This window comes from Paenisporosarcina sp. P4_D4 (assembly GCF_056401835.1).
In genome coordinates, this window is record NZ_JBFUIO010000001.1 from 57,672 (window position 1) to 173,014 (window position 115,343).

The following is a 115,343-nucleotide window of genomic DNA, read 5'->3' on the forward strand; positions in this document are numbered from 1 at the left end:
GAGCAAAAGTCTCGTCAATATGTAAAAGTCAATGTGCAAGACAATGGGTTTGATGATTTATAGGAAGTTTAGGAAGAACGCTGTTTCATAAGGCGAGTTGAATCTGTAGTGCGATGAGTTTAAGCGATAAATTTGTACAAGTGACCTTTAAATAATCAAAAGAGTAAAAAATAAACATTTTAAGATGTAAAAGGATAATAAAGAAGTCTGGCGAATCCTATAAGAGATACTTAATTTTCATTAAGGAGATGTAGAGAATGAAACCAGTACTTCCATATTTAACGTTTTACGGAAATGCCAAAGACGCAGCTGCATTTTATGAAGTAACATTCAGTTTAGAGAACCAAGGGATGCTAAAATATGGGGATAGTGATTTTCCATCACCGCCTGAAGCGGCAGATTACATTATGCATTGTCACTTAACAAATGGAAACTTCAGCATTATGCTTGCTGACTCCTCAACCCCTGGCGAATCAGGTACGACAAATGTTTCATTGATGATTGAATGTGAAAGCGAAGAAGAAGTGAATCGTCTGTACAATGCATTATTAGTGGGCGGTCAGGCAATCATGGAACTTCAGGACACGTTCTGGGGAGCCAAATACGCTAAAGTGCGCGACCAGTTTGGGTACACATGGGATCTGAATTTCGAAAAAGGACAAGCTGAATAACAAACTGTGAAAGATAGTAGGGGCTGCCGATGTTACTGGCAGCCTTTTTCGTTGGGGGAAAATGGGTGAATGGGAATAAAGCTCGGACAAGTGTTGCACCGGCTCCCAGGAAGAACGCCAATGAAGAAACCTAACAAGGAACCCCTAAGTTCATTCATGCCGAATAAAATACTCTGATTAATTTACCCACACCAAATCCGCTCTTCTGTATCAAAAAAAACCATGACAATATTCTGAATAGAAATTATAATGAATAAAGTTTTAGAAAGGGAGAGATAGCATATGAAAAGAACAACATTGGCTTCAGCATACAAATTGGAGGGCATGTTGGGATAAAATGTGAACTCCGATTTGATTTTAACCCAAATCAAAAAATCGGAGGAAATTAGAATTGAGTATACAAAATTTTTATTACACTTTAACAAGTTCACGGTCGTTTTTCATTCAGATGGTGTTCACATTAAACGCCATTTACTATGTAACTCAAGCGGAATTGAATGCTTTGCAACTCGTATTGATCGGTACGACTATGGAAGTGTCTGTTTTACTGTTTGAAATGCCCACAGGTTTATTCGCGGATCATTTCGGACGGAAAAGGTCGCTTGCTTTCGGAACACTCGTCATCGGGTTAGCACATGTTTTGGAAGGTAGTACGCCTGAGTTTTGGGCGATTGCGGTAGCTTCTGCGATGTGGGGAATCGGCTGGACATTCATCAGCGGGGCGGAACAAGCTTGGATTGCTGATGAACTGAACGCTAAAAGTTTGGAAAAGACGTTCTTACGTGGATCGCAGTTTTCATCCTGGGCTCGCTTTGCGGCGATTCTTGCAAGTGTGACAATCGCAGCGATTTGGTCCGTACAAATTGCAATTATTGTTGCGGGAATCATGCTCATTGTCATAGCGGTATGGGCTATCATCAAGCTACCTGAAACAAAGTTTGTTAGAGTTACTCGTGAAAAAGGTGTCTCAGGTGTCACGCATATGGTGAACACCATCAAAACTGGTGTTTCTCAAATTCGCGGGAACACCGTGTTGGTCAGTATTGCGATGGTAACCTTGTTTTGGGGGCTCGCCAGCGAAGGCTTTGATCGTTTGTACGGCGCTCATTTCATTGTGGACTACCAGTTGTCGGAAAGTGAGACCGTTTATTGGTTCGGTACATTTTATGCGGTCGCGTTTTTACTGAATATCGTGGTCCTTCGTTTCGTCGAGAGACATGTCAAAGGACGTTATGCACATGTATTATTGATTACTAACACCGTGTTGATTGCAACGATGATTGCTTTCGCTTGGACAGGTCATTTCTGGGTGGCGGTAGCCATGTATTGGGTGACAAGTGCACTGAGAAACGTAAACTATCCATTGATGAGCATCGTTACAAATGAACGCATAGAATCAAAAGGGCGTGCCACAACACTTTCCATGTTTGGGCAGCTTGATGCGTTCGGACAGATTGCCGGTGGACCACTCGTCGGCATGCTGGCATTGTACACGTCCATTGCAGGAGGGATTACTTCTTCTGCGTCGTTAATCCTGCCGGTGCTTTATTTCTTATGGCGGATGAAAAGGAAAATGAAAGTTTCATAGATTGATTAAGTGCCTGGTGCGAATACGTATCAGGTTTTTTATTTTACAGCGAAGCGTAAAGAGCAAATCAGAAGATAGATATATGGGGGAATTACTGGTGCAAGGGAATAAATGACGCAACCACAAAAAAACAGTGCACCATTAAAGGCACACTGTCATTAACTTTATTTATTTCCCGCCTAATATATCAAATAGCCCGCCTGCCAAGCTACCTTCACCTTTTGAGCTGCCGCCAGGAATTTGTGGGGCTGCTGCAAAGACTCGGCTTGCCAATCGACTGAATGGCAACGATTGTATCCATACGGTTCCTGGCCCACGCAATGTAGCGAAGAACAATCCTTCTCCACCGAACAACGCCGTTTTTACGCCCGGCACCATTTCAATGTTGTAATCAACTTCCTTGGTCATGGCCACTAAACATCCTGTATCGACACGTAACACTTCGCCTGGTTGTAAGTGTTTCTTATGAATAGTACCTCCAGCATGAACGAATGCGAGTCCGTCACCTTCAAGCTTTTGCATGATAAAGCCTTCACCACCAAAGAAACCAGTCCCAAGTTTACGTTGGAATTCAACGCCGACCGATACGCCTTTAGCCGCTGCCAGGAACGCATCTTTTTGACAAATGATTTTGCCGCCCATTTCACTCAAATCCATTGGAATGATTTTTCCTGGATATGGGGAAGCGAAATACACATGTTTTTTGCCAGATCCGTTATTAGTGAATGTCGTCATGAATAAACTTTCTCCTGTAAGCATACGCTTACCGGCACCCATCAGTTTGCCCATGATTCCTCCTCCTGAAGAAGAGCCATCTCCGAAAATAGTTTCCATAGAGATGCCGTCTTCCATCATCATTAAGCTGCCTGCTTCTGCAACAACCGTTTCTTTTGGATCGAGTTCTACTTCCACAAACTGCATATCGTCACCGTGTAATTTGTAATCAATTTCGTGGTTGTTCATGCGTCACATTCCTCCAGTAATTTAATCTACTCATTCATACGCTTCTCGCAACAAAAAGTTTCATCAAACGTCACTATTTATAAATAATCCGTTTTTTCAAAAAATTGAAAGGTTTAAACGACCATGTGTCGAATAAGTAAAGTGAAAGCGTTCTCAAATCGAAAGGGGTAAGGTACATGCAATTGAACAATTACATCGGTGGAAAGTGGCAGGAAGCTGGAGATGCAAAGTACGTTCCTGTGACTAACCCTGCTAATGGAGAAGAGTTAGCGCAAGTGCGATTATCAACTAAAGAAGATGTGAATTCAGCTGTCTTGGCAGCAAAGGAAGCGCAGAAAAAATGGGCGCTGGTCCCTGCACCGAAGCGGGCAGATTATTTATATGAAATTGGGCGTATTATGAAAGAAAAGAAAGAGCATCTTGCACAAGTGTTGACGAAAGAAATGGGAAAAGTCATTGAAGAAGGTCGCGGAGAAGTACAGGAAGGAATCGATATGGCATTCTACATGGCAGGTGAAGGCCGCCGTTTGTTCGGCGAAACGACGCCATCGGAACTGGCTGATAAGTTTGCGATGAGCGTACGTGCTCCGATCGGTGTGGTTGGGCTCATTACGCCTTGGAACTTCCCGGTTGCGATTGCCACGTGGAAATCATTCCCTGCGATTGTTGCTGGCAATACGTTTTTATGGAAGCCAGCAACGGAAACACCGATGATGGCTTATGAAATGGCGAAAGTGTTTGAAGAAGCAGGACTACCAGCAGGCGTTGCGAACATTGTATTCGGATCAGGGGCAGATGTTGGAACTGCGATGATCGAACATCCGGACGTGAAAGTCATTTCATTTACTGGGTCGACTGAGACAGGTCGTTCGGTTGCTGAACGTGGCGGTCGTCATTTGAAAAAAGTATCACTTGAAATGGGTGGTAAAAATGCCGTCATCGTAATGGACGACGCAGATCTTGGATTGGCGGTTGAAGGGATTTTGTGGAGTGCTTTCGGAACAGCGGGTCAGCGTTGTACAGCATGCAGTCGCGTCATTGTGCATAAAGATGTGAAAGAAGAACTTGAAATGCGGCTTCAGGAAGCGATGAAAGGTTTGGCTATCGGTGACGGTATGGACGAATCCGTAAAAATCGGCCCAGTCATTAACAAAAAAGCACTGGAAAAAATCCATAATTACGTCCAAATCGGAAAAGAAGACGGTGCTACATTGCTAGCGGGTGGAGAGATTCTATCTGATGGCGATTTGGCAAACGGAAACTACTATGCTCCGACTCTATTCACAAACGTTGCGAGAGATAGTCGCATTGCACAGGAAGAAATCTTTGGCCCGGTTGTTTCACTGATTGAGGTTTCGAGTTTAGACGAAGCAATCGAAGTGAATAACAGCGTGTCATTCGGTTTATCCAGTAGTATTTTCTCGCGTGACGTCAACACTGTTTTCAAGGCACAGCGTGATCTGGATACAGGGATTGTGTATGTAAATGCCGGCACTACTGGTGCTGAAATTCATTTGCCCTTCGGCGGGACAAAAGGGACGGGTAACGGACACCGTGACTCCGGCGTGGCAGCACTTGACGTTTATACAGAATGGAAGAGCATTTATGTCGACTTCAGCGGTAAGTTACAACGAGCTCAAATTGATAATTAAGTAGTTTTGAATGAAAGACTGTCAGCATCACATATACATGCAAAGAAAACGTTTTACAAAGGGGATGTAAGAATGAAGGTTGTTGTATTAGGTGCAGGATTAATGGGGAAAGAAGCAGCGCGTGATTTAGTCAAAAGCGAAAACGTCGAAAAAGTGTTTTTAGCAGACGTGCAAGTGGAGCAAGTGCAGGCTTTTAAGGAGAAAATTCAATCTGATAAAATAGAAGCAGTTCGGTTAGATGCCAATGATGATGCGCAATTGAAAGAAGTCATGAGCAAAGGCGACGTTGTCATTAACGCATTATTTTATTCATTCAACGAAAAAGTAGCACGTACAGCAGTTGAAGTGGGCGTTCATTCAGTGGATCTAGGAGGTCACATTGGAGGAGCGACGGATGCGGTGTTAAGTTTGGCTGCTGAAGCACAAGCGAAAGGCATTACTCTCATTCCAGACTTAGGGGTAGCTCCAGGAATGATAAATATTTTATCTGGATATGGTGCAAGCAAGTTAGATGAGGTCAAATCGATCAAACTGTTTGTAGGTGGGATTCCAGTTGAACCGGAAGGTCCATTGAAATACAACATCGTCTTTTCATTGGACGGGGTGATGGACCATTATACGGACACATCACACGTTGTCCGAAATGGTGAATTGATCGAAGTGCCATCCCTTTCCGAAATCGAGCCGATTCATTTTGATGAATTCGGTGAACTGGAAGCTTTCCATACATCAGGTGGAACTTCTACATTGACAAAAACGTTTCCGAACGTGGAAACACTCGAATATAAAACAATACGTTACCCAGGCCACGCAGAAAAATTTAAAGTATTGGTGGATCTAGGCTTAACAAATAAAGCGACAAAAGTTGAAGTGGATGGAAAAACAATTAGTACGCGTGAAGTGCTGAAAGCCGCTTTGACGCCTGGTTTATTACTTGGTGATAAACAAGATGCCGTACTGTTACGTGTAATTGTGTCCGGTGACAAAGATGGGGAACTGGTTAAATATGAATACGAACTCGTGACGAAGAAAGATATGACGGATCAAGTAACTGCAATGGCGCGTGCAACTGCAAACACGATTTCAATTGTTGCACAGATGATCGGCAATGGGGAAATCACAAAACGAGGCGTATACGCACCTGAACAAATTGTGCCTGGCGATACCTACATTAATGAAATGAAAAAACGAGGCGTACAAATTCAAGAATCCATACAACAATCAACTACGGTTGGTAACGGATAACAGGAGGCACTCATCATGAACTTCGATTTTTCGGAAGAACAACAATTACTTCGTAAAACGGTCCGCCAATATGTGGATGCAGAAATTATTCCCCATATGGCTGAATGGGATGCAACGGGTGGATTTGATCAAAAAGTATGGAAAAGATTAGCGGAACTAGGTTTCATGGGTGTTTGTGTCCCTGAAGCATACGGTGGGAGTGGCATGGACTACAATTCACTTGCAATCGTTTGTGAAGAATTAGAACGGGGAGATACAGCGTTTCGAACAGCTGTCTCCGTGCATATCGGATTGAACTCCATGACGTTAATGCAGTGGGGTACCGAGGAACAAAAGCAAAAGTATTTGGTACCGCAAGCGAAAGGTGAAAAAATCGGTGCTTTCGGTCTTACGGAACCGGGCGCTGGTTCGGACGTAGCCGCAATGGCAACAACAGCGACTCGCGACGGGGAAGATTACGTTTTAAAAGGTCAAAAAACTTGGATTTCCCTTTGTGATAAAGCGGACCATTTCATCGTTTTTGCATATACTGATAAATCGAAGAAACACCACGGGATCAGTGCGTTTATTGTGGAACGTACGATGGAAGGCTTCAGTTCGAAAGCGATTAAAGGGAAGTATGGCATTCGTGCAGGAAATACGGGGGAAATTTTCTTTGATGATATTCGAGTCCCGGCTACAAACCGTTTAGGGGAAGAAGGCGAAGGGTTTAAAATTGCCATGTCGGCTTTGGATAACGGAAGATTTACTGTTGCCGCAGGCGCTGCAGGTTTAATCATGGCGTGTATTGAAGCAAGTGTGAAATATTGTAACGAGCGCGAAACGTTCGGCAAGCCAATTGGTAAACACCAATTGGTACAGCAAATGGTTGCGAAAATGGAAGCAGGCCTTCAAATGAGCCGTCTCCTTGTCTACCGTGTTGGTGAACTGAAAAATAAAGGCGTGCGTAATACGCGCGAGACCTCATTAGCGAAATGGCAAGCATGTGATTTTGCGAACCAAGCAGCAGATGACGCTGTGCAAATTCACGGTGCGTATGGCTATTCGGATGAATATCCAGTCGCAAGATACTTGCGCAACTCAAAAGCACCTGTTATTTACGAAGGAACGCGCGAGATCCATACAATTATGCAAGCGGAATATGTACTTGGGTATCGTGAAGATAAAAAATTATCGAACATGCTGCCAAAATGGCCATTTGAAATCGATAAATAAATATGATAGAATATTCTCAACTTGAATGAACGGAGGTGAAGAAAGAATGAAGAACGCTGTGAATGCACGTGGTTTCATATTGGAATTTTTATCCACATCATGTGCGATTACTCATGAAATTTCTAATAACGGGACAGGTCTGTCCAATTTTAGAAAATTACATGCACATCACAGCTGACAAGACATTCTTTCTTCTCCATATGGAAAAGCGCAAAGCGCCACTCTAGCCCAACACCGGCGCTGTTCGGTTGAAAGGCAATTGCCTTTCTGACCCCTTTTAAGGGGCACGCGGGCTGGCGCTTGGAGCCAGACATCGAGAAAAGACTGCTTGCTTTTCAGGCAGTCTTTTTTTGTACGCAAAAATAAATCTACTGCAAATGAAGAATGGATTGCTTCCAGCTGAATTCGAAAGGAAGCGGAAAATATGATATGTACAATACAGGAAATCAGTAAAATGCTAGGTGGAAACATCATTTTTGAGGACTTATCACTGGCAATCAAAACAGGTGATAAATTAGCTGTTGTAGGACGTAATGGTACAGGGAAAACTACATTATTTAAATTGTTAGCTGGTGTAGAAAGTCCTGATTCGGGAAGCATTCATTTCAAAAAAGGAAATCGGATTGGCTACTTGGCCCAGATTCCTTCCTACTCAGAGGAAGTGACGGGGCTCGATGTTCTGACAATGGCCTTTGAAGAACTGCTCAAGATGCAAACGCAAATGACGGACCTTGAAATGAAAATGGCCAGCGCAACGTCTGAAGAAATGGAACGATTGCTTCGTCAATATGGAAATATCCAGGAACAATTCACGTTGCGTGACGGATATTCATATGAATCGGAAATTGATAAGGTCATACAGGGTCTGCAATTAGAAAGTTTTGTTAATCGGTCATTCCCATCGTTGAGTGGGGGGGAACAAACAAAAATCATGCTCGGTCAATTGCTTCTGACGAAACCAGATTTATTGTTACTCGATGAACCGACGAACCATTTGGATTTGTTTGCCGTGGAATGGCTTGAACAGTATTTGGTTGATTATGAAGGTACGGTCGTCATCATTTCGCATGACCGTTACTTCCTGGATCAGGTCGTCACGAAAGTTGCGGATCTCGAAGAAGGCGAATTGATTTTATATCATGGCAATTATTCATCGTTTGCCATCCAAAAAGAAGAACGCATCATGCGGGAGTTCCAGGAATACGAGGAACAGCAGAAAAAAATCAAGAAAATGCGCGAAGCCATCAAGCGCCTGAAACTTTGGGCAAATGAAGCAGTTCCGCCGAATGCTGCTTTGCACCGTCGTGCACGCAATATGGAAAGGGCTTTGGAACGTATGGAGAAAGTACGGAAGCCGCTGATTGATCCGAAAAAAATGACTCTATCATTTGAAGCAGCTCCACGAAGTGGCAAGGAAGTGGTGGTCATGGAACAAGTGTACAAATCTTTCGGAAACAAAGTTTTGCTTGCAGGAGCTGACTTTAATGTTAGGTGGAAAGAACGCGTTGCAATCGTCGGTCGAAACGGAACTGGCAAGTCCACCATTCTGAAATTACTGCGTGGAGAACTCGAAGTCGATGCAGGCACCGCACGTCTTGGCAGTAATGTGCGAGTAGGATTCCTGTCTCAACATTTCGAGATTGCCAACCCGAAAGCGCGCCTCATTGATGTCTTCCGAGCGGAAGTCAATGTATTTGAAGGGGAAGCGCGCCACATTCTCGCGAAGTTTATGTTCTATGGACCCGACGTTTTCAAACGGGTTGGAGATTTAAGCGGAGGAGAACGGATGCGATTGCGTCTTGCGCAACTCATGCACCAGGACATCAATTTATTGATGCTTGATGAACCAACAAACCATTTGGATATCGATTCGCGAGAAGTGCTCGAAGAAGCACTCGAAGATTTCCAAGGGACCATAGTGGCTGTCTCCCACGATCGCTACTTCCTGAATAAACTATTCCCTCGCACCGCTTGGTTGGATCGGGGAACATTCATTACCTTCGAAGGAGCCTATGAATGGGCGCGTTCGAAATGGGCAGAACGTCAGACCTCGCTTGAAAAAGAAGAACCGGTCAAAAAGGAAGAACGAGTCAAAACTATCCGTGAACGGGAGGCACAACCTCGTTCTTTTGAAAAGGAAATTGCCGATGTCGAAGAAGAACTGGCGACTCTCACTGTTCAAATTGAAGCTGAAGCGGATTGGCAAGAATACGAAAATTTATTAGTGATAAAGAAATCACTAGAAGAACGTTTGGAAGAACTAATGGCGGATTGGTTTAAATACGAGGCGTGAATTAAAAGAGAAGGGAAAGAGTGAGTCAGATGAAATATGGATGTGTCTTGTTTTTGCTTACATGTTGTTTCGTACTGAATGGATGTTCTTCAGCTGCCACTAAAGTTGAGCTTACTTCATCAAGCAATGCGAGTGAGGATGCATTCATATTGGAGTTGACTTCAATTGCCAAACAGTACAAAGAACATGAAAAAGAATCAATTACTGCACGGCTGAAATATACTGGGCCGGATAATGAAGTAAGGATTTCGCATGGTGGTTTTTCGCCTATCGAATTCTCGGTAAAGGAATTGAACAAAAATAAAGACATAGGCGGAGTTTCTCAGACTATATTAAGCTCCACAACTTTAAAAAAGGATGAGTGGCTAGAAGTTCCTTTTTCGAAGTCTGGGGAAATAACGAAGGATGAATTCATAAAAGAGTATTTCAACAAAGATGGTTTCCCAAAGGGTAAATACGAAATCACCGCAACCACTGATTTTGAAGTCGAGCAGACCGGAGAAAATGTAAAGTTAAAGACAGTTATTGTAATAGAAGTGAACTAGAGAAACGGAATCGCCTTCAGCGGTTCCGTTTTTGTTTCGCTTACTGGTCAATTAAATTGTTTAGAAAACATGAATTTTAGATAAGTGATGCCGAATACTTGATATCCGATTGCGAAATCCAGATATCCTTCCCGGAAATGGAGATATCCATCCGTGAATCCTCGATATCCCCCTGCGGATTCTCGATAAATCCCCCACCCAGCCCTCATCAGAATAAAAACAATCTTCACCCCCGTCGAGTATCAGCTTGTCCTAATTGCAAGACTTGCGTTATGCGATTTAATAAGAAATTCATTAAATAAATTATTTTCAAACAATTGAAACTAAATAACACTTTATCGGTCTAATGAAATAACTAGCTTAAAAAAAGAGGAGAGATGGTATTGAAAAAAAGAAGTGTTTGGCTCATGGTCGCTGCTGTGATTGCAGGAATAGTCCTATCGTTTGCGTTTTATATTGATAAAGTGACAGTCAGTGCTTCATCGATTGCGTTGTCTGAGCAAGGATGGAAAGCGAATTTTTCGGAGCCGTTAAAAGCTTCAGCCATATCGGATGGAACGATATATTTGGTTGATCAGCAAGGAAAGAAAACGAATGCGAAATTGCAGCTTACACAAAACGGTCATTCAGTTAAAGTGACCGGAATCAAACCGGGTTCGTATATATTGCACATCAAGAAGGAAGCTATTCAAGGCGGATTCTTCAAATCCATGTCGACCAGTAAATTATCGTTTACTGTTCACAAAGATTTGCAAACTGTAAAATCGGAAAAGCAACTGAAAGATTACTTCGCTAAGTTAAAGAAACAAATGAGTCAGATGTATACTGATTCAAGAGCAGATTCAGCTGAAAGCGAAAACTCGATGGATTCAAGCAATAAATCTGCTCTATCAAGCAGTGGAGGAGAAGCTGACCACTCGGAAACGAACAATCAAGTGGAAGGCGTAGATGAATCGGATATGGTGAAGACAGACGGGAAATTTATTTACTCTATATTAAATGGACGTGTAATTGTAACGGATATTCAAAATCCTGCAAACATGAAGAAAATGGCTGAACTGTCAATCGATGCAGAATTCTATCCAACACAGTTATTCTTACATGAAAATACATTGATTGTGCTTGGAGATCGGCATGTACCATATGATTATGAGGAAACCTCAGGAAAAGTCTCCAGTAAAATGATGATGCCTGTTAACAGTTCCACAAATGTACGTTTCTATGATGTGAAAAATGCGAAGAATCCGAAACTGATACGGGAAATCGGTGCGGAAGGATACTTGAACGGGGCTAGAAAGACAGGAGACATGTTGTATTTCGTGACCAATGTGATGCCAAACTTCTGGGCAATGGAAGGGGCAAAAGATGTAGAGTTGCGTCCTTACACATTTGACAGTAAGAAAAAGGATAAAGTATCATCCATGCCGCTTTCTGATTTATCCATCTTGCCGGGAACACTGGAGGGGACGTATAGCGTCATTACGGCTATGAATCTTGAGAATCCAGAGCAATCCCAAGTTGTAACGAAAGGGTATCTGGGCGGAAGCAATGCCATGTATATGTCTAAAGAGGCGTTGTATTTAACTGCCCCTATCTATGTACCTTCAAAGAATGATGATAACAATAATGCCATTGATCGAATTTGGAATCCCCAGGAAACCAATACGGAAATATTCAAGTTCAATTTAGATGGAACTAAAGTTGAATTTGTATCATCTGGAGAAGTGACGGGCATGCTCCTAAATCAGTTTTCGATGGATGAGCATGAAGGTTATTTCCGTGTCGTAACTACGAAAGGCTTTGCGTGGAATACGGATGAGCTTTCTGAGAACAATCTATATATCCTGGATGCCGGTATGAAAAAAGTGGGTTCCATCGAAGGACTTGCGAAAGGGGAGCGCATTTACTCAGCTCGTTTTATGGGAGACAAAGCGTATATGGTGACGTTTAAAGAAACTGATCCGCTGTTTGTGATGGATGTCTCTAATCCATCGGCGCCAAAAGTACTAGGGGAGTTGAAAATTCCAGGTTTCAGTAATTACTTGCACCCATTGGACGAAAACCATCTAATCGGTTTCGGTTACGATACAAAAACGATTCCAGGCGAAAATGGCAGCCAACCTCGAACCATTACTGGGGGCATGAAAATCTCATTATTTGACGTAACAGATTTTGCTAATCCGAAAGAAAAAGACGTAGAAATTTTGGGTGGTCAAGGCACTTACAGCCCATTGCAATACGATCACAAGGCATTATTCCAGCACCGAGGCAAAGGTTTATACGGTTTTCCTGTGACGTTGTATCAGGGTACTAATAAGGATGGATACGGTCAGTATGCAGGCGAAGGTGCAATGATGTATGAAATAACGGCTGAAGAAGGAATCAAGCAAGTGGCCAACATGATTAAATCATCCAAGCAACAAAACGAAGATTGGGAGCAGCTCGTTCAACGGATGGTTTATGCTGGAGATACACTTTATACTATTTCAATGAAAGAAACGAAGAGTTATGATTTAAATACGTTTAAAGAGATTGGTGTAGTCACATATTAATAACAAGGCAGGCCACTAACGCGATTCGCTTAGTGGTCTGCTTTTTCGTTCGTATTCGCGTCAATTCCGATATGCTGGAATGTGGTGACATCGAATAATCCCGTATCAGTTAATTTAAGTGATGGAATGACTGGCAAACTTAGAAATGATAAGGTCAAAAATAAATGAAAATCGAGCTTCGGATGAATGGTATGGATTGCTTCATGCAAGTTTGCCAGTGATTGTACTGCTTCCTCGAGAGGAACTTTCGTCATCAATCCGGCTATAGGCAATGCAAGCGAAGCCATGATTTGACCATCATGGACAACGACCAATCCACCCTGCATATCCTGCAACGCCTGTACAGCCGCAATCATGTCTTCATCATTCGTACCCAGAACAATCGCATTGTGAGAATCGTGAGCAATGGTGGTCGCGACTGCTCCTTTTTTTAGGCCGAAGCCCTTCACAATGCCCAATCCAATGGTGTGTAATTGATGATGCCGTTCAATTACAGCCAGTTTCAATTGATCCCGTTCCATGTTTTGCACGAATGCGCCATCTATAATTTCAACTTTTTCAACCACTTTATTGGTAACAATCTGGTCTGGTATGATTTCCATAATATTCGCTTTGGCACCTTGCGGGAGCGGGATAGCCAAATCTTCGACCGTCAAAGTAGGCAAATGAACGGAATGGCGAATTCGAACGGTACAATCCGTTTGATTTTCAGTAGCGTTTATCATGCGGCCATGCTCCGCCACCTTGACTCCTTTCTTGAATACAGCAGCTACTTTGAAAAGTTCAAGATGATCGAGCAATAGAAAATCTGCTTCGAAGCCCGCTGCCAATGCTCCTTTTTGAGACAAACCATAACATTCCGCAGCATTCAGCGTGGCCAATTGAATCGCTTGAAGAGGTTCCATTCCAGCTTTAATGGAGAGACGTATAGCATGATCTATGCTGCCTTCGTCCACCAGTTCATCCAGGTGTTTGTCGTCTGTACAAAATAAAAATCTTCTTGCATTGTGAGGTGTTACCGCAGGAAGCAAATCATGTAGATTCTTCGCAGCAGAGCCTTCACGTATTAACACATACATGCCTTGGGTAATGCGGTCACGTGCTTCATCCGCTGTCACACATTCATGGTCTGTCTGAATGCCGGCTGCGCGATATCCTCGAATCTGTTCGCGTTGCAATCCCGCTCCATGCCCATCAATTCGAAGACCCGCTTCCTTGGTCATCAGGAGCTTTGAAAGCATGCCTTCGTCTCCGCGCAAAACCGCTGGATAATCCATTACTTCTGCAAGTCCGAGTACGGAAGGGTGGGAGAGAAGCGGTTGTAAATCTTCTGCTTCCAGTCTTGCACCTGCATGTTCAAAGGATGTGGAGGGTACACTCGAAGGGAGCATGACAAAAATATCCATTGGGCTTTTTTCTGCATCTTTCAGCATGAATTGGATGCCCTCAACTCCTGCAACATTTGCAATTTCATGTGGATCGGTCACAACAGTCGTTACGCCGTGGGGCAATAAAACATCACCAAAAGCAGATGGGGTGAGCATCGACGATTCAATATGGATATGTCCGTCAATCAAGCCGGGTACGACATAGCGTCCCCCTGCATCCATTTCTTCAATGGCTTCAAATGAGCGAGTAGAATCAATTGCGACAATAAAGCCATCCGAGACAACGATATCTGCGTTCGCCCAAACAAGTGAAAATACATCCGCTACACGCGCATTGCGCAAAATGAAATCAGCAGGCTGTTTTTGTTGGGATACCGCGATGATTTTTTTGAGTGTATCGATTGAACCTTGCATGAAATTTCCCCCTTTATGAAAAGAATTTACTTATAGGTATTGTACTGTCGTATATACGAAATGAATAGTTTATAGAACCGGAAAAGTGAATATGTAATGGATGGCTACTCACGTTTATATCATTGTACTCGGTATGAGCAATAGATTCATGTAAAGTACCAACAATATTTGTTTTTTACTGCACATTTCGTTAAGATTGTGCAAAGGTGATAAGTGAAAGGAGTGGGCACAGACGTGCTAAATGAGAAGAATGATTTGGCAATAGATTGTTGCCTGCTTGCGGGTCGACTAATGATTGAGAGTGGTGCGGAAACGTATCGGGTTGAAGATACAATGACCCGTATGGCGATTTCACAAGGTCTGATAGGGACCCAAAGCTTCGTCACACCAACAGGAATCATGTTTTCGCTTGGAAAAGATGGCTCGACACGGTTGATGACCATTCGGGACAGGGTGACAGATTTAGAGAAAATAGCACTTGTGAATCAAGTATCAAGAAAACTGGCCACCACTGAACTGACTATCGAAGAAGCATATGAAGAATTACAACGAGTTGCCAGTGCCAACTTAATGTTCCCTTTTCTATTACAGTTTATAGCAGCTGCAGTTGCGAGCGGGTGTTTTCTTATCCTGTTCGATGGTGTCGTGAAAGATGTTCCGGCAGCGACCATTGCAGGTGGAATGGGGTTCGTTGTGGTCACACTAATACATGAATTGACCCGTGTTAAGTTTTTCGCGGAATTCATTGCTGCCTCAATCGTTGGAACCCTGGCTTTTTTAGCGGTTCTGCTGCAAGTTGGGGAAGACTTGAACACTATCATTATCAGTGGTGTCATGCCATTGGTACCAGGATTGCTCATTACAAATGCAGTACGCGATCTTATGGCCGGGCATTTTGTTTCCGGGGTATCAAAAGGTGCAGAAGCATTGTTGACAGCATTCGCAATCGGTGCAGGCGTTGCACTCGTACTATCATTTTAGGAGGGGTGTCATGATTTGGATCGTAAAAGCGGTGTTAAGTTTTATTATCGCAATGTCATTTGCCATTATATTTAATGCCCCTAGAAAAAAACTAGTTGCAGCCGGCTTAGTAGGGATGTGCGGTTGGGTAATTTACAGTGGTTTTACAATGGTTTCAGGTGATGCAATTCAAGCATCCTTTGCAGGAGCTTTTATCGTAGCGCTGGCATCACATATTTTATCTAAACGTTTCCGTATGCCGATGATCATTTTCAGTGTACCGGGCATCATTTTACTCGTTCCCGGAGGACTTGCATACAATGCGATGCGCAACATTGTGGAAAATGACTATTTAACCGCCATCTCTTACGCTTCCAAAGCATTTATGACATCAGGTGCAATCGCAATGGGTTTGGTGTTTGCTGAAGTTTTGATGCAGTTGATATTTAGGTATTTAAGTAGAAAAAAGGCGGCTTCTCAGAATGTTTGAGAAACCGTCTTTTTTATGTCTGAGCAAGGTTTCAAGCTAAACAGGCACTTTGCGCATTTATTTTATAAATTTTCAATTTCGCCAGCAGATACAGGATGACTGATATAGAAACCTTGAATGGCGTCACAGCCGAGTTTTGTCAATAAATCCTGTTGTTCTTTTGTCTCAACACCTTCAGCCAAGACGCGTATCTCCATTGATTTTCCAAACTGAATCATGCCGTGTACTAGTTTTTGCAATTTCTCTTGTTTCGTAATGGACGCGATAAATGATTGATCGATTTTAAGTTCGGTAATCGGTAGCATCTGCATATAACGGAAAGACGCATAGCCTGTCCCGAAATCATCGAGAACAAACCTGATGCCCTCACTTTGAAGCTGATGCATTTGGCGAATGATGGATTGTTCCGATTCCGCTTCCAGTGCAAACTTCTCAGTAATCTCAATTTGCAGTAGATGAGCAGGACAGCCAAATTTCTCTAATGTCTGTCTAACTTGCTTTACCATGTTTTTATCACGGAATTCGCGAATGGAAGAGTTTACACTCACTTTCATCGGCTTGCCGTTTTTTGCCCAAAGTGCGGCTTGCTCGCATGCCTTCTCCAACATAAAGCTCCCAATATCATGAATCATGCCTGTCTCTTCTGCAACTGGAATGAGATCGTTCGGTGTAACGGTTCCAAGTACAGCGTCTTCCCAACGAACCAGTGCTTCCACTGCATCAATCTTGCCAGTCTTTAAATCAACTTGTGGTTGATACATAACAGTTAAATCTTTATGGTGCAACGCCTCAATCAAACGTTTTTCAATCATGGCCTTTCGGCTTAACGCGACATGATTGGCTTTTGAAAGGCTGACGATATTTCCTCCGCCTTCTTGCTTCACCTTATGGATGGTCGCACTAGACGCCCTCATCATATGTAAAAATGTTGATTGATCTTCTGGGTATCTCGTAATCCCGCCACTGATTGAAATCGGGATAGCTTTGTTGCGAATGTAAATCGGATGCTGCTTCAAGTAACTTAAGAAACCTTGAATAAACCAATCACTCAAAGGCGTCAACACTACAAATTCATCTTCACCCACGCGTGCGATATCACTATCCTGGAAATACATTTTCAGGCGTTTTGCAAATTCCAGTAATAGAGTGGTTTCAGACTCTTCATCGTGCATGTCTCTCAATGTGTAAAACTTATCGATATCTAAAAAGATGAAAGAAAAGTGACGTTCTTCTGCAATAAGTCCGGACACGATATTTTCAAGACGATGGCGATTCATTAATCCTGTCTCTGAATCCACATAAGCAATTTGCTCAAGATGCAATTGCAGGCGTTTTTTATCCGTGATATCTTTTTCCAAAATGGCAAAGTACATAGGCTCATCATTCGTCGCCAAAACAGGGATGGCCGTCATATCTACCCAATATGTTTCTCCATCTTTAGTCAGTTTTTCAACAGACCCTTGCCAAACGCGGTTGCTATTCAGGGTGTACCATATTGGGTTGACCGATTTCTCAGCTGACTCTTCGGGGAAAAGCTGCCAAAATGACTTACCAATAATACGTTTTGGCGTCCATTTACTTGTTTTCAAAAACAATGTATTTGCATATGTAATTAGCCCATCTGGGTCCAAATAAGTGAGCATAAAGGTTTCATCGATTCCCATTTTAAAGCTAGCTAATTCTTGTGTACTTGATGTTTGATCCATTGTTGGAACATTATTAACTTCAAATAAGAACATGACGCATTGTTCATTATCGATTGTCATTGAATTTAAAACAGCTGAAACATGAACAGCTTTGCCATGTTTTGAATGAATAATGAAATTTTCAAAACGAATTGGGTTCTCACTTTGAACCACTTGACCCCACGTTGATTTATGTATGGCTGAACGGTTTTCTTCGAAAAAAGGATAGAATTTTCCAACGATTTCGTCCGCAGTAAAACCAAATGTTCTCTCAGCTTCTCTACTCCACCAAAGTACCGTTGCGTCACTCGCAGTCAGTATCATCGGAAAAGGAACATGGTCCAATATACTGCTACCATTTTCCAATACTTGTTGCATACCTTTCATTTCGCAGGACTCCTTGTTTGTATACTAATAACTCCTATTATAGAGAAGTCTTGGCATCAAGTCATTAAAATAAATAATGTTTTATTCTGAAAAATAAAGGAAAATTCAAGGAGATTTATTGGAGGTGGAAATGAAATGTTCGCAAGTTTTTCATTGAATTCAACTTGAACAATAGTAAGATGAAAAGTAGACTTGTAGATAAAGAGGTGAGTAAATGAATCGCGCAAAAGGAATCGTCTTAATTATTACCGGAGCCATGTTATGGGGAGCGACGGGTCCATTGATGGAATGGATATTATCGAACTCAATGCTGACAGTTCCGTTTATGTTGACGATTCGGTTACTTGTTGCAGGAGTTGTTTTGCTCGCTTTTCTAAAATTAACAGGAAATCAATTAAGACCAATTTGGCGACAGCCATATTGGGTTAAGCGATTGATTATCTTCTCCATGTTCGGCATGCTAGGAGTTCAATATTCATTTGTAGCAGCAATTGAATCAAGCAATGCGGTAGTTGCGACGTTGCTTCAATTTTTAGCACCGATTTTTGTGGTTATATTTGTATCTTGGAGTATGAAGAAATGGCCACCGAAATATCAGTTGATTGGAATTGCCGGAACGTTGATCGGCTTATTCTTCTTATTGACGAATGGTTCATTCACCAAATTACTGTTAAGCCCGGAAGCGTTGGCATGGGGAGTCGCTGTCGGCCTGAGCTTTGCATTTTATACGTTATATCCCGGTTCTCTCATGAAAGAATGGGGTGTTTTGCTGGTGGTTGGTTGGTCGATGCTGATCGGCGGTCTGGTACTGGGAAGTATAAGTCGCGTGTGGCAATCCGACGAATGGGCTTTATTATTGGATTGGAAATTGTCCGTTCTTTTATTGACAGTCATCGTTATAGGCACAGTGGCTTTCATTTTATTTTTGAGCAGTATGAAATACATAAGTGCGATAGAGACCAGTATTTTATCAAGCATGGAGCCACTCACTGCTATGATTATCTCTGTTATTTGGCTGCAACAAGTGTTAGGGAAATGGCAGCTGATGGGGGCTCTCATCATGCTGATTTGTGTCACGTGGCTATCCATTGCGGGAGATCGGAACAAGAAATAAGTTTGCTAGAGTATCATCTATCCTTTTGGGGATAGGTGATTTTTTTTTTGCCCTTGGCCGAGTGTCAATTCGGGGTGATTCCAACTAAGCGACCGCTTACCCAAAAATCGTATCTAACAGAGAACATTTCATCACAATGAATGATACCTTTTACTCATTCATTGTGGCATAATAGTGAACAATCAGATAATTAATTCGTTTAACGAAGAAGTTTCAGGGGGGCATCTAGTGAAAACCGTATTTTCTTATGTCAGACCATATAAATGGCCAATTGCCATTGCGCTTTTCCTCATGCTAATCGAGCTTTCTGTCGAGCTTGTACAGCCACTCATTATAGCCAAAATAATAGATGATGGCATCATGCAAGGAGATCAGTCCGTTATTTGGACGTGGGGAGGAGTCATGATGCTCATGGCTTTCGTCGCTTTCTTGTCTGGCGCGACAAACTCTTTCTTTGCGTCGCATGCATCACAAAGTTTTGCTTTTGATGTCCGCAGTGCTTTATTCAAGCAAGTACAGCAGTTTACAGTTGCCACGTTTACGAAGTTCCCGACTGCCGGCTTAATCACGAGGCTTACAAGTGATGTCACCATGGTGCAAAACGTACTCTTTATGAGTTTGCGTATTATGTTGCGGGCGCCTTTACTCGTACTCGGCAGTGTCATTATGGCGTTTATCGTCAATGCCTACCTCGCGATGTTCCTTGTAATCGGGGCACCATTCCTACTGATTTTTCTCTATATTATGGTGAAAAAAGGGGTCAGTTTTTTTGCACTTGTGCAAGTTCGACTCGACCGTGTGAACCGTGTCCTACAGGAAAACCTCCAGGCAGTACGGTTGGTTAAAGCATATTTGCGCGGTACGTTCGAGTCTTCTCGTTTTGAAAAAGTGTCGAACCTCCTCAAAATGGATACAGTGAAGGCGCTTCGCATTATGGAAATCATTCTTCCACTTCTTCTACTCGTCATGAACATCAGTTTGCTGGCAGTTCTTTGGTTTGGTGCTCGTGAAATCCAATCGAACAATGCCCAAATTGGCGAGTTGGTCGCAATCGTCAACTACGCAATGCGTATGACGGGGGCTTTCTCGATGTTCGCCTTTATTATCATGGCATTTGCCCGTGCGAAAGCTTCTGCAGAACGTATGGAAGAAGTGTTACTGGTCAATGAAGGGCTGGAACGCGATGAAGAAACAGGTAAAATGCATGAAGCCCTTGAAGGTGAAATCAGTTTCAACAATGTGACGTTCAGCTACCCGAACTCTTCTGAACTAGTGCTGAACAATATTACATTTGATGTGAAATCTGGCGAGAAATTGGCCATCATGGGAGCTACCGGTGCCGGTAAATCAACTTTGATGCAACTCATCCCGCGCTTTTTTGAAGTAACCTCGGGTTCCATTACAGTTGACGGGAAAGACGTTAACAAATGGCCGTTGGATCAATTACGACAAGCCATAGGGCTCGTTCCCCAGCAGTCACTGTTGTTTACGGGAAGTATTTATCAAAACTTGGCATGGGGCAAAGTCGAAGCATCAACAGAAGAATTGCAACAAGCTGCCAAGCAAGCGCAAATTCATTCTTCTGTTGAACAGTTCGCGAAAGGCTATGATACGCGTGTTGGTCAAAAAGGTGTAAATTTGTCTGGCGGTCAAAAACAAAGACTGTCCATCGCACGCGCGTTGGTCCGAAAGCCAGAAATTCTTCTGTTGGATGACAGCACCAGTGCGCTAGATGTGAAAACTGAAGCATTGCTATGGGAGGCATTGGATAAAGAAGAAGCAACCATGCTCGTCATTACGCAAAAAATCCGAACTGCAAAAGGCGCAGACCGTGTCCTTTTACTCGACAATGGACGGATTTCTGCTTATGGCTCTCATCAGGAACTGATCGAAACGTCCGAATTATACCGTCAAATTGCGGAGTCGCAACAAGAACAGGAGGTGGAAGCAAATGCGACAGATGTTAACTAAACCATTTGGCTACGAGCCGGTTCTGACGAAAGAAGATATTACCCCTGTCAAAAAGAAAAAAGGAGAACGGGCAGGGGACTGGCAAGGTGTATTGAAGCGAATTTGGCACCTCGTGGATGAACAACGTGCACTATTGATTACGGTTTTGTTGCTAGTCGTTGTCAGTTCCACTCTAGCTTTAGTTGGGCCTTATCTACTTGGGAAAATTATCGATGAGTATATCGTGCCGGGTCAATTTGCAGGTATGCAAAACATGATGATGTGGTTGATAGGTATTTATTTCTTCCTCTCGGTGTCGATGTTTTTCCAAAACTATTGGATGATCGGCGTTGCGCAGCAAACCATTTATCGGATGCGAACGAATCTCTTCTCACATTTTCAAAAGTTGCCTGTATCTTTCTTTGATAAACGTCAGCATGGTGAACTCATGAGCCGTGTGACGAACGACATTGAAAACGTCAGTGCCACTTTAAATAGTTCATTTATTCAAGTGTTCTCGAGTATTTTAACGCTAACCGGAACCGTCATTGTCATGCTGACGTTAAGTCCTTTACTGACATTGCTGACCATGACAATCATTCCGGTCATGTTTTTCTCCATGAGATGGATTACAAGACGAACAGGGATACTATTCAAACAGCAACAACAGGCGGTTGGGGATTTGAACGGCATGATTGAAGAAACAATCTCGGGTCAGCGAATCGTCAAAGCTTTCTCACAAGAGGAACGCGTCACTGATGAGTTCATTGTAAAAAGTGAACGCCTACGCCATACCGGATTTTGGGCTTTGACTTATTCAGGTTTCATCCCGAAAGTAATGAATATGTTGAACAATGCCAGCTTTGCCATCGTTGCAGGTGTTGGAGGCTTGCTTGCCCTGAACGGTCACGTATCGATTGGTACTATCGTAATTTTTTCTGAATATGCTCGTCAGTTTACCCGCCCCTTGAATGACCTGGCGAATCAATTTAATACCGTCCTTTCTGCAATTGCCGGAGCGGAGCGGGTATTCGCCATTATTGATGAACCGATTGAAAAAGATGAAGCCACGACTCAATTAGATACTGTGTTAAAAGGAAAAGTCGAGTTCGATCGTGTCTCCTTTAAATATGAACAATCGGATGCTGAACATACGATTCGTGATGTCAGTTTTATCCTGAATCCTGGAGAAACAGCCGCATTGGTCGGTGCAACAGGTGCAGGAAAAACGACCATCATGCAGCTACTGGCCCGTTTTTACGAAACGAATGATGGTCAAATACGGATTGATGATATCCCGATTGACCAATTGGCTCGCCAAACATTGCGCAGTCAAATTGCATTTGTCTTGCAAGATCCATTTTTATTCGAGGCTACAGTAAAAGATAACATTCGTTATGGCCGATTAAATGCAACGGATGAAGAATTGATAGAAGCTGCCAAACAAGCAAATGCACATGACTTCATCATTAAGTTACCAGAAGGATACAACACGGTCCTGACCGCAGATGGAGGGGAAATCAGTCAAGGCCAGAAACAATTGCTGTCAATTGCACGCGCTCTGGTAGCGGATCCCGTCATTTTGCTGTTGGATGAAGCAACTAGCAGCATCGATACAGTGACCGAAATGAAAATCCAGGAAGCTCTGGAACGATTGATGGAAGGCCGGACGAGTTTTGTTATCGCTCATCGATTGAATACCGTCAGAAAGGCAGACGTTGTCTATGTAATGGATCAAGGACAACTCGTTGAATCTGGAAGTCAACAAGAGCTCGTGACCCGAAAAGGGCTGTATTACAACATGTTGACGGAATCGCATATATAAAAACATTTCAATTTGGTCTCGTTGAATGGAATTATGTTTTGAAAGCATTGTAGTCACCTTAAGTAAGCATTTTTTTTAAAAAGGAACGGAATCCGAGCCACTCCCGCGGAAAAACGGATGGCGAAAGCCCCGCAGACCTTTAGGACGAGGAGATTGAGGCGTTCGTCCGCAGGAAAGGGCTCAGATTCCGAAATGATTCGTCTAAATTTTAGTTTAAATGAAAAAGACTGCAGATAAACTCAAAATTACTGAGTTTGTCTACAGTCTGAGCTGAGCCTCTAGTATTGAGGCTCAGCTTCTTTTAATTTCACTGGTTTAGCAACTTTGCGTTTTTTCGGCGAAAAACCGCCTAGGAACAATCTACCGTAAGGGACCAGTTTTTGAATGAGTATTGATGCAACAATCGGTACCAACAATCCAAATGCCGTGAATCCAATAATTCCGTAATTGAAGTAATCATTCAATACGATATCTGTGAAAATGTGGAGATACATAATGGCAATTGAGTGCTTTTCAATTTGTTGCAGCCACTTCAATGACATGTGGGAAGCAACCCATTGAAATACTCCGACAATAACCAGAGTCATGGAAATCGGAATGACTAAATCCAACACCACATGTTCATAGCGCAGGAACTTCATACTCAAGTGATAATCCATTACGCCGAACCAATCGAGCGAAATGGCGGACACCGTTCCGATAAGCCCTGTAATCAACCAAGGCTTCGTAACATTCATCCAAATATTCTTCATATAATATCCAAGTGCAAAATAGACAACCGCCATTAGTGCTACGTCGATATTCCAAATCATAGGAATGGTTTGAGAGGCTTTATCAGGCGCACCACCAATTACTTGCATCGCAAACAAACTTTCCATATGAGCGATTAAGTAGAAGACAGTTAAAATCACAATCTGTTTCGTACGATTGAAGTATTTTGTCATCCATAAGAAGAACAAATACGTAAAGAACAACGTTGTGACAAACCAGAAAACTCCGTAAGCACCACGAGCAAATCGTCCTCCAATTACAAGTGTCCAAATATCATTCAAATACCATGATAAATCCATGTTTCCTGAACCGATTTCCATTCCATAGCGAATGACTGTAATCGTTACAAGGAAAAACAAATATGGTACGATTAATTGCATAAAACGTTTATGAATGGCTTGTTTTGAAAGCCCTTTTTCCAGAACAGGTTTAAAAAACATCCCGCTTAAAATAAAGAAGGCAGGCATGTGGAACCAATATATATACTTCCCAAGAGGGAAATCAAGTTGACCTGGGTAATGGCCGATTACGACAAGAATCATTAAAAATCCTTTTGTAACGTCCACCCAGGATAATCGTTTCTTATCCATGATTTAACTCCTCCATAAATTCACACTTTCGCTATTATATAACCGATTGTGAGAGGAAATAAACAGTTGTTACCATAATGAAACACGTTAGTCACAACAATGAAAGAAAGGTGGAAATACTTGTGGACATTGCCATATTGACAGTTTCGTTCCCTTTAGATGTAGAAACATCGAGTGAAATACAGGGACTCCTGCGTGCAAGTGAAGAAATAGAAGGCACCAATTACGACCAAGTCTTAAATATTCCCGTCATGACGGATCCAGTAACTAAAGGCTTTGCAGTGCTTGCATATGCAGAAGACGATGTGGTCGGAGTTGTTTCGGCCATTGATATGATTGGCATTCACTCCTATGAATGGAGTGGACTGGTCCACCCGGAATATCGCAGACAAGGGCTCGGGCAGGCGTTGATAAAAGAATTGCAACATAATTTGGAAGTACGAGGCGCTGAAGGTGAGCTTGCATTGAATATGAAAGAATCCCAAGCCGGTGCAGCTTTTCTGCAACACTCAGGATATGAGTGGAACTTCACTGAAGCGACATTGAAAGCAGACGTGAATTCAGTAGCAGAAAATCCTGCGGTGGATGTCGAACCATTAACGGATGAAACTCAGGAACTTACACGTATTTTAATGAATGCATTTGGTGATACAGAAGACGAAGTACAAACACTGCTGGATTACAATGCATCCAATCCTTCACGACATGTTTTTGTAGCGAAGCAACATGGGCAAGTCGTCGGTACTTTAACACTTGTGGAAGATGGAAAAACTCTCTGGGTAACAGCGTTGGCTACAGATTCCGAAAGACAAGGTCAAGGCATCGGTTCCGCATTGTTGGCCTTTTCACAAGTAGAAGGAAAGCGAAGAAATTGTGAATCCGTTAAGCTCGATGTGGAAATTGACAACGACAAAGCATTATCGGTTTATAATAAAGCAGGTTTTAAACCAGTATTGCAAGTTGATTATTACGTGAAAAACCCCATTGCAAATTAAGTTGCAGTGGGGTTTTTCGGTTTTTAGTAACATTATTTTGAATAGAGTCCCTGCATTAATTAGCAGCCACAAAAGGTGGTAAAGGGTCTGCAAATGTGGACCAATCACTAGTCATTTCTTCATCTGTCAGCAAACAGGAATCCTGCAAGGGGAAAAGAAAAAACGTTTCTCCTGGGTAAGAGAAACGTCAGAATAGATTTCACGATTTAGTTGATGTAGCGGGCAATAAAAAATGTTCCCGATTTGGTCCGACTAAATGTAGCTCATGCATCGGACGGGTCATCGCGACATACAAAAGCTTGCGGTCGATTGCATGTTCGCGGAACGGGTTGTCAAACGCCACAACGATAACTGCATCGAATTCCAGCCCTTTTGCTAGATGGCTCGGCACAATGAGTAGCTTTTCCTGGTGTATATCCGAATGATCACTCAGCAACTGAATCTCAAGGAAATCATCAAGGTGCTTCGCAACAGCTTTTGCCTCTGTAGTCGTTTTGCAGATAAGAGCAATCGAACGATGACCACGACTTCGGACTTCGTCCATTAAAGTGACAATCCGATTGCCATCAATCATCTTCATCTCGTGGAACTGCGGATCGATGCCATGACGGACGACGGGTTCCACCAATGGTAAGTCTTCGTCCATCTGCATCAAAATACTATTTGCCATTTCCATGATTTCAATTGTCGTTCGATAGCTTTTTTGCAAAGTCGTGTAAGTGGCACGTGGGAATAATTCAATAATCGGTTCCCAGGAAGTGAGGGCCCGGTAACTATGAATGCCTTGAGCCAAATCTCCAACCATTGTAAACATATCCGTCTCCAAGCCTTCTTTGAGGGCGGCCAGTTGAAATACGCTGTAATCCTGGACCTCATCAATGAAGACGACACGCATTTTCCACTTGTCCGAAATGCCTTTAATCTTGGCGTGCATGTAATAAAGAGGTGCCAAGTCTTCTATTTCCCATGACTCCATCGAATGGCTTCGCAGAAACGAGTCTTTCTGTTCCGCTGTCCAAAGTGTGGCATGTTCGTTTATTAACTTTCCATTTGTGACAAACTCACGATACATATTTTTGATGTTGGCTTTTTTAAAACGTTTCATGTAAACATTGGCCGTGGTCTTGGATTCTTTTTCGATTAATGGAATTCGGCGATCGCGCTCATCGATGAATTTCGTCACTTCCGCTTTGCGTTTTGCAGCATCACGAACGACCAACGCTTTATCAAGGGCATCTTCGTATTTCTTGTTTAATACATTCAGGATTTCTTTTTTCTTTTGTCGCACATGCGATTGCAAGATCGTCTTGATTCGTTCCAACCGTTTTTCTAGTGGCATATAGGAAAAATCGGACAAGAATAAGTTTCTTAATTTCGAACCACGCATAATGCAGTATTTCTCAATATATATATCTTCGAATTGGTTGGCTATCAATTTTTCATATTCATATAGAAAGGCGTCTACTAACAGTGTATAGGAAAGAGAGCCTTTCATTTGAGATATCCAAAGCATCATTTCATCAGGGTTTTCTTGTTCAGTTAATGCTGAAAGCTTCAAATTCACATCTTTAAGTTTCACTTTTATACCCGTGGCGTTCAAGACATATTCAGAGTAGGTTGTCTGGCATATTTGACCGACACCGAGCTCAGGTAATACATCTGCTATGTAGTCCATAAACAGTTTGGAAGGGGCTAAAATCATTAACTTTTCGGCTGGGAAATGTTCGCCCATCGTATAGAGGAAATAGGAAATTCGATGTAATGCAATGGTCGTTTTTCCACTGCCTGCCGCGCCTTGCACAATAATGGGTTGTTTTAAATGAGCACGAATAATTTCATTTTGTTCAGCTTGAATGGTCGATACAATTTCAGTCAAGCGAACATCCGCTTTACCTGAAAGTGCTTCTTGCAAAAGCTCATCATTGGTCGTTAAATCGATGTCGCGTACGGACTGCAATTCGCCTTTTTCAATGGTATATTGGCGTTTTGAAAATAGGTGACCGGTAAAAGTGTCTTCCCGTACATCGTATTCGATATCCCCGAGTCGCCCATCGTAATACACATTCGCCACTGGAGAACGCCAGTCTACAATAATCGGTTCCTGCGTTTCCCTATGGAATAAAGAAGTTTTTCCGATGTACAGCATTTCGCTGTCTTCGCCGTCTTTTTGGAAATGAATGCGTGCGAAATAAGGTTTTTGCTGAATGGCTTCCAGTCCTTCTTTTTGAGAGCGGGCCATTTCAAAAAACCGTGCGTTAGTTAAAATGTTCATGTAGCTTAAACTGGAATCCAAATAATCTAAATCAGCCATTGCGTGACGTATATTTTCCTGTGCTGATTTCACATCACGTTTCGATTCATCGAGTAACTGTTGCATATAGTGTTTAGTGTAGGTCAGGCGCTCTTGCTCTTGCTCAAAATCAGGATGTTTCTGTGTCATACAGTCCTCCGATATGAAGATTTTGCGTCCTGCAATTATGAAATGTCTAGCTCCATGCGCCAGCTCACACCTAAGCCAGAACCTCAGGCGAAATCAGGCTTTCGCATCGGTTCTTCCAGTGCCGGTGACGAGCTAAAAAGGCGCATTGCGCTTTTTCGAAGATGTTGGGGTTTGAAAACAGAATAGAATTGTACCATAGTTTGGTAATCTCATGCAATAAGAATTTTCAAAAAATTCAAGTAGTCTGTTAAAGTAGTAAATCTCATGTCATAATACAACTAGATGAGTTGAGTGAAAGTAGAGCCATAAGGGGATTTTAATATGGATAAGAAACCAATGGAAAACGGTCAAAACCGCGCAGCACTTGGAGAAGCAGGACTACATACAGATTTTAAAGAAAACATGACGTACGGGGAGTACCTTCATCTCGATAAATTACTGACAGCGCAGGACGGTTTAACCGATCACCACGATGAACCATTATTTATTATGATTCATCAAGTTTCAGAGTTATGGATGAAGCTGATTTTGCATGAATTGCGTGCAGCCAATAAAAATATTGAAAATGACGATTTGCAACCAGCGTTCAAACAATTAGCGCGCGTATCGAAGATTCAGACGCAAATCATACAAGGGTGGGATGTACTGTCCACTTTGACACCTGCGGAATACATGGAGTTTCGTTCGTCACTTGGCAATGCAAGTGGTTTCCAGTCGTATCAATATCGTATGATTGAGTTTGCACTCGGCTATAAAACGAAGCATGTGCTGAAAATCTATGAAAAAGATGAAGCATTGCTGAACACGTTGACAGATGCATTCCATCAACCAGGTTTATACGATGCGGCGATCAGAAAGCTGGCTCGTGCAGGTCTTCCTATTGATGAAGAAATGCTTCTGCGAGATGTATCGACTCCTTATGAGCCAAACGACAGTGTATTGGAAGCATGGAAGACTGTCTACCGGGATGTCGATCAATACTGGGAACTCTATCAATTAGCGGAAAAGCTCGTGGATATCGAAGACTGGCTGCAACAGTGGCGTTTCCGACATATGAAAACAGTCGAACGAATCATTGGCTTTAAGATGGGGACAGGTGGTTCTTCAGGTGTGAATTACTTAAAAAAAGTGCTGGACCAATATTTCTTCCCGGAACTATGGACTTTACGTACAGAAATTTAAGGAGGTCGTCACATGAAGATTTATGCACATCGCGGTGCATCAGGCACGTTTCCTGAAAATACACTCGCTGCATTTGAAGAAGCTGCCCGACTCGATATTCATGGAGTAGAATTCGATGTCCATCTAACAAAAGATGGAGAACTAGTCGTAATTCATGACGAAACAATTGACCGTACGTCCAATGGTGTAGGGTATGTAAAAGACTTAACGTTAGCGGAACTGCGTGCTTTTGACTACGGTAGCTGGTTTGGAAGTGAATTTGCAGGACAGAAGATACCTACTCTAGAAGAAGTATTAGCAGTTTTCCAACAAACAACACATCACATCAATATCGAACTGAAATCAGATATATTTCCATATGAAGGCATGGGGGAGAAAGTGCTGCACGTGATTGAAAAGATGGGAATGGCGGAAAGGGTCGTCATCTCGTCGTTTGATCACGAAGCAGTCCATGATTTTAAGAAACTAGCTCCTCATATTGAAGTCGCCATATTGACTATGGAGGTACTGGTGGATGCATATGACTATGCACGTTTTATTCCAGCGGACGCTCTGCATATATTCCTTCCGACTGCCCTTCGCAAAATGGCGAAAGAGGCATTAGTAAAAGGAGCAATCCTTCGCGTCTACACCGTGAATGATGTTGAGAATGCGATTGCTTTGCAGAAAATTGGTATACATGCGATTTTTACTGATTATCCAGAGAAAATGTTGCTAGCGGTCGGTAAAGGCTCTTGAAAAAGGGTTTTAGCGATAAGAATAAAAGGGAATCTCCAGTGATATGGAGATTCCCTTTCGCATTTGTGCAAATAGTTCTAGTATGCTTCTTCAATCGTAAAGAAATATTGATTGCCTAAAGAGTCTGTATATAGCAACCCGTAAGTGTTCACAGAGGCAACAGGGAACTTGGTATAGACTAAATTATTGATGCCATTTTTTAAGTTATATTCTTTTTCGTCGATTAAGTCGTTGTTGGAATCCCATACAAATAATTCAACTTTTACAGGAGCCTTTACAACCAGTGTCAATTTTAGATGCGTGTAGTAGGTAGAATAATTATCTGATGAAGAAAAAGTGTACTTGTGATCCACCAGCCAAATCGGTAGGTCATCATTTGTGATTTTTCCCAATACTGTTTGTTCGTTGCCTGAAGTATTGATGACTTTTATTTTATATATTAATTCATCTGAATAGACCAGATCACCATTGTCATCATAACCATCCCATATAAAATGATTAATTCCTTTGTCAGTTTTCTTGTCACTAATAATAGTCCGTATCTTGGCATTGCCGTCATAAATTTCTATTGTGACATTTGCTTGTTGAGATAACTTATAGAAGATTTCTGCTGTATCGTCATCAATAAACTGAACAACAGTAGGATATTGAATTTCAATTTGCGTTAAAGCAATATTCATAATTCCTTTGTATGTCTGGGATAAGTTATATGCATCCACAATTGAAATTTTATAAGAGTACTGTCCGTCTGGAAGGATTGTTCCAGACTGGTCTTTTCCATCCCAAACGAATGATTGATTTCCTTGGGATTTGGGAACATTCTGCTCAATCGTGCTTACCAAATTATCATTCTTGAATAGTTGAATGGTGACAATGCCGGGCTTGCTTAGTTTATATGAAAAAGATTGTTTTCCGTCACTTGTAAAAAAGTAACTTGCAGCGCCTTCAATAACGGGCTGATTCCAATCCTGAAAGGCGAAAGTAGTGGATTTCAAAGAAGCTTTATTTCCAGCACTGTCAAGAAGCTCGATTAATAAGTGGTAGTTTCCTTCAGCTACAAACTCTGAATTGTCATTTTTTCCATCCCAACTTAATGAATATGCTCCTTTTTTAATGGATTTCTCAGTATCAATTTTTCTGACTTTAACTCCCATATCATTTGCAACATAAGTGGTTAAAAATACGGTTTCACTCACATCGATTTTGCCCATATTCAGCAAAGACCCATTTAACTTCATCAGTTCCGAAGACAAAGCTATTTTTGCTGTTGGAATTATTGTGTCCACGGTGATGCTGAACTTGCGAGAGGTGCCTTTTATTTTGTTGGCATCAACCAGTGACATTTCGAGGCTGTAAACTCCATCTTTTACTTGGTTACCTTCGCTGTCTTTCCCATTCCACTGAACAGTCCTTTGACCTCTTGAAACAGAGGAATTGTTTAAGATGGACTTAATGATCTTATTATTTTTATCTTTAATAAAGGCAGTAACTTTAGCATTCTTATTCAATTCGTAGGGAACAGTTAATTTTCCAGTAACAGTTGGGGAATAGTTGACTGATCCAGATAAATTAATAGATGGAACTATTTTATCAATTACTTTCAAAGTAGCAGATAAATGAAGGTTTTCTCCATTGCCGCTCACTGCAGCTATTATTTTATAAGTACCGGTGGAAGCATACATGCCATTATCCATTCTTCCATCCCATGATGCCGAAAACTTGCCCCCGGACCAATCCTTATAGGAAACGAATTTTTTGATGGTGGTGCCTTTCGAGTTCTGAAGATACAACGAGATTTTTGAACCTTTAACACCTTCAAATGAAAAAGCAGTCTTATTTGATCCATTCATCGTAAATTTTGTAGAGGATAATTTGAGATTTGATATGGCTGAAGTAGTGAATTGAAGTGCCCGATATGCATCAACGCGACCATATCCATAAAAATCGTCCCAGCCTCTATGGTATAAATCGACTGAAGACTTAGTAAGGATTTTTTCTAGCTGATCAGAGGTTAACAAAGGATTTTTAGAAAGAACCAAAGCAGCAACTCCTGAAACAACGGGGGCCGCCATAGACGTCCCGTCCAATGCTCCATATTTACTTCCGGAAAGAGAAGAAAAAATACCTTCGCCAGGGGCAGCTAAATCAATGTAACTTCCATAATTTGAGAACTCGGTAATTTCGTCATTCGAATCAGTGGCGCTAACCCCAATAACGCCATCAAGTGCAGCGGGATAACTCAATTCGTAACTTCTTTCATTACCTGCAGCAGCAATCATCAATACATCTTTAGCTTTTGCATATTGTGTGGCGTAATCCATTGCGTAGTTATAGCTCCCACCAAGACTCAAATTGATGATATCAGCATGGTGGTCAGCGGCATAAATAATGGCTTCACCAACATCATAGCTACTCGCGGAATCCCCTGTAAAAACATTGATTGGCATGATTTTAATATTCGGGGCGACTCCGGCACCTCCCGAATTATTGAAGGATGCCGCTATAATGCCTGCAACATGTGTTGCATGGTCTCGGGAATAAAAGGAGGTTCCTCCGGTTACTGCATTATAAGGAGAGACAAATTTTCCTTTTAAATCAGGATGATTTGTTTGAACACCTTGATCAATTACAGCAACAATAACTCCAGAACTTCCTTTTGTTTGATCCCAAGCACTGGAGGCATGAATTTTCTTTAAATGCCATTGTTTTGAATACGATGGATCCTTTGGTCTAAACGTATTTTCCAATTGATAGTTTGGTTCAACAAATTCGACTTGTTTATGTTTCAATAATTCCTTCGCCACTGCGGATAAATCAGAGCTCTTTGGTGTTGAAACCAGGGCGAACTTTCCATTTACTTGTATCGAAAGTTCTTTTGCATTTACGGAGTCCAGAATTTGTTTCCTTTCGCTCCCTGTAGCTGAAGCTTTGAAGGTTACAATTAATTGATTACTATAAAAGTCCTTGGAATCATCAAATAATGCCTCAATGTTGAATTTAGAAATTTTCGGTTCTACTTTTATTTCTTCAGCTCCGGCAAATTGTGTAGGCAGCCAAAAGAATATGTACGCAAATAAGAAAATCTTTAATTGTTTCTTAATATTCATCCTCCTTTAGATGAATTATTTTATGCTTAAGGACATGAGCCAATGTGGCATCAAAGTGAAAAGAAATGTTTTTATTAACAAAAATAAAAAAGCACCATCAGCAAGAATTTCCTAAATAGGAAAAATGCTTGGATAGTGCAAAACATATATATTTCTTCTTGTACCATTATTGAGGAACAGAAGTGCTCTCCACTTTACTAATTACCACTTAGCTTTGTGTTCATCGATACTTCCTAGCAATTGTGTGATAGGTAGGCGAGAGCCATCGTCCAAATAAACGAAGCCGTGATAGTAACCGACTAATTGATGGATTTCTGATGTGACGAGACGAGCGTTTATCTTCGCTTCACGTTTGAAAAATGGGGTAAACGTCAAATCGACATCACGTGAAAATTTCGACCGGATATGCCAAGGTTTCATATAATTGGTATCATCATAAGAAAAAATGACATCTTCTGAGATTTTTGACATGTGACCATCGACAAATACTGCGTTTTCCGTCATACCTGTTCCATCTGTCCATTTTCCGCCTAAGTTAAGGCCGATGCGTTGTTTGCCGACACGTTGAGAGGCCATCGCCCAGTTCCACGAAGCTTTTCTTGACCAAACGCCGCGACCATAATCCAGCACGGCATAGCTATCTTCAGGATTAAATGAATAACGCTTGTCCCCAATTTTCACAAAACCGCGCGTCGGTAGAGTATGATGCTTGGCCGTATATTGAAAGAGTTGACGATTCCACGGAATGACAACATTCAAAGTATCGTCATTTTCAGGATGCTCAATATGTAAATCCGCATGGAGCAAATCACCATCAAAGTCGGGAATGGTAACCGTCATATGCGTTTCATTTTGCATATGGAACAACTGAACACTCATTTCATTATTTGAAAATTTCACAGTTTCAAGTACTTGATTCGGCATTTGTACACGTTGACCCAATGGAATCGTAATAGTCTTCTCAAAAAAGCGTTGAGTTTCATAATCAAGGAAATATACACAACAAACCGCTGCGTAATCCAAATGGCGAATGCTTGCTGAAAATAAAATATCTTCACCATACACACACCAGTAATTCCATTTTTTCTTGCGCATAAAATGTCCGGATAAATTACTATCGATTAACGGTTTTCGGGAAAAACCTATTGCTGCAGGGTTCAAATTTCCTTTGGAATCGCATAATGCAATGGGCGTAATAATTTCACGCTCTGCATGTTGTTGCACTTTTTGCATTTCGCCACCCTCTCGCCTCTTGTATCAACTAACTATCATGCTATATACTAATTATTGTACCAAATATTTTGATAAAGGGGTATTAGCTCAGCTGGGAGAGCGTCACGCTGGCAGTGTGAAGGTCGTCGGTTCGAACCCGATATACTCCATCTATAAAAACCACTCATATCAATGGATTGAGTGGTTTTTGTTTTGTTAAAATAACAACATATTGAAATTATTGTGGGGCTGTATTATTGATTTTGTAATCATAATAAGCTGTATTTTTATTGAAATGGTAAAAAAATTAATATATGGACGTACTTAATCGAATCAGATTTAGTAAGTCTTTTTTGTTGTTCATTTCAGAACTGTAGCTATTATACGTAATTATCTGAAAAATCTCTTTATGATGTAAGTTTCTTACAGTAAAATGTAGATATTACCTTTTTGAAATTTTAATTCAGTGGCTCAATGGAGGGGAATATGAAGGAAACTAGCGGACCATTTAAATTGACCAAAATCCAAAAAGTATTGTTAATACTCACTTTTTTATCTGTCGTGGGAATTATCCTGTACGCTATTTATGGACAAGAAGCACCTATCATAAAAAAAGACGGAACCATTACGGAAAAAACGACTGAAGATGGCGGGAAAATTATTGAAGTTAAAGAAGTGAGAGATATGCCAGTGGAAGAAGAATTTCCGATGGATATGCCTGACTTTCAAGTCGGCCAAGTGATTCATCAAATGAGTCATCAGAAAATCGAGGCTGAGGAAAAGTGGGGGTTCCTCCCTCTAACCGCTGAAAGAGTGGCAAGGTTAAAAAAAGTTGTAGAAAATGGTGATTATCAAAATAAAAGCCGTTATTTAAGTATTCTTAATCGATGGGCGGAAAATGATTTCACACAAATAGATAAAGATCACAATACAATTTGGACTATGCAGGGAGGGACTGTCGGCAGGGCTACGGGAATTCTCAGTTATGAAGAAGAAAAACAATTTATTGAAAAATATTACGAATAAAAAAGGCACTCACTTTCGTGAATGCCTTTTCTAAGTGGATGTTAACTGGAAATCGGCAATGATAAAGTGACTTGGGTACCAGCGCCTTTACTTTCAATGGTTACTTTTCCATGATGATGTTCAATGACTTTGTAGGTTAGCATTAAGCCAAGTCCGAACCCTTTTTCATTGTTGGCATAAAAAGGCTTGCCTAACGGCTGACACCGAGCTTCTGAAATTCCATGGCCAAAACAATCACTTTCAATTCAATCCGATATTTAATAGCTGAATAAGATATCATTTTAAGCCTAAGAAAAAGGGTTTATTATATGTGATGGGGAAATAAGAGGATTATTTTGTTAAAAACGGACATATATAGAAAAGGGTTAGTGAAATCCAGTGAGTGAAATGGTACATTAGTGTAACAGTGAAAGATGGATGATGTGCCTATTCATTCACTGTAAAAAGAATGAAATGAAAGCGGGCGGACAACATAGAGTTTTTTGCATTTTCATTAGAAGAGATCCCATTTGTGCTCATTACATTGGTAATTGCTTTTACATTGCATGAATTTATGCATGCTTGGATGGCTTCAGTATTTGGAGACGATACGGCAAAAAGACAGGGAAGGGTAACTCTTAATCCACTAAAACACTTGGATATCGCTGGTACACTTTTGATTTTTATAGCGGGGTTTGGTTGGGCAAAACCTGTTCCAGTTAATGCTGCTTATTTCGCAACGAGACGTATACAATCCATCATTGTTAGTTTGGTTGGCCCTCTCAGTAACTTTGTCCTGGCGTTTATTGGGTTTAGCATTTTTTACTTTTCTCCTCAAAATCAAACAATGGATGAATTTCTAAATGTTTTTGTCATGTTGAATGTAGTGTTAGGCGTATTTAATCTGTTACCACTACCACCATTGGACGGGTATCGAATCATTTCCAGTTTATTTCCTGCTAAAATTCAAGAGAAACTTGTGCCCTTAGAAGCTTACGGCTCCATTTTGTTTTTAATTGTGGTACTGACACCGATTGGGGATAGTACACTGTTTCCATTCATCGGAAACAGTATAGATATGGTAATGAATTTGTTCTATTCTATTTATGAATGATAATCGGAAGGCCACTCTCGTAATATAAGAGTGGTTTTTTGTTGCTTCAGAAAAGCTTCTAATGGGGTAAAACTAAGGGGAGAGGGGAATGAAAATAAGCGCATATAGACTGCCGCTCATCGTCACATAACTAACGGGAATACCTTACAGAATGATAAATGGAATGGCAAAAATAGCGAGTGCGAGTCTGAATCCATTGCGAAGAATGATGGATAGTCACAGTCTTCCATGTCCAATCGACACGATGCTACCAAATACGATTCTTCTCAACTATATTCCTCTCCAATCTTCTATTTCTTTCGTTTTATACATACTCTCTCCGTAAGGAGGGATTTCTATATACAACCGTCAAGCAGCAGTGGATTATGCAAATACATGGTGGAACTCCAATAATCCAGCTTATCCTGTATTTGATGTCGATTGCACGAATTACATTTCACAGTGCTTGCGTGCAGGAGGAGCGCCAATGCGTGGCTATCCAAACCGTAATAAAGGGTGGTGGATTAGAGGAGGCACGTGGAGCTTCAGCTGGAGTACCTCACATGCACTCCGATGGTATTTGGAAACATCCAGAACCGGTTTACAGGCAGTAAAAGTAGCAAGCGCATGGGAGTTGAAACTTGGAGATGTAATCAGTTACGATTTCCAGGGTGACGGCAGATTTGATCACACGACCATCGTGACGGGCTTCAATGAAAACGGTGAGCCACTTGTCAATGCACATACGGTTTTCGCACGCCAAAGGAATTGGCGCTATACAACGTCACCGGCTTATTCAGATGATACGAGGTATATTTTCTTTCATATTAAAGATTCGTTCACATGAAAAAACCCTTGGATTTTCCAAGGGTTTTTCTACTCTTTTACATTTTGCTATGTCTAGCTACAAGCACCAATCTGTTCCTGCGGTTACTCGTAGCAAAGGCACCCTTGCTTCCAGCGCCTGAGACAGACTAAAATTTCGCTTTTCTATTCAGCTGGTACGTGCCATAATATAGCGATTGTACCTTCACCAGCATGAACTGCCAGGACCGAACTGATGGCACCTACGCGAACTTCCAAGCCGGGTACTTTCTCTTGAATCAGGTTTTTTAATGCTTCCGCTTGCTCCGCAACATTGCCATGCATCAAGTCAATCGAACGTACGTTATCCTGTTCATAAGCGGCAACGGCTTTATCGACTAAGTAGTTGAGCGCTTTCTTTTGGGAACGAACTTTATCAAACGCTTTCAATTCACCTTCTGCAGTAATTTGGATGATCGGTTTTACTTGCAATAAGCTTCCCAAGAAAAATTGAACGCCATTCATGCGTCCGCCTTTATATAGTTGGTTCAAGTTTCCTATTAAAATATAATTGCGCAAGTTTTTCACTTCGTTACGAAGTTGTGCTGCAATTTCTTCCAGTTTCATTCCACGTTCTTGCAAAACGATTCCGCGTTCTACAAGTTTGGTAATGCCTGTAGAAAGAGCAAGAGAGTCAACGCATTCCATATGGACTTCTGCAATTTCTGCACCTGTTTTGGATGAAGATATCGTTCCGCTCAATTTCGCTGATACATGCACAGCCAGAATAGCTTCATAGTTTTCACTAATTTGTTCATAGAGTTTGGCAAATTCACCTGCAGCTGGTTGTGAAGTCTTTGGGAATTCTTCTGCATTCCGAATACGATCATAAAGTTCATCCGAAGTTAAATCAATTCCATCCGCATATTGTTCCTGTCCAAAATGGATGGCTAATGGTACAACATGTACATCGGGGTGGGCAGCAAGTGTATCGCTGATATAAGCGGTACTATCCACAACCCATGCAATTGGTTTTTTTGACATCTAGTAAACACCCTATCTTTAATTAAAAATTTCGACTATTTATTAATATAACATGAAAAGTATTTTCTCGCGATGGTGTATGGTTTAAACAGAAATAAAGCTATTCACTTCATAATGTTACGAGCGTTTCCATTTTTGTTCATCCAAAGATTGTTTGATGTCAAAGCGATGTCGATACATTATGAGAAGTATGGCAAGTACGATTGGCCATGCGTTTTGAAGTTCATTTAAATAGAGTACTGATCCAATATACGCAAAATAAGCTATAATCATGCTCAGTGTTGCACTTCGAATGATCGGAAACACCAGTAAAAAGACAACAATGAACGTCAATGCAAATAATAGATTGAATGTCAGGCCAATTCCGACGAAAGTGGCAATGCCTTTTCCGCCTCTACCTTTCAACCAAAAAGGAAAGATATGTCCGCATATGACCAACAGACCACCCATTGCCACTGCCCATTCGGCAAAGCCGAAATAGTTTCCTGCAAAGATTACCAATACACCTTTCAAGGCATCACCTAAAAAAGTGAGCAGAAATGCGAAATTGCCAATCACGGCTCCTGCATTGCGCGCTCCTAAATTACCGCTTCTGTAGTGGCGTAAATCGGTTTTATACAATTTCCCTACCCACCAGGCGGTCAGAATATTGCCCACTAAATAGCTGGCCAAGAAATAAATGATCATGCGAACACCCCGAAAATGCTTTCTTTCTATTATGAAGGAAAAGCAGGGTTTGGGAAATAACAATTAAAATAGGGAGGACCAATAAAGATTGTGATTTTGTTCCTAAACCGTGCACCTTCATATTTTCCCAAAACAAAAAAGCCTACGTCTTGTCGCAGGCCTCAAATTCGCATTCTTCATGAAATGGAACTGTCTTGCTCATCGTCAGTCTCATACACTTTCTCCGGCATATTTAGCACGAATATCCAAGAATGTATCGATGTTTTGGAAAAACAAATCAACCAATTTCGGATCGAAATGTTTCCCGCGTTGTTCCATTATATAATTTAATATTTTAGCAATGGGCCATGCTCGTTTGTAAACCCTTCACTTGATAAGGCATCGAAGACATCAGCGATCGCCGTGATTCTTCCGTAAATATGAATCTCGTTTTCTTTCAATCCGTTCGGATACCCACTTCCATCCCATTTTTATCTGGAATGACAACTCGGTCTATCCCATGTGCTACAATAGTCTGTAGTTGATGATTTTTAAAATTGTAGAGCCAAACCGTGCAACGATCTGTTCCTTTATTGGTTCATTCTGTCGTTTTATAATGTCTGTAACTGCTGTTGCACACTTAGGAGTTGGTTTGTTGCTAATGGGTGCAATCACTCTACTGTTCTTAAGTCATTTATTTTTGGACAGTCGTATATTTGTTGCATGGTGGGTTAAACAAATCATGAGAACAGAAGGCCAGGAAGCCAAGTGGCTCAGCATTATGGTCGATCAGATTTTCCACGTAATTTTTTAGGTGATATCGCACACTTTTGGTTTTAACTATTTAGCGAAAAGGGGAACTTACACACATGAATGAACAATCTTTATCAGTACGCGAAGCAATACTTCAACGTCGCTCGGTCAAAAATTTCAACGGACAACCTGTGGAACGCGAAACATTAATGACAGTTTTGGATGAAGCTAAATGGGCACCAAATCACGGAAATCGTGAGCCTTGGAGATTGGTTGTCGCTTGTGGGAAAGAATTGAATGAACTACATACAGTGTTGCGAGAGTTTGGCGTAACAAAATGGAAAGATCTTTCTGAAGACGAGTTAACGAAACAAATGAAGAAATTCACTAGCCCAGGGGCATATGCATTTGTCATTGTTAATGAAGACGTCCGTCAAAAAGAACGGTTGGAAGACTATGCAGCTACAAGTTGTTATATCCAAAATGCTCAACTGCTTGCTTGGGATTTGGGAATCGGTTCATGTTGGAAAACTCCGCCATTCATTGATGCTCCAAAATTCCGTGAAGCACTAGGGGTTAAACAAGGTGAGCGCATCATCAGCATGTTGCAGTTTGGATATTTCGATGAAATGCCAAAAGCAAGACCACGCAAAGATGTTGAGGAATTCATTACATTTTTCGGTACAAACAACTAAAAACTAAAAAAATCCCGGTTCTTCGCAGTGATTGCGAGAACCGGGATTTTCTTATGGTCTTATTTCTTCAAATCTTGTGCAGTGAATTGTGCAATTTCATGATAGTAATCGCCAATTACTCGTAGACCTTGATCGAAATTTTCCAAATGGAAATGCTCATTTGGTGCATGGAAATTTTCAGAAGCAAGGCCGAAGCCCATAAGAACTACTGGTAATCCTAGAATTTCATCAAAAGCAGCGACAATCGGAATTGAGCCTCCACCACGGACATAAGCAGTTGGCACATTATATACTTTTTCGTATGAACGGCCAGCTGCTTGAATCGCCGGATGGTCGAAAGGTGTGATAAATGGTTTTCCTTTATCAAACTCCGTAACTTCAACTGTTACCCCAACAGGTTTATGCTTTTCAATATGTGCCGTTAATTTCTCAACGATTTCATCAGGATCTTGATCGGGAACCAAACGACATGTAATTTTGGCTCCTGCTTCTGCAGGAAGTACCGTCTTAATCCCTTCACCAGAGAATCCACCGAAAACGCCATTGATTTCCAAAGTAGGACGCACCCACGTACGTTCTAAATGTGTAAATCCTTTTTCACCAAATAAGGCATCCACACCAAGTTCTTCTTTTAAAGCTTCTTCATTAAAGTCCAGTTCTGCATAGGCAGCACGTTCCTCATCTGTTATTGCGCGAACGTTATCATAGAAGCCCTCTACTAGAATCGTTCCTTCTGCATCACGGAAAGAATCCAGCACTTCGACCAGTGCGTGAATTGCATTTTGTACGCCGCCCCCGTATAGACCGGAATGAAGGTCACTTTTCGCACCTTTCACTTCAATCTGAACACCTGTTAAGCCGCGCAAGCCGTAGCAAACAGCTGGTTTACCTGGTCCTTGCATACCTGTGTCTGAAATGACAATAATATCGGCCGCAAGTTTTTCAGTATTTGCCAAGACATATTCAGGTAAATTCGGGCTACCGATTTCTTCTTCACCTTCGATACAGAATTTCACATTCACAGGAAGAGTACCTTCAGTTTGCATCAATGCTTCCACGGCTTTAACATGCATGTATACTTGTCCTTTATCATCACTTGCGCCGCGTGCAAAAAGTTTATTGTCACGAACTTGAGGATTGAAAGGTTCGGATTCCCACAAGTTTAAAGGGTCAACTGGTTGTACGTCATAATGTCCATAAATCAAAAGAGTCGGCTTCCCCTCTGCATGCAGCCAATCTGCATATACAACAGGATGCCCCTTGGTTTCATCGATTGAAACATTTTCCAGACCTACTGATTTCATTGATTCAGCTAACCATTCTGCAGCAGTTTTCATGTCATCTTTGTGATCAGATAATGCACTAATACTTGGAATGCGCAGAAACTGTTTTAATTCGTCTAAATGCTCTTCACGCTTCGTTTCAAAATATGTGTTCAATGATTGTAAATGACTCAATGGGAATCCCTCTTTTCACAAAATTTCGAGAATGGAAATAGTATATCATATTCTATTGATAGTTATATATATTGGAAATGAGACATGGGATTTCGGAATATGCTATGATAAGGCTACTAAAAATTGAGCGAAACTTTTGACTCATATAGGAGGAAACACGGTTAATGGAATTTATAGGTTTAGCCATTAGTTTAATGTTGTCGTTTTTCTTTTCAGGTAGTGAAACGGCACTCACAGCAGTAAATAGGATGAAGGTCCAGCTTCGTGCAGAACAAGGTGACAGAATGTCGCAAAAACTTCTCTTGTTAATCGCGAAACCGGACCGCATGATAACAACGATTCTAATCGGGAATAATATCGTAAATATAGCAATGCCGACGATCTTAACATTAATTGCAATTAATTATGACTGGGATATTGCGCTTGCAACTGCCATCTTGACGATCATTATCATCATTTTTGGAGAAGTGCTACCTAAAACGATTGCAGTTACATTCTCAGATCGAATTGCTTATATTGTTGCACCATTTATTGCAATTCTCGTTCAAATTTTACGCCCCCTGACGTTTTTGATTGCGAAGTTTACCAATGTATTCATTCGCGTTATCTCTAAAGGTGCTGTAAAAGAAGCGACTCTTACCAAAGAAGAACTGCGTTCGATGGTTGATATCGCATCAACAGAAGGAACTTTCGAAGAAGAAGAATCTGAACGTTTAAAAGGCGTTTTGGATTTTCCACATAAAGATGTACAAGATGTATTGGAAACCCACCGCACGGAAATCGTCGGGATTCCAACAAATGCTACATACGAGGAAGTACGCGACGTCATTTTGGAACATTATTACACGCGATACCCTGTATACGAAGAGAGTATGGATCACATCGTTGGCATGTTCTATTCGAAAACATTGATTGAATGGTCAATGGACCCAACAATGGAACTCCACGAATTAATTGACCGTGAACCCTTGTTCGTCGTTCAAACAGTAAGCGTCGAAAAAGTCTTCAAGCAAATGCTAGCGAAGAAAAAACATATGGCAATCGTTCTTGATGAATACGGCGGGACACTCGGTATCATCACACATGAAGATATCATTGAAGAAATGATTGGTCAGGAAATCGAAGATGAATCTGACGAAGATGAAGATATTTTAGTATATGAAATGACGGAAGACCGTCTCATCTGTCATGGGCGTTTGGAAATCGAAGACGTGAATGAAATGTTTAAAGTTGATATTCCAAATGACCACGATACGATTGGTGGATTCGTCCTTCAACAATTGGGGCATATGCCGGATAACGGAGAACAGTTCACATACGAAAATCTTCACTTTGAAGTAAACGAAATGGACTGGAACCGAATTTTGCAATTAACAATTACAATTAAAGAAAAAGATGAAGTGCTGGATGACGAATAGTCATTCAGCACTTTTTTTGTCTAACGTTAAGTTTAGTATGTTGTCTCGTGATCTTACGTTGAACCGCTAAGATGACACATATGTTTTTCTTCAATGTCTTGTTTCTCAGGTCAGACCGCATCTCCGCTTGGGCCAACAGGATATGGGCCATAAGGCGTTGCGAAATTTTGTGGAACTGTATTTTGCGACGAGGTAACCGCAGGCACACTAGGAAGTAGCTTCCATCCAAAGGCATTTGAAAACGAGTTTTCAATTCAGTTGCGACTGCGATTACTCGTCAAAGAGAGCTTGGTCCAATGTCGAAGTGATCTACGTAGCCTGCTCCACATTTCTGGCTTACACGTTTGTAAGAGTTTTGAAAGTGAATCCGATAGAGCGTAAGGTTTCTTTTTGGCAAAATAAAGACATCAGCAAGATATGAACGGAGGAAAAAACAAATGAACGGGCAATTGGAACAAGTGTATGAGGAATATAACCGCTATATATATCATTTATGTTTAAAGTTAACACGCAATCAAACAGAAGCAGAGGACTTGATGCAGGAAGTATGGGTTAAAGTCGTTCGCTACGAAGCTTATGTTAAAGATGTGGATCATGTAAAGGCCTGGTTGACGACCATTTGCATGAATACTTTCCGTGATCGTTACCGTAAAAATGTTCGCCGTAGCAAACATGTCATGAATCAACCCGACCAATTGGACGTTCCTATTATGGACTTGATCCCATGTGACACATTGACGGCAGAAGATTTAATGGAAAAACATGATTTATCTGAAATGGTTCAACAAAAAATTGGAGAATTGGATGGTATTTATAAAACGACAGTATTGTATTTTTATGTCCATCAATATTCACTCGTTGAAATTGCCGACTTGATGAAAGTGTCGATCGGGACCGTTAAATCTCGTCTTTTCCGTGCAAAACAACGCTTGAAAGAAATGATGATGGCAGATACAGCTGCTGTCGAATATATACCTGCCTAACGAAATCACAGTCCTTGCGACTGTGATTTTTTTGCGCATTATGGAGAGTGATGTTCTGCTTTCTCAACAAGTTAACTCGCCTAAGAGACGTGTTTGAGCGATAAACCTTTAAGTTTGATTGATAAATCTCCAGTTTGAGCGACAAATCGTCAGTTTGATCGATAAATACCTCAATCTGAGTGATAAATTTTACATAAGCCATACTTGCTATTGGAAAGCGTCTCAATATTTAAGTCTACTAGGGAATGAAACGAACTCATCTCTCAACCAGGAGCGTAGCGTAAACAAAACAATTTCAATGCATTTGAGTACCAAGTGCAAAAATATATATTCTAATACATCCCAAGTGCGGTTTGTTAAAATTCCAAGAAGGGAATAACGTAGTAAAACACTTGCACGATTCAAGGGGGAAAGGCGTATGGACAACAAGCCGCGCAAACAATGGAGCAAGCGTAAACGAATTATTATAGGTTCGTTGGGCGTATTTGCTCTGATATATATTGCTGCAATCATGTGGCACACGTTTAAACCACTGCCAAAAGGAATTTCATATGCAGGGGAGTTACACAAAACGGACAATATCGAAATGATTACGGATTTAACTTATGCACAAGATCAAAAAGGTAAAGGCATAGTTCATGAAAATCAAATTTTTGATGAAGTATACACCATGATTGAAGATGCCGAAGAATTTGTTGTGGTCGACTTTTTTCTATTCGATGGCTACTACGATGAGAACGAAGATTTCCCTAAAATTGCAGATACATTATCCATGACAATAGCGAACAAAAAGAAAGAAAATCCAAACATGCCGATTGTGTTTATTACCGATCCCCTTAATCGAGGATATGGCTCTTATGAGAATGAGTGGTTTAAAAAAATGCGCGATGCGGGAGTCGAAGTTGTCTATACTGATTTAGATTCTTTACGCGATTCCACACCTATTTATTCAGGTATTTACCGCACGATGTTCCAATGGTTTGATATTGGGGGCAAAGGGTGGATTGACAATGCAATGGCAAGTGATGCACCTAAAATGACGATTGCATCCTATATGACCCTTTTGAACGTAAAGGCCAATCATCGAAAAGCAGTGATAACAGATAAGGAAGCGATGGTCACTTCATCGAATCCACATGATGCAAGTGGATTCAACGGCAATATTGCCTTAAAAGTAACTGGTCCCGTGCTCAACGATATGTTGGAAGCAGAGGAAGCCGTATCACTCTATTCGGGAGGTCCAGAACTTCCTCGAGTTGACGTAAAAGAAAGTGAAGGGCAATATGAAGTTCAATATGTTACAGAGAAAAAGATATTGGATGCATTACTTAAAGATTTGTCCGATACGAAAGAAGGCGACAAAATATGGCTAGGCATGTTCTTCATTGCCAAACGCGATATCGTGAATGCGCTCGTTGATGCGGCCAACCGTGGAGTGGAAATCAATATGGTTCTGGATCCGAATCAAAATTCATTTGGGCAGGAGAAGTCGGGACTACCCAATCGTCCTGTGGTACAGGAACTGGTGGAAGATACTAAAGGGAAGATTAATGTTCGTTGGTACAACACCGTAATTGGACAGTATCACACGAAAGCGATCTGGATTCAGACAGATGAACATACGATTATTTCAAATGGCTCCGCAAACTATACGGAACGTACATTGGATAATTACAATCTTGAAAATAATTTACGTGTCATCGCACCTAATGACAGCGAGCTCGCAGTTGAAATGGAGGCCTATTTTGATCGCCTCTGGAACAATAAAGATGCTATGTACACGCTCGACATGGAAGAATTCCAAGATGAATTCACATGGTGGCAACGATGGATTTATTCATTCCAGGAAGCAATCAAAGTAACGACATATTGATGTGAGGAAATCCTACGATTATGCGTAGGTTTTTTCTTTTTGTTCCCAAGCGTAACACCCACAGATACATGCCAACTGACACAATTTCAAGCACGTCAGAATGTGCATATATAGCGAAATGTAGATAAGTTCGTGCGAATTCTAGATAAGTTCAGGTGAATCCGAGATAACACTTCGGAAAATGGAGATAACCCACAGGGAAATGCAGATAACGACCCGCGAAATCTATATTACCCCATAACACAATAAAAAAAGACCGCTGAACTTCAGCGATCTTTCTGTTTATTTGTTTGAATCGTCTACGTGCACGCCCGTTTGGAACCAGTCTTCCACGTTCCAAATTTTCGTAACTAAACCTTCATAGAAGTCAGGTTCATGGCTTACTAATACGATGGTGCCTTTGTATTCGCTCATCGCACGTTTCAATTCTTCTTTTGCATGAATATCCAAATGGTTCGTCGGCTCATCGAAAAGCAACCAGTTGCTTTCTTCCATCATGAGCTTACATAGGCGGACTTTCGCTTGTTCGCCACCACTCAAGCTGTTCATCGGACGAGAAATGTGTTCATTTTTCAAACCAGTACGCGCTAATGCTGCGCGCACTTGGCTTTGTTCCATACTCGGATAGGTTTTCCAAATCTCTTCAATCGGCGTTACATTGTCCGCTCTTACTTCTTGTTCAAAGTAAGAAATATTTAAGAAATCGCCACGTCTAACGCTTCCGCCGAGTGGATTCACTTTACCAAGCATCGTTTTAAGCAATGTCGATTTACCGACACCGTTCATCCCGACAAGGGCAATTTTTTCACCGCGTTCAATTGAGAAAGACAATGGCGGCAATAATGGCTTGTCATACCCAATCAATAAGTTTTCAGCTTCCACTACGTAGCGACTAGGGCTGCGGGATTCTTTGAAACCGAATTGAGGTTTCGCAGCAGTTTCCGGACGATCGATTCGCTCAATGCGGTCAAGTTGCTTCTGGCGGGACTTGGCACGGCCAGTTGTTGAATAGCGTGCTTTATTTTTTGCAATAAAGTCTTCTTGCTTTTTAATGAAGTCCTGTTGTTTTTCATAAGCGTCGATATGTTGGCGTTTATTGATTTCTGCAAGCTCAAGGAATTTTTCATAAGATGCCGTGAAGCGGGACAGCTTAGAGAATTCCAGTTGGAAAATGACATCAACGATTCCGTTCATAAATTCCGTATCATGCGAAATAAGCAGGAAGCAATGAGGATAATTCTTTAGATAATTCGTTAACCAGCCAATATGTTCTTCATCTAGATAGTTGGTAGGCTCATCCAGCAACAATACTTTTGGTTTTTCAAGAAGTAGTTTTGCCAACAATACTTTCGTTCTTTGGCCACCTGAAAGAGCGGAGACAGGACGGTCCAATCCAATCGCATCAAGACCAAGACCACGTGCGATTTCTTCTATTTTCATATCAAGCGTATAGAAGTCACCTGCATCAAGTGCATCTTGGATGTCCGCCATTTGCTCAAGTAAATCTTCCAATTCCTCAGGTGTTGCTTCACCCATTTTGCTAGTGATTTCATTCATTTCCGCTTCTTTTTTGTAAAGCGGCAAGAACGCGTCACGCAAAGTATCGCGCATCGAACGACCTTGTTCCAAACGAGTGTGCTGATCCAAATATCCGTAGTGGGTACCAGGTAACCATTCCACACGACCAGAATCATAGATGGTTTCGCCCGTAATGATGCTCATCAATGTAGATTTTCCTACACCGTTTGCACCAACCAGTCCAACATGTTCGCCTTCAATTAGGCGGAATGATACGTCTTTAAATAGTGTGCGGTCACCAAATGAGTGACCGAGATTTTCAACTGTCAATAATGCCATGATTCCATTCCTCCATAAAGAAAGCTCGCCGGCGTGTTACAGCGCCGCGAGCTTTTTGTTTAGTTCTGCGAGTTGTACTTCCATATTAGCTAAACGTTGCTCGGCTTTTTCGACCATGCCAGGGTGTCCAGTTGACTCCAGCTTCTCCATGTCGCCTTGCAAACGTATATAATCCATTTTCAGTTCGGCAATTTGTGCTTGAATTTCTTGTGAAGTCATGTAAGAGAAACTCCTCTTTTTTCACCTATTGTATCACATGAATAGCTTATCTGGTGATTTCTCGTGCTTCTTCTTGGATGATTTTTTCTAAAAATTGTTGCATGTTCGCATTGTTTAAATGCATTTTTAAGCCCAACTGTTTTTTAATTGCCCGTACGCTTCTATTAGGATGGAGAATTGTCTCCATCACGGCGTTTTGCAAATGGGATTGTTTCAATTTGCGTCCCAGACCTAAATAAATGAAACCATTTCCTTCCTTCGGGAAAGCATGCTGCGCTTCTTTTTCATCTTCTGCGATGACAATGCATGGTTTACCAATTACTGCGACGTGGTAAGGAGTGAAGCTAGCATCACAAATAACCAAATCGGATTCGCTGATCAGTTGGATTGGATCATCACATTCTACAATACGTGTTTGTTTTCGTCCCAATGCCATCAGTTTCAAATCATCGCGACTGTGTCGGTAACTCGAATGTAGGGCGACTGTAATGGCAAGTGGGATTTGTAAATGCAGCAAATGACGAAGTGTACGGTAAGACAAGTTATCTGCATCTTCATCTGCAAATGTCACAACGACGTGGGGAAGAGGCAGTGCTGATGCATGCTTTAGGCCGGAATTCGCGTATGGCTCCAATTCGTCAGGCACCACAAAACCTGTGGATCCTATCACATAATGGGAAGGAACTGGCTCACGGTCTTCGCGGTACAAAGATTGAACTACATGAGTTGCAGCTTTTCCGCCTTCTCCAAAGTCGTCAAAATGCAGGGTAATCGGAACATGCGAAGCGTACATTTTTCCTTCATCAATATCTGTATCATAGCCATCGGTAATAACCATATCAGGCTGGTGTTCAATCAATAACTTCTTCAAATCAGCGATTCTTGCATATGAGAGAGGGGCAAAGCCCTGTTGATCGAGGGTACGAAGAACCACTGTTTGTTTTTCAGGGGCTGCAAAAAGAATGCGATGAGAAGCCAGTAACTTCGCAATGTGGACACACCTCGTGACAGGATAGCCAGCCCGTCCAATCGTAAATAAAATGGTTTTTTGTTGAATTTGGTTGCTCATTTCATTCCCACCTTTCATCTTCTATTTAACGTATGGGAACTACAACCTCTGTATGAGTAAATATTAGAATTTGCAGGTGCGTATGGTAAACTCAAAACACTAGATTACAAGAATGGAGTGATGACATTGGAAAAAAGAGCTGCGATGATAGCAGGAGCTTCAGGACTTACAGGTTCACAACTCGTCAAGTTTCTTTGTGAAAACGAGACTTATGAAAAAGTCACGATTATTGTCAGGAATGCAATTTCCTTCAGCCATCCGAAGTTAGTCACGAAAGTCAAAAACCTGAATCAAGTGACCAAGGATGACTTTGTTGGGGTAGATGATTTCTTTTGCTGCTTAGGTACGACGATGAAAAAAGCGGGATCGAAAGAAGCATTTGAACAAGTGGATTTAATCGCACCCATCCAGATGGGCAAATTTGCACAATCACAAGGGGCAAAGCATATGCTGGTCATTTCGGCAATGGGGGCAAACCCTGAATCGAATGTCTATTACAACCGTGTAAAGGGAGCGATGGAAGATAAAGTTTCGATGCTTTCACTTCCGCACGTTTCCATTTTTAGACCGTCATTATTGACCGGGAATCGAGAAGAATTCCGTTTAGGGGAGCGCTTTGGAGAAATCACAATGACTCTGTTAAAACCGGCTTTTCTAGGTCCTTTGAAAAAATACCGTTCGATTGAAGCGAAGCAGGTGGCATTTGCCATGATGAAAATAGCTTTGCGGACACCTTCAAGAACTGTCGCTATTTATGATTCAGAAGCAATTGCACAAATTAAATAAAAAAAACGTCCACACGCTACTTGCGCGACTGTGAGGAAGAAACAGTGCTCCTGTACATCATGAAAGAATATGGGGAATTGGAATTTTACACCGACAAGAAAGAACTTCAATCCATTTCTGGTGATACAGCTGTGATTTTGATCCCGCCAACTAAGGAAATCGTAAAGGTGCAGTAACGGCTTGAAGCGGATTGTGCGACAGTCTCCGTCAAAAGAATGAACTTGTGTAGTTTCAGCACCCAGTGCTTAGGGCAAGGATTTTCTTTTTGATACAATGAGGATATAGGAAGTTCAAATTCCTTTTTGTACTTACATTAGAAAAGCGTTTGAAGGAGAATGGACATGAAAATTTTACTTATCGACGGGACCATTATTGGATCCAAAACAGGTGCGATTTTGGATCAAGTGAAAATATATATTGAACAATTGAATAGTGAGCTCGATCTTGAAATTATGAAGCTGGCCGATTTTGACCATCAATTTGTCGATGGTCGACCACTGGGTGAGTACAACGATGATATGCGTCGCCTCATTCGCGAGTTCGAAGAAGCGGATGGCTACGTGTTGGCAACACCGATTTTCCAAGGATCGATTCCAGGTGTTCTGAAAAATGCATTCGATATGCTGCATCCGCGAACAATGCGGTACAAACCGGTTTCAATTGTCGCCAATGGCGGAACGTTCCAGCATCACTTGGTCATCGAAAACCAATTGAAGCCCATCCTGGATTACTTCCGTTGCCTGGTGACGCCGAATTATGTGTACACGACAGGCAGTCATTTCGGTGAGGGCAATGTCATCATTGATGAAGATGTACATGATCGCTTACGTGAACTTGCTCGCGTATTTGTGCAGTACGTCGAAATGGGCAAACACTTATCAAAAGAAACAATTGACCAATCTTAAAAGACAGTTGCACCACTTTGCGAAATCCATGCGAAGTGGTTTTTTTTGTTGGGAATTAGTGGGTGAAAGGGAATGAGGTCTTTGCGAATGGGAATAAACCTATCGTGAAGAGGAATAAATCAAAATGTGAGGGATACCCCCCGAACTAAACAGCCACCACCGTTTTCCGTTATAATAGATGAATGTAAGAAAGGGGCGGACACATTGTCAAAATCAGTAGTACTTGCAGAAAAACCATCCGTAGCACGCGATATCGCCCGCGTCCTCGGTTGTCATAAAAAAGGGAACGGCTTTTTAGAAGGAACACAATACATTGTTACTTGGGCACTTGGCCATTTGGTCACGCATGCTGACCCTGAACAATACGATAACAGCTATAAAGAATGGAAACTAGAGGATTTGCCGATCTTGCCTCAGCCATTCAAGCTGGTGCCGATTAAACAAACGATGAAGCAATTTAATGCTGTTAAAGCACAACTGAACCGACCTGACGTTAAAGAAGTCATTATTGCGACTGACGCGGGACGTGAAGGGGAACTGGTTGCGCGTTGGATTTTAGAAAAAGCGAAAAGCCGTAAACCGGTGAAGCGCTTGTGGATTTCTTCGGTAACGGATCAAGCGATTCAAAAAGGATTCCGTGAACTGAAAGACGGCCGAGCCTATGAACATTTGTATGAAGCAGCAGTTGCACGAGCGGAAGCCGACTGGGTGGTTGGTATTAACGCAACCCGTGCACTAACAGTGAAATACAATGCGCAATTATCGACGGGACGAGTCCAAACCCCAACTCTCGCAATGATTGCAGCACGCGAAAAACAAATTCGCGACTTTAAATCTAAAACATATTACGGTTTGCAAGCATTAACGAAAGAGGCAAACTATACATGGTCATTTGGTCCGAATAATCAGTCGAGCAATTTCAATAAGGAACAGGTCGAGCAAGTTCTGAAGAAATTGGACAAGAGCAAGGAAGGAAAGATCAAGTCCATTCAAACAACACCTAAAAAGCAACCTGCACCACCATTGTTTGACTTGACCGAACTGCAAAAAGAAGGCCATCGTCTGTTTGGATGGTCAGCGAAAGAAACGCTGTCTACGTTGCAAGGGTTATACGAACGCCATAAAATCGTGACGTATCCACGGACGGATTCGAAACATTTATCAAGCGACATGAAGTCGACCTTGAAAGAACGTATTAAAGCAGTCGATTTGCAACCTTACAGAGCTGCGACGAACAGTATTTTGCGTTCAGCGAATATCCAACCGCAAAAAGGAGTAATTGACGATGCAAGAGTGAGCGATCACCACGCGATTATTCCGACCGAGGAATCGCCGGTCATGCAAAATCTATCAGACAAAGAACGAAAATTATATGATTTAATCGTTAAGCGATTTTTAGCCGTTTTCCTGCCTCCTTATGCATATGATCAAACAGTCATTACACTGGAAGTCCTTGGAGAAACATTTACGGCAAAAGGAAAAACCGTCCGGGATGAAGGATGGAAACGTGTCTATCAAGACAAAGAAGACGACACAGAAAGCACGTTGCCTCCTGTACAAAAAGGAGACACGATTGAAATTCGTGCTATCTCCATGACACAAGGTGAAACGAAACCACCTGCCCGATTCAATGAAGGGACATTACTTGCTGCGATGGAGAATCCTTCGTCATTTATGGCTGGGGAGTCTAAAGACATTATCCAGACAGCAGTCGAAACGGGTGGACTTGGAACAGTGGCAACACGCGCTGATATTATTGAGAAATTATTCAATAGCTTTGTCATTGAAAAGAAAGGCAAAGATATCTACACGACTTCCAAAGGAAGACAGTTGCTTGAATTGGTCCCTGAAGATTTAAAATCCCCGTCCTTAACGGGTGAGTGGGAACAGCGATTGACGAAAATTGCAAAGGGTACGATGAAAAAGGAACAATTCATGAAAGACATGGTAACCTTTTCAAAAACGGTCGTGACGCAAATCAAACAAAGCGATCAAAAGTTCAAACATGACAATGTCACGGGTAAGACCTGTCCGACTTGTGGAAAGAATTTGCTTGAAGTAAACGGCAAACGTGGCAAAATGCTTGTATGCCAAGATCGTGAATGTGGCTACAAAAAACAAGTGGCGATGCAAACTAATGCCCGTTGCCCAGTGTGTCATAAACGCATGGAAATGCGAGGAGAAGGCGATGGCAAACTGTTTGTTTGTAAATGTGGGCATCGTGAAAAATTATCAGCTTTCGAGAAGCGCCGCGAATCTTCTGGTGGAGCAAAAGCGAATAAGAAAGACGTTCAGAAATTCCTGAAACAACAGGATGAACCTCAAAATACAGCAATGGCTGAAGCACTGAAGAAGTTATTGAATCAGGAATAAAGATTTTTGTAAAAGCGAGGAAATGTCTATGGCCAAGTCTTCCAAACCAACAAAAACGAATGCAGTCCGCTTACTGGATCAACAAAAAATCAGCTATGACTTATTTGAGTATGAAGTATCCGACGGGCAAATCGATGGTGTATCTGTTGCGCATAAAATTGCACAGCCAGTTGAAAAAGTATTTAAGACACTGGTTGCTACTGCAGGTCCAGGGAAAGTATCCGTTTTCCTGGTGCCAGTAGCCCAGGAACTGAATTTAAAAGCAGCCGCTAAAGCTGCCGGAGAAAAGAAAGTTGAAATGCTTCCGGTAAAAGATCTGCTAGGGTTGACTGGCTATATACGCGGAGGCTGTTCACCGCTTGGAATGAAAAAGCTATTTCCCACGTTCATTGATGAAACTGCGAAAGAACTTGATACGATGATTGTCAGTGCCGGCAAAGTCGGAATGCAGATTCATTTGCATCCAACTGATTTAGCATCCTGCACCAAAGGGGTATTTGCTTCTTTGACCAAATAGGAATAAATTTATATAACACTTAAAACATAATGCTGATATACTTTTCAGTATTGATTCGAATCCATTCATGCGAAGCATGAGTGGATTTTTTACGGAAAGAAGGCACTTTTAGATGACAAACACAATTTACATACGATGGAGTTTTTTTCTAGTCGGGTTAGTAGTGCTGTCTCTGGGCATTGCAATGACCATTAGAGGGGAAATACTTGGTATAGCACCATGGGATGTTATGCATGTAGGACTTTTCATTAACTTTGGTTTATCGATTGGCATTTGGTCTATTGTAACCGGTTTAGTGATCGTACTTGCCACTTCCCTCTATTCCAAGCGCTGGCCACCAATAGGCACATGGCTCAATATGATATTAATCGGAGTCTTTATCGATATGTTTCTTTGGTTATTACCGATTGTAGTCAATCCAATTGCCGAAATCGGATTATTCATTGCGGGTGTAGCAATCATGGGGTTCGGGGTTGGGATGTATATTGCGCCAAATATGGGGGCTGGGCCTCGCGATTCACTCATGTTGATTCTTATTGAGAAGACGGGGTGGACAGTTAAACGTGTCCGTACGTTACTTGAGTTGATTGTTGCTGTCATTGGCTGGCTTCTCGGAGGACCTGTAGGGGTGGGGACTGTAATCATTGCGTTGACACTCGGTTATATCGTGCATTTTACATTGCCACTATCACAAAAATGGATTGAAAAATTAACGACAGTTTCTAAATAATTAAGCAAAGCGGTCACTCTTAGTGGCTGCTTTTTTTCATGTTTTGTCATCCCATTTCATATAGTAGATGCAGTCAACACAATGAAAGGGATGAGTCGATGAACGGAACAATCACGCATCAGTTTGGACGTGCTTTTACAGGACAAGGTGAAAAAAATATTTATGCCGATTTGATCAACGAAGCACGGAAAGTATATTTTATTAAATCCCCCCCGACATTCAAACTGTCGGAATTATTCAGACAAGTTGGCTATCATTATGTAAAAAGAGGCTACGATATTGAGTGGTTTTACGATCCTTTGCATGCAGATACACTTGAAGCCACTTTTGTAAGAGGCAATCGAATCTTATTTATACAGGCCGCACATCCAGTTTCTTTTGAACCTAAATATTATGGCAGTACCCATCACGTTATTTCATTCTATGAGGCTTATGACGAAAACAAGTTGCGTGAACACGGTGGCTTTTTACGGGAAAAGACGTTGCACAGTGAGCAGTGGCTGGCAAAAACATTGCAAACATTAACAAATGCGAAAAAGATTCACGACGAATGGGAAATTCCATATGTAAAAGGGATGGACTGGAGTGGCTTTGATGAGCAAGCGAACACACTGTTCGATGAAACCTTCACCACGCTTAAATTCAATAAAACCCCTCATCGTACTCATCGATTGATGGGGACGTTAACTCCTGAAGGCGCAAAAGATCATTTCGCTTCCTTAACAAAAGGAGTCAAAAGACGCATATTCATCAAAGGATATCCAGGTGGCGGAAAATCGACATTGATGAAGAGCTTTGCCGAGAAAGCAGAGAGCTTAGGGCTTGATACACAGTGGGGCTGGTGTGGACTCGATTGCAACAGCATTGATTATGTGTGGTTACCTGAGCTGCAAACTATCCTGTTCGATAGCACCGCTCCGCATGAATATGAGCCTGAACGGTCTGGAGACGAAATTTACGACGTTAAAAAATTCCGCGAATTGAATGAAGAAGATCAGAAATTAGTAGATGGAATTGTTGCTCGATACAAAGAAGAAATTTTGCATGCAACTGAATATCTACAAGTATATTGCACGGATGACGAAACAATAAAAGAGACATTGGATTCGTGTGTAAATAATTTTAAATGGCAGGAAATTGAGGATGTTCTCTACCAAAAGCTAGATAATTCTTCTATATATAAATAATTTTTTAATGAACGCGGGCTCAAACTGAGCTCGTTTTTTTGTGTCTGTGGTTCATAAAGTTAACTTGGTCATGAGAATTGTTTGATTGATAAATAGCTGATTTTGAGCGATAAATCTCCAGTTTGATTGATAAATCCATCAATTTGAACGTTAAATTTTTCACAAGCCAATATAAATTCCGTATGTCGTAACAGAATGGCGCTTTGCACTTTTCTAATGCGCTTATGTTAAAATGTAATAGATTATAATACACCAGCGATTTGCCAATGATAGTGGTGTGGCACATAAATTCGCTTGAGAGGAAGATGTTTTTTGTCTAAAGTATTAGATGCTTTTTTACAAGAAAATTTACAAGAATTACGCGATCAAGGTTTATACAATGAAGTCGATCCAGTAGAAGGCCCGAACGGAGCAAAAATCCAAGTTCGCGGTAAAGAACTTATCAATTTATCTTCAAATAACTATTTGGGATTGGCAACAAATGAAGAATTGAAACGCATTGCAAAAGAAACAATTGATAAATACGGTGTTGGAGCAGGTGCGGTCCGTTCGATTAATGGAACGCTTGACCTTCATGTAAAGTTAGAAGAAAAGCTGGCGGAATTCAAAGGAACGGAAGCGGCAATTTCTTATCAATCAGGCTTCAACTGTAACATGGCTGCTATTTCAGCTGTTATGGATAAAAATGACGCCATTCTTTCAGATCAGTTGAACCATGCGTCCATTATTGACGGCTGCCGACTATCGAAAGCCAAAATCATTGCGTTTAAGCACTCTGATATGGAAGATTTACGTGCGAAAGCAAAAGAAGCACAAGAATCAGGTCTTTATAATAAAGTCATGGTGATCACGGACGGCGTATTCTCGATGGATGGAGACATTGCGAAACTTCCAGAAATCGTGGAAATCGCGAAGGAATTTGATTTGATCACATACGTGGATGATGCACACGGATCAGGTGTTACTGGTAAAGGAAAAGGAACAGTTAAACATTTCGGATTGGAAAAAGATATCGACTTCCAAATGGGAACATTATCTAAAGCTGTGGGTGTAGTAGGCGGATATGTTGCTGGTAAACAATCATTAATCGATTGGTTGAAAGTTCGTTCACGTCCATTCCTATTCTCAACAGCCGTGCCACCAGGTGATGTTGCGGCAATTACGGCAGCATTACAAATGATTATCGACTCAACAGAGCTTCACGACAAGCTTTGGGATAATGGTGATTATTTAAAAGCAGGTCTTAAGAAATTAGGATTCGATATCGGTGCTTCTGAAACACCGATTACTCCTTGTATCATCGGCGATGAAAAACTGACGCAACAATTCTCCAAACGACTGTTTGAAGAAGGAGTTTATGCGAAAGCGATTGTCTTCCCAACTGTACAAAAAGGGACAGGCCGTGTTCGCAACATGCCTACTGCAGTCCATACGAAAGAAATGCTGGATGATGCACTTGCCATCTATGAAAAAGTCGGTAAAGAACTTGGCGTAATTAAGTAAGACAGATGAACACTCGAATGTGTAAAAGCGTTCGGGTGTTTTTTTATATGAAGTGATGAATTATCTATAGAAAATGACTCGGTGATGGGGGTGGGCTTGTGACATATGAAGAAGTAATGAATTATCTAAAGGAAGTTGGTACGGAGCAAACAAAGAAGACATTTGTCAATCATGGAGCGACTGGTGAACTATACGGAGTCAAGGTAGGAGACATGAAGAAGATCTTGAAGCATGTGAAGAAAGATCAGGAGTTGGCATTGAAGTTATACGACTCAGGAGTTTCGGATGCCATGTACTTGGCGGCCCTTGCTATCGATCCAAAACTGATGACGAAAGATCAATTACAAAATTGGGTGAAGGCAGCCTATTGGTCTATGCTATCTGAGTACTCGGTCGCTTGGGTAGCGTCTGAAAGCCCGTTTGCTATGGAACTGGCTAGAGAGTGGATGCAATCCGACAATGAAATGATTGCTTGTGCAGGGTGGAGCACATATACGAACTACTTGACCTATGCAGGAGCCGGTGAGTTAGACTTTCAGGAAATCTCTCGATTGCTGGAAGTAATAAGAGTAGGCATTCACAAGGCACCGAACCGGGTACGTTACAATATGAATGCTTATGTTATCTCCGTTGGTGGATACGTACCGGAATTACGGGAAGATGCTCAACACGTGGCAACTGAAATCGGCAAAGTACATGTGGATATGGGAGGCACCGCCTGTAAAGTCCCACTTGCTTTCGATTACATCGAAAAAGTTATTGCGCGTGGTGAACCAAAAAAGAAAAAAACAGTGAGATGTTAAGAGTTAGAAAACTAGATGGACCTCGACGTGGTAAGATGCGTCGAGGTTTTTTGTTGAAGGCTGAATGATGGGTTTCAATAGAATTTCTTCGTTTCAACAATCATTTACCTTCTAATTTTCACAAAAAAACCCACGCGAATGAACGTTTCGCGTGGGCAAATCAAAGTTACATATGCTTGTGTGAGTGGACGACAACATATTTTTGTAAACCACGTGACGAGTCAATCGCTTTTTGATGTTCGGTTTTTGCCAAAGCCTCGTTCCCTTCATGATGAGCGATGAATGAGTTCATGACATGGTTCATCCAAGGTTTCTCGAACGATCCTATATAAGGTTTCACTTCTTCTATGTTCCCTCTTTTAGCTGCTATATTAGCTAAATAATAGGTACACAATGACTTTTTCTTGATTTTTTCTGCGCTGATTCGAGCAGCATCATAGTCACCGTGGAATATGTCCAGAATAGTCGTATAGACTTGCTGCATTGAGGGCTGTTTGTACTTAGTTAAGATGGTCTGCAGGCTCTCTTCGACTTCTTGCCGGTTCCCATGGGCCAAAGCAAGAGGAAAGGCAAACACGGGCTTTTTACGGTTTTTTTGCAAAAACTTTTCGATTCTATTCAGATCATTAGACCAGTAAATGGCATGGATTGGCCACAATATAGAGGGGAAAATGATGGTAAAAAAAACAATCAATAAAATTGCCCAAAATGGGAATTGTAGAAAGGACAGCACGAGTGTCACGATAAAAACCAAACTGTATGTAATGGCCAGTGATTTGATGTTCATAATAAAACTTCCTTTTTCCTATTACTATACCAAACGATTGATAAGAACTGAATGGACAAAATGGGGGGGATTGGAAGGGGTCAGCGATAAAACACTTACCAATGATGTGTATTGTACTTTCATGATGAACACACTATAATGAATACTGATTAAAATGTAATCATATCAACGTTGTATTGAAATAATATGTATTCCTGAAAAATACAAGTGTTTATTTGACGAGGAGGAAATTCAATTGAAAAAAATTATGATAACCGGTGCTTTAGGTCAAATTGGATCGGAACTAATTACAAAACTACGTGAAATTTATGGTGCAGAAAATGTTTTGGCAACAGATATCCGCAAAACAGATTCGCCGGTTGTAGAAAACGGGCCGTTTGAATTGCTGGACGTAATGGATGCAGAACGAATGCTCACGCTAGCAAAAGATTTCGGCGCAGATACAATGATGCACATGGCAGCATTGCTATCAGCTACTGCTGAGGCTAAGCCATTACTTGCCTGGAATTTAAATATGGGCGGTTTGGTGAATGCCCTTGAAACATCTCGCGAACTAGGACTTCAATTCTTTACCCCAAGTTCTATCGGTGCATTTGGTCCTTCAACACCTAAGAAAAATACGCCACAAGATACATTGCAACGTCCAACCACCATGTACGGCGTGAACAAAGTGTCAGGTGAATTGCTATGTGATTACTATTTCCAAAAATTCGGGGTAGATACGCGTGGTGTCCGATTCCCTGGGTTGATTTCATATGTTACGCCTCCAGGTGGCGGAACGACAGACTATGCAGTAGATATATATTACAAAGCATTGGCTGAAGGGAAATACACGTCGTACATCGAACAAGGTACATATATGGATATGATGTATATGCCAGATGCACTACAAGCAATCGTCGATTTAATGGAAGCGGATGCATCGAAACTTCAGCATCGCAATGCCTTCAACGTTACGGCTATGAGCTTTGAACCTGAAGAAATTGCAGCATCGATACGCAAGCACATTCCTACGTTTGAATTATCTTATGATGTAGATCCAGTGCGTCAGGAAATTGCCAACAGCTGGCCGGATAGCATTGATGCAACGGCAGCTAAAAATGAATGGGGCTTCAAAGCACAATATGATTTAGACGCAATGACAGCGGACATGCTGGCGAAGTTAGCGGAAAAATAAAACGAATTTAGAATAGCTGATGTTTCCTGTTAAAAGGAAACATCAGCTTTTTCGTGATAAGAAATAGTCGATGGAACCAAACACGATTAGATATTTCTAAACCGAGCATATACTTGTCCATATCGTGCATGGCGGCCTAAAAATAAGATAGAGTACGTAAACGAACTGATTGACCCTTCTCGCTTTGAAGTTGCTTGAAAATCCACTATTGGTATGCCTGACGAGAAGTGGGGAGAAATGGTCGTGGCAATATGTTTGTGATTTCCAATTGGGCCAGACGTTTAGAAAAACGAAAAAAGCTGCCTCCAACTCCGCGATATTGCGGCATTGGAGACAGCTTAATTTAATTTAGAATAATAAATGAGCGACACCTGCGATGATTGGTAATGCAATCACAGTGCGCAACAAGAAAATCACAATCAAATCAAGGAAGTTAACAGGGATTTTTGAACCAAGTAACAATCCGCCGACTTCAGACATGTAGATCAACTGAGTAACCGATGTTGCCGCAATAACGAAGCGGGTCATTTCAGATTCAATCATTTGTCCGCCCAAAATGGCTGGGAGGAACATGTCTGCAAAACCAACGACCATTGTTTGTGCAGCTTCTGCAGCTTCGGGAACACCAAGAACCATTAATAATGGTTCAAACGGTTTGCCTAACCAAACAAATATATCTGTGTAAGTCGCAAGCATCAACGCAATCGTACCAAATGCCATCACGACTGGTGCAACACCCATCCACATATCCAACACGTTTTTTAAGCCGTCGGACATGAATTTAGTGAATGAACGGTTTTTATCTGCCGTTGTCAAAGCGTTTTCTAGCCCATGACTTACAACATTATAGCCCTCAGGCAATGTTTCTGCATGCTCATCGTATGGACGTCCATCTACGTATTCTTCAGGTTTGCGTGATAAAGGGTAAATTCGAGGCATGATGAATGCCAAAACAACTCCAGCACCAAGAACTGTCGCATAAAATGGAAGGAAATAGCTACCCAGTCCAAGCTCTTCAAGAACGACAATCGAGAAAGTAATCGACACCACTGAGAACGTAGTTCCGATGATTGCTGCTTCTTTTTTCGTATAAAAACCATCTTCATACTGCTTACTTGTCAATAAAACACCAATTGTGCCATCGCCAATCCAAGAAGCAAGCGCGTCAATCGAAGAACGGCCAGGCAATTTGAATAGAGGACGCATGACTTTTACCATCATCGTTCCGAAAAACTCCAGCAATCCGAAGTTTAGAAGAAGTGGTAATAGTAATCCGGCAAATAGGAAAATAGTGAACAAGAATGATAGTAAACCAGTAGGTGACAGCAACATTCCACCAGTATCTTCACTTCTTATTGCTTCTGGGCCGATATTCGCAACGACCATGACAGCAAAAATTGCCCCAATGACACGGACGATTGTCCAGAACCAATTCACTTGGAATAGTTTATCGAAAAATGCCTGATCTTCAGGGTTCGAATCTTTTTTAAATTGATATACGAGCGATCCAATCGCTGCCAAAATCATGACAACGGTAACGGTCCAAGGCATGATTGGCTCTACTACTCCAGCGACCATATTTGCCAATATGGCTACAGGAATCTTCCATTCGCCCTCGATTTTGAATGGAATCATGAATAATAATATTCCAATAATTGAGGGTATTAGAAACAATAACCATGTGGAAAGTGAAAACTTCTTCAAAAATGAGTCCTCCTAAGATGTATAATTATTCAACTTCTCTAGTAATGATACTTGCCGAAGCTCAAAAAGTCCACATTTGTATGTATTCCTTATTATTCCACAATTTAAACAGTAAAAATCCTGAAAGACCCATATTATGTGGATCTCCAGGATTTCATTAGGAAATAATCATTTACTTGTAGAGTTAGAATGTTTCTTCAAAATCTTCATGCCAGCGGTAATTATAGAACCGCTCATAGGTAAACCAGTTCTCAGCTTCAGGTTCTCCTTCTGCCAAGCGTTTCTCCATTTCCGCCAACATCCAAGCTGTCTGGGAAATATGCGCACGCATTGCGCCCATCTTTTGATCTCGTACTTCCTGAATATCATGAACGACATCAGGTTCTCCAAGATCATCCTTTGTATTATTTGCAAACGCTACCGCATACAATTTCGGGCGCAGATTCTCATCCATACGGCGAACAGCACGTACGACCGCACGAGCCGTCGCTTCATGATCTGGATGCACTGCGTAGTTCGGATAAAACGTAATGATGAGTGATGGGTTCGTTTCTTCAATCAGCTTCGTCATCATTTGAACCATTTTTTCATCATCTTCAAACTCTACAGTCTTATCTCGCAAACCCATCATTCGTAAATCGGTCAAGCCCATCGCTTGTGCGGAAGCAATCAATTCATCTTTACGGATATGTGGTAAAGACTCACGCGTCGCAAAAGGTGGATTTCCTAAATTACGTCCCATCTCGCCTAATGTTAAACAAGCATATGTAACCGGAGTTCCCTGTTTGATATACATGGAGATGGTACCGGAAACGCCAAATGCTTCGTCATCTGGGTGAGGAAATACAACGAGTACGTGTCTTTCTTGTGTTAAAGTCATATGATTTCCTCCTTCTTAATACGTAAATGGCGTTTCGCTGATTTGAAGCGCAACTGCCAATTTTCCTGATTGATCATGTCCAGCCATCAACAAACGACCGTACTCATCCAATTCAAAATGAGTGATCCCCTGTGCATACACCCAGCCATGCGGCAATTTTAAGCCAACACGGTGAGGGCTGTCGCCCGCGACTTTTCCTAATTCATACTTCACGACAATATTACGTATGAATGCCCCTGCATTAAACACAGTCTCGTCAAAATGAGATGCATAAGCACCATTCGTCGTTTCCAAATGAAGATAAACATCTTTATCTGCAAAGGAATTTAACAATTCCTGTAACTTTGCTACATGTACTACGTCCACTTTATTATCCCCCTCTTAACAACAAAAACATCTACATATAAGTATAGTGAATTCTCCTGATTAATGCGATTAGCTTGCTCATGGAAAAGCGGAAAACGCCACTCTAGCCCGACTCCGACGGTGGAAGAAACGAAACGAAAACTTGTTTTCGATTGAATTTCTGAAGCGGAGGTGCGGGCTGGCGTTTGGAGCTAGACAGTAAGAAAAGCGGAAAACGCCACCCTAGCCCGACTCCGACGGTGGAAGAAACGAAGACAATCGTGAAAGAATAAGGCTCGTCTAAAATTTCTTCGTTCCACGAAATAGAAAAATATGGTATTATTAAACTATCTGATTTTTTAGAGAACAGGAGGATGATCATATGAAAGGATTTCTCAAGTGGGTTATTCAGCTCGTAGCTGCATTGGTGAGTATTTTGCTCATAAGTGGAGCACCCGTGCTAATTGCCGGCTTACAGCATGGGGAATTATTATGGAAAGAATACATAGAAACGATTCAATTGCATGCAACATCTCTAATGAATATTAGTGAGTTAAGTGTGGCCCATTACGTTGGGCGTAGCGGAATACAGGAAGTCCCAATATTCCCGCAGCTTCTGGAAAATATCATCTATTCACTTCAGATATTATTTTTGGCACTGGTTGTAGCTGTGGTGTTCGCATTAATCGGCACTTTCATCACGATGCTATTGCGCGAAAAGGCACGCGCACGTGTCAAACTTTTCTTTTATTTCCTGGAATCAATGCCTGACATACTAATCATCGTGCTTGCCCAATTGCTTGTCGTGATTATTTTCCAGAATACAGGGGTACTCGTGTCCAAAATTGCAGTGATTGGTGACGATCGCATATATTGGCTACCGGTTCTATGTCTGATGATTTTACCGATGATTCAATTGTACCGATTGAGCATGCTGACATTCGAAGCAGAAGAGCGGAACATGTATGTTGAACTGGCAAAATCTTTAGGCTTCGGAAAAGCATTCATCTTATTCATGCACATTTTCCGCAATGCCATCATCAGTGTGTTTTTCCAATCGAAAAAAACGATGTGGTTTATGCTATCCAATCTCTTCATTCTCGAACTGATGTTCAATATTCCTGGCGTTATGTTGTACATGTATGAAAACTTGAGCGGCACATTGTTCTTAGTGACAATCATAAGTTTCTTCCTGCCAATTTTCCTTTTGTATAGCCTTGGGGAATGGTACTTTATTCATCGATTAAAAAGAGGAGGTGTTGTTGGATGAAATCCGTTTGGAGACAACCTTTATTTCTCATTGGATTCAGCATCATCGCTTTCTTTATAGTCGGCAGTTTTGTGTTTGAATGGATTTTCGGAAGTGTTCCAAAGCAAACGTTTTTCATTGAAGAAAATGGTCGTGCAGTGGAAGGACCACCAATTTCACCAAAATGGATGCATCCGCTCGGAACGGACCAATTTGGCTACGATATGTTGGCAAAAATCATGATTGGTGCCAAATACACGATTATTGCAGCCATGGCAGTGGCATTTTTGCGAATGTTGATTGCCATTCCATTAGGCTTTGCACTTGGGACTTATTTGCAACGTCAGCGCTCATGGATTAATGGATTAATTGATCCGATTCATTATGTACCCATGACCATATTTGCCGTGCTATTGTTGTCACCAGTTCTTTGGATGCCGCCAGAAGGATTCTCGACGACCATTACAGAAAGGTTAGTCATTCAGGTCGTCATTATGGCTTTCATGACGGTTCCGATTGTGGCAGCATTGGTAGGCAATGAAGCCAACCTACTGTACCACCAGGAATATATATTGGCGGCACGTACACTGGGAGCCAGTCGCAGACGTCTGATCATCCGTCACTTATTCCCCCAAATGCGTGAAAAATTGTTGGTTCTTTACGGACAACAAGTGGTGGAATCGCTGATCGTCTTTGCCCATTTAGGGATGCTTCAATTGTTTTTAGGTGGAACAGACGTTGATTATGACGCCATGTTCGGCGATCCTCCTAGATCCATTTCATACGAATGGGCAGGGCTTTTCGGTAACTCTTTCCGCTACCTGCAAGGCGCTCCTTGGTTGCCCCTGGGTCCAGCCATCAGCTTTGCTCTCGTTATTTTGGCAATCGCAGCCATGATTGAAGGCTATACTCGGGCAACGAACGGTCAAGTCAAATTGCCGAAACGCAAGCGAATGGCCTTTGTTTCAGACGAAACCATCGAGTGGAACCAACAACAGCTCAAAGAAAAAATGAATTTTCTTCAAAAAACCGCTAAATGATAATAATGAACACCACAACGTTTGCTGGAATCCAAGCAGTCGTTGTGGTGTTTTTGGTTTCAAACAGGAGCGATGAGGAATAGGGATAATGATTTAAATGAAACTTTCTAACTATTTTGCAATTATAATCAAACCGTTTACGAACTCCCTTCGTTTCCTTTGATAGTACCGTTAAAAAATATATATAAAATGGAGGGAGAATCATGAAGAAGACCGTATTTCTATCAGCTTTACTGCTCTTTGTCATTACGGCTACCGGATTGTCAGCCTATGCAAATATGGACCGTAAGCCGACGTCCCAGGCGACACCAAATTCCAGCCAAAGTGATCATGTCATCCGGGTGTACGGACCAGGCGGACCACTTGGACCGATCAAGGAAGCTGCTGAACATTTTTCAGCTGAAACGGGAATCAAGGTGGAAGTAACAGCTGGACCAGAAGGCAAGTGGATCAGCCAGGCAAAGGAAGATGCAGATATTATTTTCGGTGGCTCCGAATATATGCTGCAGGACTTCATCTTTAACCACCCCGAAATGATCGACACTACATCACGTACGGAGCTTTACCCGCGTGCTGCAGGAATATTGGTGAGGAAAGGAAATCCTAAGAAGATTGAAAGCCTGGAGGATTTAACGAAAAATGGAGTAAAAATAATTGATGTGAATGGGGCTGGCCAGCTTGGACTTTGGGAAGATATGGCAGGCAGAAAAGGGCTAATCGAAGGCATTTCCCAAAATATTAACCTTTCTGTAAAGTCGAGTGCCGAAGCCATTGAACGATGGAAATCGAATTCCAGTCTTGACGCATGGATTACCTATGAATCGTGGCATTACCGGCTCCTGGATGTGACCGACCTGATCGAACTGCCCGAAGAAGAAAAGCTCTATCGTGGAACGCCGATCGTCCTGACGAAAATCACCGATCAGAAAAAAGAGGCACAGCAATTTATTGATTATTTAAAAACGGAAGAATCTCACCAAATCTTTCAAAAATGGGGCTGGAAGTAAGGGGAAGCCTTAAATCTAAAAAACTTGGAGGAACAAACATGAAAAAAGGAATTTTTACGCTCACGATACTTTCGATTATTTTTGCTTTGGCTGCCTGTGGAAATAGCACTGAGGAAAAAAAAGAGACGGATCAACCCGATCAAGCCCAAACGGAACATGCCCCGGACGACAGCCTTCAGCTTTTGGAGAATGAGAAAGCTGGAGAGTACCTGGCGGATCCACAGGGAATGGCCCTGTATTACTTTAAAARGGACCAAGCAGGAAAAAGCAATTGCAGCGGAGACTGCCTAGCAAACTGGCCGTCATTTACCCAAGAGGATTTCGCCGTACCGGAAGGTTTTGACAAAAAGGATTTCGATACAATCACAAGAGAAGACAACGGGGAGAAGCAGGTCACGTACAAAGGCTTTCCTCTCTATTATTTTGCAAAAGACCAGCAAGAAGGGGATGTAAACGGACAAGGAGTAAAAGATGTATGGTTTGTCGTAAACAGCGAAACAGAATTTGAATAAGCCTGTCCAGGGAACGATCAGTCGCGGTCGTTCCCATCCTTATTTTTAAAATAGTATAATGGCAATATATTTTTTTCCAATAGCAGGGAGTGCCACATGAAAGAAAATTACGATGCGGAATTAATGAGATTGGTAAACGAAAAACACGGTCACGCATTAGAGGAGCTTTATGATCGATATATAAAGCTTGTTTACGGCTTTGTTATGAAGTTTTGTAATGGGAATGAGGAAAAAACGAAAGAGATTATTCAGGTGGTCTTTTTGAGGCTATGGACAACAAACAGCCATTACGATCCCGCTCAAGGCAACTTTGTAAATTGGCTCCTCACGATTACTCGCAATATTTGCATTGACTACCACCGCAAAGAGAAGAGACATACGCAACACTATCAAGAGGAACATGAAGAGATCGCCGACCTTGCCAATGCAATCGAGCAACGAGTAAATACGAATAATATTGAGATGGCGAAAAACAAATTACCGACAGCGCAAAGAAAATTAATCGATTTGCTATATTGGAAAGGGTATTCTCTTTCAGAGATCGCCAAGCTGGAACAAGAGCCGCTCGGCACGATTAAAAGTAGGTTGCACCAAGCTCTTAAAGGTTTGAGGAAGCATCTGGAATTGGAGGATATAAAATGAGAAGGGATTGTGAACATTTAATTCCATATATAGCAAATGAGCTCAAGGAGAGCGAATGTATGTCCTTTGTTGAACATTTAAAGAACTGTACAGAGTGTAAGAAAGAATATCAGGAATTGTCCCAGGCCTGGCAGGCTATGCCGTTTGATTATACCGAAATCGAGGTGCCTGAATCGCTAAAAGGCGAGGTAATGGGGTTTGTTTTTGATCATAAAACGAAAAGCGGTACGGAAACATTCATGGCTAAGATGAGCAAGCTCGTCATGATGCTCAAAAGCCATTTCACCCCAGTTTCAACCAGTATCGTGGCCGTATTGTTGCTCGCGATTATTGGCCTTGGAATAGCGAATGTACAGGGAAAAAATCACCATGCCGAAAATATACCCATTGAGATTTTAATGGGCATTCCCTTAAACGCAGCCAATCAAAGTCACCCGGGAACAAACGGCATCGCATATATTGTTCAGCAGGGATCAGAGAAAAATTTGGTGGTGCAGGTTCACGAATTACCCGACGTCGAAGGTTCACAGGTTTACCAGGTTTGGTTGCTTAAAAACGGCACGAGGGAAAATAGCGGCATATTCAAGCCGGACGAAAACGGATCCGGAATACTGACCTACCAGCTCGCAGAAGGGCAGACTTTTGATCAAATCGGCATCACCGTCGAACCGGACGCCAACAGCAGCCAGCCAAGGGGAGAAAAAATAGCCGGGTCATAGATGGTAACAGAAAAGGACAGATACATTTTAAATATCTGGCCAACCTTATATTACGAACAGGTGCTAATGTTCAAGAAACTTACCCAAAAATGATCAAACTTTTTTATGAAAATTCCATCTGTAATCTAAACTGTAGAATCCATTTTGATCGATCTTTTTTCAAAATGGATTCTTTGAATTTGCCGCAATAAAGCAAGTTCATGCGTTATTTTTCATCAAACTTTATTCTAAAGACACAGGTTTCACTTCTACAAGTAACCTATTCCAACTAAACCTGCGATTTTTCCAACTAACCACAAAAACTCCATAAAAAAGCCACTCTATCTAAAGAAAGAGTGGCTAGATTGATACTTAAATTTCTGAAGTTGTAACTTCTGGTGCGCCGAAACGGTTTTTAGCTCCGTGCATAACCGGACCAACGTATTCGTTTAATTTCCAGCCGTTAGCGATTGCAGCAGATACGAATTTCTTTGCTTCCAAAACAGCTTCATTTACTGGAAGACCGTTTGCTAAGTTTGCTGTCACTGCAGCTGCGAATGTACAACCAGCTCCGTGATTATAAGACGTGTCCGTTTTTTCTGATTCAAGTAGAGTAAATGTTGAACCATCAAAGAATAAATCAACGGCTTTTTCATGCTTCAACTGCTTGCCGCCTTTGATAACTACATTTGTAGCGCCTGCTTCATGAATCTTTTCAGCAGCACGTTTCATATCGTCAATTGTTGTTAATGTTCCAAGACCTGAAAGTTGTCCAGCTTCAAACAAGTTAGGAGTGACAACCAATGCACGAGGCAATAATGATGCGACCATTGCTTCCACATTTTCAGGGAAAAGGGCTTCGTCTTCACCTTTACACACAAGAACCGGGTCAATAACTACTTTTTCTAAACCAGAGCGATCGATTGCTTCTGCTGCTGTTTTAATAATGTCAACAGTTGGCAGCATCCCTGTTTTGATGGCATCAACGCCAGTAGAAAGAGCTGTTTTCAACTGTGCTTGTAATGTTTCAACAGGAATCGGATGAATTCCGTGGCTCCAGCCTTTATCAGGATCCATTGTCACGATAACTGTCAGGGCATTCATGCCGTAAGTACCGTGCTCTTGGAATGTTTTTAAATCTGCTTGTATGCCTGCACCACCAGAAGTATCAGAACCAGCGATGGTTAATGTTTTTTTCAAAGACATGAATGGATTCCTCTTTTCAATAAGTTTCTGTGTTCTATCGTACCAAAAACTCACAATAATTCAATTATTGGAGCTTATCCGCCCGCAGTAGTTGGATGGAAATAAAGGTTAATCCAATCGTGAAAATCAGCGAAAATCCTCCGGCAATCCAGTAATTCTGTGAAAGGAGTCCGAAACTAATAAAAGCAAATAACAATACAACAAGCAACATCCCGATAGTAAAGCAACCAAATCCAAGTGATTTTGCACGTTCGGGCACTTGGCTTTTTTCTTTTGTCGAACGTTCTACGTTTCGCATTTTCTCTCGCCACTGGTAATCCGCCATTTCACATCACCTCTAAAAATATCCTATCATTCGCCTCGAGGTTGTACAATTTGAAACTTTCCATTATCGTAAACGTACTAGAATCATTGACTAATATAGTAGAAACGGGGAGAACGATGTCAAAAGATCAGCGAATTAAGGATATTGAACGATTGCTTGAAGAATTAAAAGCTCAGGACGAAACAGCCGTTACGCTGGAAAGTGTTCAGCCACGTTCATCGGGATTTGGGCAATCCGGCACACTTTTCAAGTCCATATGGAAACGAAAAATGCTATGGTTTATTACAGTTATGATTGTACTGATTATTGCAGCTCCAGTTATAACTTTTTGGATGATTAAAGGCAGTACGTTCACGGAAAATAAAGGGGCTTTTTTGGAGCAAATTCAATCGATAAATGAACTCGCAACAGCAGAGGCTTACACGAAAGCTATAATTAAAAGACAGGACAATAAGATTTTTGGACAAGAAATCGGCCTCGAACTGCCAGGGACAAAACGTCAGTTATTGGTCGTTATTCCTGGTTCAGTGAAAGCGGGCATTGATTTCTCAAAAGTCGAAGCGGAAGATATTGTACTGGATGAAGAAGCAAAAACTGCCACGCTAACTTTGCCAAAAGCAGAATTTTTAGGTGGACCTGAAATTTTATTCGATCAAGTCAAAGTGTTTTCATCTGAAGGTTTGTTCCGAGAGAAAGCCGATATTACCGAAGGTTACGAACTGGCAACTGAAGCGAAAAAACTGATGATGAATGAGACGACGGAACAAGGAGTGTTGCAACTGGCTGAAGAAAATGCTGCACAGTCGGTTTCTAAAATGTTTTCGTTGGTGGGGTATGATGTAACCGTTGAATTTGAGGAGTGAGTATCTTGGAAAAAGAGATATTTGATAACGACTGGCAACAAGTACTTGAACATGAATTCGACCAACCGTACTACTTGAAATTACGGGAGTTTTTGAAAGAGCAATATGCACATGAAACCGTTTATCCACCATTGGATGAAATGTGGAACGCTTTTAAAGAAACTTCTTTTACCGATGTTAAAGTGGTGATTGTCGGGCAAGATCCTTATCATGGTCCGGGACAAGCCCACGGCATGAGCTTTTCTGTCAAACCAGGGATCAAGCATCCACCGAGTTTACGAAATATGTTAAAAGAACTTCATGAAGACCTTGGATGCGAGATTCCGCCAGATGGCATGTTGACGAAATGGGCAAGGCAAGGCGTTTTCATGTTAAACACGGTTCTCACCGTGCGAGCAGGTGCTGCACATTCACATAAAGGACAAGGGTGGGAACTCTTTACGGATGAAGTTATTCGCAAACTTTCTTTGAGAGAAAAGCCTGTTGTATTCGTGTTATGGGGAAGACCTGCGCAATTGAAACGAAAGCTAATTGATACGTCCAAGCATGCAATTATTGAATCCGTTCACCCAAGCCCCCTCAGTGCCCATAGAGGATTTTTCGGTAGTAAACCCTATTCCAAAATAAATGAACAACTATCACAATGGGGATTAGACCCGATAGACTTTTGTTTGAAGTAGATTTCATGGTAAAGTGTAGTCTGACAAGAACAATCAGTAAAAGGAGAGTGACCGAACGTGATTCCATTAAGTCGAGTTGTCACCGAAATCGAGAAACATGTCGCAGTGGCAAAAGGTAGAGGTGACGAGCAAAGCATCCGTGAATCCTTGGTCGCGATTCGAGCTTTATGTAATGTTGCATTAAGTGAACAGCCTGAAGTCAAACCACAAGTCATGCCGATTCAATATGCACAACCAGTGCACACGGTACAATCTACTTCATCGGTACCTTCGATTTCAGCTGGCGAACGCATGAAGGAAGACGACGCGAACGGTGATTCTTTATTTGATTTTTAACTGAATAAGAATTTTATAAAGAGTACAAAAAGAGTCGGGGAGATCAACGGATCTGTGGGCAGCGGAACGTATATTTTATACGTGAGCAGCTGAGCCGCAAGCATTGAAGAGATCCGACAGCTATTAATTACGGACATTTAAACAACACATATGAAAGAAGGAATAATTATGCCATTTTTTATCATCGCAGGTGCCATAAATGCATTTTTGGCCGTTGCTTTTGGAGCTTTCGGTGCACATGCACTGAAAGAAAAACTATCTGAAAAGTACTTAGCAATTTGGGAAACAGCAGTCCAATACCAGATGTATCATGCGATTGGACTAATCATTATCGGGATTTTGATGAGCACGAATATCATTGGGAATGTGCCACAGCTTAGCTGGGCAGGCTATTTAATGTTAGCCGGCATCGTGCTTTTCTCTGGCTCACTTTATGTATTGAGTCTAAGTGGCATAGGCATTTTGGGTGCCATCACACCAATCGGAGGCGTAGCATTTCTTGCAGCCTGGGTACTCGTGATTGTCTCTGCAGTCAAACATATGAATTGAAATTTTGCGTCCTTCCAAGTGAAGGGCGTTTTTTTATTGGATAAAAATTGTAACGAAAATACCGACGAAATGGTCTAATGTTTTAGAGATAGGGGGAATAGCTTTGAAAAAAACCATTATATTTATCACTTTAATTGTACTCCTTAGTGCATGCAGTCAAGCCAGCATTCAGGAACCGACGTTCGAAGATTTGAAAAAACATGTACATATTGTAAAAAGCGCTACCGATAAAGGTCTGTTCGTAAACCATACAACTTATCAATATAAAGAAAATGTGAAATTAAGAACCAAACAAGGAGATAAAATTGAACCATCTGATATTCAAGCAGGGAGCTTAATTGAATATGAGGATACAGGGGTGGTATTGGAGTCCTATCCGAGTCAGGGGACAATCAAGTCAGTTACTTTATATGACGATCAGCTCAGTAGGAAAATCGAAAAGGGAATTGCCCATTTCTTAACTGAAGATGCCATTAACGCAACGATCGGTTACAAACTTGTAGCACTTCAGAATGATTTGCTCATCATTGAGTTTACGGATTACAATGATACTGAAAAAGCCTATACGGCAACGATTGATTTGGAAACGTTCGAATATGAAGTGACTCCACTTTAAGGATAGAAAGATTCATCATTCGTTCAAAAAACGAATCTTTCTAACCCCCCCATATACGTGTGGAAGAACCAGAAAAATACAGAATCAAATTCGAAGAACAAATGGAGAAGTGGTCGCCTGATAAACATAATCCGTGAACATCAAAATGCCCTTTCACAAAACAAAGTGGAAGGGCATTTTTTATAAGCAAATGAATATTTGAAAAATAAGTTCCAAGTTAGAGACCTAGTTCCACTTTCTTTCATTGAAGATTAAAAGTAATTGATTTCTTCATCAAACGTTACGTAATCCAAATAAATCAATGGAATTAAATAACGTTTTCCTGTCCCTGGCTCACTGACAATTAAATGATCACGGCCTGCTGCTTCGATGATGCCTTTCACAACTTTGGCATTCCATTCACGATTGTTTTCGAATGTTAAATAGACAGTCGCAAGTTTGCCTTTGTTTAAACGTAAAATGTTTTCGATGTAGGATTCTTCACCAGCTGGTGGAGAAGTTGGGCGTCCTCCTGCGGGTAATGTAGAAGGTTGCATTTGTTGTTGAGGCATCATTTGTTGTTGCGGTTGTTGCATTTGTTGAGCATAAGCAGGATTCCAATAATATTGTACCAAGAAATCATCCTTTCCATTTTAAAGATTTGGGCAATCGGAGGGGCTAGGCGAAAAGAAGCAATGAGATTTATAACGACCTGTGTTCGCTTGGTTATACCATGTGGGAGGACATCCCCCCGGTGGTTCGAAAAACCATAAAGAACGTGTAGCAGGGTGGAAACGTTCACCAGCAATCACACGACGGGCAAGTGCCTTGTCTTGTTCACGGGCACGTTGGTAGAAATAAGATTTAGTCGTCGCTTCAAATCCACCTGGACTCTGAAAAACCATTTGCTGCACGTTGCGAATATCATTGAAATCAAGACAAGTCGCAAGCACTCGATTCACACCGACGTTACCGACCATAAGCATTCCTTCCTTGCCTTCACCCTCTGCCTCTGCACGCATTAAACGGGCAAGAGTTTCAATATCTTTTTCAGTTGCCTGGATTACCGCCACAGCACAACCTCCTCGCAACTTATTATACGTAGCACTTGGGAATTTAGAACAAAAAAGGCTACGCATTTTTGCGTAGCCCTGTGTTTTATACAGTTAAAAATTCAGTAGTTTTGTCTGCATCTAGCAATGTTCCAACGAAGAATGAGCCAAACTCACCAAAACGTGCACTTACTTCGTCAAAACGCATTTCGTAAATTAATTTTTTGAATTGAAGGACGTCATCTGAGAACAACGTAACACCCCATTCAAAGTCGTCAAATCCGATAGAACCACTGATGATTTGTTTCACTTTTCCAGCGTATCCACGGCCAATCATGCCATGGCTGCGCATCATCGATTTACGGTCTTCCATCGATAGCATATACCAGTTGTCATTGCCTTCACGACGCTTGTCCATTGGGTAGAAACAAACATATTGAGAACGTGGAAGCTCTGGATATAGGCGACTACGAACATGCGGATTTTGATAAGGATCTTCATTGGATTCGCCTGCCAAGTAGTTTGAAAGCTCCACAACAGAAACGTATGAATATGAAGGAACCGTGTATTCAGCAATCGTTAATTTATTGAACTTCGCTTCAATTTGTTGAAGCTCATCCATCGTTTCGCGTAATGTCATCAGCATAAAATCTGCTTTTTGACCAATAACTGTGTAGAAAGCATGACTGCCAGTTTTCGCTTCATGTGCAACATTTAATTCTTCTAAAAATCCTAAAAACTCATTAACAGCTGCTGTACGATCCTCAGCTGATAATTGTTTCCAAGATGTCCAATCCATCGTGCGAAAATCATGTAATGCGTACCAACCATCTAAAGTTTGCGCTGCTTCATTCATGTATGGGACACTCCTTCATCTAATTAAATATTCAAGTTAAGTTTAGCATAAAGCCTTTAAGAAACCTATATTCTCACCATTCATACATGATGAGATATGACAAATTCGTGTTATTATGAAGGGAAAAGCGGAAAGCGCCAATCTAGCCTGACTCCGGCGCTGGAAGGCTCGATGCGAAAGCCCGCTTTCGCAAGAGAGACTGAAGCTTAGGTGCAGGCTGGCGCTTGTAGCTAGACATATAGAAAAGCGGAGCAGGGTGTGAAAGACCTACACCGGCGCTGGAGAGAAGATTCTCTTTGCGACGAGTAACCACAGGAGCAAGATTTTCTTTGCGACGAGTAACCGCAGGAGCAAGCGATTCGAATGCCTGCATTCGCATGAGAAATGGAAGGAAGGCTAAAATCCCGACATCGTGTCGGAACGCCTTCATGCCCCACATCCTGTGGGCCTAAGCTTAGGTGAGGTCTACCCTGCGTAGCTAGACACCAACATAAGCGAAGAAACACAATTAACTTAACTAAAAAAACAACCTTTACATACCGAAAGGACGGATGCCGTGTGACGAATTTATTTGATGAAATCAAAAAAAACATTACCGATAAGCAGTTAAGAATTGTTTTACCTGAAGGAACGGACGAGCGTATACTTCAAGCCGCAATTAAATTGCATAACGAAGGAATTGTGACGCCCATTTTAGTGGGTTCACATGATTTGGTGAAAGTAGCAGCGACGCAAGCTGGGATTGATTTGACGGGAATCGAAGTAATCGATCCAGTTCATTTCGAAAAGCTTGATGAACTCATTGAGAAATTCGTGGAACGCCGTAATGGTAAATCTTCGCCAGAACAAGCGCGCATTCAACTGAAAGACGTCAATTCATTTGGCACAATGCTTGTTTACACAGGTTATGCCCATGGCTTGGTAAGCGGTGCAGCGCATACGACAGCTGAAACAGTACGCCCTGCATTGCAAATTATCAAAACAAAACCTGGCGTGTCCAAAACAAGTGGGGCATTTATTATGGTGCGTGGGGACGAGCGTTATATATTTGCCGACTGTGCCATTACAATTGCACCGACAAGTGAAGACTTAGCTGAAATCGCTGTGGAAAGTGCCAAAACGGCGAAAGCGTTCGGAATCGAGCCGAAAGTAGCGATGCTGTCCTTCTCGACAAAAGGGTCTGCCGTTTCACCAGAAACCCAAAAAGTAGTCGAAGCCACGAAGCTCGCGCAAGAAAAAGCACCTTCAGTCATTATTGATGGAGAATTTCAATTTGACGCAGCATTTGTACCTGCAGTGGCGAAGAAGAAAGCACCCGGTTCAAGTATTCAAGGTGATGCGAATGTTTTTGTTTTCCCTTCACTTGAAGCAGGGAATATTGGCTACAAACTAACGGAAAGACTTGGCGGATTTGAAGCGATTGGTCCTATATTACAAGGATTGAATATGCCCGTGAATGACTTATCTCGCGGCTGTTCGTCTGATGATGTGTATAAATTAGTATTAATGACCGCAGCTCAAAGCGTTATGGCAGGGGAATAAAGATGTCTGGGTTTAATGACTTATTTGTAAATAAAGAATGGCGATTTTGGGATCAGTCCATGAGCGGCAGATCGAAATCCGCTCTTGAATCGTTTGCAGCGGACGATATGTTGTGTGAACGAGTTGGAAAAGGCGAATCCCTTCCGACCATCCGAACGTGGGTACACGAAAATACAGTAGTTCTCGGGATTCAAGATCACCGCCTACCTCATATCGGAGATGGGCGTGATGTATTGCAGGAACATGGTTTTCAATCCATCGTCCGAAACTCGGGTGGACTTGCCGTTGTGTTAGACAGTGGGGTTCTGAATATCTCGATCGTTGTTTCTGAAAAGAATAATGCAATAGATATCAATGCGGGATATGATATCATGCTCGAATTCGTTCGCCATCTGTTTCCGCAAATAGCTGATTCGATAGAGGCATATGAAATTGTAGGTTCATACTGTCCAGGTTCTTATGATTTGAGTGTAGGGGGCAAGAAATTCGCTGGCATTTCACAAAGACGATTACGTCATGGCATAGCGGTTCAAATTTATTTATGTATTGAAGGGAGCGGAGCAGAGCGTGCAACTTTGATTCGTGACTTTTACGAAGCAGGATTGAAAGGTGAACAAACTAAATTTGTTTATCCGATGATTGTGCCAGAAGTTATGGCTTCGGTCAGCGAAATCATCGGAGAAACTGTAACCGTTCAAGATACCGTCATTCATGCGCAACGATTAATGAACCATTTGATGCGAAATGTTCACATGCAATCACTGCAGTCAGAAGAAACGGATTTATATATGTACTACTTAACCCGAGTCGTTGAACGCAATCAAAAAATGTTGGCTAAAATAGAGGCATAAGCCTACTAGATATATATGAACGTCCATGACTATTCGCTGTAGTAGTTTTTTTGATGTACTGACTGAAAATAGGAAACGATAGAGTCAACAAAACCGTGAATAGACAATCGATAGAACACTACAAAACAGAAAACCACCAATCAGTTGATTGGTGGTTCTTTCKCTACTAGATTACCATTACGTTCCATTTGGAATACAGGTGAGATGTTTTCAGCATCATCATTCAAAGTCACTAAACGGCGAGCCCGGTTCATGATGTGAACAAACTGTTCGTAATCTTCGCGAATCGTCGAGTTCTCATTTTCCAATCTCGCGATATCACGTTCTAATTGCTTGATTTTTTCTTGAGAATGAGATAGTAATGCGCGCCAGCGATGAGATTCGCCTTCGCCAGTACCATTTTGTTGCAGACGTAACAAGTAGGCGATGACCACGTCAAGTGATAGAGACGATAACGGAATTTGAACGCGTTCCTGTGGTTGTTCTTCGCTGCCTACGAGAAACAGAGATTGCCCTCTGCGACGGTATTCTTTCCCAAGCACACGCATTTTTTGCTTGCGGTCTTTTTTTGCTTCACGCAAGTCTTTCTCGTATTCTCTTCTTACAACTGCATTCCAACGAAATCCGCAAGCCGCTGCTGTTCGATTCAAGGCATCTCCTGCTTCTTCAAATGCATTTAATTGCGTACTCCCTTCGCGAACGTGTCGCAGCACGGTTTCTGCCAATAATTCATCATTTTCATCTAACCAAGCATCTTGTCTAATTTTTACCATAAATGTCCCTCCTGAATTGTTAATAGTTTTGCTGTTCTACTTCAAGCTTGTACAAGATTCGCAGGTTTTATTCATTCAACATTTAGATTCACTTGAATCAGTATGGAAAAATAAGATACAATGACCTGTAGACTTTTACTCTCAAAAAGAAAGGGTTGTTGGCAAATGGCAAACGAATTCAGAGTTTGCGATGATTGTCAGGCCGTAAATTTAAAAACATTAATTCCTAAGTTAAAAGAAATCGATCCTAACGCATCGATTGATATTGCGTGTCAGTCTTACTGCGGTCCAGGACGTAAAAAAACATTCGCGTTTGTAAACAACCGACCTGTAGCAGCGCTTTCTGAAGACGAATTAATGGATAAGGTACGCGCCAAGCTAAAGGCATAATCTCGCTACTTCGATTAAAAGTTTAAAAATAGCTATTCATACTTTCGCCGCCTTCCCTGAAGGAGGCTTTTTCTTTATAATAAAAGGTAAATATAAGAGAAGAAATTAATATAAAAGTGTCATTTTGTCTAGCTATATGCGCCAGCTCGCTGGCCCCTTTAGGGGTCGGAAAGGCGAAAAATTCGCCTTTCATTCTTCCAGCGCCGGCGTCGAGCTAGAGTTGCGCTTTTCGCTTTTCTAATGAGAAGAGGTGTCCATGTGAGTTATGCAACGCAAAAGTTGGCTGAAGAAAAAGTATTTAAAGACCCGGTACACCGATACATACATGTCCGCGATCAAGTGATTTGGGATTTGATTGGCACGAGAGAATTTCAGAGATTGCGACGTATCAAACAACTCGGCACAACGTATCTCGTTTTCCACGGGGCTGAACATAGCCGCTTCAACCACTCACTGGGCGTTTACGAAGTTGTAAGACGCATCATTGACGATATATTTACAGGCCGACCTGAATGGGATGAATCTGAGAGACTGGTGGTTCTTTGTGCAGCACTTCTTCATGATCTCGGTCATGGTCCATTTTCACATGCGTTTGAACATGTATTTGATCTGGACCATGAGAAATTCACGCAGGCTATTCTACTTGGAGACACTGAAGTAAATGAAATACTAAAACGTGTGGCTCCGGAATTTCCCCAACATGTGTCCGATGTCATTGCCAAAACATACGGCAATAAACAAGCGGTAAGTTTAATTTCTAGCCAGATCGATGCAGATCGCATGGATTATTTACAACGTGATGCGTATTTTACAGGCGTAAGTTACGGTCATTTTGATATGGAGCGTATTTTACGTGTCATGCGCCCGCGCGAAGATCAAGTCGTCATTAAACAAAGCGGCATGCATGCGGTAGAAGATTACATCATGAGTCGCTACCAAATGTACTGGCAAGTGTATTTCCATCCGGTGTCCCGCAGTGCGGAAGTAATTCTAACGAAAGCACTTCACCGTGCCAAAGAACTGAGTGAGAGTGGTTACACTTTCGCGTATGAACCGCGTCATTTCAAGACGTTCTTTGATCAAACGTTTTCATTGGCTGATTACATTGCACTCGACGAAGGCATTGTTATGACGTACTTCCAGGAATGGGTGCACGAAGAAGATGACATTCTCGCTGATCTATGCGACCGCTTTGTGAATCGTCGTTTATTCCAATACATTGAATTTGACCCGGCAAAGGATTACAGGAAACTGGCGGAACTCGAGAAATTGTTTCATAAAGCGGGCATCAGCCCTGCTTACTATTTGGTATTCGATTCGTCATCAGACTTGCCATATGATTTTTATCGACCAGGTGAGGAAGGCGAACGTGTGCCGATTCATTTATTGATGCCAAACAATGAACTACGTGAGCTATCGAGGTCTTCTGAAATCGTTGAAGCCATTTCAGGCAAACGAAGAACGGATCATAAATTGTACTTCCCCGAAGATTTATTGACAGAAGATACAAAGAAAAAAGCCGTGAAGAAGAAAATTTTAGAGTTGCTTTACGGACAAGCATAGAATAGGAGGTTGCCTTAATTGTTAGAGGAACATGCGAAAATTGTCCAGTTCATCACGCTGGCGGGAGAAGTAATGGGGCGTAAGAAGCTCCAAAAAATGGTGTACATTGCGAAGAAAATGAACTTTCCATTCCAGGAAAAATACCAATTCCACATGTATGGGCCTTATTCAGAAGAGCTGACTTTACGTGTAGAGGAATTATGCAATATGGCGTTCTTGTCTGAGAAAAAAGAAGACAAAGGGTCGTACGTGCAATATACGTACGCATGTACCGAAGAAGGAAGTCAGTTTTTATCAACAGTGGATGGCAATCATCCAAAGCTCGATTTATGTATAGAGCGCTTGAATGATAAAAGTTCACGCTTTCTTGAAATGGTCTCAACTTTGTTATACTTCGACCATCTAGAACGCACAGAACAAGTAGAGAAATTGCATGTCGTTAAAGGGAAATTGAATTTTACGGAAACAGAAATTGAAGCGGCCTTTGACTTTATCAAGAATCTTCAAATGTGTATTCAGTAACACATATGAAAACATATAAAAGCAGAGCAATTCACATATGAATTCTCTCTGCTTTTTCTTTTTCTAAAAATGCACCTTTTAATAGGGTTTTATCCTATAATTGTAAAAAGTGAAAAGGGGTAATAATATGCAAAGAATTTTTACCAAAAGATTATTATTGAGAGAATGGAAAGAGACCGACTATAAAGATTTATATGAGTATGCAAAAAGTGATTTGGTTGGACCAAACGCAGGTTGGAAACCTCATAAAGATGAGAAAGAAAGCAAAGATATTATTCAAATGTTTATTGCAAGTAAAGATACGTATGCAATAGAACTTATTTCTGAAAATAAGGTGATCGGCGGAATAGGACTTCATGACAGAAAGCCAGATGAACTATTATCACACTTAAGTCAAAAAGAAATAGGATATGTCTTAAATCCTAATTATTGGGGGAATGGATTTGTCCCTGAAGCTGTAAATGGCTTACTAAAATATGGATTTGAAGAATTAAACCTAGATATCATTTGGTGTGGACATTATGATTTCAATCATAACTCTAAAAGGGTCAATGAGAAATGTGGATTCCAATACAAATTCGATAAAAAATTGATATTGGAAAGGTTAGATGGAAAAGAAGTCACCTGCCTATATTATTGTATTAATAAAACAGACTATAAGGTCGCTTCCCCTATTTGAAACTTATAAAAATAATGACCTTTAATATAAACACTTTGTCGGTTAACCCAAACGTTTGCGCACATAAATTGGCCAATGAAAAAAGCTGATTACATGGTCTAATGTAATCAGCTTAGGTCAATCATAATAAAGCGGGAATCCGCATTATTTACTTATTTATCGCTAAACAGCTTTCCAGCTACTGCGTAATGATTTTTTGGCATATCTTCGATAAAGACAACTACGTTTTCAACAGGAGCATTTGTTGTTTCAGCAACAGCAGCGGTTACTTTTTCTACAAGCGCGCGTTTTTGATCGTCTGTGCGACCTTCAAGCATTTTTACAGTTACGTATGGCACTGGAGTTCCTCCTCTTTCACAAAATTTTATCTATTCGTTATAATAACAGAACGGAGGGGACTAGCGTATGACAAATGAAGAAAAACCAAAACAAAAGCTTGGATTCACAATCATAAAAAATGATCCAACAGATGGTCACGGTGGTTTCGGTGTAGGTTCTTTGACACTTGAACATGTATCACCGGTCATCATTGACGTCGAAGAAAAAACCGCCAAAGTTGAAATTGGTGCCATGCATGCAAGAAGCGATACGGAACGCGGGATCAAATTCACAACGAATCGTGAAGATTCTGAAGGTGGTAAATTATTTTGGCTTGTATGGGTTACCATTGACCACAAAGCAACAGGACCCTACTATGCAGGCGTGACCGGATGTGAAATGGTCATCAACCGTGAAAAGCGCAGAGGATTCAAGATTCTGGCTGACCACGTAAACAAGATGGACAAATCAATGAAACGTCATATCATTGTTGACCAAATGGACGATTCATCTAAGGAAATATTGCGGGACTTTTTACAATCGCATAACCCAGAAATGTGGGCACGTAGTGAAGAAAAACTTCATCATGAATTGAATTCCTAATATTGTCAAACAGTTGTACAAAATGTGACATTTTCATGCACCTCTGTTCAATGGTTGAATATGTCGAAAAAAGCAAGTACACTTGAAACATAGCTGACAAAAAGTGAGCTAGGACAATTGGAAACGCGTCTGTACATGAGCGCCGTGAGACATTTGTGTCAAACCCAAGCCAAATGCCTCATGTTTCTCATGTCAGCGCCAACCAAGAAAAAAGCTTTCTGTTTCATCGGATAATCATTTCCGAGAAAGAGAAAGCTTTTTTATTTGTTTTTAATAGTTATTGGAAAAGCCTTATTGGTCCCCTCGAAAAGTTCATTCGAGGGGTATTTTTGTTGGGAGAAAATGGCTGTAAAGAAATAAACTCTGATTGAAAGGGAATAAACCTTAATCGTCATCATCGTTTCTAAAGAAAGAAAACGGGAACAGTGACCATGGATCGTCGCTATCCATTTCAATAACTTCATCGGCATCCTCATTTGTTTTCACATCTTCCAACAATTGTTTCTGTAGCTTCGGATCGGTACAAAGCCGTTTTGGTATGTCTTCTTTTTTTACATACATTAAGCGCTGTTTCGTACAGGCTGAAACTGCCAGACCGCCAGTTTCGATATCCACAATGACACCGGTCACACCTTTAGGAGGCAAGAATGGTTCGGCGGTTACGCCTTGATGAACTCTCTCCATGTAATCAATCCAAATATTTTTCGTTGCTTGTTTGTCTTCTGCTAGCTGGAGCTGCTTGCCGGCGTCATATCCATTCCAAACACCCGTTGTTAAAGTTGGGGTATATCCAACGAGTACTTGATCGGAAATCGTCGTTCCCGATTTGGCCGCATATGGTCGCGTTTGTTTTCCGCGAATCGACAATCCGGTTGCCGGCGCATAATCGTTGAAAACGGGGTCAAACATGCCGGTCATTAAGTGCGTTAAAATAAACGCATCTTGAGCTGACATGACACGGTCATCATCATCCCGTTCTTTCGGGTCTGCTTCAAAAACGACTTCGCCATGACTGTCTCTAATTGATAGCACGGTCCGAAACGGTTGATCGATGCCGCCATTCGCTATTTTATTAAAAGCGCCAGTCAAGTCTTTCAAAGTCACTTCGGACGTGCCGAGTGCCATTGCTGGCGTTTCCTGCACGGATGTTTCAACTCCTAAGCGCTTTAATAACGATTCAAACGGTTTATAGCCTACCTTCTCAAGTGTTTTTACGGCATATATATTATCTGAAATGGCTATTGCCTGTGCCAATGAAATCGGATGATTCGCAAACTCGCCGTTAACATTTTTAGGCTCGTATTGCGAACGGCCATTGTCATACGTGAAAATGGTGCGCTCGCTCTCAAGGAATGTCAAAGGGGAGAACCCTTCTTCAAGAGCCGCTGCATATAACAGTGGTTTGATGGTGGATCCAGGTTGGCGTTTTGCCTGAGTCACACGGTTAAATGAACTTTCCGAATAAGAGCGCCCACCGATTAATGCCGTTACATAACCTGTTTCAGGTTCCATACTGACAAATCCTACTTCCAGGCTGTCTTTCGGCATCCAGTCAGCGACTACTTCTTCTGCGACTTTTTGATGTTGGGTGTTCAACGTGGTTTCGATTGTCCAGCCACCTTCAGCGATGGCGCGTCCTTTTTTGGCTAAAATACGATCCGCTTCAGCCCATGCTTCGTCGAGGAAGTAAGGTGCTACCGATTTAGTTCCCTTCCATTCCTCATTTTTCAAAACAATTTGCTCATCACGTGCACGTCGCACGGCTTCTGTTGATACCATTTCCTGTGATTCCATTAAGCCAAGGACTATGTTTTGGCGTTTGTAGGCGTTCTCTTCATTGATCAACGGTGAATAAATACTCGGACCTTTTGGAATCGAAATGAGCAAAGCTGATTCAGCCAACGTCAGGTCCTTACTTGGCTTGCCAAAATAAAAGCGGCTTGCGGCTTCCACTCCGTACATGCCATGACCGAAGTACACCGTGTTTAAATAACCTTCCAACAATTCATCTTTCTCATAAAAGGTTTCCATGCGGTAAGCAAACAGAGCTTCTTTCGCTTTACGAGTCCAAGTTTTATCATGGGTTAAATATAGATTTCGGGCATACTGCTGAGTAATGGTACTCGCGCCCTCCACTTTTTTCATGGCTTTTACATCTTTTAATAAAGCCGTCGCAATTCGTGTGTAATCGAAACCATGATGCTCGTAAAATTCCTGATCTTCAACTGCCAAAATGGCGTCACTTATAAAAGGGGACATCTCCTCTAACTTCACCCAGTAGCGTCTTTGCTCGGCAAAACGGTCCCCGATGGAATGACCGTTGCGATCTAAAAACACGGTTGCTTGAGGGACGGCAAGAGATGGTGGACCAAGAATTTGTGCATATATACGCAATGCCAAAAGAATAGTGCACAATGCACTGATTGACACAATGGAGTACCAGATAACGGATCGAAGCTTTTGGTGCTTTCGTTTTTTTTGTTGTAAGTCAGCTCGTCGCAATTGCTTTCACTCCGTTCATCCATACTTTTTAGTAGTATGGTAAATTCATGGGAGGATTAAACGCGTGAATAGAGAAAATGACAAATGCAAAAACGAGTGGTATATCATTTTTAGGCAGCTAAATGATTCTGTTACCAAATCAAAAATAGAACTGTTAAGAAATAATAGTTGCACTTTTGTCAAAAACATCTATACTTTTTCTGTATTTGTTTTTCGGCAGACCGCGTTCACTTTCGCTACATGCCGGGAACGGATCCACTAACCTCGTAAGTAAAGGAGAATGCATTATGGCTGGATTTTGGTTTACAGAAAAACAAACCGAGAACTTTGGCATTACGATGAAGGTGAACCGTACCTTGCATACGGAGCAAACGGATTTCCAATTGCTCGAAATGGCGGAAACGGCTGAATGGGGCAATATGTTATTCCTGGACGGCATGGTAATGACTTCGGAAAAAGACGAATTCGTATACCATGAAATGGTGGCACACGTGCCTTTATTCACACATCCAAACCCAGAGAACGTTTTAGTTGTCGGTGGCGGAGACGGTGGGGTAATTCGTGAAATCATGAAACACCCACAAGTGAAAAAAGCGACACTTGTAGACATCGATGGCAAAGTGATTGAGTACTCGAAAAAATATTTACCAACAATCGCATCAGAATTGGAAAACCCACGTGTCGATGTACAAGTAGGAGACGGTTTCATGCACATTGCTGAATCTGAGAACCAATACGATGTCATCATGGTAGATTCAACAGAACCTGTAGGTCCAGCAGTGAACTTGTTCACAAAAGGCTTCTATGCAGGTATTTCAAAAGCGCTAAAAGAAGATGGAATTTTCGTTGCACAGTCGGACAACCCTTGGTTCACACCAGATTTAATCAAGCAAGTTCAAAAAGACGTGAAAGAAATTTTCCCTATCACTCGTTTATATACGGCAAACATCCCTACGTACCCAAGTGGTCTTTGGTGCTTCACACTTGGATCGAAAAAATACGATCCTTTGACAGTAGAAGATGCACGTTTCCACGAAATCGACACGAAATACTACACGAAAGAATTGCATAAAGCAGCATTCGTGTTACCGAAGTTCGTGAAAGATTTAGCGGGGGAATAATTAATGAGATTTGATGAAGCCTATTCAGGCAATGTGTTTATTAAAAGTCATCCAAATTACGACGAATCACAAGCTGTCATTTACGGCATGCCGATGGACTGGACAGTTTCCTACCGTCCAGGTTCACGATTCGGTCCACAACGTATTCGTGAAGTGTCAATCGGCCTTGAAGAATACAGTCCGTATTTGGATCGTGACCTTGACGAAGTAAATTACTTCGATGCAGGGGATATTCCGTTACCTTTCGGGAACCCGCAAAAAAGTTTGGACGAAATCGAAACGTTCGTGACAAAATTGTTAGCTGACGGAAAAGTTCCAGTCGGAATGGGTGGCGAGCACTTAGTGTCTTGGCCAGTTATGAAAGCTGTCGCTGCAAAGTATCCGGATTTGGCAATCATTCACATGGACGCACATACTGATTTACGTGAATCTTACGAAGGAGAAGCACTTTCACACTCCACACCAATTCGTAAAATCGCCGATCACATCGGTCCAAAAAATGTTTACTCATTCGGTATTCGTTCAGGCATGAAAGAAGAATTTGTCTGGGCAAAAGAAAACGGCATGCACATTTCAAAATTTGAAGTGCTGGAGCCGTTAAAAGAAGTGTTGCCAACATTGGCAGGACGTCCAGTATACGTAACAATCGACATTGATGTACTTGATCCTGCACACGCACCAGGTACTGGAACAGTCGACTGCGGAGGTATTACATCTCGTGAATTACTGGCGTCTATCCATGCGATTGCAGGTTCCGACGTAAACGTCGTTGGCTTCGACTTAGTGGAAGTAGCGCCAATTTACGATTCATCTGAACAAACTGCAAACACTGCAAGCAAACTCATCCGTGAAATGCTTTTAGGCTGGGTAAAATAAATGCGTAAAGCGCCACTCTAGCTCGACTCCGACGTTGGAAGCAAAGTTTACTGTGTGCCAAGTAACTGCAGACACACCGGAAGGCTAAGTTCCTAGCCTCGTGTCGGAACGCCTTCATGACCCATCCTGTGGGCCTAAGCGGAGGTGCGAGCTGGCGCTTGGAGCTAGGCAATAATAAAAGCGTGATGCTCTCATTTCTGAGAAGCATCACGCTTTTTTATTTGTGAAATGAAAGACGCGATTACGTCCGTTCGCTTTCGCCTCATACATAGCTGAATCAGCAGCACTATAAAGTTCCTGAATCGTTGAGCCATTATCCGGATAGGAACTTACTCCCACGGACACCGTAATTGAAACTTCCAGGTTATCTGAAACGAGGAATGGGGTGTTTGCCACACAGGAGCGTATGCGTTCACCTAGATAAAGTCCCATTGCAGGAGGGGAATTAGCAATCAATACGGCAAATTGTTCGCCGCCATTTCGTGTGACGTATCCCTCATTTTCCGAAACGAGATCCTTCAGACGCTTGCCAAGTTCCCTTAATATTTCATCGCCCGCTGGATGACCGTAAATATCATTCACTTTTTTGAAAGAATCGATATCGATGGAAATCATGCTGAAAGGCTTGGTTGATTCTGTAATGTAAGAATGTGTCAGCTGATGGAATTTGCGATTATTATAAAGACCAGTCAGATAATCGGTCTCTGATAATAATTCAGTATGACGGATTTTCTTAAAATGCTCGTTTAATTCGATTAAAATGAACAGTACAGTAAAGAATGAAAAGGCGGAATAAATGATATAGTACAGGACTTCGTGAACGTTATTCAATGCTGGATACATGATATAGACGATTAAAAGAGCAGTTTGAGCAGTTGCATAATAAAAATAAAGATGAGCATTTCTAAATGTCATCCTATATTTAAAACTGAACGCCCCAATCACAATTCCCATGAGGATAACGTTCAATCCTGCAAGAATTCCAGTCGTAGTGAATTCCTCCATGATAAACATCCGTGTCACACCAATAATCAGTCCGCTGATGATAGGAGCAATCGGTCCGCCAAAAATTCCGGAAATCACAATTACTACGTGTCTTGCATCAAGTATAATCAAATCAGACAGATTGACAGCGGATTCCATCAAGATAAAACCAGCCAATCCAGCAATAATTCCAATGATATAAGGATGTGTTTTCGGGAAAGGGAAATTCGATCGCACAACATCTTGGAAGGGCCAATAGGACAAAACCGCGAAAGTGAATAAAATACAAAAGTTAATAAGTAATTCGAAAAGCATGACTTTTCCTCCGTGAGAAATTCTAGCGTTAGTATAACATACCTAAAAAAACGATTAAGTAAATTTTAACAAATTATTACAATAGCGATGTCCTTTAAAACGACATTTGAAATAAAGTATATAAATCACTTATAATAAAAAGGTTATAGAAAAGCGTAAAGCGCCGTTTTAGGTCGACGCCGGCGCTGGAAGGTCCGATGCGAAAGTTCACTTTCGCCTGAGGAACTGAAGCTTAGGTGCGGCCTGGCGCTTGAAGCTAGACATAGAAAAGCGTAAAAGACATTTCCTTGGTAAGGAAATTAAACAAAATCACAAGGAAGCGGGTGGACTTGTTATGAATACAAAAGTAAAAGTAAGGTTGAAAACGACCATCCGGCAACCTAATGAAGAACCGGAAATCTATGAATTATGGGCAACTGGCACTTTGATTGAAAAAGATGAGTCATCCTATTTAAAATATGCGGAAGTTCAAGATGACAAAGATGTGAACACCACTGTCAAAATGGGTGAAACCGAAGCCCTGGTACTGCGAAGCGGCGGAATTAATATGCGTCTCCCTTTTATTAAGGACTCAGAGCAGACAGGCAGTTACGATAGCGAATATGGCATGTTGATGGTGACAACCAATACACGGCAGATGACGTTTGAGCAAAATGAACACGACGGCCATTTTGTCGTTCAATATGATTTAGACGTGAGCGGGCAACCCGTTGGCGAATACACACTTGAATTTCATTACACGGAGGGATCGCAATGAACGCAGTAGAACAAGTTCAACAATCCATTAAAGAAGCATTACAGAAAGCTATATTGAAAGCCGAATTAACTGATTCGGAAGGAATGCCTGGCATTCATTTGGAATCCCCACGTGATAAAGCGAATGGCGATTATGCTACAAACATTGCGATGCAGCTGACGAAGCTTGCGAAGAAGCCACCTCGTGCTATTGCTGAAGCTATTTTGGAAAACCTTGATACAACTGGCACAGTTATCGAGAAAATCGAAATTGCCGGTCCAGGATTTATGAACATCTCAATTCGCAAAGATTACTTGGCGGACGTGGTGAAAGCTGTCTTGGAACAAGGTGCTGATTATGGCCGTTCAAAAGCTGGCGCTGGTGAAAAAATTCAAGTGGAGTTCGTTTCGGCGAATCCAACAGGTGATTTGCATTTAGGGCATGCCCGTGGTGCATCAGTCGGAGATTCATTATGTAATGTATTGGATTTTGCAGGCTATGACGTGTCACGTGAATACTATATCAATGACGCCGGGAACCAAATCAACAACTTGGCACATTCATTGGAAGCGCGCTACAAGCAAGCATTGGGTCAAGATGCTGACATGCCTGAAGATGGCTATCACGGTCAAGATATCATTGATATCGCAAAAGAGATGGCAAGCGAGCATGGCGATGCATTGCTTCAGAAATCTGCTGAAGAACGCTTTGCATTCTTCCGTTCACATGGTCTAAAAGTGGAACTTGCAAAACTTCAAAAAGATTTAGCCGATTTCCGAGTTAGCTTTGATGAGTGGTATTCAGAAACTTCTCTATACGAAAACGGCAAGATTGAAGTCGCTTTGGATAAATTACGTGCGAATGGTCACGTATTTGAAGAAGAAGGCGCAACTTGGTTCCGTTCGACAACATTTGGCGATGACAAAGACCGTGTGCTGATTAAAAACGACGGTTCATTCACTTACTTAACACCTGATGTTGCATATCATGAAGACAAAATTGCACGCGGTTTTGATAAATTAATCAACATTTGGGGAGCGGACCACCATGGTTACATCCCACGTATGAAAGCGGCAATCCAAGCACTTGGATATGATCGAGATACGCTTGAAGTAAGCATTATTCAAATGGTTCAATTGTATAAAGACGGCGAAAAAATGAAGATGAGTAAACGTACTGGTAAAGCGGTCACGATGCGTGAACTTGTTGAAGAAGTTGGTTTGGATGCCGTTCGTTACTTCTTCGCGATGCGTTCTGGCGATTCACATATGGACTTCGATTTAGATTTAGCTGTCTCACAATCAAATGAAAATCCTGTGTATTATGCACAGTATGCGCACGCGCGTATCAGCTCGATTTTACGTTCTGCTGAAGAGCAAGGATTCAGCGCTTCGAATGCTCAATTAGATTTATTAAAAGCTGAAAAAGAAATAGATGTTCTGAAGAAAGTGGGTGACTTCCCGCAAGTTGTGGCTGATGCAGCGAAAATCCGCTCACCACACCGCGTTGCGACATACATCCAAGAACTTGCAGCAACCTTCCATAGTTTCTACAATGCAGAAAAAGTATTGGATGCAACGAACGAAGACATGACACGTGCACGTCTAGCTCTTATTACGGCAGTCCGCACAACTATCGCAAATGCCCTACGTCTGATTGGTGTAAGCGCACCTGAAAAAATGTAATTTTAATAACCAAAGCCATTTCACTCGAAAGATGTGGAATGGCTTTTTTTGCGCCCGGCACCGCATGCAAATTTAACGAAATTCAGATAAGTGAATGCGAAATCTAGATAAACGTATTCGAATTCGAGATAAAGCCTCATGAAATGCAGATAACGCAACTTGAATTCCAGATATCCACCCGCGAAATGGTGAAATCTTCAATTTCACGCAATCCGAGTCACCCACAAAAACCTTCTCGACACCCATCAGAAATCCTGTATAATGAAAAATGAATTACATAGCCCCAACACGAAGGTGCTCTGCTTCAATCGCAGAGTTAAAAGGGAAGTCGGTTCAAATCCGACGCGGTCCCGCCACTGTATGTGAGAGGAGGCGCATCAAGTCACTGAAGCAAACTTAGCTTTGGGAAGACGCGCCAACCACTGATCACAAGCCATGAGACCTGCCTACGTGCGCAACACCCGCAACCCTACGAGGATAGGAATGGTGTGAATCAGCTCGTGCTCATTTTAGCAAAAGCCTAAATTCAACCAACCATCTTCCGACAAAAAGCGGAGGATTTTTTTGTGTCCAAAAACATAAACATCAAGGAGGAAATCAACAATGAAAAAGATTTGGCAATTATGGCTCGCAACTGCGCTTGCAGCGATATTATTAACAGCATGTGGGCAGGAAGAAGCAAAACCTGCAGACAGCAAAACACAAGATACAGAAATTGGACAAGAGGCTTCCCAATTTCCTCTAACAATTAAGGATGTCACTGATAATGAAATTACCTTGGAAGAAGCACCAAAAGCAATCGTTTCAATGATTCCAAGCAATACAGAAATTTTGTATGCTCTTGGCTTAGAAGAAGAAGTAGTGGGCGTTTCGGATTACGATAACTACCCAGAAGAAGTTGCTTCTAAAGAAAAAATTGGTGGACAAGAATTTAATGTAGAAAAAATTATTTCTTTAAATCCAGATTTAGTACTTGCACATGAATCAGGTCTCGGAGTAGGTGAGGCTGGAATTAAACAATTGCGTGATGCAGGGTTAAACGTGTATGTTGTGAAATCTGCAGTAAGTTTTGATGAAGTGTATGACACGATGGCTACTATTGGCCAAGCGACAGGTAAGATTAAAGAAGCTGAAGAAATGGTACAAACAATGAAGGATGAAGTAGCAACGATTCAAGAAAAGGCTTCAACCATTGAAACGAAGAAAAAAGTATTTGCGGAAATATCTCCAGCTCCAGAAATTTATACAGCAGGTAAAAACACATTTATGAACGAAATGATCGAAATATTGAACGCAGAAAATATTGCATCAGATCTAGAAGGTTGGATCATGATGGACCCTGAAGAAATTGTAAAGCGTAATCCGGATGTAATATTAACAACTTACGGAAACTATGTACCAGATGCAGCGGAGCAAGTTTTGGCTCGTGAAGGTTTTGGTACAGTTACAGCTGTGAAAAACAAGGCAGTAATGGATGTGGATGGTGATACGACAAGTCGTCAAGGTCCTCGTTTAACAGAAGGCTTATTAGAATTGGCAAAAGCAATTCATCCTGAGGTCTTCAGTGAATAAAACCTGGTTTGCCTATGTAGCTTCTGTATTCGTACTGATTGCTGCTGTGCTGGTTGGGGTAACGGCTGGATCGGTTTCGATTCCTGTGCAAGTCTTGTGGAATCCTGACATGGATGAAGCTGCATCAAACATACTTTGGAATATTCGCATACCTCGTGTTGTGCTAGCTGGTTTAGTTGGTGCATCACTTGCTATAGCGGGAGCAGCTTTCCAAGGATTGTTGAAAAATCCATTAGCGGATCCATATACGTTAGGAGTGTCGTCCGGTGCCTCAGTTGGCGCCGTGGTGACACTCTTTTTCGGAATTTCTGTACCCTTTCTAGGCTTGTTCACATTGCCAGTTTTCAGTATGCTCGGTGCTTTTTTAACTATGGTTACTGTTATGAGTTTTGCCAAGCTCATAGACCGCGCGATGAAGATGGAAACGATCATTCTCACAGGAATAATATTTAGTGCATTTTTGGGATCTGTCATCTCTCTTATGATTTCACTTTCAGGTGAAGAGCTCCGTCAAATTATTGGCTGGTTGCTTGGTAGTGTGTCAATGCGAGGTTGGCCCTATGTCACAATGGCATTACCGTTTATGACGATCGGTTTTTTACTATTATGGCTAAATCGACGCGAGCTTAATGCATTAGTTTTTGGCGAGGAACGTGCCATGCATTTAGGTGTAAATGTGAAACGACGTAAAATGATGATTTTAACAGGAGGTTCGATTTTAACTGGTGCTGCGGTATCGGTTTCTGGAACCATTGGCTTTGTTGGTCTCGTCGTTCCACATATGACACGTATGTTGTGGGGATCGGATCATCGTCATGTATTACCCTTATCATTTATAAATGGTGCGTCATTACTCATTATTTGTGACTTAGTGTCACGAACCATAATTTCACCGTCTGAGCTACCAATAGGCGTAATTACAGCCTTTATTGGTGCACCAGTGTTTGCGTTTATTTTTTGGAAACAACGAAGAAAGGTGGGTGCGTAATCATGCTAAAAGTCGAAGGATTAACAGGTGGTTATCACGACTCACCGGTTGTAAAAGACGTGTCTTTTCATGTTGTTAAAGGGGAAGTTCTTGGGATATTAGGTCCAAATGGGAGTGGAAAGTCGACCTTATTGAAAATCATTAGTGGTGTACTTCCTTTGAAAGCAGGTACGGTCAAATTAGGTAGCAAACCAATCGAAACATATACTACAAAAGAACTCGCTAAGCATATGGCTGTGTTACCTCAATTACACGGACATGCTTTTTCATATACAGTGCGAGACACGATTTCTCTTGGGAGATACCCTCATCAAAGTGGATTCTTTTCATCTTGGTCTGAGAAAGACGAGCAAGCAATTCAAGATGCAATGCAGCTAACCGACGTGAAAATGTATGAGCATGTTTATCTCGATCAACTTTCTGGAGGAGAACAACAACGTGTTTTTGTGGCGCAAGCACTTGCACAGCAAGCAAAAGTGTTATTACTAGACGAGCCAACTAACCATTTAGATATCGCACATCAACAACAATTGTTAGACACGATTAGAATGCAAGCCACTAAGAATGGATTAACAATCATCTCAGTATTTCATGACATAAATTTAGCTTCCTTGTATTGCGATCGGTTGTTATTAATGGAAGATGGCGAAGTGAAAATAATTGGTGAACCGCATGCGGTACTAAAACAAAAACAGCTAGAAAGTGTCTACAAAGCTCGGGTAAGAAGCCACCCACATCCAGAACAACCGAAACCACAAATTACATTATTGCCAAATTTGAGTGAATTGCAGGAAGAGCACATCATTAAGAAAGACCATTTTGCAGTGTCAAATGAGTATGTGGTCATGCAAGCAAACTTCCCATTAAAAACAGTATCATCAGCAGTTGTAAATCCGGGGTTTGGTTGGTACCGTACGTTTGTTAATCGTCATGTAAAAGCTGATTATGAATGTGACGATAGCACAAATGAGATGTTTGATTATCTGCAAGCACAAGGATTTCCGACAACAGATACAGTGGGAATGATGACGGCTGTTCAAACGAAACATGTGGTCATTGAAGAGTATGATGGAACTTTTGGATCCATTATCATTGCCGTTACAGCGGGCGTAGGAAATGCAGTGGATGTGTCAAAAGCATTTGAACGTGAAGATGAACCTTATGTAGGCACGATTAATACCTGGATAATTGTCAATGGGAAATTATCTGACGAAGCATTCATTCAAGCCATGATTACAGCGACAGAAGCAAAAACAAAAGCTCTTCAAAACGAAGATGTAAGAGACTCTATAACAAATACACTTGCAACTGGAACCTCCACGGACAGTTTACTTATAGCAGCTACTCAAAAAGGGGAACTTTTACCGTATGCTGGACCTATTACAGAGCTAGGGAAATGCATTGGGCGAGGCGTTTTTGAGTGTACTACACTAGCTATCAAACGTTATAAAGTAGCGAAAGGAATGTAAGTATGTCTGCTCATATCATCGCGCTTACTTTTGGCTTACTCCTTGATCGAATAATAGGCGATCCACCCAATTGGACACACCCGGTTCGATGGATTGGTAGATTAATAACAAAATTAACTACTTTGTTGAATAAAGGCCGTCATCGTAAAATCAAAGGTATAATCCTTTTGATATCGGTTGTTGCGGTTACATTCGCTAGCGTATTTGCCTTGGTGTTCACAGCATACGAGATTCACTTTGTTTTTGGAATCGTTGTTGAAAGTATTTTGTGTGCAATAGGGTTTGCCCAAAAAAGTTTGAAAGACGCAGCGATGTCCGTTTATAAACCACTAGTTAATGGTGACTTGAAAGAAGCTAGAATGAAACTATCATGGATTGTCGGTCGCGATACTGAAAAGTTATCCGAATCAGAAATTACACGAGCTGTGGTAGAAACTGTCTCAGAAAATACGAGTGACGGGATAACAGCTCCACTTTTCTTCGCATTTCTTTTCGGGGCACCTGGGCTTTGGTTATATAAAGCAGTGAATACCTTAGATTCGATGGTGGGTCATGAAAATGAGAAGTTTCAAGACTTTGGTTATGCTTCTGCCAAAATGGATGATGTGTTGAACTATATCCCGAGCAGAGTCACAGGCTATATCATCCTAACATGGACAAAAAATTTCAGTAAACAATCCCTTCGCACGAGATTAGCTAATTGGTGGAAAGATGCCAAAAAGCATCCAAGCCCAAATAGTGGGTACTTGGAAGCTGCGACTGCCTATCAACTTGGTGTGCAACTGGGAGGTCTTAATATGTATAAAGGAATTCCTTCTAATCGTCCACGTATGGGAATTTCAGAAAACCCGCTTCGAGCAATTCATATTTTATATACAATCCGTCAAATGCATATCGCTATATTTCTATTTTGGGTAATGATGATGGTTATCGGGGGTGTTTTAAGTGGCATTACCTAACCATGGTGCAAATCCACATCATCTATATAAAAGTTTGGGAATTAATCCTCCCGAACGAATGATAGACTTTAGTGAAAACGTCAATCCATTCGGTCCCCCTACCTCAATACAAACTGACTGGTATAAATTCCAACCGTTTATGATGGGGTATCCAGATCCACTTGGCGAACCTTTTCGAACAGCAATCGCTGAGTATCACAACATCTCGCCTTACTCCATTTTCGTTGCAAATGGAGCCGCAGAAATATTTTCATTGCTTGCACAAAGGTACAGAGGCAAACGAGCGATAATCGTTCACCCAACTTTCTCTGAATATGAAACGACTTTAAGAGCACGCGAAGTGGAAATTGTGAACTTGCACATGACTGATATCATTACGGGTGAATACCCGATTGATGAAATGAAAATGCATATGCAACAAGCCGATGTCCTATACTTATGTACACCGAATAACCCAACTGGCACATTGCCAAAACGCAAAGTTTTAGTGGATTTAGTAGAATACGCGAAAAAAGCAAACTGTGACATCGTATTGGACGAAGCCTTCATTGATTTCATTTCAGAACAATCATCATTAATTTCTGACATGAATTTTAGTCATTTGATTATTGTTCGCTCAATGACAAAAATGTACGCAATGCCTGGTCTAAGGCTAGGATACATGGCAACAGCCCCTTCCATAGTCAAAGAAATTCAACAACTGGCACCACATTGGAATGTGAATAGGATAGCAACTGAAATTGGTTCTCTCGTATTAAAAGATGAAGAGTTCCGGCAGAAAACAATTCTTCATAGCAAAAACATGCTGCTCGACATGAGTGCTTTTCTAAAAGCAAAAGGTTGCGAAGTAACAGAATCACAAGCCAACTTTTTATTGTTTAAGTTACAACAACCAGACAGTGAATTTTTCCAATACTTTTTAAGACAAGGGTTGGTTTTAAGACATACCGAGAATTTTCAAGGACTTGACGGTCATTGGTACAGAATTGGTATGAAGACCGCAGAAGATATGGAAATCCTTAAAAAGGAGTTAACAGTATGGTTCGAGGCACGCTAACATTTATCTCTGGCGGTGTACGAAGTGGAAAAACAGGTTTTGCTGAAGAATGGCTAATGAATCGCTCGTGTTCGCGACTAATCTATCTCGCGACGGGCGTTGCCAACGACAGTGAAATGGAACAACGCATCAAACGCCATCAACAGGATCGAAAAGACTATAAAAACAACTGGCTGACGATTGAACAACCTCGTCAAATAGAAGGAATTTTGCCATCCATCCGACCTGGTGACGGGGTTCTGATTGACTGCATCACTACGTGGTTAGCCAATGAATTGTACGAAGGATGGGCAATGGATGACCCATGTTTAAAACGTGAAAACTGCATGCATGAAAAAGAGAGACGTTTCCATGAAACGATTAATTCGTTGCTGAAAAACGGGACAACCGTAGTCGTCATTTCCAATGAAGTATTAGATGAGCCTATGTCGAAAATTCCAGATGTAGTAATCTATCAGCAATGGCTGGGAATGCTCCACCAGTGGCTCGTCAAAGAGAGTGATTATGCATATGAACTTACATATGGACTAGCAAAGAAGTGGAAGTAAGGGGGAATACATATGAACGGTATTATGATACAAGGGACAGCTTCTAACGTCGGAAAGAGCATGATCTGTACAGCACTTTGCCGGTTATTTGCAAATGAGGGTTTTCATGTAGCACCATTTAAATCTCAAAATATGTCGACCTTTTCTACAAAAATAGGTAATGGATTAGAAATCAGTACCGCTCAATTTGCACAGGCAGAAGCGGCAAAAGTTCAACCTCTTCCACAAATGAACCCTATTTTATTAAAGCCCTCTGGACATATGTCTTCTGAAGTATGGTTGTTAGGTGAAAAAGTGGAGGAAATGTCCGGGGTAGCGTATCGTGAATCTTTTTATGATCATGGCTTGACAGTTATCAAACAATCGCTTTCGTTTGTGAGTGAGCACTATGATGTAGTTGTGTTAGAAGGAGCGGGAAGTCCAGTAGAAGTAAACTTAACTGACCGAGAACTTGTCAATATGAAAATTGCTGATTTAGCGGATGTGCCAGTATTGCTTGTTGCTGATATTGAACGTGGTGGAGTTTTTGCAACAATCGTTGGGACTCTGGAATTATTGGCTCCAAATCATCGGAATCGTGTAAAGGGCCTCATTATTAATAAGTTTCGTGGAGATAAGGAATTGTTTCAGGAGGGCGTATCATTTATTGAGTCCTACACAGGAATTCCAGTTCTCGGCGTTATTCCATTTATGGATAACCACGAAATTGAAGAGGAAGATTCTTATATTACTCAACATGATTCAATTTCAAACAAGTCTGGTGAAGATAAATATGATGAATGGGCTCTTCATGTTGCATCCCATTTAGATTGGGAAAAAATAAAGAATATGGTGAAGCTACCATGATACGCGGGGTATTGCTTGCTCTACAATTTTTTACCATTATCCCAATTAATAAAGAACTGAATATGAATCGGAAATCAGTAACGATGATGTTTGCCACTCTCCCCTGGATAGGGGGGGCATTCGGGCTGATCACTTCAATTGTTTGGTTGTATCTTGATGTAAGTCCTCTTTTTTTAGCATTTACCATCGTGTTAATCGGTATTGTGCTTTCAGGTGGACTGCATCTGGATGGATTTGCTGATACGAGTGATGCCTTTTTTTCTTATCGTAACCAAGATAAACGCCATGAAATATTAGACGATCCACGGATAGGTGCTTTTGGCACAATGGCTTTACTATTTCTTATTGTGGGAAAAATCGTTTTGCTTGCAGAGATAATTACGCAAAACGGGATGAAGTGGGAGTGGTTAGTGGTTACCCCATTTTTAGCGAGAGCGACAATGGTTTACTACTTTCTCATTACACCTGAAGCAAAGGATAAAGGATTGGCAGCTTTCTTTAAAAAACGCTATGACCACAGAATGTTACTCACAGCAACACTCATTTCAATTGCTATAGGCCTTGGATTTATCGTTATTGTCGGTGTGGAAATGTTATTTGCCATCACCACACTTGTTGCTCTGTTAATTTGTGCACATGCATATAAACTTTGGACGAAAAAACATTTCGGAGGGGTCACGGGAGATGTCTCAGGTGCTTTCGTTGAAGGGATGGAAGTGATATTATGGCTGTTGATTTTCGTCTTACTTTAATAAGGCATCTGCCGACATTAGCGAATGTTGAAAGACGCTACATCGGTTGGAGTGACGAATCAATTAACCAGTTGTCATATGTAGATATTCAAGGGATTTTGTCCCCGGAGATTATTTACGGAAGTGACCTAAAACGGTGCCATCAAACAGCTTCCATTTTTTATCCTAAATCATCCTACCAAAGTTCACCAGCTTTTCGTGAGATGTCCTTTGGTGACTGGGAGCTAAAGACTTATGAGGACTTAAAGGAAGATGCCAACTATCAAAAGTGGGTGTCTAATCCAGATAAAATATCCCCTCCAAACGGTGAGTTTTTACACCAGATGGCTACACGCGTTCTAATTGGTCTAAAAAGTATTCCTTGCAATCATCCAGTTGTAGTAACACATGGTGGACCTATTCGTTTTGTGCTCCATAAGTTTGCACCAGATGTGCGTGATTTTTGGTCAAGGGATGTCAAACACGGGGACAAATGGACATTACACTGGGACAGTCGTAAGAGCTTTGAGGAGGAAAGAAGATGCAAGTCTATATCGGTGGAGCGAATAACGGCAAGCGATCGTATGTCAGACAACTCGTAGTTGAACGAGAAGTGCAATGGATTGAATGTGCAGATAATAAGGACTTGCCAAAAGCGAATGCTCAGACAATCGTTCTTGCTGGGGTGGAAGCTTTTGTTGAGCATCATATAAACAGTCCAGAAGAACGGGTCATTCAAGATTTCATGAAAACATTAAATACATATCGCGCACAAAGTGATGTCATAGTGATTGTGACAGAAAACGGACGTGGAATAGTACCAATCGAAGCCGAAACACGTGAACTTCGAGATCGATGTGGCAGGTTATGCCAACAGATTTTCAAAGAAGCAACAAACGTTACACGTATTTGGTATGGCTTAACTGAATCATTAAAATAGCACTTCAAATCACTTCAAGGGGGACAATCAAGTTGAGAATATATACACGAACTGGAGACAAAGGACAAACAAGTTTAATTGGGGCACGCGCAGATAAAGATGATCCACGAGTTGAAACTTATGGAACAATTGATGAAGTGAATTCGTTTATTGGCAAAGCAATGACAGAACTAGATCCAACCATTTTCACGGACTTGCTTACAGACTTAGAAGCAATTCAAAATGAATTATTCGATTGTGGCGGAGATTTAGCAAACGTCAAGCCAAATCGGACATATAAAATGACAGAAGAGCCAGTAGAAGTATTAGAGAAACGAATTGATGAACTAATGGAAGAACCGCCAATGCTCGAACGATTTATTTTACCAGGAGGATCACCAGCTGCCGCAACTCTGCATATCGCGAGAACTGTAACACGTCGTGCTGAAAGACAAATGGTGACCTTGATGAAAGTAGAAGAAGACATACCTACTGTAGTGCAACGTTATTTGAATCGCTTGTCAGACTATTTATTTGCTGCTTCACGAGTAGCCAACTCGCGGGTCAACGTACCAGACAACGAATACGTGCGTTCTGCAAAAGTTTTTAGAAATGGTGGACGAGCGAAAAAAGTGGAGGAATAATCGATGAATGTTCGTTTAATAACAGTAACCGCTTTGATTGCAACTTTATGTGCGATTGGTGCGCTCTTCAAATTACCTGTGGGAATCGGTTCGGCAGCTTTAGACGCAGTGCCTGCTTTAGTTTCCATTGCAATTTTACCACCTGTATTTTCAGGAATAGCGGCATCGGTCGGTCATTTAGTGTCTGCTTTATCAATAGGAATGCCATTAGGACCATTTCATGCATTAATTGCAGTAGAAATGTTTGGGATACTGTGGATTTTTGCAGTACTTCATCAAAAAGGATGGGTTAGATGGAAATGGCTTTTTTTCATTTTAGCTAATAGCGTAATTGCTCCGCTACCATTTTACTTTTTGATTAGTCCTGCTTTTTTCTATGGAGCTGTGCCATCATTATTACTTGCTTCATGTTTAAATGCAGTCATTGCATTTTTATTAGAACCAGTAATGAAGCGACTATTTCAGAGAGTCGTTGTTAAATGAGAAATGCGCTGAAATTGGCTAACGGATTTGTCGTTACAACTGATAACTCTGGAGGTATAGGTGAAAAACAAGCCGATCTTGTATTTGCACCAAATGATGTCGTCAGTTATTTTGCAGCTCGTGTAGCATTACTCGAACAGTGGGCTGCAAATGCCCAAGTAGAATCTGTAATTATCCACAACTTTTCAGGTGAAGCTGCATGGCAAGGTTATGTTCAAGGTGTTAATCGAATCCTGAAAGACTTAGATTTAGAGCATATTTTAGTAACAGGCAGTAGTGAAACCAATATGGACCTTTTACAATCCGCTATGTCAGTTACAATGATTGGTCATTGCAGAGAAGTTTTTAAGAGTGATGTTACTTGGTTTATTTATGGTCAACCCTTTGTGGGTAATGAAGTGCTTGAGAATTCTAAAGTCATAGCTGACTTGAAAAAAGTGAAGTTAGCAATAGATGGTGGCTTTGTGACATCTATCTGGCCAGTCGGATCAAAAGGGATTCAGGAAGAGGTCAGGATTCTGTTTGCCAATGATAAACTATTTGTTCATTCGGATGTTGATGTCGAAAAGTCAGCTGGACCTTGTACTGTCGTTTTAGTTGGTGTCAAACAAGAATCAATCGAGCGAGCATCAATTCATTTTGGTAATGAATTGAGAGAATTAACGATAAAGCATTAATCCTTCAGACACAACTGAAGGATTTTTTTCTTTCCAGTTTTTCGCAAGAGAAAGCTAAGAAATAGCTACTTAGTATGTTCTGCTAATGAATGGTGACACCTCATTTTTAGATTTGGAGGATATTCATTTCACTGAAAACTTCTAATATTTCCTATTGACTGAATGCTCATTCAGTTTTAAACTGTAACTTAACATCGACAATAATCCATCAATCTACTAAACTATGTCATTAGAAAGATTAACTATTGTTTAACAAAGGGAAGGGGAGAGAGCGATGAACCCGTTATTAATTGCAAACTGGTTTTTATTCTTAGTTGTAACCGCTTACGCAGTTGGTCTTTTTACTTATTTGCTGAAGACACGCTATGAATACATCAAACTCGGCAAGAAAGAGGAGTTTGAAGATAACTTCAAAGAGCGTATGCGAAAAATCATGGTCAATGTATTTGGTCAAAAGAAATTATTGAAGGATAAGAAAAGCGGAATCATCCATGTGATGTTCTTCTACGGATTTCTTCTTGTACAATTTGGGGCAATCGATTTCATCTGGAAAGGCTTGAAGCCTGGGTCACATCTGCCTTTAGGGCCATTGTATCCTGCATTCACATTCTTCCAGGAAGTCGTCACACTGATGATTCTTGTTGCGGTCGTGTGGGCATTCTACCGTCGCTACATAGAAAAATTGGTGCGTTTGAAACGTGGATGGAAATCAGGACTAGTTCTTATATTCATCGGCGGTTTGATGGTTTCCGTATTAGTCGGAAACGGCATGGGTATGATCTGGCATGATCACGCAGCGACATGGGCGGAGCCAGTTGCATCTTCTATCGCAACGATTTTTGGATTCCTGCCTGAAACAGCAGCCATTACGATTTTCTATATCATGTGGTGGGTTCATTTGCTATTCCTGCTTACATTCTTAGTGTACGTGCCTCAATCGAAGCATTTCCACTTGATTACAGGACCTGCAAATACGTACTTCAACCGTACGGATAACGTCGGAAAACTTCGTCCAATTAATTTTGAAGAAGCTGAAGATGAAGAATCGGAAGAAGAAGCGTCATTCGGTGTTGGTAAAATTCAAGATTTATCACAAAAGCAATTGATCGACTTATATGCTTGTGTAGAATGTGGACGTTGTACGAATATGTGTCCAGCTACAGGAACAGGCAAAATGCTGTCACCGATGGACTTAATTACAAAACTACGTAACCATTTAACAAATACAGGTGCTGTATTGACGCAACAAAAACCATGGGTTCCTGCAATGGCCTTCGCCAATACGCAAGGAAATCAATTGGCAGTGGCAGCTCGTGTGGATGGAGCAGTCATCGAAGATATTTATAACCCAGCATTAATCGGGGACGTTATTACAGAAGAAGAGCTTTGGGCGTGTACTACTTGTCGTAACTGTGAAGACCAATGTCCAGTAATGATCGAACACGTATCCCACATCATCGACCTTCGCCGTTACTTAGTCATGACAGAAGGACGTATGGACGGAGATGCTCAACGTGCGATGACAAACATCGAACGCCAAGGAAATCCTTGGGGGCTTAACCGTAAAGAAAAAGAAAACTGGCGTGACGCACGTCCAGACGTGCACATTCCAACAGTGAAAGAAGTTTCTAAAGCTGGTGAAGAATTTGAATACTTGTTCTGGGTGGGCTCGATGGGTTCATTTGACAACCGTTCACAAAAAATCGCCTTGGCCTTCGCTCGTTTAATGAACGAAGCAGGCGTGAAATTCGCTATTCTAGGAAACAAAGAAAAGAACTCTGGCGATACACCACGTCGTTTAGGAAATGAATTCCTATTCCAGGAACTTGCCGGATCAAATATTTCCGAGTTCGAAAAAGCAGGCGTAACGAAGATTGTCACAATCGATCCGCATGCATACAATATCTTTAAAAACGAATACCCAGACTTCGGATGGAATGGAGAAGTCCTTCACCATACCGAAATGCTGTTTGACCTTGTACAACAAGGTCGCTTGAAACCGCAGCATACAATCAATGAAACCATCACGTTCCATGATTCATGTTACTTAGGACGTTACAACGACGTATACGATCCACCACGTGAAATCCTGCGAGCAATCCCAGGCGTCAAACTTGTGGAAATGGAACGTAACCGCGAAACAGGCATGTGCTGTGGAGCTGGAGGCGGCATGATGTGGATGGAAGAACATGTAGGGAACCGTGTGAACGTAGCACGTACAGAGCAAGCACTTGCCGTCAACCCAACCATGATTTCATCCGGATGTCCTTACTGCTTAACAATGCTATCCGATGGAACGAAAGCTAAAGAAGTAGAAGAAACAGTAGGCACATACGACATCGCAGAATTACTAGAACGTTCTGTACTCGGAGACTACATGCCTCCAGTAGAAGTGGAAGAAGAAGAACCAATCCTTCAATAGATTGATAAATTAGTAAATATTCGATACAATAAAATCAAATCAAAGAGGGAGTCGTAGCACTCCCTTTTCGTTTGAAGTAAAGTCGAGCGAGCGTTCAGTCAATAAATAATCCACCCAAAGTGGATTATTTATTTGCGACGAAGCTAGCGTAGCGATGCAGGAGCAAATGGTTTACAGCGACGAGTAACCGCAGGAGCAAATAGTTTCTGCGACGAGTAACCGCAGGAGCAAATGGTTACTGCGACAATACCAGAAAAAGCCGAATGGATAGAAACCGATCGCGAACGGTCATAAACACTCCGTGAGTGATCAAAAAGTCATCACGAGTGGACGAAAACACTCAACGAATGGACAGAAACTCATCACGAGTGGACGAAACCAAAAATAACCAACAGATCCACATAATAAATTGTCGCAATTCTTTAAAAAAACAAAACTGTAAGCGTATACATTCAAAGGGGGCAACAATCATGACAAAAACAGTTATTTTAGATGGCGCACGTACAGCATTCGGGAAAATGGGAGGTGCACTCTCTTCACTTACTGCAAGCGATTTAGGTGGAGTAGCCATCAAAGAAGCATTGAACCGTGCAGGCGTTGCACCAGAATCAGTGGATGAAGTCATCATGGGTACGGTTTTGCAAGCTGGGCAAGGGCAAATTCCTTCTCGTCAGGCAGCTACAAAAGCAGGCCTTCCTTGGAGCGTTAAAACAGAAACAATCAACAAAGTGTGTGCATCAGGTATGCGCGCAGTAACGTTAGCAGATCAATTAATCCGTTTAGGTGAAGAAGAAACAATCGTTGCAGGCGGCATGGAATCCATGTCAAACGCTCCGTATTATTTGCCTAAAGGTCGATTCGGGTTACGTATGGGCGATGCACAAATGATAGACGGCATGATTTATGACGGACTTTCATGTTCATTCAACCCGAAACGTGTACACATGGGCACCTACGGCAATACAACAGCTGAGCAATTCGCGTTGTCTCGCGAAGCGCAAGATGCATGGTCATTCCGCAGTCATGATTTAGCGTTGAAAGCAATCGACAACGGAACATTCGCTGAAGAAATTACGCCAGTGGAAGTTCCACAACGTAAAGGTGACACATTGAAAATTGAACAAGACGAAGCACCCCGTCGTGATACATCAGTCGAATCTTTATCAAAATTAAGACCGGTATTTGGCAAAGAGGGTAGCATCACAGCAGGTAACGCACCTGGTGTAAATGATGGAGCTGCGGCACTTGTGTTGATGAGCGAAGATAAAGCGAAGGCAGAAGGCAAGACACCTCTTGCTTATGTCATCGGTCACGCGGAAGTTGCAATTGAGCCAGAAAACTTCCCACAAACACCGGGTCTTGTTATCAATGCAATCTTAGAAAAAACAGGCAAAACATTAGAAGACATCGACTTGTTCGAAATCAACGAAGCATTTGCAGCAGTAGCTTTGGCATCTGCACAAATCGCGAACCTGGATGAAACGAAAGTCAATGTAAATGGTGGAGCAGTAGCACTTGGACACCCAATCGGAGCGAGTGGAGCTCGTATTATCTTAACTTTGGCTTACGAGTTGAAACGCCGCGGTGGCGGAATCGGAATCGCAGCTATCTGTTCTGGTGGCGGTCAAGGCGATGCCATCATGATTGAAGTGCCTAAAGCTTAATTTAAACAGTGTGAACGTATAGAGGAGGACAACAAGATGACAATTCAAAAAGTACTCGTAATCGGAGCAGGTCAAATGGGGTCAGGAATTGCACAAGTGTGTGCACAAGCTGGCTTCGACGTAAAACTGAATGACATGAAAGAAGAATTTTTCCAACGCGGTCTTATGACAATCACGAAAAACTTATCACGCAATGTTGAAAAAGGACGCATGACAGAAGGTGAGAAGGAGCAAGTACTTTCTCGCATCACAAAGTCACTAGACTTAAACGATGCATCGGACGTTGACTTAGTGATTGAAGCGGCAGTCGAAAACATGGAAATCAAACAAAAGATTTTCAAACAACTTGATGAAATTACACCGAAGCATACAATTTTGGCTTCAAATACATCATCTCTACCAATCACGGAAATCGCTGCAGCGACAAACCGTCCGGCACAAGTAATCGGCATGCACTTCATGAATCCGGTACCAGTTATGAAACTGGTTGAAATCATTCGTGGACTTGCAACTACGGACGAAGTTTACACAAGCATCGAAGAAATGACGAAAAAACTTAATAAAGTGCCTGTTGAAGTAAACGACTTCCCAGGATTCGTTTCTAACCGCATTCTTATGCCAATGATCAACGAAGCGATTTATACATTGTACGAAGGTGTGGCTACGAAAGAAGCCATTGACGATGTCATGAAACTTGGAATGAATCATCCAATGGGACCTCTGCAATTAGCTGATTTCATTGGTCTGGATACTTGTTTGTACATTATGGAAATCCTGCATGACGGCTTCGGCGACAGCAAATATCGTCCGTGTCCATTGCTTCGAAAATATGTAAAAGCTGGCTGGTTAGGTAAGAAAACAGGTCGCGGTTTTTACGAGTACGAATAGGGGGTTTCATCAATGGAATTGAAATTTACAGAAGAACAATTAATGATGCGCAATATGGTACGTGACTTTGCAAAAACGGAAATTGAACCATTCATTGAAAGAATGGAACAAGGTGAATTTCCACGTGAAGTTTTAAATAAAATGGCGGAGTTAGGCTTGATGGGAATCACCATTCCAGAGCAGTACGGTGGATCTGAAATGGACTTCACAAGCTACATAATTGCGATTCATGAATTATCAAAAGTGAGTGCTGTAGTTGGCGTTATCTTATCAGTACATACATCTGTTGGGACGAATCCGATTTTGTATTTCGGAAACGAAGAGCAAAAACAAAAGTATATTCCGAAATTAGCGGCTGGAGAATATTTAGGAGCATTTTGCTTAACTGAACCATCAGCAGGATCAGACGTAGGCTCTATGAAAACAAAAGCAGTTAAAGACGGGGAACATTATAAAATTAACGGTTCAAAAGTTTTCATCACAAACGGTGGAGAAGCTGACGTTTATATTGTGTTTGCTTCAACGGATGCGACGCAAGGTTCGAGAGGGATATCTGCTTTCATCGTCGATAAAGACACACCGGGCTTGATTATCGGTAAAGATGAACACAAAATGGGCTTGCACGGTTCACGTACAGTTCAGCTAACATTTGAAGATATGAGAGTTCCGGTTGAAAACTTATTAGGTCAAGAAGGCGAAGGCTTTAAAATTGCCTTGGCAAACTTGGATGTTGGTCGAATCGGAATTGCAGCACAGGCTTTAGGAATTGCGGAAGCAGCATACGAGGCTGCAGTTGGATATGCAAAAGAGCGCGTTCAATTTGGTAAACCGATTGCAGCACAACAAGGTGTAGGCTTTAAAATCGCGGACATGGCTACAGCTGTCGAAGCATCTAAATTATTGGTTTATCGCGCGGCAGATTTACGTTCACGCGGCATAAATTGTGGAAAAGAAGCGTCAATGGCAAAACTATTCGCTTCTAAAACCGCAGTGGAAACATCCATCGAAGCAGTTCAAGTATTTGGTGGTTATGGCTACACAGAAGACTATCCAGTAGAACGCTATTTCCGTGACGCGAAAGTTACCGAAATTTACGAAGGCACATCTGAAATCCAGCGACTAGTAATCGGGAAACACTTACTGAAATAAAAGTCTGTTTTAGATTCGAGTCGCTGCAGGTGAACGCTTTCCTGGGGGCAAGCATCAAGCCGCTTCCTTCGCTATGCTCAATCCAGGGTCTTAATTGGCTTGCTGATCCCCTGGGAGTCGCCACCTTCCGCTCGCTAAATTTAATAATGATAAGAAACAAGTGTTTTATTATTAGTCCAAGTGGTGTGGAAATTCACGACACTCCCTCAGAATAACTCCCCCTAAGAGACCCCGCAGATTGGTGAAGTAAGAACCAATCGAGGAGGCTCGTGGGTAGTCGGCGGAAAGGGAGTGATTTTCTTCACCATGATATGTAATTTACATTTAATAAACTAAAAAATATAGGGTGGGCTTAATATGAACTTCAAACTAACAGAAGAACATGAAATGATTCGTAAAATGGTGCGTGACTTCGCGACGAAAGAAGTAGCACCAACTGCTGCAGAGCGTGATGAAGAAGAACGCTTTGACCGTGAGATTTTCGACAAAATGGCTGAGCTAGGATTAACAGGGATCCCTTGGCCTGAAGAGTACGGCGGAATCGGTTCGGATTACTTGGCTTACTGTATCGCAGTAGAAGAACTTTCACGCGTTTGTGCATCAACGGGTGTAACACTTTCAGCTCATACATCTTTAGCTGGATGGCCGATTTTCAAATACGGAAACGAAGAACAAAAACAAAAATACCTTCGTCCAATGGCTGAAGGAACAAAAATTGGCGGCTACGGTTTAACAGAAGCTGGTTCAGGTTCTGATGCTGGCGGCATGAAAACAACAGCTAAACTCGATGGCGATCACTATGTGTTGAATGGTTCAAAAATATTCATTACAAACGGTGGAATTGCTGACATTTATGTAGTATTTGCAGTAACGGATCCAACTTCAAAACATAAAGGTACAAGTGCATTCATCGTTGAAGCTGATTTCGAAGGCTTCTCAGTTGGGAAGAAAGAAAAGAAACTCGGCATCCGTTCATCACCAACAACGGAAATCATTTTCGACAACTGCCGCATCCCGAAAGAAAACTTGCTAGGTGAAGAAGGCGAAGGATTCATCATCGCAATGAAGACGCTTGATGGAGGACGTAACGGCATTGCAGCACAAGCTGTTGGTATCGCTCAAGGTGCACTCGACGCTTCAGTAGAATATGCGAAAGAACGCGTTCAATTCGGTAAATCAATCGCTGCGAACCAAGGGGTGTCTTTCAAATTGGCTGACATGGCAACATCAATCGAAGCTTCACGTTTATTGACGTACCAAGCAGCTTGGTTGGAATCAAACGGTCATTCGTACGGGAAAGAATCAGCGATGGCGAAATTAATGGCAGGGGATACAGCGATGAAAGTAACAGTGGAAGCTGTTCAAGTATTCGGTGGTTACGGATATACGAAAGACTATCCAGTGGAACGTTACATGCGCGACGCGAAAATCACACAAATCTACGAGGGAACACAAGAGATTCAACGTCTTGTTATTTCTCGTATGTTGACGAAGTAAGTCGTGACGCAAATGAAGCCCAAGCGCGAAGTCCAGTCGTCTGTGAAAGATGAAAGCCTAATTTCTAAACGCCGGAATCAAATGATTCAGGGGGCTGTCGCGCTCTTTAAACAAAAGGGCTTTCATCGGACCACGACTCGTGAAATCGCAAAGGAAGCAGGATTCAGCATCGGCACACTTTATGAATACATCCGTACGAAAGAAGACGTATTGTATTTAGTGTGTGACAGCATTTACGAAAAAGTGCAGGAACGTCTTACAGCTCTTCCAACGCAAGCTGGTACACTGGATGGCTTGAAAACAGCCATCCGTCACTATTACTTGCTTATTGATGAAATGCAGGATGAATTCATGGTTATGTACCAGGAATCAAAATCCCTGCCAAAAGATGCACTGCAATATGTATTGAAAAAAGAACTCGAGATGGTAGCAATTTTTGAAGACATTCTTCATGCTTGCCGCAAATCGGGTGAAATTCAACTGTCTCAAGATGCCGTAAAATTGGCAGCACACCATATCGTTGTTCAAGGACAGATGTGGTCGTTTAGACGTTGGGGACTCCACCGTGATCTGACCATCGAACAGTTCATTGATCAGCAAACAACATTTTTCTTACAAGGGATACAAGGGAATGGGGGAACAGCATGACAGCAACAGTGGAAATTTATCGTCCAAAAAACCACGTACGTTTCGTGACGGCTTCAAGTCTATTTGATGGGCATGATGCGTCAATCAACATTATGCGTCGCATCCTACAATCAACAGGTGCTGAAGTCATTCATTTAGGGCACAACCGCTCAGTGGAAGAAGTTGTGAACGCGGCAATTCAAGAAGATGCGCACGGTATTGCGATTTCATCTTATCAAGGTGGACACGTTGAATACTTTAAATACATGTACGATTTACTTGCTGAAAGAGGAGCTCCACATATCCGCATTTACGGCGGTGGTGGTGGTGTAATTATTCCAAAAGAAATCAAGGAACTTCATGATTACGGCATCGCGTGGATTTTCTCACCAGAAGACGGCCGTACACTAGGTCTTCAAGGTATGATCAATCGCATGGTAGAAGACTGTGATAAAGCTGTTGAAGCAAATAACGCTGTAGAGCAATTGGCTCAAGTTGATACGGACCATCCTGAAGTGTTGGCACATTTAATCAGTGTGGCTGAAGATGGCGCAAACAATGAAAATGCCGAAGCAAAAGCATTAGTAGAAAAAGCGCGCGGACTTTCTAAAGGAACGCCAGTACTCGGGATCACAGGTACAGGCGGAGCTGGTAAGTCTTCTTTGACAGATGAATTGATTCGTCGTTTCTTATCGGAATTACCGGATAAAAAAATTGCGGTGCTATCAATAGATCCGACAAAACAAAAAACAGGTGGGGCATTGCTTGGCGACCGTATTCGTATGAATGCAATTTTCAACAAACGTGTCTTCATGCGCAGTTTGGCAACACGTGGTTCTCGTACTGAATTATCAGGTGCTATTGGCGACGTACTGGATGTTGTCAGAGTGGCTGGCTACGATTTAATCATCGTGGAAACGAGTGGAATCGGGCAAGGGGATGCAGAAATCACAAACGTAGCAGACGTTTCTATGTACGTCATGACTAGTGAATTCGGAGCTCCTTCTCAACTTGAAAAAATCGATATGATTGATTACGCTGACTTGATTGTCATCAATAAATACGAGCGCAAAGGTTCTGAAGACGCGCTTCGCCAAGTGCAAAAACAATACCAACGCAGCCGCGGCTTATGGGATGCTAGTATTGATACAATGCCTGTTTACGGCACGATTGCTAGTCAATTCAACGATAAAGGCACTAACTCATTATTCGCAGCTTTAGTGTCACGCGTAAATGAAGTATGCGGAACGAACTGGGAAACTTCGTATGAGCAATTTGTGAAAACGCAAAAGCAAAACGTTATTATTCCGAATGACCGTCGTTACTACTTGCGCGAAATCACGGATGCGGTACGTGGCTACCACAAAAAGTCCAATCAACAAGTGGAATTTGCACGTCGTTTATTCCAATTAGAAGGCGCGATTGAAGCGGTTAACGAAAAAGCACCGAACGATGCATTAGTCGAGTCATTGACTTCTCTTGCACAAGGTGTTCGCGACGAATTGACTGCGGAATCAAAACGCATTTTAGACAACTGGAAAGCGCTCAAAGAAGCTTATGCCGGCGACGAGTTCATCACTCAAGTACGCGATAAAGAAATCCGTACGATCTTACGTACAGAAAGCCTTAGCGGTCTGAAAATTCCGAAAGTCGTATTGCCGAAGTTCGTGGATTACGGTGAAATTTTACGCTGGGTTTATAAAGAAAACGTACCAGGTTCATTCCCATATACAGCGGGCGTATTCCCATTCAAACGTGAAGGGGAAGATCCAAAACGTCAGTTTGCTGGTGAAGGAACACCGGAACGTACAAACCGCCGCTTCCATTACTTATCAAAAGATGACGATGCGAAACGTTTATCAACAGCTTTCGATTCGGTAACTCTTTACGGAGAAGACCCAGATGAGCGTCCGGATATTTTCGGGAAAGTCGGAGAATCAGGCGTTAGCATTTGTACACTTGATGATATGAAGAAACTATACGATGGCTTTGATTTATGCGCACCTTCTACTTCTGTGTCAATGACAATCAATGGACCTGCTCCAATCATTTTGGCGATGTTTATGAACACGGCAATTGATCAGCAGGTGAAGTTGAACGAAGAAAAACTGGGTCGTACGTTAACGGTTGAAGAATTCACCGGAGTACGCGAAAAAACGATGCAAGTCGTTCGTGGGACTGTTCAAGCGGATATTTTAAAAGAAGACCAAGGGCAAAATACATGTATTTTCTCAACGGAATTCGCACTTCGCATGATGGGTGACATCCAACAGTACTTTATCGATTCAAAAGTACGCAACTATTACTCAGTATCGATTTCTGGTTACCATATTGCAGAAGCTGGAGCGAACCCGATTTCGCAATTGGCGTTTACATTGGCAAACGGATTTACGTACGTTGAGTATTACTTAAGCCGCGGAATGAACATTGATGATTTCGCACCAAACTTATCATTCTTCTTCTCGAATGGTTTGGATCCTGAATATACAGTAATCGGCCGTGTGGCTCGTCGTATTTGGGCAGTTGTAATGCGTGATAAATACGGTGCAAATGACCGTAGCCAAAAATTGAAGTACCATGTACAAACTTCAGGTCGAAGCTTGCATGCACAAGAAATCGATTTCAACGATATCCGTACAACACTTCAGGCATTGATGGCGTTGCAGGATAACTGTAACTCACTTCACACAAATGCTTATGACGAAGCGATTACAACACCGACGGAAGAATCCGTTCGTCGTGCAATGGCGATTCAAATGATCATTACAAAAGAACACGGTCTTGCGAAAAATGAAAACCCACTACAAGGTGCATTTATTATTGAAGAAATGACCGACTTAGTGGAAGAAGCGGTACTTTCTGAATTTGATCGTATCAACGACCGTGGTGGCGTACTTGGTGCCATGGAAACACAGTACCAACGTGGAAAAATCCAGGAAGAATCCATGCATTACGAAATGCTGAAACATACGGGGGAACTGCCGATTATCGGTGTGAACACATACTTGAACCCAAACCCGCCTTCAGCGGAAAGCATTGACAACATGGAAATTGCCCGTGCAACAACAGAGGAAAAAGAAACGCAAATTCTCAACTTGCGTGCCTTCCAACAACTCAATTCTGCAGAAGCAGAAGCTGCGCTGAAACGCCTGAAAGAAGTAGCAGTAACAGGCGGCAACATCTTCGAACAACTGATGGACACAGTAAAAGTGGCCTCACTTGGTCAAATTACTAATGCTTTATACGAAGTAGGCGGCCAATACCGTCGTAATATGTAAACCGAAAAAAGCGACCCACTTTGGTGGGTCGCTTTTCTGTTTGGGAATATGAAGAATAGGGTGTTACGGCGACTCACACTTTATTTTTCGAGGAGTATAAGTCGAGATAAATGGTTGAGAGGGAATAAACCGCCGTCGTAAAGGAATAAACATCCTAACTAGTGTTATACACAACAGGAGCGAAGCGAAAACAAAACCATTAAATCTTTAAACCTGAATGGGAGCAATTTCGCTAAATCGCTGCATTGGCTCTTTTCTGTGAAAGAAGCTTGCTATATTTGAAAATCCCGGTTCCATGGAACAACTCCAGGGAAGCGGGATTATCATTTAACTCTTATAAATCATACCTATAACCTATAAAAAATACGGACCGATCAGGAAAAATAAAATCATGAAATTAACAGCCGTCGTATACAATATCAGCATATTACCATTGTCTTCCGACACTTTTGTACGCGAAAGGAAAACTGGCAATAAACATACTATTCCTGCCACAATAATTACTGCCGATACTTGCCAGAGCTCCGTTAAATAAGGAGCTTTCTGAACGATTTTTTCCGGATTGAAGACGGTTGCGAACAAGACAAGTTGGCTGACAACCAAAGCGACTGTATTCACCAATAAGGCAATGAAGTAGGCATTGGATCTACGCAATTTATGAAGTAAAGCAAGTGCGCCATAGCCAATACTTAGTGCCGGAACAAGCCAGGCGAAAGACAGCAACATCATCACGAAACCGTTAAACAAGATCGTTAACATGGTATAAAGTGCTTCTTTATTGTCGCCTTCCAGACCGTCTAAACTCTGTGCGCGTTTTTCTTCAGTAGTTGAAGAATACATGAGTTTTTGGACGGTTCCGTTTGACTGGAAATAAGCCAGGGTATCTATATTAAGTAAAATTGGATTGGTATAAAGATCTCCAATTTTCGTTGCAGCTGCCGCTTCAATGTGTTCATTGTCAGCAAGTCCAACATAAGCCTGATTCACTTTTTTGCCAGTTGAATCATAATGCGAAGCGGTGAAAGAAATATATGTATCGGCTTCACTCAGAAAAATACTTGGAAAACGGACATCTGTCAGTTTGATGCCGGTATTCTTATCGAAAAAAGCAAGTTGTGAGAAAGAAGGTGTCTCTTGCTCCGTTAACTCAAACGTGGCCGTTCTTATAGACTTTTGTCGAGAACCACCGGAATTGATTTCTATATCCAACAGCATTCCGAAAAGATTGTTTGGCTTCGAGAAAAGCGTCATCGATTGTATGATTTCACTTGAATTCGTGGTGAACTGGAACAATTCTTCCAATTCACTACCAGCTTCGTAAAGTGTGAACCGGTTAGTGAGAATGTCACGAGTCACGATGAAAATATGATCATCCAAAACTTTGGCTGTGAAAACTGGCTTCTCAGTGGTGAAAGGCATCACCGCACCATCACCTTGCTGAACGAACACTTTTTGATCAGTTGTCCAATAAACAAGCGTGTCGTCGGACTTTGTGAAATCCTCAACCTGGTCAGCAATCATTTCATTATTACCGTATTCAGTAGAGTAGATTAGCGAATCTTCAACGATAGTATAAGAAGTTTTTCCATCGCTCCATGTATTTTTCTTGGCATTTAAATCTGAATTCGACCATGCCTTCTCACAATTCATAGTCAATGAACATTCATATAAATCCAGTTGTCTAAAATTAAGCAAGCTAACTGCATAGCCATTTTTAGTCGGTACACTTTGAAGCTTTATATAATCACTTGCCTGTTCATCAGTAGGAAATGATCGGCTCCATTCAGGAGAAGGTGGCGCTTTTTGTTCATTCAAGTTAACCCAGTATTGGGAACCTATCAATAGGAGTAAGAGTCCTAAGGTGTATAATTTGAGTTTTCTGGTCATCATCGGGTCCTTTGCATCAAAGATGTATTTATTACTAGTATGGCATAGTTTTCCAATCGGATAAATATTAACAATTGGGCTTATTCAAAAAATCTAACTATTTATCATGCATTTGCGCTAGAGCCGCAGGTTTCGTATGAGCCAACTAGTAAGAATGTATAATTGTGAGTCTCATGAACATAAACTCTTTTTTAAAGGTAATGTTATATGAGAGCCGATACCCACTCTTATTAAAAAAGTACAAATAAAAGTTTACAATGCCAAAATTAAAAATATTCATAAATTCCATTTTAAAAAGATAAACTTATTAACTTAATTGGGTATAATAGAACAAGAGGAATTGGGAGGATGTCACAATGAAAAACAGCATACATATTGTCGTGGTTTTGGCATGCCTTATCGGGACATTTTTCTTGTATAACAAGCAAATGGGGTCGATTCCCTTACTGATATTATCGATTTACTTGTTTTATTTCGGGTGGACTACGATAAGGGAAACAAAAAACAACAAATCACGGTAGCATATTTCAATGAGGTTTGTATATAATGGTTATTATGCCAACGTATGTAGAAAGGACGTGCACGATTTGAAATTTCGTGAAATGACAACAGAACAACTAAGTGAAGAATCGTTTATCGATTTGGGATATGCAATATTGGAAGAAAAACACGAATCTCTGACTTTACAAGAATTACTAGATGAGATCAAAAAATTAAATAAATTTACTGAAGCTCAAATGAAAGAACGTATGCTTCAGTACTATACAGATATGAACATCGATGGTCGCTTCCTGGCGATTTCTGAAAACCGTTGGGGTCTACGCGAGTGGTACCCTGTTGAACAAATTGAAGAAGAAACAGCGCCTACTGTAAAAGTTCGCAAGAAAAAAGCAAAAGCTGATGTGGATGAAGACGATCTTGAAGATGATTCAGATGATGATGAAATCGCATTCGAAGAGGACTTCGATGAATTTGTTGAAGACGTAGATGGCGAAGAAGACTTCGACTTGGACGAGGACGACGATGAAGAAGAAATCGAAGAAGTGGCTGCTGAAGAACTTCTTGATACAGACGATGAATTCGAAATCGTGGACGAAGAAGATGAGGAAGATGAAGAAGACGAAGAAGACGAAGTATAATAACCCTTGACTTCTTAGTTCATTCAGATTAATCTTTTACTTGGGCTCCCTAAAAGGGAGATTGAACGCTTATATAATGCGCTCCCCCTGCAAACACTGCAGGGAGGGCGCTTTTTTTGTTTTTACAAGTGTAAAGCGCAACATTAGTTCAGAGTTGTCGAAAATAGCATGAAAACTCGTTTTTACTAAGTTTCAAAACTTACAATCGAGCCGAAGCTTGAAAC

Annotated in this window: 110 protein-coding genes, 1 tRNA gene and 1 riboswitch (1 of these 112 only partly in view); of the genes, 80 read left to right on the top strand and 31 right to left on the bottom strand. The window is 41.6% G+C overall.

Annotation, left to right across the window (positions count from 1 at the left end; translation table 11 throughout):
* The 3 genes from AC1DSL_RS00290 to AC1DSL_RS00300 all read left to right on the top strand — a co-directional run.
* A protein-coding gene (locus tag AC1DSL_RS00290; RefSeq protein ID WP_016428391.1) for a ribonucleotide-diphosphate reductase subunit beta crosses the window boundary here: on the top strand, window positions 1-63 show its 3' portion. It extends 978 nt beyond the left edge of the window; 63 of the gene's 1,041 nt are visible here — the last part of the coding sequence; its start codon lies off the left edge, out of view; the stop codon is at window positions 61-63.
* Window positions 64-257: 194 nt separating this feature from the next.
* Window positions 258-671 (top strand): VOC family protein, encoded by a 414-nt coding sequence (locus tag AC1DSL_RS00295; RefSeq protein WP_016428390.1) that lies wholly within the window; start codon window positions 258-260, stop codon window positions 669-671.
* Window positions 672-1,062: 391 nt separating this feature from the next.
* On the top strand, window positions 1,063-2,259 hold the full coding sequence (locus AC1DSL_RS00300; RefSeq protein ID WP_477530796.1) for an MFS transporter: 1,197 nt from the start codon (window positions 1,063-1,065) through the stop codon (window positions 2,257-2,259).
* Window positions 2,260-2,427: 168 nt separating this feature from the next.
* On the opposite strand, the gene AC1DSL_RS00305 is transcribed toward AC1DSL_RS00300, so the two are convergent.
* A complete protein-coding gene (locus tag AC1DSL_RS00305) occupies window positions 2,428-3,222 on the bottom strand; it encodes a TIGR00266 family protein (RefSeq protein ID WP_477530797.1) in 795 nt (264 codons plus the stop codon).
* A gap of 176 nt (window positions 3,223-3,398) precedes the next feature.
* Here AC1DSL_RS00305 and AC1DSL_RS00310 point away from each other — a divergent pair, with 176 nt between their 5' ends.
* The 5 genes from AC1DSL_RS00310 (at window position 3,399) to abc-f (ending at window position 9,627) form a co-directional block, all read left to right on the top strand.
* The gene (locus AC1DSL_RS00310; protein ID WP_477530798.1) at window positions 3,399-4,874 is read left to right on the top strand and encodes an aldehyde dehydrogenase family protein; all 1,476 of its coding nucleotides are present in this window, start codon (window positions 3,399-3,401) and stop codon (window positions 4,872-4,874) included.
* Window positions 4,875-4,946: 72 nt separating this feature from the next.
* The gene (locus AC1DSL_RS00315) at window positions 4,947-6,119 is read left to right on the top strand and encodes a saccharopine dehydrogenase family protein (protein ID WP_477530799.1); all 1,173 of its coding nucleotides are present in this window, start codon (window positions 4,947-4,949) and stop codon (window positions 6,117-6,119) included.
* A gap of 15 nt (window positions 6,120-6,134) precedes the next feature.
* On the top strand, window positions 6,135-7,334 hold the full coding sequence (locus tag AC1DSL_RS00320; RefSeq protein ID WP_342542234.1) for an acyl-CoA dehydrogenase family protein: 1,200 nt from the start codon (window positions 6,135-6,137) through the stop codon (window positions 7,332-7,334).
* Window positions 7,335-7,380: 46 nt separating this feature from the next.
* The gene (locus AC1DSL_RS00325; protein WP_016428383.1) at window positions 7,381-7,512 is read left to right on the top strand and encodes an RAxF-45 family protein; all 132 of its coding nucleotides are present in this window, start codon (window positions 7,381-7,383) and stop codon (window positions 7,510-7,512) included.
* A gap of 246 nt (window positions 7,513-7,758) precedes the next feature.
* Complete coding sequence (abc-f, locus tag AC1DSL_RS00330) at window positions 7,759-9,627, top strand: ribosomal protection-like ABC-F family protein (protein ID WP_477530800.1); 1,869 nt, start codon at window positions 7,759-7,761, stop codon at window positions 9,625-9,627.
* Window positions 9,628-9,652: 25 nt separating this feature from the next.
* On the opposite strand, the gene AC1DSL_RS00335 is transcribed toward abc-f, so the two are convergent.
* On the bottom strand, window positions 9,653-9,775 hold the full coding sequence (locus tag AC1DSL_RS00335; protein WP_477530801.1) for a hypothetical protein: 123 nt from the start codon (window positions 9,773-9,775) through the stop codon (window positions 9,653-9,655).
* A gap of 1 nt (window position 9,776) precedes the next feature.
* On the opposite strand from AC1DSL_RS00335, the gene AC1DSL_RS00340 reads away from it, so the two are divergent.
* A complete protein-coding gene (locus tag AC1DSL_RS00340) occupies window positions 9,777-10,172 on the top strand; it encodes a hypothetical protein (protein ID WP_477530802.1) in 396 nt (131 codons plus the stop codon).
* Between the two features lie 377 nt (window positions 10,173-10,549).
* On the top strand, window positions 10,550-12,724 hold the full coding sequence (locus tag AC1DSL_RS00345) for a beta-propeller domain-containing protein (RefSeq protein WP_477530803.1): 2,175 nt from the start codon (window positions 10,550-10,552) through the stop codon (window positions 12,722-12,724).
* Between the two features lie 29 nt (window positions 12,725-12,753).
* On the opposite strand, the gene ade is transcribed toward AC1DSL_RS00345, so the two are convergent.
* Window positions 12,754-14,526 (bottom strand): adenine deaminase, encoded by a 1,773-nt coding sequence (gene ade / locus AC1DSL_RS00350; protein ID WP_477530804.1) that lies wholly within the window; start codon window positions 14,524-14,526, stop codon window positions 12,754-12,756.
* 234 nt (window positions 14,527-14,760) lie between these two features.
* On the opposite strand from ade, the gene AC1DSL_RS00355 reads away from it, so the two are divergent.
* A complete protein-coding gene (locus tag AC1DSL_RS00355) occupies window positions 14,761-15,507 on the top strand; it encodes a threonine/serine exporter family protein (RefSeq protein WP_016428378.1) in 747 nt (248 codons plus the stop codon).
* A 10-nt stretch (window positions 15,508-15,517) separates the two neighbouring features.
* Complete coding sequence (locus tag AC1DSL_RS00360; protein ID WP_016428377.1) at window positions 15,518-15,976, top strand: threonine/serine exporter family protein; 459 nt, start codon at window positions 15,518-15,520, stop codon at window positions 15,974-15,976.
* A 62-nt stretch (window positions 15,977-16,038) separates the two neighbouring features.
* On the opposite strand, the gene AC1DSL_RS00365 is transcribed toward AC1DSL_RS00360, so the two are convergent.
* Window positions 16,039-18,048: an EAL domain-containing protein gene (locus AC1DSL_RS00365; RefSeq protein WP_477530805.1), complete on the bottom strand. Its 2,010-nt coding sequence runs from the start codon at window positions 18,046-18,048 to the stop codon at window positions 16,039-16,041.
* Window positions 18,049-18,262: 214 nt separating this feature from the next.
* Between AC1DSL_RS00365 and AC1DSL_RS00370 the strand changes: the two genes are divergently transcribed.
* The 3 genes from AC1DSL_RS00370 to AC1DSL_RS00380 all read left to right on the top strand — a co-directional run bounded on the left by AC1DSL_RS00370 (window position 18,263) and on the right by AC1DSL_RS00380 (window position 22,937).
* A complete protein-coding gene (locus AC1DSL_RS00370; RefSeq protein ID WP_477530806.1) occupies window positions 18,263-19,162 on the top strand; it encodes a DMT family transporter in 900 nt (299 codons plus the stop codon).
* Between the two features lie 228 nt (window positions 19,163-19,390).
* Complete coding sequence (locus AC1DSL_RS00375) at window positions 19,391-21,133, top strand: ABC transporter ATP-binding protein (protein WP_477530807.1); 1,743 nt, start codon at window positions 19,391-19,393, stop codon at window positions 21,131-21,133.
* On the top strand, window positions 21,114-22,937 hold the full coding sequence (locus AC1DSL_RS00380; protein WP_477530808.1) for an ABC transporter ATP-binding protein: 1,824 nt from the start codon (window positions 21,114-21,116) through the stop codon (window positions 22,935-22,937). Before AC1DSL_RS00375 ends, AC1DSL_RS00380 begins: the two co-directional genes overlap by 20 nt.
* Window positions 22,938-23,215: 278 nt before the next feature.
* Here the strand turns inward: AC1DSL_RS00380 and AC1DSL_RS00385 are convergent, their stop codons facing one another.
* Complete coding sequence (locus AC1DSL_RS00385) at window positions 23,216-24,298, bottom strand: acyltransferase family protein (protein ID WP_016428372.1); 1,083 nt, start codon at window positions 24,296-24,298, stop codon at window positions 23,216-23,218.
* A gap of 122 nt (window positions 24,299-24,420) precedes the next feature.
* Here AC1DSL_RS00385 and AC1DSL_RS00390 point away from each other — a divergent pair, with 122 nt between their 5' ends.
* Complete coding sequence (locus AC1DSL_RS00390; protein WP_477530809.1) at window positions 24,421-25,293, top strand: GNAT family N-acetyltransferase; 873 nt, start codon at window positions 24,421-24,423, stop codon at window positions 25,291-25,293.
* A gap of 199 nt (window positions 25,294-25,492) precedes the next feature.
* Here the strand turns inward: AC1DSL_RS00390 and helD are convergent, their stop codons facing one another.
* A complete protein-coding gene (gene helD / locus AC1DSL_RS00395) occupies window positions 25,493-27,733 on the bottom strand; it encodes an RNA polymerase recycling motor HelD (RefSeq protein ID WP_477530810.1) in 2,241 nt (746 codons plus the stop codon).
* 321 nt (window positions 27,734-28,054) lie between these two features.
* On the opposite strand from helD, the gene kynA reads away from it, so the two are divergent.
* Both kynA and AC1DSL_RS00405 read left to right on the top strand, forming a co-directional pair.
* Window positions 28,055-28,915: a tryptophan 2,3-dioxygenase gene (kynA, locus tag AC1DSL_RS00400; RefSeq protein ID WP_477530811.1), complete on the top strand. Its 861-nt coding sequence runs from the start codon at window positions 28,055-28,057 to the stop codon at window positions 28,913-28,915.
* A gap of 12 nt (window positions 28,916-28,927) precedes the next feature.
* Window positions 28,928-29,653, top strand: a complete 726-nt coding sequence (locus AC1DSL_RS00405) for a glycerophosphodiester phosphodiesterase (protein ID WP_477530812.1) — start codon at window positions 28,928-28,930, stop codon at window positions 29,651-29,653.
* A gap of 77 nt (window positions 29,654-29,730) precedes the next feature.
* Here AC1DSL_RS00405 and AC1DSL_RS00410 read toward each other — a convergent pair whose 3' ends face one another.
* On the bottom strand, window positions 29,731-32,760 hold the full coding sequence (locus AC1DSL_RS00410) for a S8 family serine peptidase (RefSeq protein WP_477530813.1): 3,030 nt from the start codon (window positions 32,758-32,760) through the stop codon (window positions 29,731-29,733).
* Between the two features lie 201 nt (window positions 32,761-32,961).
* Window positions 32,962-33,993, bottom strand: a complete 1,032-nt coding sequence (locus AC1DSL_RS00415; RefSeq protein ID WP_477530814.1) for a DUF2804 domain-containing protein — start codon at window positions 33,991-33,993, stop codon at window positions 32,962-32,964.
* 76 nt (window positions 33,994-34,069) lie between these two features.
* Between AC1DSL_RS00415 and AC1DSL_RS00420 the strand changes: the two genes are divergently transcribed.
* Window positions 34,070-34,142 (top strand) — tRNA-Ala (locus AC1DSL_RS00420).
* A 316-nt stretch (window positions 34,143-34,458) separates the two neighbouring features.
* Complete coding sequence (locus tag AC1DSL_RS00425; protein ID WP_477530815.1) at window positions 34,459-34,998, top strand: DUF6241 domain-containing protein; 540 nt, start codon at window positions 34,459-34,461, stop codon at window positions 34,996-34,998.
* Between the two features lie 41 nt (window positions 34,999-35,039).
* Here the strand turns inward: AC1DSL_RS00425 and AC1DSL_RS00430 are convergent, their stop codons facing one another.
* Window positions 35,040-35,243, bottom strand: coding sequence for an ATP-binding protein (locus AC1DSL_RS00430; RefSeq protein ID WP_477530894.1), 204 nt, complete (start codon window positions 35,241-35,243; stop codon window positions 35,040-35,042).
* A gap of 266 nt (window positions 35,244-35,509) precedes the next feature.
* Here AC1DSL_RS00430 and AC1DSL_RS00435 point away from each other — a divergent pair, with 266 nt between their 5' ends.
* Together AC1DSL_RS00435 and AC1DSL_RS00440 are read left to right on the top strand one after the other, a co-directional pair.
* Entirely contained in the window at window positions 35,510-36,091 is a 582-nt protein-coding gene (locus AC1DSL_RS00435) for a site-2 protease family protein (RefSeq protein ID WP_342542216.1), read from the top strand.
* Between the two features lie 337 nt (window positions 36,092-36,428).
* Window positions 36,429-36,917 (top strand): amidase domain-containing protein, encoded by a 489-nt coding sequence (locus AC1DSL_RS00440; protein WP_036659488.1) that lies wholly within the window; start codon window positions 36,429-36,431, stop codon window positions 36,915-36,917.
* Window positions 36,918-37,060: 143 nt separating this feature from the next.
* Here the strand turns inward: AC1DSL_RS00440 and AC1DSL_RS00445 are convergent, their stop codons facing one another.
* The 3 genes from AC1DSL_RS00445 to AC1DSL_RS00455 all read right to left on the bottom strand — a co-directional run bounded on the left by AC1DSL_RS00445 (window position 37,061) and on the right by AC1DSL_RS00455 (window position 39,045).
* A complete protein-coding gene (locus AC1DSL_RS00445; protein WP_342542215.1) occupies window positions 37,061-37,918 on the bottom strand; it encodes a DegV family protein in 858 nt (285 codons plus the stop codon).
* Window positions 37,919-38,035: 117 nt separating this feature from the next.
* Window positions 38,036-38,605, bottom strand: a complete 570-nt coding sequence (locus AC1DSL_RS00450; RefSeq protein ID WP_477530816.1) for a glycerol-3-phosphate acyltransferase — start codon at window positions 38,603-38,605, stop codon at window positions 38,036-38,038.
* 326 nt (window positions 38,606-38,931) lie between these two features.
* On the bottom strand, window positions 38,932-39,045 hold the full coding sequence (locus tag AC1DSL_RS00455) for a hypothetical protein (RefSeq protein ID WP_477530817.1): 114 nt from the start codon (window positions 39,043-39,045) through the stop codon (window positions 38,932-38,934).
* Window positions 39,046-39,128: 83 nt separating this feature from the next.
* On the opposite strand from AC1DSL_RS00455, the gene AC1DSL_RS00460 reads away from it, so the two are divergent.
* A complete protein-coding gene (locus AC1DSL_RS00460) occupies window positions 39,129-39,398 on the top strand; it encodes a hypothetical protein (protein ID WP_477530818.1) in 270 nt (89 codons plus the stop codon).
* A gap of 55 nt (window positions 39,399-39,453) precedes the next feature.
* The gene (locus AC1DSL_RS00465) at window positions 39,454-40,032 is read left to right on the top strand and encodes a nitroreductase family protein (protein WP_477530819.1); all 579 of its coding nucleotides are present in this window, start codon (window positions 39,454-39,456) and stop codon (window positions 40,030-40,032) included.
* Between the two features lie 59 nt (window positions 40,033-40,091).
* Here the strand turns inward: AC1DSL_RS00465 and AC1DSL_RS00470 are convergent, their stop codons facing one another.
* Window positions 40,092-41,489 carry a dipeptidase gene (locus AC1DSL_RS00470; RefSeq protein ID WP_016428357.1) on the bottom strand — a complete coding sequence of 466 codons (1,398 nt, stop codon included), beginning with the start codon at window positions 41,487-41,489 and terminating at the stop codon, window positions 40,092-40,094.
* A 164-nt stretch (window positions 41,490-41,653) separates the two neighbouring features.
* Here AC1DSL_RS00470 and AC1DSL_RS00475 point away from each other — a divergent pair, with 164 nt between their 5' ends.
* The 3 genes from AC1DSL_RS00475 to AC1DSL_RS00485 all read left to right on the top strand — a co-directional run bounded on the left by AC1DSL_RS00475 (window position 41,654) and on the right by AC1DSL_RS00485 (window position 45,763).
* A complete protein-coding gene (locus AC1DSL_RS00475) occupies window positions 41,654-42,907 on the top strand; it encodes a hemolysin family protein (protein WP_016428356.1) in 1,254 nt (417 codons plus the stop codon).
* A gap of 437 nt (window positions 42,908-43,344) precedes the next feature.
* Window positions 43,345-43,890 carry an RNA polymerase sigma factor gene (locus AC1DSL_RS00480; RefSeq protein WP_016428355.1) on the top strand — a complete coding sequence of 182 codons (546 nt, stop codon included), beginning with the start codon at window positions 43,345-43,347 and terminating at the stop codon, window positions 43,888-43,890.
* A gap of 418 nt (window positions 43,891-44,308) precedes the next feature.
* Window positions 44,309-45,763, top strand: a complete 1,455-nt coding sequence (locus AC1DSL_RS00485; protein WP_477530820.1) for a phospholipase D family protein — start codon at window positions 44,309-44,311, stop codon at window positions 45,761-45,763.
* Between the two features lie 282 nt (window positions 45,764-46,045).
* Here AC1DSL_RS00485 and AC1DSL_RS00490 read toward each other — a convergent pair whose 3' ends face one another.
* Genes AC1DSL_RS00490 through AC1DSL_RS00500 form a run of 3 tightly spaced genes read right to left on the bottom strand, consistent with a single transcriptional unit; the run spans window position 46,046 to window position 48,908 of the window.
* Window positions 46,046-47,620: an ABC-F family ATP-binding cassette domain-containing protein gene (locus AC1DSL_RS00490; RefSeq protein WP_016428353.1), complete on the bottom strand. Its 1,575-nt coding sequence runs from the start codon at window positions 47,618-47,620 to the stop codon at window positions 46,046-46,048.
* Between the two features lie 36 nt (window positions 47,621-47,656).
* Window positions 47,657-47,839 carry an SE1832 family protein gene (locus AC1DSL_RS00495; protein ID WP_477530821.1) on the bottom strand — a complete coding sequence of 61 codons (183 nt, stop codon included), beginning with the start codon at window positions 47,837-47,839 and terminating at the stop codon, window positions 47,657-47,659.
* A gap of 46 nt (window positions 47,840-47,885) precedes the next feature.
* Window positions 47,886-48,908, bottom strand: a complete 1,023-nt coding sequence (locus tag AC1DSL_RS00500) for a hypothetical protein (RefSeq protein WP_477530822.1) — start codon at window positions 48,906-48,908, stop codon at window positions 47,886-47,888.
* 120 nt (window positions 48,909-49,028) lie between these two features.
* Here AC1DSL_RS00500 and AC1DSL_RS00505 point away from each other — a divergent pair, with 120 nt between their 5' ends.
* The 9 genes from AC1DSL_RS00505 to AC1DSL_RS00545 all read left to right on the top strand — a co-directional run bounded on the left by AC1DSL_RS00505 (window position 49,029) and on the right by AC1DSL_RS00545 (window position 57,712).
* The gene (locus AC1DSL_RS00505; RefSeq protein ID WP_477530823.1) at window positions 49,029-49,694 is read left to right on the top strand and encodes an NAD(P)H-binding protein; all 666 of its coding nucleotides are present in this window, start codon (window positions 49,029-49,031) and stop codon (window positions 49,692-49,694) included.
* A gap of 44 nt (window positions 49,695-49,738) precedes the next feature.
* Entirely contained in the window at window positions 49,739-49,870 is a 132-nt protein-coding gene (locus AC1DSL_RS00510) for a hypothetical protein (RefSeq protein WP_477530824.1), read from the top strand.
* Window positions 49,871-50,035: 165 nt separating this feature from the next.
* Window positions 50,036-50,599 (top strand): NADPH-dependent FMN reductase, encoded by a 564-nt coding sequence (locus tag AC1DSL_RS00515; protein WP_016428349.1) that lies wholly within the window; start codon window positions 50,036-50,038, stop codon window positions 50,597-50,599.
* Between the two features lie 204 nt (window positions 50,600-50,803).
* A complete protein-coding gene (locus tag AC1DSL_RS00520) occupies window positions 50,804-52,972 on the top strand; it encodes a DNA topoisomerase III (RefSeq protein WP_477530825.1) in 2,169 nt (722 codons plus the stop codon).
* A 28-nt stretch (window positions 52,973-53,000) separates the two neighbouring features.
* Window positions 53,001-53,489, top strand: coding sequence for a Cys-tRNA(Pro) deacylase (gene ybaK, locus AC1DSL_RS00525; protein ID WP_477530826.1), 489 nt, complete (start codon window positions 53,001-53,003; stop codon window positions 53,487-53,489).
* Window positions 53,490-53,601: 112 nt separating this feature from the next.
* On the top strand, window positions 53,602-54,219 hold the full coding sequence (locus AC1DSL_RS00530) for a YczE/YyaS/YitT family protein (RefSeq protein ID WP_477530827.1): 618 nt from the start codon (window positions 53,602-53,604) through the stop codon (window positions 54,217-54,219).
* A gap of 98 nt (window positions 54,220-54,317) precedes the next feature.
* A complete protein-coding gene (locus tag AC1DSL_RS00535; protein ID WP_477530828.1) occupies window positions 54,318-55,406 on the top strand; it encodes a hypothetical protein in 1,089 nt (362 codons plus the stop codon).
* A 312-nt stretch (window positions 55,407-55,718) separates the two neighbouring features.
* Window positions 55,719-56,909 carry a glycine C-acetyltransferase gene (locus tag AC1DSL_RS00540; RefSeq protein ID WP_016428344.1) on the top strand — a complete coding sequence of 397 codons (1,191 nt, stop codon included), beginning with the start codon at window positions 55,719-55,721 and terminating at the stop codon, window positions 56,907-56,909.
* A gap of 98 nt (window positions 56,910-57,007) precedes the next feature.
* Window positions 57,008-57,712, top strand: a complete 705-nt coding sequence (locus AC1DSL_RS00545; protein ID WP_477530829.1) for a DNA alkylation repair protein — start codon at window positions 57,008-57,010, stop codon at window positions 57,710-57,712.
* Window positions 57,713-57,878: 166 nt separating this feature from the next.
* On the opposite strand, the gene AC1DSL_RS00550 is transcribed toward AC1DSL_RS00545, so the two are convergent.
* Window positions 57,879-58,499, bottom strand: coding sequence for a hypothetical protein (locus AC1DSL_RS00550; protein WP_477530830.1), 621 nt, complete (start codon window positions 58,497-58,499; stop codon window positions 57,879-57,881).
* 235 nt (window positions 58,500-58,734) lie between these two features.
* Between AC1DSL_RS00550 and AC1DSL_RS00555 the strand changes: the two genes are divergently transcribed.
* Window positions 58,735-59,676 (top strand): L-threonine 3-dehydrogenase, encoded by a 942-nt coding sequence (locus AC1DSL_RS00555; RefSeq protein ID WP_477530831.1) that lies wholly within the window; start codon window positions 58,735-58,737, stop codon window positions 59,674-59,676.
* 348 nt (window positions 59,677-60,024) lie between these two features.
* On the opposite strand, the gene AC1DSL_RS00560 is transcribed toward AC1DSL_RS00555, so the two are convergent.
* The 3 genes from AC1DSL_RS00560 to AC1DSL_RS00570 all read right to left on the bottom strand — a co-directional run bounded on the left by AC1DSL_RS00560 (window position 60,025) and on the right by AC1DSL_RS00570 (window position 62,626).
* Window positions 60,025-61,380 (bottom strand): YjiH family protein, encoded by a 1,356-nt coding sequence (locus AC1DSL_RS00560; protein WP_477530832.1) that lies wholly within the window; start codon window positions 61,378-61,380, stop codon window positions 60,025-60,027.
* A gap of 184 nt (window positions 61,381-61,564) precedes the next feature.
* Window positions 61,565-62,260, bottom strand: coding sequence for a bacillithiol biosynthesis deacetylase BshB2 (gene bshB2, locus AC1DSL_RS00565; protein WP_016428339.1), 696 nt, complete (start codon window positions 62,258-62,260; stop codon window positions 61,565-61,567).
* Between the two features lie 15 nt (window positions 62,261-62,275).
* On the bottom strand, window positions 62,276-62,626 hold the full coding sequence (locus AC1DSL_RS00570; RefSeq protein WP_342542209.1) for a YojF family protein: 351 nt from the start codon (window positions 62,624-62,626) through the stop codon (window positions 62,276-62,278).
* A 361-nt stretch (window positions 62,627-62,987) separates the two neighbouring features.
* Here AC1DSL_RS00570 and AC1DSL_RS00575 point away from each other — a divergent pair, with 361 nt between their 5' ends.
* The 6 genes from AC1DSL_RS00575 (at window position 62,988) to AC1DSL_RS00600 (ending at window position 67,774) form a co-directional block, all read left to right on the top strand.
* Entirely contained in the window at window positions 62,988-63,875 is an 888-nt protein-coding gene (locus AC1DSL_RS00575; protein ID WP_477530833.1) for an ABC transporter permease subunit, read from the top strand.
* Window positions 63,872-64,894 carry an ABC transporter permease gene (locus AC1DSL_RS00580; protein ID WP_477530834.1) on the top strand — a complete coding sequence of 341 codons (1,023 nt, stop codon included), beginning with the start codon at window positions 63,872-63,874 and terminating at the stop codon, window positions 64,892-64,894. Before AC1DSL_RS00575 ends, AC1DSL_RS00580 begins: the two co-directional genes overlap by 4 nt.
* Window positions 64,895-65,097: 203 nt before the next feature.
* Window positions 65,098-65,901 (top strand): extracellular solute-binding protein, encoded by an 804-nt coding sequence (locus tag AC1DSL_RS00585; protein ID WP_477530835.1) that lies wholly within the window; start codon window positions 65,098-65,100, stop codon window positions 65,899-65,901.
* 38 nt (window positions 65,902-65,939) lie between these two features.
* A complete protein-coding gene (locus AC1DSL_RS00590; protein WP_477530836.1) occupies window positions 65,940-66,413 on the top strand; it encodes a COG4315 family predicted lipoprotein in 474 nt (157 codons plus the stop codon).
* Between the two features lie 96 nt (window positions 66,414-66,509).
* The gene (locus tag AC1DSL_RS00595; RefSeq protein ID WP_342542206.1) at window positions 66,510-67,055 is read left to right on the top strand and encodes an RNA polymerase sigma factor; all 546 of its coding nucleotides are present in this window, start codon (window positions 66,510-66,512) and stop codon (window positions 67,053-67,055) included.
* A 59-nt stretch (window positions 67,056-67,114) separates the two neighbouring features.
* Window positions 67,115-67,774: an anti-sigma factor gene (locus AC1DSL_RS00600; RefSeq protein ID WP_477530837.1), complete on the top strand. Its 660-nt coding sequence runs from the start codon at window positions 67,115-67,117 to the stop codon at window positions 67,772-67,774.
* A 351-nt stretch (window positions 67,775-68,125) separates the two neighbouring features.
* Here AC1DSL_RS00600 and pdxK read toward each other — a convergent pair whose 3' ends face one another.
* The gene (gene pdxK / locus AC1DSL_RS00605) at window positions 68,126-68,959 is read right to left on the bottom strand and encodes a pyridoxine/pyridoxal/pyridoxamine kinase (RefSeq protein WP_342542204.1); all 834 of its coding nucleotides are present in this window, start codon (window positions 68,957-68,959) and stop codon (window positions 68,126-68,128) included.
* A 64-nt stretch (window positions 68,960-69,023) separates the two neighbouring features.
* Complete coding sequence (locus AC1DSL_RS00610; protein ID WP_477530838.1) at window positions 69,024-69,284, bottom strand: hypothetical protein; 261 nt, start codon at window positions 69,282-69,284, stop codon at window positions 69,024-69,026.
* Window positions 69,285-69,400: 116 nt separating this feature from the next.
* On the opposite strand from AC1DSL_RS00610, the gene AC1DSL_RS00615 reads away from it, so the two are divergent.
* From AC1DSL_RS00615 to AC1DSL_RS00635, 5 genes are all read left to right on the top strand, one after another.
* Entirely contained in the window at window positions 69,401-70,147 is a 747-nt protein-coding gene (locus AC1DSL_RS00615; protein WP_477530839.1) for a DUF4230 domain-containing protein, read from the top strand.
* Between the two features lie 5 nt (window positions 70,148-70,152).
* Window positions 70,153-70,827, top strand: a complete 675-nt coding sequence (locus AC1DSL_RS00620; RefSeq protein ID WP_477530840.1) for a uracil-DNA glycosylase — start codon at window positions 70,153-70,155, stop codon at window positions 70,825-70,827.
* A gap of 57 nt (window positions 70,828-70,884) precedes the next feature.
* Window positions 70,885-71,163 carry a YwdI family protein gene (locus AC1DSL_RS00625; RefSeq protein ID WP_477530841.1) on the top strand — a complete coding sequence of 93 codons (279 nt, stop codon included), beginning with the start codon at window positions 70,885-70,887 and terminating at the stop codon, window positions 71,161-71,163.
* Between the two features lie 168 nt (window positions 71,164-71,331).
* Window positions 71,332-71,712: a DUF423 domain-containing protein gene (locus AC1DSL_RS00630; protein WP_477530842.1), complete on the top strand. Its 381-nt coding sequence runs from the start codon at window positions 71,332-71,334 to the stop codon at window positions 71,710-71,712.
* Window positions 71,713-71,815: 103 nt separating this feature from the next.
* Window positions 71,816-72,328, top strand: a complete 513-nt coding sequence (locus AC1DSL_RS00635; RefSeq protein WP_477530843.1) for a membrane lipoprotein lipid attachment site-containing protein — start codon at window positions 71,816-71,818, stop codon at window positions 72,326-72,328.
* A 251-nt stretch (window positions 72,329-72,579) separates the two neighbouring features.
* Here AC1DSL_RS00635 and gerQ read toward each other — a convergent pair whose 3' ends face one another.
* From gerQ to hemQ, 3 genes are all read right to left on the bottom strand, one after another.
* Window positions 72,580-72,942 carry a spore coat protein GerQ gene (gene gerQ, locus AC1DSL_RS00640; RefSeq protein WP_342542199.1) on the bottom strand — a complete coding sequence of 121 codons (363 nt, stop codon included), beginning with the start codon at window positions 72,940-72,942 and terminating at the stop codon, window positions 72,580-72,582.
* Window positions 72,943-72,960: 18 nt separating this feature from the next.
* The gene (locus AC1DSL_RS00645; RefSeq protein WP_342542198.1) at window positions 72,961-73,380 is read right to left on the bottom strand and encodes a cell wall hydrolase; all 420 of its coding nucleotides are present in this window, start codon (window positions 73,378-73,380) and stop codon (window positions 72,961-72,963) included.
* An 85-nt stretch (window positions 73,381-73,465) separates the two neighbouring features.
* Window positions 73,466-74,215 carry a hydrogen peroxide-dependent heme synthase gene (hemQ, locus tag AC1DSL_RS00650; RefSeq protein ID WP_477530844.1) on the bottom strand — a complete coding sequence of 250 codons (750 nt, stop codon included), beginning with the start codon at window positions 74,213-74,215 and terminating at the stop codon, window positions 73,466-73,468.
* 558 nt (window positions 74,216-74,773) lie between these two features.
* Here hemQ and pta point away from each other — a divergent pair.
* Together pta and lipL are read left to right on the top strand one after the other, a co-directional pair.
* Entirely contained in the window at window positions 74,774-75,757 is a 984-nt protein-coding gene (gene pta, locus AC1DSL_RS00655) for a phosphate acetyltransferase (RefSeq protein ID WP_477530845.1), read from the top strand.
* Window positions 75,758-75,759: 2 nt separating this feature from the next.
* The gene (gene lipL, locus AC1DSL_RS00660) at window positions 75,760-76,608 is read left to right on the top strand and encodes an octanoyl-[GcvH]:protein N-octanoyltransferase (protein WP_477530846.1); all 849 of its coding nucleotides are present in this window, start codon (window positions 75,760-75,762) and stop codon (window positions 76,606-76,608) included.
* Between the two features lie 140 nt (window positions 76,609-76,748).
* Here the strand turns inward: lipL and AC1DSL_RS00665 are convergent, their stop codons facing one another.
* Window positions 76,749-77,381, bottom strand: coding sequence for an RsfA family transcriptional regulator (locus AC1DSL_RS00665; RefSeq protein ID WP_477530847.1), 633 nt, complete (start codon window positions 77,379-77,381; stop codon window positions 76,749-76,751).
* Between the two features lie 165 nt (window positions 77,382-77,546).
* Here AC1DSL_RS00665 and AC1DSL_RS00670 point away from each other — a divergent pair, with 165 nt between their 5' ends.
* The gene (locus AC1DSL_RS00670) at window positions 77,547-77,771 is read left to right on the top strand and encodes a YuzB family protein (protein ID WP_016428318.1); all 225 of its coding nucleotides are present in this window, start codon (window positions 77,547-77,549) and stop codon (window positions 77,769-77,771) included.
* Window positions 77,772-77,793: 22 nt separating this feature from the next.
* Here AC1DSL_RS00670 and AC1DSL_RS00675 read toward each other — a convergent pair whose 3' ends face one another.
* Window positions 77,794-77,964, bottom strand: coding sequence for a hypothetical protein (locus AC1DSL_RS00675; protein ID WP_155974209.1), 171 nt, complete (start codon window positions 77,962-77,964; stop codon window positions 77,794-77,796).
* Between the two features lie 65 nt (window positions 77,965-78,029).
* On the opposite strand from AC1DSL_RS00675, the gene AC1DSL_RS00680 reads away from it, so the two are divergent.
* The 3 genes from AC1DSL_RS00680 to AC1DSL_RS00690 all read left to right on the top strand — a co-directional run bounded on the left by AC1DSL_RS00680 (window position 78,030) and on the right by AC1DSL_RS00690 (window position 80,535).
* Entirely contained in the window at window positions 78,030-79,334 is a 1,305-nt protein-coding gene (locus tag AC1DSL_RS00680; RefSeq protein WP_477530848.1) for an HD domain-containing protein, read from the top strand.
* Window positions 79,335-79,352: 18 nt separating this feature from the next.
* Entirely contained in the window at window positions 79,353-79,856 is a 504-nt protein-coding gene (locus AC1DSL_RS00685) for a YwgA family protein (protein WP_477530849.1), read from the top strand.
* A gap of 127 nt (window positions 79,857-79,983) precedes the next feature.
* Window positions 79,984-80,535, top strand: coding sequence for a GNAT family N-acetyltransferase (locus AC1DSL_RS00690; protein WP_477530850.1), 552 nt, complete (start codon window positions 79,984-79,986; stop codon window positions 80,533-80,535).
* A 152-nt stretch (window positions 80,536-80,687) separates the two neighbouring features.
* Here AC1DSL_RS00690 and AC1DSL_RS00695 read toward each other — a convergent pair whose 3' ends face one another.
* Window positions 80,688-80,873 (bottom strand): 2-hydroxymuconate tautomerase, encoded by a 186-nt coding sequence (locus tag AC1DSL_RS00695; RefSeq protein ID WP_016428314.1) that lies wholly within the window; start codon window positions 80,871-80,873, stop codon window positions 80,688-80,690.
* A gap of 67 nt (window positions 80,874-80,940) precedes the next feature.
* Here AC1DSL_RS00695 and AC1DSL_RS00700 point away from each other — a divergent pair, with 67 nt between their 5' ends.
* Window positions 80,941-81,456, top strand: a complete 516-nt coding sequence (locus AC1DSL_RS00700) for a YwhD family protein (RefSeq protein ID WP_016428313.1) — start codon at window positions 80,941-80,943, stop codon at window positions 81,454-81,456.
* A gap of 384 nt (window positions 81,457-81,840) precedes the next feature.
* On the opposite strand, the gene AC1DSL_RS00705 is transcribed toward AC1DSL_RS00700, so the two are convergent.
* On the bottom strand, window positions 81,841-83,958 hold the full coding sequence (locus tag AC1DSL_RS00705) for a transglycosylase domain-containing protein (protein WP_016428312.1): 2,118 nt from the start codon (window positions 83,956-83,958) through the stop codon (window positions 81,841-81,843).
* 287 nt (window positions 83,959-84,245) lie between these two features.
* Here AC1DSL_RS00705 and speE point away from each other — a divergent pair, with 287 nt between their 5' ends.
* On the top strand, window positions 84,246-85,079 hold the full coding sequence (gene speE, locus AC1DSL_RS00710) for a spermidine synthase (RefSeq protein ID WP_016428311.1): 834 nt from the start codon (window positions 84,246-84,248) through the stop codon (window positions 85,077-85,079).
* Between the two features lie 3 nt (window positions 85,080-85,082).
* Complete coding sequence (speB, locus tag AC1DSL_RS00715) at window positions 85,083-85,955, top strand: agmatinase (RefSeq protein WP_016428310.1); 873 nt, start codon at window positions 85,083-85,085, stop codon at window positions 85,953-85,955.
* Window positions 85,956-86,162: 207 nt separating this feature from the next.
* On the opposite strand, the gene AC1DSL_RS00720 is transcribed toward speB, so the two are convergent.
* Window positions 86,163-87,254 (bottom strand): diguanylate cyclase, encoded by a 1,092-nt coding sequence (locus tag AC1DSL_RS00720; protein WP_477530851.1) that lies wholly within the window; start codon window positions 87,252-87,254, stop codon window positions 86,163-86,165.
* Window positions 87,255-87,588: 334 nt separating this feature from the next.
* Between AC1DSL_RS00720 and AC1DSL_RS00725 the strand changes: the two genes are divergently transcribed.
* From AC1DSL_RS00725 to icmF, 22 genes are all read left to right on the top strand, one after another.
* Window positions 87,589-88,011 (top strand): YwiB family protein, encoded by a 423-nt coding sequence (locus tag AC1DSL_RS00725; RefSeq protein ID WP_477530852.1) that lies wholly within the window; start codon window positions 87,589-87,591, stop codon window positions 88,009-88,011.
* Entirely contained in the window at window positions 88,008-89,675 is a 1,668-nt protein-coding gene (gene argS / locus AC1DSL_RS00730; RefSeq protein WP_477530853.1) for an arginine--tRNA ligase, read from the top strand. Before AC1DSL_RS00725 ends, argS begins: the two co-directional genes overlap by 4 nt.
* Before the next feature lie 275 nt (window positions 89,676-89,950).
* A riboswitch (cobalamin riboswitch) is annotated at window positions 89,951-90,139 on the top strand.
* Window positions 90,140-90,278: 139 nt separating this feature from the next.
* Window positions 90,279-91,247: an ABC transporter substrate-binding protein gene (locus AC1DSL_RS00735; RefSeq protein ID WP_477530854.1), complete on the top strand. Its 969-nt coding sequence runs from the start codon at window positions 90,279-90,281 to the stop codon at window positions 91,245-91,247.
* The gene (locus AC1DSL_RS00740) at window positions 91,240-92,235 is read left to right on the top strand and encodes a FecCD family ABC transporter permease (protein WP_342542186.1); all 996 of its coding nucleotides are present in this window, start codon (window positions 91,240-91,242) and stop codon (window positions 92,233-92,235) included. Before AC1DSL_RS00735 ends, AC1DSL_RS00740 begins: the two co-directional genes overlap by 8 nt.
* 2 nt (window positions 92,236-92,237) lie before the next feature.
* Window positions 92,238-93,704 carry an adenosylcobinamide amidohydrolase gene (locus AC1DSL_RS00745; RefSeq protein ID WP_477530855.1) on the top strand — a complete coding sequence of 489 codons (1,467 nt, stop codon included), beginning with the start codon at window positions 92,238-92,240 and terminating at the stop codon, window positions 93,702-93,704.
* A gap of 2 nt (window positions 93,705-93,706) precedes the next feature.
* On the top strand, window positions 93,707-94,663 hold the full coding sequence (cbiB, locus tag AC1DSL_RS00750; RefSeq protein ID WP_477530856.1) for an adenosylcobinamide-phosphate synthase CbiB: 957 nt from the start codon (window positions 93,707-93,709) through the stop codon (window positions 94,661-94,663).
* Window positions 94,650-95,720, top strand: coding sequence for a pyridoxal phosphate-dependent aminotransferase (locus AC1DSL_RS00755; protein WP_477530857.1), 1,071 nt, complete (start codon window positions 94,650-94,652; stop codon window positions 95,718-95,720). Before cbiB ends, AC1DSL_RS00755 begins: the two co-directional genes overlap by 14 nt.
* On the top strand, window positions 95,702-96,268 hold the full coding sequence (locus AC1DSL_RS00760; protein WP_477530858.1) for a bifunctional adenosylcobinamide kinase/adenosylcobinamide-phosphate guanylyltransferase: 567 nt from the start codon (window positions 95,702-95,704) through the stop codon (window positions 96,266-96,268). Before AC1DSL_RS00755 ends, AC1DSL_RS00760 begins: the two co-directional genes overlap by 19 nt.
* A 12-nt stretch (window positions 96,269-96,280) precedes the next feature.
* Window positions 96,281-97,114: a cobyric acid synthase gene (locus AC1DSL_RS00765; protein WP_477530859.1), complete on the top strand. Its 834-nt coding sequence runs from the start codon at window positions 96,281-96,283 to the stop codon at window positions 97,112-97,114.
* The gene (cobS, locus tag AC1DSL_RS00770; RefSeq protein ID WP_477530860.1) at window positions 97,111-97,866 is read left to right on the top strand and encodes an adenosylcobinamide-GDP ribazoletransferase; all 756 of its coding nucleotides are present in this window, start codon (window positions 97,111-97,113) and stop codon (window positions 97,864-97,866) included. Before AC1DSL_RS00765 ends, cobS begins: the two co-directional genes overlap by 4 nt.
* Window positions 97,839-98,447, top strand: coding sequence for a histidine phosphatase family protein (locus AC1DSL_RS00775; protein ID WP_477530861.1), 609 nt, complete (start codon window positions 97,839-97,841; stop codon window positions 98,445-98,447). Before cobS ends, AC1DSL_RS00775 begins: the two co-directional genes overlap by 28 nt.
* On the top strand, window positions 98,387-98,785 hold the full coding sequence (locus AC1DSL_RS00780; protein ID WP_016428297.1) for a bifunctional adenosylcobinamide kinase/adenosylcobinamide-phosphate guanylyltransferase: 399 nt from the start codon (window positions 98,387-98,389) through the stop codon (window positions 98,783-98,785). The genes AC1DSL_RS00775 and AC1DSL_RS00780 overlap by 61 nt, the downstream gene beginning before the upstream one ends.
* Window positions 98,786-98,817: 32 nt before the next feature.
* Entirely contained in the window at window positions 98,818-99,408 is a 591-nt protein-coding gene (locus AC1DSL_RS00785) for a cob(I)yrinic acid a,c-diamide adenosyltransferase (RefSeq protein ID WP_016428296.1), read from the top strand.
* A 3-nt stretch (window positions 99,409-99,411) separates the two neighbouring features.
* The gene (locus tag AC1DSL_RS00790; RefSeq protein WP_016428295.1) at window positions 99,412-99,891 is read left to right on the top strand and encodes an ECF transporter S component; all 480 of its coding nucleotides are present in this window, start codon (window positions 99,412-99,414) and stop codon (window positions 99,889-99,891) included.
* Window positions 99,888-100,568 (top strand): hypothetical protein, encoded by a 681-nt coding sequence (locus tag AC1DSL_RS00795; RefSeq protein ID WP_477530862.1) that lies wholly within the window; start codon window positions 99,888-99,890, stop codon window positions 100,566-100,568. The genes AC1DSL_RS00790 and AC1DSL_RS00795 overlap by 4 nt, the downstream gene beginning before the upstream one ends.
* A gap of 274 nt (window positions 100,569-100,842) precedes the next feature.
* Window positions 100,843-102,990: a (Fe-S)-binding protein gene (locus tag AC1DSL_RS00800; RefSeq protein ID WP_016428293.1), complete on the top strand. Its 2,148-nt coding sequence runs from the start codon at window positions 100,843-100,845 to the stop codon at window positions 102,988-102,990.
* A 470-nt stretch (window positions 102,991-103,460) separates the two neighbouring features.
* On the top strand, window positions 103,461-104,654 hold the full coding sequence (locus AC1DSL_RS00805) for an acetyl-CoA C-acetyltransferase (protein ID WP_016428292.1): 1,194 nt from the start codon (window positions 103,461-103,463) through the stop codon (window positions 104,652-104,654).
* Window positions 104,655-104,690: 36 nt separating this feature from the next.
* Window positions 104,691-105,542, top strand: a complete 852-nt coding sequence (locus AC1DSL_RS00810; RefSeq protein ID WP_016428291.1) for a 3-hydroxybutyryl-CoA dehydrogenase — start codon at window positions 104,691-104,693, stop codon at window positions 105,540-105,542.
* Window positions 105,543-105,554: 12 nt separating this feature from the next.
* Window positions 105,555-106,691, top strand: a complete 1,137-nt coding sequence (locus AC1DSL_RS00815) for an acyl-CoA dehydrogenase (RefSeq protein WP_016428290.1) — start codon at window positions 105,555-105,557, stop codon at window positions 106,689-106,691.
* 357 nt (window positions 106,692-107,048) lie between these two features.
* Entirely contained in the window at window positions 107,049-108,188 is a 1,140-nt protein-coding gene (locus AC1DSL_RS00820) for an acyl-CoA dehydrogenase (protein ID WP_016428289.1), read from the top strand.
* 12 nt (window positions 108,189-108,200) lie between these two features.
* Window positions 108,201-108,836, top strand: a complete 636-nt coding sequence (locus AC1DSL_RS00825; protein WP_036659863.1) for a TetR/AcrR family transcriptional regulator — start codon at window positions 108,201-108,203, stop codon at window positions 108,834-108,836.
* The gene (gene icmF, locus AC1DSL_RS00830; protein WP_477530863.1) at window positions 108,833-112,093 is read left to right on the top strand and encodes a fused isobutyryl-CoA mutase/GTPase IcmF; all 3,261 of its coding nucleotides are present in this window, start codon (window positions 108,833-108,835) and stop codon (window positions 112,091-112,093) included. Before AC1DSL_RS00825 ends, icmF begins: the two co-directional genes overlap by 4 nt.
* A 354-nt stretch (window positions 112,094-112,447) precedes the next feature.
* Here the strand turns inward: icmF and AC1DSL_RS00835 are convergent, their stop codons facing one another.
* Entirely contained in the window at window positions 112,448-113,935 is a 1,488-nt protein-coding gene (locus AC1DSL_RS00835) for a hypothetical protein (RefSeq protein ID WP_477530864.1), read from the bottom strand.
* Between the two features lie 632 nt (window positions 113,936-114,567).
* Here AC1DSL_RS00835 and rpoE point away from each other — a divergent pair.
* Window positions 114,568-115,119 carry a DNA-directed RNA polymerase subunit delta gene (gene rpoE / locus AC1DSL_RS00840; protein WP_016428284.1) on the top strand — a complete coding sequence of 184 codons (552 nt, stop codon included), beginning with the start codon at window positions 114,568-114,570 and terminating at the stop codon, window positions 115,117-115,119.
* The last annotated feature ends 224 nt before the right edge of the window (window positions 115,120-115,343 follow it).

Coding starts and splice junctions, on each gene's coding strand:
- AC1DSL_RS00295 (WP_016428390.1), top strand. CDS start 258: ATGAAACCAGTACTTCCATATTTAACGTTTTACGGAAATGCCAAAGAC.
- AC1DSL_RS00305 (WP_477530797.1), bottom strand. CDS start 3,222: ATGAACAACCACGAAATTGATTACAAATTACACGGTGACGATATGCAG.
- AC1DSL_RS00310 (WP_477530798.1), top strand. CDS start 3,399: ATGCAATTGAACAATTACATCGGTGGAAAGTGGCAGGAAGCTGGAGAT.
- AC1DSL_RS00315 (WP_477530799.1), top strand. CDS start 4,947: ATGAAGGTTGTTGTATTAGGTGCAGGATTAATGGGGAAAGAAGCAGCG.
- AC1DSL_RS00320 (WP_342542234.1), top strand. CDS start 6,135: ATGAACTTCGATTTTTCGGAAGAACAACAATTACTTCGTAAAACGGTC.
- AC1DSL_RS00325 (WP_016428383.1), top strand. CDS start 7,381: ATGAAGAACGCTGTGAATGCACGTGGTTTCATATTGGAATTTTTATCC.
- abc-f (WP_477530800.1), top strand. CDS start 7,759: ATGATATGTACAATACAGGAAATCAGTAAAATGCTAGGTGGAAACATC.
- AC1DSL_RS00335 (WP_477530801.1), bottom strand. CDS start 9,775: ATGAATGCATCCTCACTCGCATTGCTTGATGAAGTAAGCTCAACTTTA.
- AC1DSL_RS00345 (WP_477530803.1), top strand. CDS start 10,550: ATGGTATTGAAAAAAAGAAGTGTTTGGCTCATGGTCGCTGCTGTGATT.
- ade (WP_477530804.1), bottom strand. CDS start 14,526: ATGCAAGGTTCAATCGATACACTCAAAAAAATCATCGCGGTATCCCAA.
- AC1DSL_RS00360 (WP_016428377.1), top strand. CDS start 15,518: ATGATTTGGATCGTAAAAGCGGTGTTAAGTTTTATTATCGCAATGTCA.
- AC1DSL_RS00365 (WP_477530805.1), bottom strand. CDS start 18,048: ATGAAAGGTATGCAACAAGTATTGGAAAATGGTAGCAGTATATTGGAC.
- AC1DSL_RS00370 (WP_477530806.1), top strand. CDS start 18,263: ATGAATCGCGCAAAAGGAATCGTCTTAATTATTACCGGAGCCATGTTA.
- AC1DSL_RS00380 (WP_477530808.1), top strand. CDS start 21,114: ATGCGACAGATGTTAACTAAACCATTTGGCTACGAGCCGGTTCTGACG.
- AC1DSL_RS00385 (WP_016428372.1), bottom strand. CDS start 24,298: ATGGATAAGAAACGATTATCCTGGGTGGACGTTACAAAAGGATTTTTA.
- helD (WP_477530810.1), bottom strand. CDS start 27,733: ATGACACAGAAACATCCTGATTTTGAGCAAGAGCAAGAGCGCCTGACC.
- kynA (WP_477530811.1), top strand. CDS start 28,055: ATGGATAAGAAACCAATGGAAAACGGTCAAAACCGCGCAGCACTTGGA.
- AC1DSL_RS00405 (WP_477530812.1), top strand. CDS start 28,928: ATGAAGATTTATGCACATCGCGGTGCATCAGGCACGTTTCCTGAAAAT.
- AC1DSL_RS00410 (WP_477530813.1), bottom strand. CDS start 32,760: ATGAATATTAAGAAACAATTAAAGATTTTCTTATTTGCGTACATATTC.
- AC1DSL_RS00415 (WP_477530814.1), bottom strand. CDS start 33,993: ATGCAAAAAGTGCAACAACATGCAGAGCGTGAAATTATTACGCCCATT.
- AC1DSL_RS00425 (WP_477530815.1), top strand. CDS start 34,459: ATGAAGGAAACTAGCGGACCATTTAAATTGACCAAAATCCAAAAAGTA.
- AC1DSL_RS00445 (WP_342542215.1), bottom strand. CDS start 37,918: ATGTCAAAAAAACCAATTGCATGGGTTGTGGATAGTACCGCTTATATC.
- AC1DSL_RS00450 (WP_477530816.1), bottom strand. CDS start 38,605: ATGATCATTTATTTCTTGGCCAGCTATTTAGTGGGCAATATTCTGACC.
- AC1DSL_RS00460 (WP_477530818.1), top strand. CDS start 39,129: ATGATTTTTAAAATTGTAGAGCCAAACCGTGCAACGATCTGTTCCTTT.
- AC1DSL_RS00465 (WP_477530819.1), top strand. CDS start 39,454: ATGAATGAACAATCTTTATCAGTACGCGAAGCAATACTTCAACGTCGC.
- AC1DSL_RS00475 (WP_016428356.1), top strand. CDS start 41,654: ATGGAATTTATAGGTTTAGCCATTAGTTTAATGTTGTCGTTTTTCTTT.
- AC1DSL_RS00480 (WP_016428355.1), top strand. CDS start 43,345: ATGAACGGGCAATTGGAACAAGTGTATGAGGAATATAACCGCTATATA.
- AC1DSL_RS00485 (WP_477530820.1), top strand. CDS start 44,309: ATGGACAACAAGCCGCGCAAACAATGGAGCAAGCGTAAACGAATTATT.
- AC1DSL_RS00490 (WP_016428353.1), bottom strand. CDS start 47,620: ATGGCATTATTGACAGTTGAAAATCTCGGTCACTCATTTGGTGACCGC.
- AC1DSL_RS00495 (WP_477530821.1), bottom strand. CDS start 47,839: ATGACTTCACAAGAAATTCAAGCACAAATTGCCGAACTGAAAATGGAT.
- AC1DSL_RS00500 (WP_477530822.1), bottom strand. CDS start 48,908: ATGAGCAACCAAATTCAACAAAAAACCATTTTATTTACGATTGGACGG.
- AC1DSL_RS00505 (WP_477530823.1), top strand. CDS start 49,029: ATGACATTGGAAAAAAGAGCTGCGATGATAGCAGGAGCTTCAGGACTT.
- AC1DSL_RS00515 (WP_016428349.1), top strand. CDS start 50,036: ATGAAAATTTTACTTATCGACGGGACCATTATTGGATCCAAAACAGGT.
- ybaK (WP_477530826.1), top strand. CDS start 53,001: ATGGCCAAGTCTTCCAAACCAACAAAAACGAATGCAGTCCGCTTACTG.
- AC1DSL_RS00530 (WP_477530827.1), top strand. CDS start 53,602: ATGACAAACACAATTTACATACGATGGAGTTTTTTTCTAGTCGGGTTA.
- AC1DSL_RS00535 (WP_477530828.1), top strand. CDS start 54,318: ATGAACGGAACAATCACGCATCAGTTTGGACGTGCTTTTACAGGACAA.
- AC1DSL_RS00550 (WP_477530830.1), bottom strand. CDS start 58,499: ATGAACATCAAATCACTGGCCATTACATACAGTTTGGTTTTTATCGTG.
- bshB2 (WP_016428339.1), bottom strand. CDS start 62,260: ATGACTTTAACACAAGAAAGACACGTACTCGTTGTATTTCCTCACCCA.
- AC1DSL_RS00575 (WP_477530833.1), top strand. CDS start 62,988: ATGAAAGGATTTCTCAAGTGGGTTATTCAGCTCGTAGCTGCATTGGTG.
- AC1DSL_RS00580 (WP_477530834.1), top strand. CDS start 63,872: ATGAAATCCGTTTGGAGACAACCTTTATTTCTCATTGGATTCAGCATC.
- AC1DSL_RS00585 (WP_477530835.1), top strand. CDS start 65,098: ATGAAGAAGACCGTATTTCTATCAGCTTTACTGCTCTTTGTCATTACG.
- AC1DSL_RS00595 (WP_342542206.1), top strand. CDS start 66,510: ATGAAAGAAAATTACGATGCGGAATTAATGAGATTGGTAAACGAAAAA.
- AC1DSL_RS00600 (WP_477530837.1), top strand. CDS start 67,115: ATGTCCTTTGTTGAACATTTAAAGAACTGTACAGAGTGTAAGAAAGAA.
- pdxK (WP_342542204.1), bottom strand. CDS start 68,959: ATGTCTTTGAAAAAAACATTAACCATCGCTGGTTCTGATACTTCTGGT.
- AC1DSL_RS00610 (WP_477530838.1), bottom strand. CDS start 69,284: ATGGCGGATTACCAGTGGCGAGAGAAAATGCGAAACGTAGAACGTTCG.
- AC1DSL_RS00615 (WP_477530839.1), top strand. CDS start 69,401: ATGTCAAAAGATCAGCGAATTAAGGATATTGAACGATTGCTTGAAGAA.
- AC1DSL_RS00630 (WP_477530842.1), top strand. CDS start 71,332: ATGCCATTTTTTATCATCGCAGGTGCCATAAATGCATTTTTGGCCGTT.
- hemQ (WP_477530844.1), bottom strand. CDS start 74,215: ATGAATGAAGCAGCGCAAACTTTAGATGGTTGGTACGCATTACATGAT.
- lipL (WP_477530846.1), top strand. CDS start 75,760: ATGTCTGGGTTTAATGACTTATTTGTAAATAAAGAATGGCGATTTTGG.
- AC1DSL_RS00670 (WP_016428318.1), top strand. CDS start 77,547: ATGGCAAACGAATTCAGAGTTTGCGATGATTGTCAGGCCGTAAATTTA.
- AC1DSL_RS00675 (WP_155974209.1), bottom strand. CDS start 77,964: ATGAAAGGCGAATTTTTCGCCTTTCCGACCCCTAAAGGGGCCAGCGAG.
- AC1DSL_RS00690 (WP_477530850.1), top strand. CDS start 79,984: ATGCAAAGAATTTTTACCAAAAGATTATTATTGAGAGAATGGAAAGAG.
- AC1DSL_RS00700 (WP_016428313.1), top strand. CDS start 80,941: ATGACAAATGAAGAAAAACCAAAACAAAAGCTTGGATTCACAATCATA.
- speE (WP_016428311.1), top strand. CDS start 84,246: ATGGCTGGATTTTGGTTTACAGAAAAACAAACCGAGAACTTTGGCATT.
- speB (WP_016428310.1), top strand. CDS start 85,083: ATGAGATTTGATGAAGCCTATTCAGGCAATGTGTTTATTAAAAGTCAT.
- AC1DSL_RS00720 (WP_477530851.1), bottom strand. CDS start 87,254: ATGCTTTTCGAATTACTTATTAACTTTTGTATTTTATTCACTTTCGCG.
- AC1DSL_RS00725 (WP_477530852.1), top strand. CDS start 87,589: ATGAATACAAAAGTAAAAGTAAGGTTGAAAACGACCATCCGGCAACCT.
- argS (WP_477530853.1), top strand. CDS start 88,008: ATGAACGCAGTAGAACAAGTTCAACAATCCATTAAAGAAGCATTACAG.
- AC1DSL_RS00735 (WP_477530854.1), top strand. CDS start 90,279: ATGAAAAAGATTTGGCAATTATGGCTCGCAACTGCGCTTGCAGCGATA.
- AC1DSL_RS00745 (WP_477530855.1), top strand. CDS start 92,238: ATGCTAAAAGTCGAAGGATTAACAGGTGGTTATCACGACTCACCGGTT.
- cbiB (WP_477530856.1), top strand. CDS start 93,707: ATGTCTGCTCATATCATCGCGCTTACTTTTGGCTTACTCCTTGATCGA.
- AC1DSL_RS00760 (WP_477530858.1), top strand. CDS start 95,702: ATGGTTCGAGGCACGCTAACATTTATCTCTGGCGGTGTACGAAGTGGA.
- AC1DSL_RS00765 (WP_477530859.1), top strand. CDS start 96,281: ATGAACGGTATTATGATACAAGGGACAGCTTCTAACGTCGGAAAGAGC.
- cobS (WP_477530860.1), top strand. CDS start 97,111: ATGATACGCGGGGTATTGCTTGCTCTACAATTTTTTACCATTATCCCA.
- AC1DSL_RS00775 (WP_477530861.1), top strand. CDS start 97,839: ATGGCTGTTGATTTTCGTCTTACTTTAATAAGGCATCTGCCGACATTA.
- AC1DSL_RS00780 (WP_016428297.1), top strand. CDS start 98,387: ATGCAAGTCTATATCGGTGGAGCGAATAACGGCAAGCGATCGTATGTC.
- AC1DSL_RS00790 (WP_016428295.1), top strand. CDS start 99,412: ATGAATGTTCGTTTAATAACAGTAACCGCTTTGATTGCAACTTTATGT.
- AC1DSL_RS00795 (WP_477530862.1), top strand. CDS start 99,888: ATGAGAAATGCGCTGAAATTGGCTAACGGATTTGTCGTTACAACTGAT.
- AC1DSL_RS00800 (WP_016428293.1), top strand. CDS start 100,843: ATGAACCCGTTATTAATTGCAAACTGGTTTTTATTCTTAGTTGTAACC.
- AC1DSL_RS00805 (WP_016428292.1), top strand. CDS start 103,461: ATGACAAAAACAGTTATTTTAGATGGCGCACGTACAGCATTCGGGAAA.
- AC1DSL_RS00810 (WP_016428291.1), top strand. CDS start 104,691: ATGACAATTCAAAAAGTACTCGTAATCGGAGCAGGTCAAATGGGGTCA.
- AC1DSL_RS00815 (WP_016428290.1), top strand. CDS start 105,555: ATGGAATTGAAATTTACAGAAGAACAATTAATGATGCGCAATATGGTA.
- AC1DSL_RS00820 (WP_016428289.1), top strand. CDS start 107,049: ATGAACTTCAAACTAACAGAAGAACATGAAATGATTCGTAAAATGGTG.
- AC1DSL_RS00825 (WP_036659863.1), top strand. CDS start 108,201: ATGAAGCCCAAGCGCGAAGTCCAGTCGTCTGTGAAAGATGAAAGCCTA.
- icmF (WP_477530863.1), top strand. CDS start 108,833: ATGACAGCAACAGTGGAAATTTATCGTCCAAAAAACCACGTACGTTTC.